Source organism: Agromyces sp. NPDC058064 (assembly GCF_042885275.1).
Lineage (GTDB): Bacteria > Actinomycetota > Actinomycetes > Actinomycetales > Microbacteriaceae > Agromyces.
Window position 1 is genome coordinate 614624 of record NZ_JBHVSE010000002.1, and the last position, 114337, is coordinate 728960.

General features: G+C 73.2%; 98 protein-coding genes and 1 riboswitch (2 of these 99 cut by a window edge). Of the genes, 56 read left to right on the plus strand and 42 right to left on the minus strand.

Features of this window, described 5'->3' with window-relative positions:
* On the plus strand, positions 1-132 hold the end of the coding sequence (locus ACFVSL_RS08765) for a GNAT family N-acetyltransferase (protein WP_386940247.1). Its footprint begins 417 nt before the window's first position; 132 of the gene's 549 nt are visible here — the last part of the coding sequence; its start codon lies off the left edge, out of view; it ends in the stop codon at positions 130-132.
* Positions 133-158: 26 nt separating this feature from the next.
* Here ACFVSL_RS08765 and ACFVSL_RS08770 read toward each other — a convergent pair whose 3' ends face one another.
* The 3 genes from ACFVSL_RS08770 to ACFVSL_RS08780 all read right to left on the minus strand — a co-directional run bounded on the left by ACFVSL_RS08770 (position 159) and on the right by ACFVSL_RS08780 (position 1854).
* Positions 159-911: a patatin-like phospholipase family protein gene (locus ACFVSL_RS08770; protein ID WP_386940249.1), complete on the minus strand. Its 753-nt coding sequence runs from the start codon at positions 909-911 to the stop codon at positions 159-161.
* A 130-nt stretch (positions 912-1041) separates the two neighbouring features.
* On the minus strand, positions 1042-1446 hold the full coding sequence (locus ACFVSL_RS08775) for a hypothetical protein (RefSeq protein WP_386940251.1): 405 nt from the start codon (positions 1444-1446) through the stop codon (positions 1042-1044).
* A gap of 63 nt (positions 1447-1509) precedes the next feature.
* Entirely contained in the window at positions 1510-1854 is a 345-nt protein-coding gene (locus ACFVSL_RS08780) for a LysR family transcriptional regulator (RefSeq protein WP_386940252.1), read from the minus strand.
* Positions 1855-1969: 115 nt separating this feature from the next.
* Between ACFVSL_RS08780 and ACFVSL_RS08785 the strand changes: the two genes are divergently transcribed.
* Both ACFVSL_RS08785 and ACFVSL_RS08790 read left to right on the plus strand, forming a co-directional pair.
* The gene (locus tag ACFVSL_RS08785) at positions 1970-3496 is read left to right on the plus strand and encodes a hypothetical protein (protein ID WP_386940254.1); all 1527 of its coding nucleotides are present in this window, start codon (positions 1970-1972) and stop codon (positions 3494-3496) included.
* A complete protein-coding gene (locus tag ACFVSL_RS08790) occupies positions 3496-4104 on the plus strand; it encodes a class I SAM-dependent DNA methyltransferase (RefSeq protein WP_386940255.1) in 609 nt (202 codons plus the stop codon). Before ACFVSL_RS08785 ends, ACFVSL_RS08790 begins: the two co-directional genes overlap by 1 nt.
* 32 nt (positions 4105-4136) lie before the next feature.
* On the opposite strand, the gene ACFVSL_RS08795 is transcribed toward ACFVSL_RS08790, so the two are convergent.
* From ACFVSL_RS08795 to ACFVSL_RS08810, 4 genes are all read right to left on the minus strand, one after another.
* Positions 4137-7961: an SCO7613 C-terminal domain-containing membrane protein gene (locus ACFVSL_RS08795; RefSeq protein WP_386940257.1), complete on the minus strand. Its 3825-nt coding sequence runs from the start codon at positions 7959-7961 to the stop codon at positions 4137-4139.
* Positions 7958-8209 carry a helix-turn-helix domain-containing protein gene (locus ACFVSL_RS08800; protein WP_386940258.1) on the minus strand — a complete coding sequence of 84 codons (252 nt, stop codon included), beginning with the start codon at positions 8207-8209 and terminating at the stop codon, positions 7958-7960. Before ACFVSL_RS08800 ends, ACFVSL_RS08795 begins: the two co-directional genes overlap by 4 nt.
* A complete protein-coding gene (locus tag ACFVSL_RS08805; RefSeq protein ID WP_386940260.1) occupies positions 8209-8685 on the minus strand; it encodes a DUF2975 domain-containing protein in 477 nt (158 codons plus the stop codon). Before ACFVSL_RS08805 ends, ACFVSL_RS08800 begins: the two co-directional genes overlap by 1 nt.
* Before the next feature lie 130 nt (positions 8686-8815).
* On the minus strand, positions 8816-9394 hold the full coding sequence (locus ACFVSL_RS08810; protein ID WP_386940261.1) for a 1-acyl-sn-glycerol-3-phosphate acyltransferase: 579 nt from the start codon (positions 9392-9394) through the stop codon (positions 8816-8818).
* 88 nt (positions 9395-9482) lie between these two features.
* Between ACFVSL_RS08810 and ACFVSL_RS08815 the strand changes: the two genes are divergently transcribed.
* From ACFVSL_RS08815 to ACFVSL_RS08830, 4 genes are read left to right on the plus strand one after another with little or no spacing between them, the layout of a single operon-like run.
* Positions 9483-9797, plus strand: coding sequence for an NIPSNAP family protein (locus ACFVSL_RS08815; RefSeq protein ID WP_386940263.1), 315 nt, complete (start codon positions 9483-9485; stop codon positions 9795-9797).
* A 36-nt stretch (positions 9798-9833) separates the two neighbouring features.
* The gene (locus ACFVSL_RS08820; RefSeq protein ID WP_386940265.1) at positions 9834-11516 is read left to right on the plus strand and encodes an ABC-F family ATP-binding cassette domain-containing protein; all 1683 of its coding nucleotides are present in this window, start codon (positions 9834-9836) and stop codon (positions 11514-11516) included.
* 44 nt (positions 11517-11560) lie between these two features.
* Positions 11561-11989 carry a PPOX class F420-dependent oxidoreductase gene (locus ACFVSL_RS08825; RefSeq protein WP_386940267.1) on the plus strand — a complete coding sequence of 143 codons (429 nt, stop codon included), beginning with the start codon at positions 11561-11563 and terminating at the stop codon, positions 11987-11989.
* 44 nt (positions 11990-12033) lie between these two features.
* The gene (locus tag ACFVSL_RS08830) at positions 12034-12930 is read left to right on the plus strand and encodes a DNA-formamidopyrimidine glycosylase family protein (RefSeq protein ID WP_386940269.1); all 897 of its coding nucleotides are present in this window, start codon (positions 12034-12036) and stop codon (positions 12928-12930) included.
* Positions 12931-12955: 25 nt separating this feature from the next.
* On the opposite strand, the gene ACFVSL_RS08835 is transcribed toward ACFVSL_RS08830, so the two are convergent.
* The 3 genes from ACFVSL_RS08835 to ACFVSL_RS08845 form a co-directional block, all read right to left on the minus strand.
* Positions 12956-13861: a hypothetical protein gene (locus ACFVSL_RS08835; RefSeq protein ID WP_386940271.1), complete on the minus strand. Its 906-nt coding sequence runs from the start codon at positions 13859-13861 to the stop codon at positions 12956-12958.
* 54 nt (positions 13862-13915) lie between these two features.
* Positions 13916-14134, minus strand: coding sequence for a hypothetical protein (locus ACFVSL_RS08840; protein ID WP_386940272.1), 219 nt, complete (start codon positions 14132-14134; stop codon positions 13916-13918).
* Between the two features lie 62 nt (positions 14135-14196).
* Positions 14197-14553: a DUF4180 domain-containing protein gene (locus ACFVSL_RS08845; protein WP_386940274.1), complete on the minus strand. Its 357-nt coding sequence runs from the start codon at positions 14551-14553 to the stop codon at positions 14197-14199.
* 240 nt (positions 14554-14793) lie between these two features.
* Between ACFVSL_RS08845 and ACFVSL_RS08850 the strand changes: the two genes are divergently transcribed.
* The 8 genes from ACFVSL_RS08850 to ACFVSL_RS08885 all read left to right on the plus strand — a co-directional run bounded on the left by ACFVSL_RS08850 (position 14794) and on the right by ACFVSL_RS08885 (position 20222).
* Positions 14794-14976, plus strand: a complete 183-nt coding sequence (locus ACFVSL_RS08850; RefSeq protein ID WP_386940276.1) for a CsbD family protein — start codon at positions 14794-14796, stop codon at positions 14974-14976.
* Between the two features lie 36 nt (positions 14977-15012).
* On the plus strand, positions 15013-15270 hold the full coding sequence (locus ACFVSL_RS08855; RefSeq protein ID WP_386940277.1) for a DUF6458 family protein: 258 nt from the start codon (positions 15013-15015) through the stop codon (positions 15268-15270).
* 176 nt (positions 15271-15446) lie between these two features.
* Positions 15447-15995, plus strand: coding sequence for an RNA polymerase sigma factor (locus tag ACFVSL_RS08860; RefSeq protein ID WP_386940279.1), 549 nt, complete (start codon positions 15447-15449; stop codon positions 15993-15995).
* Positions 15996-16107: 112 nt separating this feature from the next.
* Positions 16108-17559: a hypothetical protein gene (locus ACFVSL_RS08865; protein ID WP_386940280.1), complete on the plus strand. Its 1452-nt coding sequence runs from the start codon at positions 16108-16110 to the stop codon at positions 17557-17559.
* An 84-nt stretch (positions 17560-17643) separates the two neighbouring features.
* Entirely contained in the window at positions 17644-18504 is an 861-nt protein-coding gene (locus ACFVSL_RS08870; protein ID WP_386940281.1) for an Fpg/Nei family DNA glycosylase, read from the plus strand.
* Between the two features lie 25 nt (positions 18505-18529).
* The gene (locus ACFVSL_RS08875) at positions 18530-19126 is read left to right on the plus strand and encodes a GNAT family N-acetyltransferase (RefSeq protein ID WP_386940283.1); all 597 of its coding nucleotides are present in this window, start codon (positions 18530-18532) and stop codon (positions 19124-19126) included.
* Positions 19123-19743 (plus strand): GNAT family N-acetyltransferase, encoded by a 621-nt coding sequence (locus tag ACFVSL_RS08880; RefSeq protein ID WP_386940284.1) that lies wholly within the window; start codon positions 19123-19125, stop codon positions 19741-19743. The genes ACFVSL_RS08875 and ACFVSL_RS08880 overlap by 4 nt, the downstream gene beginning before the upstream one ends.
* 26 nt (positions 19744-19769) lie before the next feature.
* Positions 19770-20222, plus strand: a complete 453-nt coding sequence (locus tag ACFVSL_RS08885) for a nitroreductase family deazaflavin-dependent oxidoreductase (RefSeq protein WP_386940286.1) — start codon at positions 19770-19772, stop codon at positions 20220-20222.
* Here the strand turns inward: ACFVSL_RS08885 and ACFVSL_RS08890 are convergent.
* Complete coding sequence (locus ACFVSL_RS08890; RefSeq protein WP_386940288.1) at positions 20194-22140, minus strand: chorismate-binding protein; 1947 nt, start codon at positions 22138-22140, stop codon at positions 20194-20196. The two genes, ACFVSL_RS08885 and ACFVSL_RS08890, sit on opposite strands and share 29 nt — an antisense overlap.
* 188 nt (positions 22141-22328) lie before the next feature.
* On the opposite strand from ACFVSL_RS08890, the gene ACFVSL_RS08895 reads away from it, so the two are divergent.
* Positions 22329-23174, plus strand: coding sequence for a putative protein N(5)-glutamine methyltransferase (locus ACFVSL_RS08895; protein ID WP_386940290.1), 846 nt, complete (start codon positions 22329-22331; stop codon positions 23172-23174).
* Positions 23175-23211: 37 nt separating this feature from the next.
* Here the strand turns inward: ACFVSL_RS08895 and ACFVSL_RS08900 are convergent, their stop codons facing one another.
* Positions 23212-23868, minus strand: a complete 657-nt coding sequence (locus tag ACFVSL_RS08900; protein WP_386940291.1) for a phosphoribosyltransferase — start codon at positions 23866-23868, stop codon at positions 23212-23214.
* Positions 23869-24099: 231 nt separating this feature from the next.
* Between ACFVSL_RS08900 and ACFVSL_RS08905 the strand changes: the two genes are divergently transcribed.
* Entirely contained in the window at positions 24100-25839 is a 1740-nt protein-coding gene (locus tag ACFVSL_RS08905; protein ID WP_386940293.1) for a VWA domain-containing protein, read from the plus strand.
* Positions 25840-25923: 84 nt separating this feature from the next.
* On the opposite strand, the gene ACFVSL_RS08910 is transcribed toward ACFVSL_RS08905, so the two are convergent.
* From ACFVSL_RS08910 to ACFVSL_RS08940, 7 genes are all read right to left on the minus strand, one after another.
* Complete coding sequence (locus tag ACFVSL_RS08910; RefSeq protein ID WP_386940295.1) at positions 25924-27462, minus strand: DHA2 family efflux MFS transporter permease subunit; 1539 nt, start codon at positions 27460-27462, stop codon at positions 25924-25926.
* A 184-nt stretch (positions 27463-27646) separates the two neighbouring features.
* Entirely contained in the window at positions 27647-27784 is a 138-nt protein-coding gene (locus ACFVSL_RS08915; RefSeq protein ID WP_386940296.1) for a hypothetical protein, read from the minus strand.
* Positions 27781-28926, minus strand: coding sequence for a cysteine desulfurase family protein (locus ACFVSL_RS08920; protein WP_386940297.1), 1146 nt, complete (start codon positions 28924-28926; stop codon positions 27781-27783). Before ACFVSL_RS08920 ends, ACFVSL_RS08915 begins: the two co-directional genes overlap by 4 nt.
* Positions 28923-29864 (minus strand): carboxylating nicotinate-nucleotide diphosphorylase, encoded by a 942-nt coding sequence (gene nadC / locus ACFVSL_RS08925; protein ID WP_386940299.1) that lies wholly within the window; start codon positions 29862-29864, stop codon positions 28923-28925. Before nadC ends, ACFVSL_RS08920 begins: the two co-directional genes overlap by 4 nt.
* Entirely contained in the window at positions 29864-31405 is a 1542-nt protein-coding gene (gene nadB, locus ACFVSL_RS08930; protein WP_386940301.1) for an L-aspartate oxidase, read from the minus strand. The genes nadC and nadB overlap by 1 nt, the downstream gene beginning before the upstream one ends.
* Before the next feature lies 1 nt (position 31406).
* Positions 31407-32744, minus strand: a complete 1338-nt coding sequence (gene nadA, locus ACFVSL_RS08935) for a quinolinate synthase NadA (RefSeq protein ID WP_386940302.1) — start codon at positions 32742-32744, stop codon at positions 31407-31409.
* Positions 32741-33448 (minus strand): NUDIX domain-containing protein, encoded by a 708-nt coding sequence (locus tag ACFVSL_RS08940; protein ID WP_386940303.1) that lies wholly within the window; start codon positions 33446-33448, stop codon positions 32741-32743. Before ACFVSL_RS08940 ends, nadA begins: the two co-directional genes overlap by 4 nt.
* Positions 33449-33654: 206 nt before the next feature.
* Between ACFVSL_RS08940 and ACFVSL_RS08945 the strand changes: the two genes are divergently transcribed.
* Together ACFVSL_RS08945 and ACFVSL_RS08950 are read left to right on the plus strand one after the other, a co-directional pair.
* On the plus strand, positions 33655-34179 hold the full coding sequence (locus ACFVSL_RS08945) for a DUF6220 domain-containing protein (RefSeq protein WP_386940305.1): 525 nt from the start codon (positions 33655-33657) through the stop codon (positions 34177-34179).
* A gap of 36 nt (positions 34180-34215) precedes the next feature.
* Positions 34216-36228, plus strand: coding sequence for a multicopper oxidase domain-containing protein (locus tag ACFVSL_RS08950; RefSeq protein ID WP_386940307.1), 2013 nt, complete (start codon positions 34216-34218; stop codon positions 36226-36228).
* Between the two features lie 40 nt (positions 36229-36268).
* Here ACFVSL_RS08950 and ACFVSL_RS08955 read toward each other — a convergent pair whose 3' ends face one another.
* Entirely contained in the window at positions 36269-39640 is a 3372-nt protein-coding gene (locus ACFVSL_RS08955) for a hypothetical protein (protein ID WP_386940309.1), read from the minus strand.
* Between the two features lie 155 nt (positions 39641-39795).
* Positions 39796-39900, plus strand: a riboswitch (glycine riboswitch).
* 177 nt (positions 39901-40077) lie between these two features.
* Between ACFVSL_RS08955 and gcvT the strand changes: the two genes are divergently transcribed.
* From gcvT to gcvP, 3 genes are all read left to right on the plus strand, one after another.
* Positions 40078-41253 (plus strand): glycine cleavage system aminomethyltransferase GcvT, encoded by a 1176-nt coding sequence (gene gcvT / locus ACFVSL_RS08960; protein ID WP_386940310.1) that lies wholly within the window; start codon positions 40078-40080, stop codon positions 41251-41253.
* Between the two features lie 68 nt (positions 41254-41321).
* Positions 41322-41693, plus strand: coding sequence for a glycine cleavage system protein GcvH (gcvH, locus tag ACFVSL_RS08965; RefSeq protein WP_386940312.1), 372 nt, complete (start codon positions 41322-41324; stop codon positions 41691-41693).
* 12 nt (positions 41694-41705) lie between these two features.
* Positions 41706-44594 (plus strand): aminomethyl-transferring glycine dehydrogenase, encoded by a 2889-nt coding sequence (gene gcvP, locus ACFVSL_RS08970; protein ID WP_386940314.1) that lies wholly within the window; start codon positions 41706-41708, stop codon positions 44592-44594.
* A gap of 18 nt (positions 44595-44612) precedes the next feature.
* On the opposite strand, the gene ACFVSL_RS08975 is transcribed toward gcvP, so the two are convergent.
* Positions 44613-45128, minus strand: a complete 516-nt coding sequence (locus tag ACFVSL_RS08975; RefSeq protein ID WP_386940316.1) for a DUF2231 domain-containing protein — start codon at positions 45126-45128, stop codon at positions 44613-44615.
* Positions 45129-45229: 101 nt separating this feature from the next.
* On the opposite strand from ACFVSL_RS08975, the gene ACFVSL_RS08980 reads away from it, so the two are divergent.
* The 3 genes from ACFVSL_RS08980 (at position 45230) to ACFVSL_RS08990 (ending at position 47049) form a co-directional block, all read left to right on the plus strand.
* On the plus strand, positions 45230-45760 hold the full coding sequence (locus ACFVSL_RS08980; RefSeq protein ID WP_386940318.1) for a sigma-70 family RNA polymerase sigma factor: 531 nt from the start codon (positions 45230-45232) through the stop codon (positions 45758-45760).
* Positions 45757-46452, plus strand: a complete 696-nt coding sequence (locus ACFVSL_RS08985) for an anti-sigma factor family protein (protein ID WP_386940320.1) — start codon at positions 45757-45759, stop codon at positions 46450-46452. The genes ACFVSL_RS08980 and ACFVSL_RS08985 overlap by 4 nt, the downstream gene beginning before the upstream one ends.
* A gap of 81 nt (positions 46453-46533) precedes the next feature.
* Positions 46534-47049 carry a hypothetical protein gene (locus tag ACFVSL_RS08990; RefSeq protein WP_386940322.1) on the plus strand — a complete coding sequence of 172 codons (516 nt, stop codon included), beginning with the start codon at positions 46534-46536 and terminating at the stop codon, positions 47047-47049.
* 10 nt (positions 47050-47059) lie between these two features.
* Here ACFVSL_RS08990 and ACFVSL_RS08995 read toward each other — a convergent pair whose 3' ends face one another.
* Entirely contained in the window at positions 47060-47260 is a 201-nt protein-coding gene (locus tag ACFVSL_RS08995; protein WP_386940324.1) for a hypothetical protein, read from the minus strand.
* Between the two features lie 187 nt (positions 47261-47447).
* On the opposite strand from ACFVSL_RS08995, the gene ACFVSL_RS09000 reads away from it, so the two are divergent.
* Complete coding sequence (locus ACFVSL_RS09000; protein WP_386940326.1) at positions 47448-47936, plus strand: hypothetical protein; 489 nt, start codon at positions 47448-47450, stop codon at positions 47934-47936.
* Here the strand turns inward: ACFVSL_RS09000 and ACFVSL_RS09005 are convergent.
* The gene (locus ACFVSL_RS09005; protein WP_386940327.1) at positions 47875-48639 is read right to left on the minus strand and encodes a CPBP family intramembrane glutamic endopeptidase; all 765 of its coding nucleotides are present in this window, start codon (positions 48637-48639) and stop codon (positions 47875-47877) included. The genes ACFVSL_RS09000 and ACFVSL_RS09005 overlap by 62 nt on opposite strands.
* 207 nt (positions 48640-48846) lie before the next feature.
* Here ACFVSL_RS09005 and ACFVSL_RS09010 point away from each other — a divergent pair, with 207 nt between their 5' ends.
* The 6 genes from ACFVSL_RS09010 to ACFVSL_RS09035 all read left to right on the plus strand — a co-directional run bounded on the left by ACFVSL_RS09010 (position 48847) and on the right by ACFVSL_RS09035 (position 57316).
* On the plus strand, positions 48847-50469 hold the full coding sequence (locus ACFVSL_RS09010) for an ABC transporter substrate-binding protein (RefSeq protein ID WP_386940329.1): 1623 nt from the start codon (positions 48847-48849) through the stop codon (positions 50467-50469).
* Between the two features lie 134 nt (positions 50470-50603).
* Positions 50604-51530, plus strand: a complete 927-nt coding sequence (locus tag ACFVSL_RS09015) for an ABC transporter permease (protein ID WP_386940331.1) — start codon at positions 50604-50606, stop codon at positions 51528-51530.
* Entirely contained in the window at positions 51523-52482 is a 960-nt protein-coding gene (locus tag ACFVSL_RS09020) for an ABC transporter permease (protein ID WP_386940333.1), read from the plus strand. Before ACFVSL_RS09015 ends, ACFVSL_RS09020 begins: the two co-directional genes overlap by 8 nt.
* Entirely contained in the window at positions 52479-54197 is a 1719-nt protein-coding gene (locus ACFVSL_RS09025) for a dipeptide ABC transporter ATP-binding protein (RefSeq protein ID WP_386940334.1), read from the plus strand. The genes ACFVSL_RS09020 and ACFVSL_RS09025 overlap by 4 nt, the downstream gene beginning before the upstream one ends.
* Before the next feature lie 212 nt (positions 54198-54409).
* Complete coding sequence (gene typA, locus ACFVSL_RS09030) at positions 54410-56314, plus strand: translational GTPase TypA (RefSeq protein WP_386940335.1); 1905 nt, start codon at positions 54410-54412, stop codon at positions 56312-56314.
* Between the two features lie 204 nt (positions 56315-56518).
* Complete coding sequence (locus ACFVSL_RS09035) at positions 56519-57316, plus strand: M23 family metallopeptidase (RefSeq protein WP_386940336.1); 798 nt, start codon at positions 56519-56521, stop codon at positions 57314-57316.
* Positions 57317-57386: 70 nt separating this feature from the next.
* Here ACFVSL_RS09035 and ACFVSL_RS09040 read toward each other — a convergent pair whose 3' ends face one another.
* The gene (locus ACFVSL_RS09040; RefSeq protein ID WP_386940338.1) at positions 57387-58202 is read right to left on the minus strand and encodes an enoyl-CoA hydratase/isomerase family protein; all 816 of its coding nucleotides are present in this window, start codon (positions 58200-58202) and stop codon (positions 57387-57389) included.
* 87 nt (positions 58203-58289) lie between these two features.
* Between ACFVSL_RS09040 and ACFVSL_RS09045 the strand changes: the two genes are divergently transcribed.
* The 5 genes from ACFVSL_RS09045 to ACFVSL_RS09065 all read left to right on the plus strand — a co-directional run bounded on the left by ACFVSL_RS09045 (position 58290) and on the right by ACFVSL_RS09065 (position 62152).
* Positions 58290-58739: a hypothetical protein gene (locus tag ACFVSL_RS09045; protein WP_386940340.1), complete on the plus strand. Its 450-nt coding sequence runs from the start codon at positions 58290-58292 to the stop codon at positions 58737-58739.
* A complete protein-coding gene (locus tag ACFVSL_RS09050) occupies positions 58736-59164 on the plus strand; it encodes a hypothetical protein (RefSeq protein WP_386940342.1) in 429 nt (142 codons plus the stop codon). The genes ACFVSL_RS09045 and ACFVSL_RS09050 overlap by 4 nt, the downstream gene beginning before the upstream one ends.
* A gap of 38 nt (positions 59165-59202) precedes the next feature.
* Complete coding sequence (fdxA, locus tag ACFVSL_RS09055; RefSeq protein ID WP_386940344.1) at positions 59203-59544, plus strand: ferredoxin; 342 nt, start codon at positions 59203-59205, stop codon at positions 59542-59544.
* Between the two features lie 2 nt (positions 59545-59546).
* Positions 59547-60662: a succinyldiaminopimelate transaminase gene (gene dapC, locus ACFVSL_RS09060; RefSeq protein ID WP_386940345.1), complete on the plus strand. Its 1116-nt coding sequence runs from the start codon at positions 59547-59549 to the stop codon at positions 60660-60662.
* A gap of 191 nt (positions 60663-60853) precedes the next feature.
* Complete coding sequence (locus ACFVSL_RS09065) at positions 60854-62152, plus strand: citrate synthase (protein WP_386941130.1); 1299 nt, start codon at positions 60854-60856, stop codon at positions 62150-62152.
* 97 nt (positions 62153-62249) lie between these two features.
* On the opposite strand, the gene ACFVSL_RS09070 is transcribed toward ACFVSL_RS09065, so the two are convergent.
* Both ACFVSL_RS09070 and dapD read right to left on the minus strand, forming a co-directional pair.
* Positions 62250-64856: a penicillin acylase family protein gene (locus tag ACFVSL_RS09070; protein WP_386940347.1), complete on the minus strand. Its 2607-nt coding sequence runs from the start codon at positions 64854-64856 to the stop codon at positions 62250-62252.
* A 123-nt stretch (positions 64857-64979) separates the two neighbouring features.
* Complete coding sequence (dapD, locus tag ACFVSL_RS09075; RefSeq protein WP_386940348.1) at positions 64980-65933, minus strand: 2,3,4,5-tetrahydropyridine-2,6-dicarboxylate N-succinyltransferase; 954 nt, start codon at positions 65931-65933, stop codon at positions 64980-64982.
* Between the two features lie 150 nt (positions 65934-66083).
* On the opposite strand from dapD, the gene ACFVSL_RS09080 reads away from it, so the two are divergent.
* Both ACFVSL_RS09080 and ACFVSL_RS09085 read left to right on the plus strand, forming a co-directional pair.
* The gene (locus tag ACFVSL_RS09080) at positions 66084-70727 is read left to right on the plus strand and encodes a GH92 family glycosyl hydrolase (RefSeq protein WP_386940351.1); all 4644 of its coding nucleotides are present in this window, start codon (positions 66084-66086) and stop codon (positions 70725-70727) included.
* Between the two features lie 133 nt (positions 70728-70860).
* Entirely contained in the window at positions 70861-71769 is a 909-nt protein-coding gene (locus tag ACFVSL_RS09085) for an ROK family protein (RefSeq protein ID WP_386940353.1), read from the plus strand.
* Here the strand turns inward: ACFVSL_RS09085 and ACFVSL_RS09090 are convergent.
* From ACFVSL_RS09090 to ACFVSL_RS09100, 3 genes are all read right to left on the minus strand, one after another.
* The gene (locus ACFVSL_RS09090) at positions 71746-72789 is read right to left on the minus strand and encodes a LacI family DNA-binding transcriptional regulator (RefSeq protein ID WP_386940354.1); all 1044 of its coding nucleotides are present in this window, start codon (positions 72787-72789) and stop codon (positions 71746-71748) included. The genes ACFVSL_RS09085 and ACFVSL_RS09090 overlap by 24 nt on opposite strands.
* Before the next feature lie 81 nt (positions 72790-72870).
* On the minus strand, positions 72871-73572 hold the full coding sequence (locus tag ACFVSL_RS09095) for a response regulator (RefSeq protein ID WP_386940356.1): 702 nt from the start codon (positions 73570-73572) through the stop codon (positions 72871-72873).
* Complete coding sequence (locus ACFVSL_RS09100; RefSeq protein WP_386940357.1) at positions 73565-75643, minus strand: histidine kinase; 2079 nt, start codon at positions 75641-75643, stop codon at positions 73565-73567. The genes ACFVSL_RS09095 and ACFVSL_RS09100 overlap by 8 nt, the downstream gene beginning before the upstream one ends.
* Positions 75644-75819: 176 nt before the next feature.
* Here ACFVSL_RS09100 and ACFVSL_RS09105 point away from each other — a divergent pair, with 176 nt between their 5' ends.
* The 4 genes from ACFVSL_RS09105 (at position 75820) to ACFVSL_RS09120 (ending at position 79294) form a co-directional block, all read left to right on the plus strand.
* Positions 75820-76470 (plus strand): hypothetical protein, encoded by a 651-nt coding sequence (locus ACFVSL_RS09105; protein WP_386940358.1) that lies wholly within the window; start codon positions 75820-75822, stop codon positions 76468-76470.
* A 72-nt stretch (positions 76471-76542) separates the two neighbouring features.
* Positions 76543-77673 (plus strand): succinyl-diaminopimelate desuccinylase, encoded by a 1131-nt coding sequence (gene dapE / locus ACFVSL_RS09110; RefSeq protein ID WP_386940360.1) that lies wholly within the window; start codon positions 76543-76545, stop codon positions 77671-77673.
* Between the two features lie 8 nt (positions 77674-77681).
* Entirely contained in the window at positions 77682-78947 is a 1266-nt protein-coding gene (locus tag ACFVSL_RS09115) for a hypothetical protein (RefSeq protein WP_386940361.1), read from the plus strand.
* A gap of 173 nt (positions 78948-79120) precedes the next feature.
* Complete coding sequence (locus ACFVSL_RS09120; RefSeq protein ID WP_067875042.1) at positions 79121-79294, plus strand: DUF3117 domain-containing protein; 174 nt, start codon at positions 79121-79123, stop codon at positions 79292-79294.
* Positions 79295-79486: 192 nt separating this feature from the next.
* On the opposite strand, the gene ACFVSL_RS09125 is transcribed toward ACFVSL_RS09120, so the two are convergent.
* Positions 79487-80119 carry an O-methyltransferase gene (locus ACFVSL_RS09125; RefSeq protein WP_386940362.1) on the minus strand — a complete coding sequence of 211 codons (633 nt, stop codon included), beginning with the start codon at positions 80117-80119 and terminating at the stop codon, positions 79487-79489.
* A gap of 91 nt (positions 80120-80210) precedes the next feature.
* Here ACFVSL_RS09125 and ACFVSL_RS09130 point away from each other — a divergent pair, with 91 nt between their 5' ends.
* Positions 80211-80606: a sec-independent translocase gene (locus tag ACFVSL_RS09130; protein WP_386940364.1), complete on the plus strand. Its 396-nt coding sequence runs from the start codon at positions 80211-80213 to the stop codon at positions 80604-80606.
* Between the two features lie 69 nt (positions 80607-80675).
* On the opposite strand, the gene ACFVSL_RS09135 is transcribed toward ACFVSL_RS09130, so the two are convergent.
* Positions 80676-82226 (minus strand): succinic semialdehyde dehydrogenase, encoded by a 1551-nt coding sequence (locus tag ACFVSL_RS09135; RefSeq protein WP_386940366.1) that lies wholly within the window; start codon positions 82224-82226, stop codon positions 80676-80678.
* Positions 82227-82283: 57 nt separating this feature from the next.
* On the opposite strand from ACFVSL_RS09135, the gene ACFVSL_RS09140 reads away from it, so the two are divergent.
* Complete coding sequence (locus tag ACFVSL_RS09140) at positions 82284-83750, plus strand: MFS transporter (RefSeq protein ID WP_386940367.1); 1467 nt, start codon at positions 82284-82286, stop codon at positions 83748-83750.
* Positions 83747-85315 carry a pyridoxal phosphate-dependent decarboxylase family protein gene (locus tag ACFVSL_RS09145; protein WP_386940368.1) on the plus strand — a complete coding sequence of 523 codons (1569 nt, stop codon included), beginning with the start codon at positions 83747-83749 and terminating at the stop codon, positions 85313-85315. The genes ACFVSL_RS09140 and ACFVSL_RS09145 overlap by 4 nt, the downstream gene beginning before the upstream one ends.
* A 378-nt stretch (positions 85316-85693) precedes the next feature.
* Here ACFVSL_RS09145 and ACFVSL_RS09150 read toward each other — a convergent pair whose 3' ends face one another.
* Genes ACFVSL_RS09150 through ACFVSL_RS09165 form a run of 4 tightly spaced genes read right to left on the minus strand, consistent with a single transcriptional unit; the run spans position 85694 to position 89711 of the window.
* Entirely contained in the window at positions 85694-86635 is a 942-nt protein-coding gene (locus ACFVSL_RS09150; RefSeq protein WP_386940370.1) for a hypothetical protein, read from the minus strand.
* 53 nt (positions 86636-86688) lie between these two features.
* The gene (locus tag ACFVSL_RS09155) at positions 86689-87885 is read right to left on the minus strand and encodes an Mrp/NBP35 family ATP-binding protein (protein ID WP_386940371.1); all 1197 of its coding nucleotides are present in this window, start codon (positions 87883-87885) and stop codon (positions 86689-86691) included.
* Entirely contained in the window at positions 87875-88396 is a 522-nt protein-coding gene (locus ACFVSL_RS09160; RefSeq protein ID WP_386940372.1) for a DUF1003 domain-containing protein, read from the minus strand. The genes ACFVSL_RS09155 and ACFVSL_RS09160 overlap by 11 nt, the downstream gene beginning before the upstream one ends.
* Entirely contained in the window at positions 88383-89711 is a 1329-nt protein-coding gene (locus tag ACFVSL_RS09165; protein WP_386940373.1) for a magnesium transporter MgtE N-terminal domain-containing protein, read from the minus strand. The genes ACFVSL_RS09160 and ACFVSL_RS09165 overlap by 14 nt, the downstream gene beginning before the upstream one ends.
* Before the next feature lie 79 nt (positions 89712-89790).
* On the opposite strand from ACFVSL_RS09165, the gene ACFVSL_RS09170 reads away from it, so the two are divergent.
* Together ACFVSL_RS09170 and ACFVSL_RS09175 are read left to right on the plus strand one after the other, a co-directional pair.
* On the plus strand, positions 89791-90567 hold the full coding sequence (locus ACFVSL_RS09170) for a general stress protein (RefSeq protein ID WP_386940375.1): 777 nt from the start codon (positions 89791-89793) through the stop codon (positions 90565-90567).
* Positions 90568-90667: 100 nt separating this feature from the next.
* On the plus strand, positions 90668-91048 hold the full coding sequence (locus ACFVSL_RS09175) for a TIGR02611 family protein (protein WP_386940377.1): 381 nt from the start codon (positions 90668-90670) through the stop codon (positions 91046-91048).
* 12 nt (positions 91049-91060) lie between these two features.
* Here the strand turns inward: ACFVSL_RS09175 and ACFVSL_RS09180 are convergent, their stop codons facing one another.
* Together ACFVSL_RS09180 and ACFVSL_RS09185 are read right to left on the minus strand one after the other, a co-directional pair.
* Entirely contained in the window at positions 91061-92635 is a 1575-nt protein-coding gene (locus tag ACFVSL_RS09180; RefSeq protein WP_386940379.1) for an aminopeptidase P family protein, read from the minus strand.
* Between the two features lie 83 nt (positions 92636-92718).
* Complete coding sequence (locus ACFVSL_RS09185; protein WP_386940380.1) at positions 92719-93744, minus strand: endonuclease/exonuclease/phosphatase family protein; 1026 nt, start codon at positions 93742-93744, stop codon at positions 92719-92721.
* A 90-nt stretch (positions 93745-93834) separates the two neighbouring features.
* Here ACFVSL_RS09185 and ACFVSL_RS09190 point away from each other — a divergent pair, with 90 nt between their 5' ends.
* Positions 93835-94722, plus strand: a complete 888-nt coding sequence (locus ACFVSL_RS09190; RefSeq protein ID WP_386940382.1) for a PHP domain-containing protein — start codon at positions 93835-93837, stop codon at positions 94720-94722.
* Between the two features lie 119 nt (positions 94723-94841).
* Here the strand turns inward: ACFVSL_RS09190 and ACFVSL_RS09195 are convergent, their stop codons facing one another.
* Positions 94842-96374 carry a DEAD/DEAH box helicase gene (locus tag ACFVSL_RS09195; protein WP_386940384.1) on the minus strand — a complete coding sequence of 511 codons (1533 nt, stop codon included), beginning with the start codon at positions 96372-96374 and terminating at the stop codon, positions 94842-94844.
* 145 nt (positions 96375-96519) lie between these two features.
* Between ACFVSL_RS09195 and ACFVSL_RS09200 the strand changes: the two genes are divergently transcribed.
* Positions 96520-97239, plus strand: coding sequence for a ferritin-like fold-containing protein (locus tag ACFVSL_RS09200; RefSeq protein WP_386940386.1), 720 nt, complete (start codon positions 96520-96522; stop codon positions 97237-97239).
* Positions 97240-97406: 167 nt separating this feature from the next.
* On the opposite strand, the gene ACFVSL_RS09205 is transcribed toward ACFVSL_RS09200, so the two are convergent.
* Together ACFVSL_RS09205 and ACFVSL_RS09210 are read right to left on the minus strand one after the other, a co-directional pair.
* Positions 97407-97712: a hypothetical protein gene (locus ACFVSL_RS09205; RefSeq protein WP_386940388.1), complete on the minus strand. Its 306-nt coding sequence runs from the start codon at positions 97710-97712 to the stop codon at positions 97407-97409.
* 2 nt (positions 97713-97714) lie between these two features.
* Positions 97715-97939 carry a DUF3107 domain-containing protein gene (locus ACFVSL_RS09210; protein ID WP_026378876.1) on the minus strand — a complete coding sequence of 75 codons (225 nt, stop codon included), beginning with the start codon at positions 97937-97939 and terminating at the stop codon, positions 97715-97717.
* Between the two features lie 93 nt (positions 97940-98032).
* On the opposite strand from ACFVSL_RS09210, the gene ACFVSL_RS09215 reads away from it, so the two are divergent.
* The gene (locus ACFVSL_RS09215; protein WP_386940391.1) at positions 98033-101191 is read left to right on the plus strand and encodes a PD-(D/E)XK nuclease family protein; all 3159 of its coding nucleotides are present in this window, start codon (positions 98033-98035) and stop codon (positions 101189-101191) included.
* Complete coding sequence (locus ACFVSL_RS09220; protein ID WP_386940394.1) at positions 101188-104598, plus strand: UvrD-helicase domain-containing protein; 3411 nt, start codon at positions 101188-101190, stop codon at positions 104596-104598. The genes ACFVSL_RS09215 and ACFVSL_RS09220 overlap by 4 nt, the downstream gene beginning before the upstream one ends.
* Here the strand turns inward: ACFVSL_RS09220 and ACFVSL_RS09225 are convergent.
* Complete coding sequence (locus ACFVSL_RS09225; RefSeq protein WP_386940395.1) at positions 104511-105743, minus strand: phosphotransferase; 1233 nt, start codon at positions 105741-105743, stop codon at positions 104511-104513. The two genes, ACFVSL_RS09220 and ACFVSL_RS09225, sit on opposite strands and share 88 nt — an antisense overlap.
* A 156-nt stretch (positions 105744-105899) precedes the next feature.
* Here ACFVSL_RS09225 and nudC point away from each other — a divergent pair, with 156 nt between their 5' ends.
* Both nudC and ACFVSL_RS09235 read left to right on the plus strand, forming a co-directional pair.
* The gene (nudC, locus tag ACFVSL_RS09230; RefSeq protein ID WP_386940397.1) at positions 105900-106820 is read left to right on the plus strand and encodes an NAD(+) diphosphatase; all 921 of its coding nucleotides are present in this window, start codon (positions 105900-105902) and stop codon (positions 106818-106820) included.
* Positions 106821-106831: 11 nt separating this feature from the next.
* The gene (locus tag ACFVSL_RS09235) at positions 106832-108619 is read left to right on the plus strand and encodes an ATP-dependent helicase (protein WP_386941131.1); all 1788 of its coding nucleotides are present in this window, start codon (positions 106832-106834) and stop codon (positions 108617-108619) included.
* A gap of 795 nt (positions 108620-109414) precedes the next feature.
* Here the strand turns inward: ACFVSL_RS09235 and ACFVSL_RS09240 are convergent.
* On the minus strand, positions 109415-110791 hold the full coding sequence (locus tag ACFVSL_RS09240; RefSeq protein WP_386940399.1) for a zinc-dependent metalloprotease: 1377 nt from the start codon (positions 110789-110791) through the stop codon (positions 109415-109417).
* A 191-nt stretch (positions 110792-110982) separates the two neighbouring features.
* On the opposite strand from ACFVSL_RS09240, the gene ACFVSL_RS09245 reads away from it, so the two are divergent.
* Positions 110983-112095 (plus strand): PDZ domain-containing protein, encoded by a 1113-nt coding sequence (locus tag ACFVSL_RS09245; protein WP_386940401.1) that lies wholly within the window; start codon positions 110983-110985, stop codon positions 112093-112095.
* Positions 112096-112166: 71 nt separating this feature from the next.
* On the plus strand, positions 112167-114337 hold the 5' portion of the coding sequence (locus ACFVSL_RS09250) for a UPF0182 family protein (protein ID WP_386940402.1). 763 nt of this gene lie beyond the right edge of the window; the window shows 2171 of its 2934 coding nt (coding positions 1-2171); its start codon is at positions 112167-112169; its stop codon lies beyond the right edge, outside the window.

The following is a 114337-nucleotide window of genomic DNA, read 5'->3' on the forward strand; positions in this document are numbered from 1 at the left end:
GTCGCGTCGGCTCGGGTGCTCGAGAAGCTCGGCTTCGAACGCGAGGGCACGTTGCGCGAGGACTGCATCGTCAACGGCGACGTGTCCGACAGCTGGGTGTACGGGCTGTTGCGCCGCGACTGGGAGCGCTGAGCGCGCGAACGGCGAGCCGCGCGGACTCAGGCGGCTGCGAGCACGGACGCGGCGTCGAGCGCCACGGCCGCGGCACGGCGTCCCTCGGCGATGAGGCGCGGGGCATCCGACATCGTCCACTGCGCCATGCCCTCCATCTCGGGCTGGACGAGCACGACCGAGGGGTCGCGCACGAGGTCGGCGGTGCGGCTCACCGTCCGCATCATGCGGACGTTCTCGAACTTCGCATGCAGGCGCACGACGACGACCTCCGAGGCGCCGAGCTCGCGGGCGGCGGCGAACGGCACGTTGTCGACCATGCCGCCGTCGGCGAGCAGCGCACCGTGGCGACGGACGGGTGCGAGCAGGCCCGGTACCGCGATGGTCGACCGCAGCGCGACGCTCAGCGGCCCGCGGTCGATGATCACCGCGCGCCGGGTGCGGAGGTCGGTGGCGACCGCGCCGAAGCGTCGCGGCAGCTCTTCGATCAGCGGATCGCAGCCGAACACGCGCCGGACGGCGTCGTCGATCGCACGAGAGTCGAGCAGCCCCAGCCGCGGAGCGAACGACCAGCGGGCGATCTGCCGCCAACGGAAGTCGAGGGCGACGCGTTCGATCTGCGTCGCGTCGAAGCCGGCCGCGTAGGCGGCGGCGATCAGCGCGCCGGAGCTCGTACCGACCGCGATGCCGGGGCGGATGCCACGGGCCTCGAGCTCGTGCAGCACGCCGACGTGTGCTGCCCCGAACGCGGCGCCGCCGCTCAGGGTGAGGCCGAGGGCGGGGTCGTCGCTCGCGATCACGTCCGGTTCTCCGATCTGTCTGCGCTCGACCGTAGCCTGCCCATGCCGGGTGATGCTGTGCGGTGGCGGTGAGAACCCTGAGTGCGGGGTGCAGCCCGAGGGCTCGAGACGAGGGAGCGGGTCGAGCCGGTCACTCCGCCAGGGTGAGCGCCGCGAAGGGCGCCAGCGGCACGATACCCGTTGCCGCCGCGGCGAGATCCGCATCGGCGGTGATCAAGGCGTCGGCCTGCAACGAGGCGACGGCGAGGTACTCCGCGAGCGGGGTGTCGGCCCAGTCGAGCCGGGCGGCGAGCTTCCAGGCGACCGCGCGCGACACCCGGTCGCCGAGGAGGCGGATCTTCAGCTCGGCCAGTCGTTCGAGCAGCTCGCGGCCGGCGCGCTCGTCGAGTCGGCCTTCGTGCACCTCGCGGTAGAGCAGCGAGAGCACGTGCGAACGCAGCACCGCAGGTGCGACGAGTCGGTGGCCCTCGTGCGGCGTGACGCCGTCGCGGATGACACGGAGGGCTGTTTCGGTATCGATCGCGTAGCGCGTCATGCGCCCATCGTGTCAGGTGGTGCAGTGCGCGGGGAACATGCACCGGCCTCGGAGCCGTGCGGGTCAGCGCCCCTGACGCTTCTTGTAGGGCTTCGGCTGCCCCTTGACGATCGGGGCGCGGCCCTTGCCCTTCGACGCCTTCGCCTTGCCGCCGGACTTCACCGTCGACTTCTCGACGGGCGGGGGAGCCGCAGCGACCCGAGCCTCGGCTTCGGGGAGGAACGCGGCGCCGACCTCGGTCAGTCGGGTCGGTGCCTGCCGGGTGAGGAGCGGGTGGCCGACCTCGGTCTCGAGCTTCTCGATCGAGGTGTAGAGCGAGGCCAGCGGGATGCCGAGACGCTCGGCCGCGCGCGGGAAGTGCAACTCCTCGGCGACGGCGATGAATCGTCGGAGATCGGCGATCTTCACGGGAGGCCCTTCGTCAGTCCGCGCGTACCGCGGTGGTCTCAGGGTACGTGAGTTCGGGCTCGATCCCACCGAGCACGGCGGCCGTCGTGTCACCCGTGTCCCGTAGTCTGCGGTGATGCCAGCCAGAGCCCGAGCGGTCGGGGCGACGACGGTCGACCTCCCCGCGCCGATCCCCGAGGACGCCCCACGGTACTTCGGCACCGTCACGCGAGTGCTCGGCTCGTGTCACCTGCTCACGTCGTGGGTCGAGGGGAGGGCGACGTCGAAGCTCGGCGTGCTCGACCTCGACGACGGCACGTGGCGGGTCGGCGGAGGACTCCGCAGCCCGATTCGCGCGGCGCTCGCGCTTCCCGGCGATCGTGCGCTGCTGCTCGGCGACTACGGGCTCGTCGAGTTCGATCTCGGAGCCCTCGAGGTCGTCCGCAGCCTGACGGCGAAGATCGGCAAGCACAACAGCCTCCTGCGCTTCGACGAGGACGACCCCGGTCGCGTCGTCGTCGGCAACCGCGTCGGCTCCACGGAGGTGCTCGTGTCACTCGAGTCGCTGAGCTTCGCCGGTCGCCGGCGACGGCGCGTCGCCGCAGTCGAGCCGATCGGCACCGAGGCGGCCGCTGCCGGCATCCAGCGCGTGCTCCTGCGCGAGGCCGGCCTGCTCGTCGGCGCCACGAACGCCGAGCGGGGAGCCCCGCAGCAGCTGGTCGTCGTCTCCGGCGACGGCGAGACGCTGGCCAGGGCCGATCTCCCCGACGGTGTCGAGAGCGCCCACCTCGTGCGCGACGGCGTCATCGCCGCCGCGCCCGACCTCGGCCCCGCTCGGGGGCTCACGGCGGTGACCGGGCTGTTCGAGATGCAGGGCGGAGCGGCCGCCGCGGGCGGAGCCCGCGACCGCGATTCGACGCTCGAGGCGCTCGTCACCGCGGCGACGAGATCGGCCGAGGCGATCCTGCGGCAGCGTGCACGCCGCACCCCGCCGCGCACGGTCGTCCGAGGCATCCGTCTCGAAGCGGGCGACGAGCTCACGGATGTCTCCGCAGCGCGGATCACGCTCGACGGCTGCGATGTCGCGCGGGCCGGCACCGGCGGCGAGCGGGCTCGTCTCGCCCGAGTGCAGGTCACCGACCTCGAGATCCGATCGGCGTCGGTGAGCGGCGCCGTGCTGGAGGACGTCGTCGTCGACGGGCTCCGCAACACGACCGACTTCGGGTTCGTGTTCGGTTGCGAGCTGAGGCGGGTGACGCTTCGCGGCCGTATCCGTCACCTCGTCCTCAACCCCGAACTGCATGACCCCGACCCCGCGGTCGGGCATCGCTACGCCGAGTGGCATCGCGCCCGACTCGAGGACCCCGAGTGGATGCTCGACCTCCGTGACGCCACCGGCGACATCGAGATCCGCGGCTATCCCTCGCGGTTCATCCGACGCAATCCCGAGCTCCATGCCGTCGTCACCGCGGAGTCGCTGGCGACGTCCGACTGGCGCTCGATCGATGGCGGGCGGTCGGTGCTCCACATCACCCTCGAGTTCGCCGAGAGGCACGGATGGGAGGACGCGGTCCTGGTCGTCGATCCGCACGGGCGGGCGGCCGACGACGATTTCCGATTCATCCGCGAACTCCGCGCTCGCGGCATCGCCGAGCCCGACTGATGGTGACGTCGCAGGAGGTTCGCGAGCGCTACGGCGCCCGTGCGGGCGAGTACACCGCCCTGCTCGGCTCGGTCGACGACCTGGCCGAACAGGATCGCGAGCTGATCGCACGCTGGGCGGAGAGCATCGGCGGCAGCGCGATCGACGCCGGGTGCGGGCCGGGGCACTGGACGAGGTTCCTGCACGACCGCGGGGTCGAGGTCGTCGGCATCGACCTCGTGCCCGAGTTCGTCGACATCGCCGCCCGGCGCTTCCCCGACCTCGACTTCCGCACCGGCGAGCTCGGCTCGCTGCCCGTCGAGGATGCCTCGCTCGGCGGACTGCTCTCGTGGTACTCGATCATCCACACCGAGCCCCACGCGGTGCCGGCCGTGCTCGACGAGTTCGCGCGGTGCCTCCGGCCCGGGGCGACGCTCCTCCTCGGCTTCGTCGACGGCGAACGGCTCGAGCCATTCGACCACGCGGTCGTCACCGCGTATCGCTGGCCGACCCGCGAGATGGAACGCACGCTCGTCGCCTCGGGCTTCGACGTCGTCGAGACGCACGCGCGCCACGACGCGGGCAGTCGTCCGCACGCGGCGATCCTCGCGCGACGTCGCGCGGCCTGAGCGAGCTCGGCCTCAGGCCCCCCGCCGACGCCTCACCGGAGGTCGCCGAGCCGTGCGGCGATGCCCTGCTGTGCGCCGACCCGCCGCTCGCTCGTCACGGCGATGATGAGCAGCACCGCGCCGACGACGGCGAGGGTGATCCACCACGGCATCGACTCGATGCCGCGCCCGATCTGCACGGCGAAGACGACGACGTTCTCGATCGGCAGCACGATGATGCCGATGAGGAACGGCGCCGCGAGCTTGCGGGCCGAGCCGACGAGGATCGCGGTGAGCGCGAACACGATGACGAGGATGGCCCGCCAGGTCTGCGGGTCGGTGAACGTCGCGGTGATGGACGCGGAGAGCAGCACCACGAGGCCGGGCGCGAGGAGCGCCCACGAGCCGCTCGGGCCCGCCGGCCAGGCGGTGAGCCGTGCGGCGATCGAGTCTCCTGCCGGCGATCCGGACGTCGTCGCCGGCTCACCGGCGCGCCGCAGCGCGACGACGCCCGCCGCGAGCAGGAAGAGCCCGAGCGGCACCGAGAACCACTCGACGCGCAGTTCGCGCGGGCTCCACGCGACCACCGAGGTCACGAACGCGAGCGCGAACAGGAACCACACGGGCGGCAGGCTCGTGCGCGCGGCGAACGAACGCACCGCGGCGACCAGCATGACCATGAGCAGGGCGAGCATGAGCGCCCACATCGACCAGATCTCGGGCCATTCGGCACGGATCGCCGGCCAGGCCGCGACGGCGACGAACACGAACGCCGGCGCGGTGAGCCAGCGCGAGCGCGACAGCGCCGAACCCGGTGCGGCCGCGGCTCCGATCGCGCGAGCTGCGGCGGCGGCGGCGGCAGCGCCGAGCAGCCCGACGCCGGCGCAGACGAGCATGAGCGGGACGGCACTCGCCGACATCGCGGGCATGCCGTCGAGGCCGAGGCGGACGCCCTGCAGCGCTGCCCCGGAGGCGGCGACGATCGCGGCCGCGAACACGGCCGGTCGCAGCGACCGGAGTCGTGAGCGGCGAGCGGGGCCCGCCGGAGCGGCGGGGGAGCCGCTCGTGCGGCCGAGCAGCAGCCCGACCGCGACGAGCAGCCACGCCGTGCCGATCATCGCCCAGCTGCGCACGTCGGCGGCGAGGCTGCCGCCGCCGGAGGGGATCGAGAGGGCCACGGCGGCGAGCGTGGGCACGATCGCGACCAGCAGGCCGGATGCCACGAGTGCCACGCCGCGCGCACCGCGGAGGACGAGCACCGCTCCCACGAACGCCGCGCCGATCCCGGGCGGCACGAGGTAGGCCTCGATGTCGGTGACCCCGGCGAGGCCCCAGGCGCTCCAGAGCGCGCCCGTGAAGCTCGCCCCCGCGAGCCACCAGCCGAGCCGGCGGCGCTGCACGACGGCCATCGCCGTCGCGCCGAGCCCGAGGATGACGAAGACGGTGAACGTCGTCTCGAGTCCGGCGGCACTGCGCAGGAGCGAGAGCAGCACGGCGATCGCGCCGGTTGCGAGCGTCGAGGCCTCGATGGCGATGCGCGCGGCACGGGACGGCGCCGTGCCGAGCCCGTGGCGTTCGAGCGCGCGTCCGATCGCCGTGCTCGCGGGCAGCACGGCGGCGACGAGCACCGCGATGACGGGCAGCACGACCGGCGAGGCGCTGCCGGCGAGCACCTCGGCGCCGAGGCAGACCACGACGACCGCGGCGCTCGGCACGACGAGCGCCGCCGCGGCGGCACGCAGTGCGATGCCGAGGCCGGGGCGTCTCGTGACGACGAGCGCGACGGCGAGGAGGAGCATGAGCCCGGTCGACAGCGCCGTCCACCCGCTGCGCTCGAACATCACCTGCACGATCCCGATGCCGAACGGCACGGCGGCGACCGCGAGGATCGCCCACCACGACCGCGCGCCGATGCGCGGCAGGAACGTCGCGACGATCGCCACGAGCAGGCCGGCGGCGGTCGTGAGGCACCACTGCGCGATGCCCGCGAGCTCCGTCGTGCCGAGCACGGTCGCGACGACGGTGAGCGCGTAGGCGAAGCCGGCGCCGACGTACAGGAACCGGAGCCCGGCAGGGGCCACGAGTGCGAGGGCGGCGACCCCGACGAGCACTGCGATGCCGGCCCACGGCTGCGTCGAGGCATCCGTGCTCGCGACGAACGCGCCGAGCACGACCGCGAGGTGCGCGCCGCCGCGGAGTGCGACGCCGACGAGCGTGCGCCGGCCGAGGACGGCGACGAACCGGAGGAGGGCGGCGACGCCGAGCACGAGGGCCAGCGCGATCGCGATGCGCACGCCGATCGCGAGGGCCGGCACGCAGGCGAGCTGCAACCAGGCGAGCATGCCGAGCAGCACCGCGACGGTGCCGAACGGGCCGTCGACCGCGATCGCGGCGGCCGACGCGGGTGCGGCGTCGCGCGCGGGCATCTCGCGTGCGCGACGGCGGGACGAGATCACGGCGAGCGCCCCGGCGCCGAGCGCGGCCGCGGCACACGACGAGGCCACGGCGACGAGGTCGCCGGGCGCCTCGAGCGGCAGTCCGCCGGGCACGGGCGAGAGCCTGCCCGCCAGGGTCACGAGCACCGTCACGATCCCGGCGAACGCCGGCGCGACGACGGCTGCCCCGGCGGCGACGAGGGCGCCCGCGCCGAATGCGCCGGGCACGAGCCGGGGCAGTCCCGGCATCGACAGCCACGCCGCGATGACGCCGAGCTGCGCGCCCGCGACGAGCACCACGAGCATCCAGGGCTCCGGCATGCGGTCGAGTCCGAGGCCGAACGGCAGCAGCGCGACCGAGACGACGCCGGCGAATCCGGCGACCGTGCTCCAGAGGCCCCGTGCCGGGTGCCGTGCGGAGAGCACGCCGAGCACCGTGACGGCGGCGAACGCCCCCGACGCGAGGAGCCAGTGCGTCGTGCTCGACGAGGTGGCGACGAACGGCAGCAGCACGAGGGCGAGCGGGACCGCCGCGACCTGCATCGCGGTGAGGGTTCGCTGCTCGGCGAGGAGCTCGGTGCCGAAGCGCCGGGCCGCACGACGGGCGAGTGCGACGAGCGCGAACGCGGTGAAGGCGGCGCCGAGGTGTCCGGCCAGTGCGGTACCGGCCGTGGCGCCCGCGTACCCGAACATCGCCGGCACCGCGGTGAGGGCGACCAGCGAGGTCCAGAGCCAGACGCGGATACGCGCGAGCAGCCCCATCGCCGCCATCACCGCACCGCCGACGAGCGTGCCGACCGCCGCAGCAGACCACGCGCTCGCCGGAGCGGCCGCGAGCTCGACGAACGACGAGACGTCGAGGGCGACGAACACGAGGCCGAGCCCGCCGACCGACTCGGCCGAGAAGCGCAGGCCTCGCCGGGCGAGCCACCAGGCGCCGCCGAGGAACACCAGGGTGATCGCCGCGATGATCGCGCTGCGGGCGCCGTGGTCGGTGAGGTCGGGGTTGAAGAAGGTGAACACGACGGCCGCGACCGCGAGCAGCCCGGCGCCCGCGACCGCGAGCACCGACTGCACGGTCGCGGTCGACTCGCGGCGGGACGGCGGCGGCGTCACGGGCGCGGCCGCCGCATGGTCGGACGTCGCGGCCGCCGCTGCGGTCACGGCGGGCGCCGCGGCATCCGCCTGCCTCGTCGTGGCGGCCGGGACGGTCGCCGCGATCCGTTCGACGACCGCCTGCCGGGCGCCGATCGCGTTCGCGGCCTGCACGGAGGCGGCCGCGAGCTCGGCGGCGAGCGCGGCGTCGATCACCGCGCCGCACGTCGGGCAGCGCCCCTCGCGCAGTCGATCGCGTGCGCACACCGGGCATGCGGTGGCATCGAGCAGGTATGCCGCGGCGGCGTCGCTCCAGCCGCGGGCGGGGGAGACGACGGGAAGGGTCATGCCGACACCGTCGATTCGGGCCGGGTCGGGGCGTCCGCGCCGTCGTCGGGCACCCAGCGCAGGATGTCGCCGGGCTGGCACTCGAGCACGCGGCAGATGGCGTCGAGCGTCGAGAAGCGCACGGCCTTCGCGCGCCCGTTCTTCAGCACCGAGACGTTGACCGGGGTGATGTCGATCGCGGCCGCGAGGTCGGCGACCGACATCTTGCGGCGGGCGAGCTCGACGTCGAGGTCGATCACGATGGCCATCAGACGACCTCGGAGAGGTCGTGCTGCAGCTGCGCCGCGTTGGTCAGCAGCCCTCGCATGACCCCGACGAGGAGGGCCAGTCCCGAGCCGACGACGATGCCGAGCGCGCAGAGCAGCTGCACCGACGGGTTCGCGACCCCCGCGGCGAACAGGAGCACGCCGGCGACGGCGATGAGCAGGGTCGCGGCGATGATCGACGCGAGGATGAGGTCGACCCAGCGGAACGCGTCCGAGCCGAAGATGCTCTGCTCGCCCACCATCGAGAGGAGCCGCCAGACGCAGAGCATGACGACCTCGACGCAGGCGAGGAACAGCACGGCGATCACGATGCCCGGAACCTGGAGGCCGGCGAGCTCGGGGTAGTCGGCGGCGAGGTTCTGCGCCGTGCCCGGCACGAGGAACAGCTGGCAGGAGAGCAGCAGCAGGAGCATCACGGCGATGAGGGCCTTGAGCACGATGAGGGTGGGCCGTTGCATGTGATTCCTATCGATAATCGGTAGACACCTATCGAGAAACGATACACATGGGCCGCCGAATTCGGTAGCGGCGCGCAGAAGACCCCGCCGGCGAGCGGCGGGGCCTGATCCGACGATGCGCGGGCGGGCGTCAGCCCGCCGAGCCCTGCTCCTCGCGCAGGCGCGGCTCGACCCGCTGCTCGGGGCGCACCCCCGCCTTGTCGGCGTAGAACGCGCGGATGACGTACATGTCGGCGGCGACGTCGCCGGTGAGCTCGATGGTCGGGCCGAGGCCCGTCGTCATCGTGGTGCGGTCGACGTAGCCCAGGGTGACCGGCATGCCGGTCTCGCGGGCGATGCGGTAGAAGCCCGACTTCCAGTACTCGTGCGCGCCGCGCGTGCCGTCGGGGGTGACGACCAGTCCGAACACCTCGCCCGCGCGGATGCGCTCGACGACCTCGCCGACGACGCGGCTTGGGTCGGCGCGATCGACGGGGATGCCGCCGAGTCCGCGCATGATCGGGCCGCGCCAGCCGGTGAACAGGCTCTTCTTGCCGAGCCAGCGCACGTCGATGCCGAGCCGCCAGGCGATGGCGAGCATGAGCACGAAGTCCCAGTTCGAGGTGTGCGGGGCTCCGACGAGCACCGAAGGGCGCTTCGGGGCTGGCTCGCCCGCGAGGGTCCACCGGCTGAGAGCCCAGTAGACACCGGAGACGAGGCGACGCAGCATGCGGCAACCGTATGCGATCGCATATGTCTGGGTCGGTATGCGTCACGGCGGTCGCGAGGCCGGCGTCGAATGCAGCAGGATGTCTCGGATGAGCAACCCTGTCACCGTGCACCTCCGCTACGAGATCGACCCCGACAAGATCGCCGAGTTCCGCGAGTACGGCGAGCGCTGGATCCGGCTCGTGAACCGGCTCGGGGGCGCGCACCACGGCTACTTCCTGCCGAGCGAGGGCGACAGCGACGAGGCCTTCGCGCTGTTCACGTTCCCGTCGCTCGCCGCCTACGAGCAGTACCGCCTCGCGTCGGCCGAGGACGCCGAGTGCCTCGAGGCGTTCCGCTTCGCCGTCGAGACGAAGTGCATCCGCCGATACGAGCGCCGCTTCCTCGCGCCCGTCTTCGAGTAGGCGATGCTCCCAGCGCGTGCTGGCTAGGGTTGCCAGGTGACTGCAGCACTCGTGGCCCAGGGACTCGCGGGCGGATACGCCCACCGCACGCTGTTCGACGACCTCGACCTCACGGTCGCACCGGGCGACGTCGTCGGCGTCGTCGGCGCGAACGGCGCGGGCAAGTCGACGCTCCTCGGGATCCTCGGCGGTGCCGTCGCGCCGCTCGCCGGCACGGTCTCGCTCGCCCCCTCCGACGCCTTCGTCGGCTGGCTGCCGCAGGAGCACGAGCGGGTCGAGGGCGAGACGATCGCGCAGTACGTGGCCCGGCGCACGGGGTGCGCCGAGGCATCCGCCCGCCTGGATGCCGCGGCCGAGCTGCTCGCGCTCGCCGAGCCGCCGGCCGGGGTCGACCCCGGCGAGGAGTACTCGGTCGCCCTCGAACGCTGGCTCGCCTCCGGGGCGGCCGATCTCGACGAACGGCTGCCCGCGGTGCTCGCCGAGCTCGGGCTCGCGTCGGGCACCGGGACGGGCGACGGCGAGTCGGCCGTCACCCCCGACTCGCTCATGACCGGGCTCTCGGGCGGCCAGGCCGCCCGCGTCGGCCTCGCGGCGCTCATCTGCTCGCGATTCGACCTCGTGCTGCTCGACGAGCCCACCAACGACCTCGACCTCGACGGGCTCGCCCGGCTCGAGTCGTTCGTCGCGGGGCTCCGCGGCGGGGTCGTGCTCGTCAGCCACGACCGCGAGTTCCTCGCCCGCACCGTGACGAAGGTGCTCGAGCTCGACCTCGCCCAGCACTCGAACCGGCTCTACGGCGGCGGCTACGACGCCTACCTCGAGGAGCGCGAGACCGTCCGCCGGCACGCGCGCGAGGACTACGAGGAGTTCGCCGCGAAGAAGGCCGACCTCGTCTCCCGCGCGCGCGTGCAGCGCGAGTGGTCGAGCCAGGGCGTGCGCAACGCCATGAAGAAGTCGCCCGACAACGACAAGATCCGTCGCAAGGCGTCGATGGAGTCGAGCGAGAAGCAGGCGCAGAAGGTGCGCCAGATGGAGAGCCGCATCGCGCGCCTCGAGGAGGTCGAGGAACCGCGGAAGGAGTGGAAGCTCGAGTTCACGATCGGGCAGGCACCCCGCTCGTCGTCGGTCGTCGCGACCCTCGACGCCGCCTCGGTCACCCGGGGCGACTTCACGCTCGGGCCCGTGACGCTGCAGGTGCAGGCGGGCGACCGCATCGGCATCACGGGCCCGAACGGCGCCGGCAAGTCGACCCTGCTCGGGATGCTGCTCGGCCGCATCGCCCCCGACGGCGGGCGCGCGAGCCTCGGCTCCTCGGTCGCGATCGGCGAGATCGACCAGGCCCGCTCGCAGCTGGCGGGCCGTGCAGCGCTCGCCGACGCGTTCGAGGCGCTCGTGCCCGAACTGAGCTCGGGCGAGGTGCGCACCCTGCTCGCCAAGTTCGGGCTCAAGGCCGACCACGTGCTGCGCCCGGTCGACGACCTCTCGCCCGGCGAACGGACCCGGGCGGGCATGGCCCTGCTCCAGGCGCGCGGCGTCAACGTGCTCGTGCTCGACGAGCCCACCAATCACCTCGACCTGCCGGCCATCGAGCAGCTCGAGCAGGCGCTCGACGGCTACGAGGGCACCCTCCTGCTCGTGACGCACGACCGCCGGATGCTCGAGCACGTGCGGCTGGACCGGCGCTGGAACGTCGTCGGCGGGCGGGTCGCCGAGGCGTGACGGGCGCGGTCGAGCACGGCGCAGCGGTGCGGGAGAATGGACGGATGTCCCACACCGCCGCCCCCGCTCGTGACGGCTTCCTCGCGCTCGCGGAGTCGAAGTACGTACTCCTCACGACCTTCCGTCGCACCGGTGCCGCCGTCCACACCCCGGTCTGGGTGGTCCGCGACGGCGAGCGGCTGCTCGTGACGACCGTGGCCGACTCGGGCAAGGTCAAGCGGCTCGCGCACACCGCACGGGTGCAGCTCGTGGCATCCGATGTGCGCGGAGGGCTCGACGACGGCGCGGTCGCATTCGAGGCGACTGCTCGCGTCGACGACGGCGACGCGGTTCGCGAGGTGCTCGACGCGGCACTCACGGCGAAGTACGGCGACCGGTACCGCGAGATCCGCGCCGCGCGCGAGGCACGCCTGCCGGGTTCGCGCTCGACCGCGCTCGTCATCGAGTTCGCCGAGGGGGCGTCGCTCGGCTGAGTCGCGGGGCTGACGCCGTCGGCGGGGTGTGCGAGCATGTGCGCATGCCCGAGTCACCGGAAGTGCAGGCACTGGCGGAGGAGCTCGACGCCCGGCTCACGGGCCGAGCGCTCACCGGCGTCGACGTCGTCGAGTTCCGCATCGAGAAGACGCGCGGCAGACCGCCCGAGTCGCTCGTCGGCGAGCACGTGACCGCCGTCGAACGGCACGGCAAGCTCATCGACCTCGTGTTCGGGGCCGCGGGCCGCCTCGTCGTCTCGCTCGGCCGGCACGGCTGGGCGCGCTGGGCCGAGGCCGGCGAGCCCTCCGACGCCGGCCTCGCGTCGGGCGCCGCGCCAGGAGGCGCCGCCGACGCGCCGCCGCCGACGCTCGCGACGCTCTCGTTCGGCGACGGCGCCGACCGCGTCGATCTCGAGCTCACCGACGCGGGCGACTGGGTCTCCCTCGGCGTCTGGGTCGTCGACGACGCCTTCGCGGTGCCGGCGGTCGCGAAGCTCGGACCCGATCCCGCTGATCCGGCCTTCACCCGGGCGGACTTCGACGCGGCCGTGGTGGGGCGGCGCAAGCAGACGAAGGCGATCCTGCAGGAGCAGGAGTCCCTCGCGGGCATCGGCAACGCCTACTCCGACGAGATACTGCACGCGGCGAAGGCCTCGCCGGTCGCCCATGCGGCACGACTCGACGAGGCCGCGCTCGACGCGCTCTTCACCGCGACGGTCGGCGTGGTCGGGGCGGCGATCGACGCACGCCGGGGCATCCCGATCGATCGCCTGAAGGCCGAGAAGGTCGCCGCCATGCGCGTGCACGGGCGCGCCGGCGAGGCGTGCCCGGTCTGCGGCGACACCGTGCGCGAGTTCTCGTTCGCGAGCACGACCGCCGAGTACTGCCCGACGTGTCAGACGGGCGGAGAGGTGCTGCCGCTGCGGTCGGGCGAGACGTGATCCGCCGACGCGTCGCCGAGCCGCGTCACGATTCGATCCCGTCGTGGCAGACGACGTCGAGCGGCCAGCCGTAGTCGTATTCGTCGTTGCCGAACACGATCGGGACGGTCTCGCCGGCCTCGATGTCGTAGAACCGGTCGGACTCGACGAGGTCGGGCTCGAGCTGGTCCTCCGTCGTCGCGAAGGCGTACGACACCGTCATGATCGCGCACGACGCCTCGGGGATGACCGCGGCCTCCCAGCACCCGAGCTCGTATTCGATCGGGCAGTCGCTCGTGTACCGGCCGTCCCAGTACAGCTCGAGCGCCGCCGGGAAGGAGAACATCGTCTCCCGGGCCGTGTAGTGGTCGACGTCGGGATCGTCGGACGAGGCCCCCTCCGACGATTCGGCGAACGTGGACAGGCGCTCGCCGAGCGCCACTGCGCCGTACACGACTCCCACCATGAGCGCGACGAGCAGCACCACGCCCGCGGCGATGCCGACGATCCAGCCGGCGCCGAGCCGTCGGCGCCGTTCCGGGGCTCGGGGGGTCGTGGTGGCGGGGGCTGCCGAGCCGGCGGTGACGGCGGCGGCCCAGGCGGAGGGCCCGGCACCCGGCTGGACGGCGACGGGGACGGCGCCCGGGCCCGCGACCGGCGCCCATGGGTGCGACGGTGCGGGCGACGGCGCCGAGGGTGCCGCGGGTTGCGTCGCCGGCTCGACCGGAGGCGGCTGCAGCGCCGCCGGCGTCCCCGCCTCCGCGAGCAGCGCCGCACGCGCGGCGTCGAGGGTCGACATCCAGCCGACGGCGGCGGCGCGCTGGTCGCGGTCGGCGTAGCGCGACGGGTGACGCTCCCACACTGCGGCTCGATGCGCCGCATCGACCTGCCCGGCGGTCGGTGTCGAGCCGGGAGGGAGGCGCAGGACGGCGCGTGCGGTGATCGGGTCCACGAACGTGATCATAGGCCCGCGCGGTGCCGACGCAGGCGCGGCCGGGTCGAGCGCTCAGGCGGCCGCGAGGGGCACCCCGCCGACGCGCACCCGGCTGATCGCCTCGGGCGCCGCGGTGAACCGGCCCGCGTGGCCCTCGGGAGTGACGTACTGCACGCGGATGCCGCGACCCACGCGGGCGACCTTGGTCACCTCGTAGGCGCGATCGGCCGCGCTGACGAGCACGTCGCCCACTCGCAGTTCGCGCGTCTGCCGCAGTTCGATGACCTCCATACTGAGAGTGTCTCAGCACCCACCGACACGCTCGGCGCCCCGATGCCCCGGAGCGGGAGGTCTCAGCCGAGCTTCGCGGCGAGCGACGCCTCGTCGGGCACGAACCACACCTGCGCGCCGCGATTCGACTCCCAGACGAAGTCGCGCAGCGCGGTGCTCGCGTCGACGTGCTCGGCGATGTCGCCGACGACCGCGAGCCGAAGGCGGTAGTTCTCGAGCGTCCGGGTGAGCTCGCCCGCGACACCGCTCGAGAGGTCGAAGAACGCGGGGTCGAGCCGTTCGACGGGGATCGCGACGACCGTGGCCGAACGGGCCCACGCGCCGCCGACGAGATCCGCCGCGTCGTCGGCCGTCGAGACGACGGGGCCGTCGGCCGCCAGGACCAGCACGCGGGTGCCGTTCTTCTCGTCGATGCGCATGGCTCGACCCTAACCCGGGCACCCGGGCGGCGCATCCGTGCGGTGGAATCGCCCGTGACCCGGGCGTCGCGGGCCCGAACCCGCCGGTGCGGCGGGCGACGCGACGCGTCGCGCGCGGGATACGCAGCCGCGCGGCCCGGTGTCAACCCGTTGAGGGTGCGCGAGCGGCCCGCCTACCGTTGAACCGACGGCGCGTCGCGATCCGCACGCGTCGAGCGACATCATTCCGAGGAGGACCCCATGGGAACCGAAGACCGGATGGGCAACGCCGCCGAGCGCATGACGGGCAAGGCGAAGGAGGGCATCGGCAAGCTGACCGACAATGAGCGGCTCGAGGCCGAGGGCAAGGCCGATCAGGTCAAGGCCGACGTCAAGGACGCCGGTGAGAAGGTCAAGGACGCGGTCGACGACGCGACGAACTGATCGCCGGCACCCCGGCCGATTGCGGAAGGAGCCATCATGAGCATCGGACTCGGAATCCTGCTCGTGGCCATCGGGGCCGTCCTCACCTACGCCCTGAACGTCACGGTCGACTGGATCGATCTCGATCTCGTCGGCATGATCCTGATGATCGCGGGGGCGGTCGTCACGGTCCTCGGCATCGTGTTTGCGGTGCGCCGTCGACGGAGCGTGTCGGAGACCCGAGCGGTCACCGACCCCGTCGCCGGCGAGCGAGTCACTCGCACCGAGGATCGCGTCGCACCTCCTGAGGTGTGACGCGGGGGAGACGGGCGGATGCCACGGGGGAGACTCCGTGGCATTCGCCTCGTCGTGGCGCTTCCGGCGAACTTCGTCGGCGCGTGCAAGACTCGCGGCATCGGTGACACAGACAGGGCGTGAGGATCGCGAGTGCCAGTGCCGCCGCCGACGACGACGTGACCGAGGGGGTGGCGATGACCGCGCCCCCCGACGACCCCGGCGCGGGCGGCGAGCCCGGCGCGGGCGAGCGCACCGCCGAGACCGCGTGGTTCACCGCCGTCGTGCGTGAGCACGACCGGGCGATCGTGCGCTACTTCGCCCGACGCGGCCCCCGGCAGGACGCCGAGGACCTCGCCGCCGAGGTCTTCGCGACCGCCTGGCGCCGGCGCGACGACGTGCCCCGCGATGCCGTGCTGCCGTGGCTCTACCGGACGGCGGGGTTCACCCTCGCGAACCACCGCAGGAAGCTCGTCGACCTGCCGGTCGACGAGGTCCCCGAGTCGGGGGCCGCTCGCGTCGCCGACGATCCCGAGCTGAGCGTGCTGTTCGACGCGGAGCTGCGCGGCGCCCTCGAGAGCGTCGGCGAACGCGATCGGCGCATCCTGCTCCTGCACGCCTGGGAGGGCCTCGACGGCGCCGAGCTCGCCGCGGTCCTCGGCATCTCGCGCTCGGGCGCCGACGCGGCGCTCTCACGCGCCCGCAAGCGGCTGCGCGAGGCCTGGGGCGACCGGCTCACCTTCTGATCCGTCCGGCCGGCGGTGCAAGGTTCCGGATGCCGCCGACACATCCTCTTCAGAAGCACGCGTCTCCCCTTCAGAAGCACGCGTCGGCACAGCACCCACGGAGGCGATCGAGATGAACCGCGAACACGACGACGAGACCCCGCGCGAGGACGGCGTCGGAGCCGCCGCCGAGGGCGAGCGCCACGACGGGGCGGCGACCGAGCCGCAGGACGATCCGGTCGCGCGGCTTCGGGCCGCCGACCCGGCCGCCGACGTCGAGCCCCGCCCCGGGTTCGCCGACGAGGTGGTCGCCCGCGCGGCGGCCGAGGGCGGATCGCCTTCGGCCGAGGCGCCCGGTGCCCCGGCCCAGACCGCGCCGGTCGCCGACCTCGGCGCCGAGCGCGCACGGCGCCGGCCCCGATGGCTGCCGATCGCGGCGGCAGCGGCCTCGGTCGCGATCGTCGGCGCCGCGGGCTTCTGGCTCGGTGGCGCGACGAGCACCGCGAACGTCGCGTCGACCGCCGCTCCGCCGATCTCGCTCCAGGGCGCCGGCGGCAGCGGCTCGGCGGCGACCGAGGATGCGGCGGGCGCTCCCGAGATGGCGGTCGGCGCCGACCAGAAGATGATGGGCGGCGGCGTGGCCGACTCGATGTACCCGTACGGCTGGGGGCGCCACGTCTTCAGCAGCTCGGGACTCTCCGAGGAGGAGGGCGCGGCCGCCGGCTACGCGTACGACTCCGGCGCGGCCGACACCGTCGATCGGATCGCCGCGCTCGCCGCCGAACTCGGCATCGAGGGCGAGGTCGAGCTGCGCGACGGCAGCTGGATCGTCGGCCCGCCCGACGGGACCGGACCGATGCTCTCGGTCGGCCTCGACGGTGCGCTCGGATTCTGGTTCAACGACCCGATCGCGAACCCGTGGAACTGCGGCGCTGTGCCGTTCGCCGGCGAGACGACCGAGAGCTCCGAGCCCGTCGCCCCGGTCGAGCCGTGCGAGCCCACCGGCACCGCACCGGGCGAGGCGGCGGCGATCGACGCCCTGCGCTCCCTCATCGCGGCCTCGGGCGCCGATCCCGACGGCTTCGAGTACTCCTCCGAGACGTGGGAGGGTTCGCCGACCCGCTACGCGCAGGCCTGGCCCGTCGTCGACGGGCAGCGGCTCGACCAGGCGTGGTCGCTCGAGCTCTCCGAGCAGGGCACCGTCAACGCCTCGGGTTCCCTCGCGGCGATCGTCGCGATCGGCGACTACCCGATCGTGAGCGAGCAGGAGGCCTTCGAGCGGCTCTCCGACATCCGCTTCGGTGCCCAGATGACGGCGATGCCGCTCGCGCTCCGCGAGGGCGAACCCGTCACCGAGGAGTGGGTGCCGCCGACCGCACCGCCCGCCACCCCGGGCGAGGGCGCCTCGGTCTCCTGGCCCGTCGACGACGTCGAGATCGTCGACGCCCGGCTCGGACTCACCACCCAGTGGCAGCCCGACGGCAGCGTGCTCGTGGTGCCCGCGTACGAGTTCACCGATGCGGAGGGCGGAACCTGGTCGGTCATCGCGGTGGCCGACTCGGCGCTCGACTTCTCCGCCGAGTAGGGGACTCGGCGGAAGGGGCGTCCGCGCCGGGTGCGGTGGCACCCGGCGCGTGCGTTCGTCGGCGGTCGGTGACAGGATGCCACTGTGCCCGAGCTTCCCGAAGTGCAGGCGCTCGCCGCGTTCCTCGACGAGCGGGCGACCGGCCACGCCTTCGCCTCGCTCAGGGTCGCGGCCATCTCGGCGCTGAAGACCTTCGACCCGCCCCTGTCCGCCCTCGAGGGCGCCCGCATCGACGGCGCGCGGCGGCACGGCAAGTTCGTCGACCTCGAGGCGGCCGGGCTCCACCTCGTGTTCCACCTCGCCCGCGCGGGCTGGCTGCGCTGGTACGACGAGCTGCCGTCGACCCCCGTGAAGCCCGGCCGTTCGCCGCTCGCGCTGCGGGTGAGGCTCGACGACGGCTCGGGGTTCGACCTCACCGAGGCCGGCACCAAGAAGTCGCTCGCCGTGTACGTCGTGCGAAGCCCGTCCGACGTGCCCGGCATCGCCCGCCTCGGCCCCGATCCGACGGCCGCCGACTTCACGCTCGACGACTTCGCGGGAGTCCTCGCAGGCCGGCGCACCCAGATCAAGGGGCTCCTGCGCGACCAGTCGGTGTTCGCCGGCATCGGCAACGCCTACTCCGACGAGATCCTGCACGCGGCGAAGCTCTCGCCGTACCTCCTCGCCGCGAAGCTCTCGCCCGAACAGCTCGAGGCGCTCTACCGCGCGATGCGCGACACCCTCGCCGAGGCGGTGGCCGTGGCATCCGGGCGCCCGCCGGCCGAGCTGAAGGACGCCAAGCGTCGTGCGATGCGCGTGCACGGGCGCACCGGCGAGACCTGCGAGGTGTGCGGCGACACCATCAGGCAGGTGATCTTCGCCGATTCCACGTTCCAGTACTGCCCCGGCTGCCAGACCGGCGGCAAGCCGCTCGCCGACCGGGTGCTCTCCCGACTCGTGAAATGACGGTGCCGGCTGCGAAGCTGGGGTGATGACGACTTCCGAGGTGACGTGGCCCCGCCCTGCCGGCCCGCTCGAGCTCCGGCTGCCGACGCCCGAACTGCTCGACGAGGTGCTCGTCTGGCGCAACGACCCCGAGGTGACGCGGTGGCTGCTCCGCACCGTCGTCGAGCCCGAGACGTTCGCGAAGACGTGGCTCGACGGCATCGACGACCCGCTCGACCACTCGGCGATCGCGGTGCGGGGCGGCGAGGTCGTCGGCACCGGTTCGCTCTGGCTGACCGACGCGATGGGGCAGACCCACGGCGACCCCGTGAACTACGTGCGCGCCGAGGCCGGACTCGGGTACGGCATCGCCCCCGCGCACGCCGGCCGCGGCTATGCGACCCACATCGCACGATCCCTGCTCGACCTGGCCTTCGGCGAGCTCGGCGTGCACCGGGTCACCGCGGGCTGCTACGCCGACAACATCGGCTCGTGGCGCGTCATGGAGAAGCTCGGCATGCGCCGCGAGCAGCACGGCGTGCGCGACTCCTGGCACGCCGAGCTCGGCTGGATCGACGGGTACACCTACGCGATCCTCGCCGACGAGTGGCGGGCGCGGCGGTCCGCGCCCGACGCGCCGTGACCGGCGCCGCGCCGTATCCGCTCACCACCGAGCGGCTGCGGCTCACCCCGTTCACCCGTGCCGAGCTCGACGAGGTGCACGCGATCTACGGCGACCCCGGTACCTGGCGGCACCTGCCCAGCGGCCGGCACGGCGATCTCGCCGAGACCGTCGCCATGCTCGACCGATCGGCGACGAGCTGGCGCACGGCCGGCATCGGCACGTGGGTGGTGCGCCGAAGCGAGGCCGAGGCACGACGCGCCGGGGCGAGCCCCGAGGCGGTGATCGGCACCGCCGCCGCCACGGCGCTCGACTCGGGGGTGCTCAATCTCGGGTACCGGTTCGCCCCCTCGGCATGGGGTGCTGGCTACGCCACCGAGGCGGCGGGGGCCGCGGTCGCCGCCGCCGGTGCACGGGCGCCCGGGGTGCCCGTCACCGCGCGGGTGCTGGTCGGCAACCCGGCGTCGATCCGGGTGCTCGAGCGGCTGGGCCTCGAGCTGCGCTGGAGCGGCGGCGACCCCGCCGCAGCCCTCCCGGCGCCGGGCGATGCGGGCGGCACGCTGGCGCTCGCCCGACGCATCTACGCCGACCGCCCGCTCGACGAGCAGCAGCTGCGCGCGCTCATCGCGCTGGGTTGACCGACACGATCCCGACGGCGGCAGTCATGGACCTCGCAGCGAAGCTCCTCACCACTCGGTGGGTCGTGCGCGCGCCCATTCCGCTGTTCCGCGCAGGCCTCGGCTTCCTCTTCGGCGGCCGGCTGCTCATGATCGAGCACCGCGGGCGCGTCAGCGGTGCCCGCCGGTACGTCGTCGTCGAGGCGGTCGAGCACGAGGCATCCGACCGCATCATCGTCGCCTCGGGCTTCGGCCCGAGGGCCGAGTGGTACCGCAACCTGCTCGCCGAACCGCGCTGCGGGGTCAGCGTCGGCGCCCGTCGACGCGTGCCGGCGCGCGCCGAGGCGCTCGCGCCCGACGAGAGCCGCCGGTTCCTCGCCCGCTACGCCGAGGCGCATCCCGCGGCGTTCGCCGCGCTGCGGCGCTCGATCGTCGACGCGACGGGCGAGCCCGACCCCGAGATCCCGATGGTCAGGCTGCACCTCCGGCCGTCGCGGTGACGCCGCGGCCCTGCGCGCCCGCCTGACGAGCGCGCCCGACCGCCTCGCCGGCCCCGTGGTCGTCGAGCACGCCGTCGTGGAGCACGCCGTCGACGAGCCGCTCGAGCGTCGCGAGCCCGTCGATCGAGAGCACCGACTCGAGGTGGCCCTGCACCGAGGCGACGCCGCGCCCGCGGAGCGCGTGCACCACGCCGGTGCCGGGTTCGGCGGCGATCTCGAGTCCGCGGCGCGGCGTCGCCCGATGGCCGGCGTCGAACGCCGAGAAGGTGTTGTAGTAGCCGACCGCCGCAGGCGCCCCGAAGACGTCGATCGTCCGCTGCATGCCCTGCTGCGGCGTGGCGAGCGGGGCGATCGCGAGCCCCGAGAGCCGCGCGAGCACCTGGTGGCTCAGGCACACCGCGAGCAACGGTGCGCCCTGCCCGAGCCGCGCGGCGATCAGTTCGTGCAGCCGGACCATCCGCGGGTCGGCGGCATCGCGCGGGTCGCCCGGCCCCGGGCCGAAGACCACGAGCTCCTCCTCCGCGGCGGTCGGCGCCTCGTGCCACGGCACGATCCGGGCGTCGAGCCCGAGGTGCCGCAGCTGGTGCGCGAGCATCGTGGTGAAGTCGTCGCCGGCGTCGACGACGAGCGCGCGCACGCCGCGGGGCGCTGCGGCCGGTTGCGGGGTGCTCCAGAACGCGGCGAGACGCGCGTTGCGGGCGTCGAGCAGCGGGTGCGACGCGGATGCCTCGGCGACCGGCCCGCTCGGGGGCGTCGCCGCCGTGGCATCCTGCCGGGGGATCGCGCCGATCGCCGTGAGCACCCCGGCCGCCTTCGCGTGGGTCTCGGCGACCTCGCCGTCGGGGTCCGAGTGTCGCACGAGCGTCGCTCCGACCGGCACCCGCACCGTGCCCGAGCCGTCGAGGTACGCCGTGCGGATGAGGATCGGCGCGTCGAGGTCGTAGCCCGCGGCGGTCGGCGTGAAGCGCGCGAGGACTCCGGCGTAGTAGCCGCGCGGGGTCGCCTCGTGGCGGGCGATCACGGTGCAGGCGTTGCCCATGGGCGAGCCGGTGACGGTGGGTGCGAACATCGTGCGGCGCAGCACCTCGCGGGGGTCGAGGGAGCTTCGCCCCTCGAGCAGGTACTCGGTGTGCGTGAGGCGCGACATCCGCTTCAGGAACGGACCGCGGATGCGGCCGCCGTCCGGGCAGACCGCGCTCATCATCTTGAGCTCCTCGTCGACGACCATGACGAGTTCCTCGCGCTCCTTCACGTCGCCGAGGAACGCCTCGAGCGCGTCGGCGTCGGGCGGGCCGTCGAGGTGCCGGAAGGTGCCGCTGATCGGGTTCATCGAGACCAGGCCGCCGACCTGGCTCACGTGCCGCTCCGGCGTCGCGCCGGCGGCGGAGAGCCCGGGCGTGTGCACCGCGAACGTCCAGAACGCGCCGCGCTCGTGCTCCAGGAGCGCCCGAAGCCAGCCGAGCACCGTGCGGGCGGGCGGCGTGGCGGTGGTGCCGGTGAACTCGCGCCGGATCACGAAGTTGGCGCCCTCGCCGCGCCCGATCTCGTCGGCGATGACCCGGCGCACGGTGGCCGCGTACTCGGCGTCGGGGACGTCGACCGCGAGGTCGCCGACGACGACGGGGTGCCCGGGAAGCAGGTCGATCGCGACGTCGACCGGAAGGGTCTCGCATTCGCGCACCACGAGGCAGCGGAGCGGAGCCCCGTCGTCGAGGGCGTCGAAGCCGCGCTCGCGCACCTGGCGGAAGGGCACCAGGGCGAGCACCTCGGCCCCGTCGAGCGGGATGTCGGCGAGGTGCGCCACGTCGACGACCTCGCCCACGAGGACGTCGAGCGCCGCCTCCCGCTCGCGGCGGATCACGGCGAAGGGCGGGGGCTCGCTCGCGGCGAGCAGCGTGGACAGCAGCGTCATGGTCATCTCCGGTCGGGCCTTCGGGAGGACCCTCCGCAGAGACGCGAAACGACCGCCCTCGGGCGGTCGTCGTACGTCGAAACGCGTGGCCGCCTAAGAGGCGGGCCACCGGTTGCGGTTCGACGCGGTCATGCCGAGCACACTACGGCATGGGGTCCGCGCGCGCCAACGCGCCGTCGCGCTACGATCCGGGGATGCCCGCCGCCGATCCCGCCGATCCCGCCGATCCCGCCGCCGTCTCCACCGACGCCTCCGGGAACGAGGCGCTCGTCGCGCGGCTGCGCGCCGCGGGCTGCGTCTTCGCCGAGGACGAGGCGGCCCTGCTGGTCGCCGCGAGCCGCGACCCCGCGCGCGTGGAGGAGCTGGTCGCGCGTCGCACCGCGGGCGAACCGCTCGAGGCGCTGCTCGGCTGGGCGGAGTTCGCGGGGCTCCGCCTCGACGTCGAACCCGGGGTCTTCGTGCCCCGGCACCGCACCGAGGCCCTGGCCGTCGAGGCCGCACGTCGTGCGGTGCGCGCGACCGAGCGCAACGGCAGCCCCGCCGTGGTGGTCGACCTCTGCTGCGGCGTCGGCGCGATCGGCGCCGTCGTGGCCGACACCGCCGCGCCCGTCGTGCTGCTCGCCGCCGACGTCGATCCCGCCGCGGTCCGCGCCGCACGGCGCAACCTCGAACCTCGCGGCGCACGCGTCTTCGAAGGCGACCTCTACGACGCCCTGCCCGCGGAGTTCGCCGGCCGGGTCGACGTGCTCGCCGTCAACGCCCCGTACGTGCCGAGCGGGGAGATCGCGTTCATGCCCCCCGAGGCGCGCGACCACGAGGCCCGCATCGCTCTCGACGGCGGCGCGGACGGGCTCGACGTGCACCGCCGGGTCGCGGCATCCGCCGTTCGCTGGCTCGCCCCGGGCGGCAGCCTCGTCATCGAGACGAGCGAGCACCAGGCCGGGGCGGCCGCACGCCTCATGGGCGATGCCGGCCTCGAGGCCCTCGTGGTCGCTGACGACGACGCGACCCTCGTGATCGGCACCCGGCCGTCGGCGTGAGCGGCGGTCGTCCGTCGGCGTGAGCGGCAGCCGTCCGTCAGCGCGATCGCGCTGCTGCGAGGAGCCGCGCGACCTCCTCGTCCTCCGTCTGCCTGAAGTCGACGTAGTGCATGCCGACGGCCATGAATCCGGGCGGCGCGAACAGGCAGACCACGTCGTCGATCTCGGGCAGCAGGCCGAGCTCGACGACGCTCTCGGGCGAGGCGACCGGGGTCGCCACGACGAGGCGGGCGGGGTTCCGTGCGCGTGCCACCCGGCAGGCGACCCGCATCGTCGCCCCGGTGGCGATGCCGTCGTCGACGAGGATCGCGGTCCTGCCTGCGAGGGCGACCGGCGCAGCACCGCCCCGGAACCGTGCGACCCGCGCCTCGAGCTCGGCGCGCTCGCGGGCCTCGATCGCCGCGAGCTCACCGCGGGAGAGGCGGGCGAGCGCGAGCACCTCGTCATTGAGCACCCGGGCGCCGGCCTCGCCGATCGCGCCCATCGCGAGCTCGGGTCGACCGGGCATGCCGAGCTTCCGCACGACGAGCACGTCGAGCGGGGCGCCGAGCGCCGCCGCGACGGGCGCGGCGACCGGGACGCCGCCGCGCGGGAGCCCGAGCACGACCGGGGGCGGCGCGGTCTCGTCGAGCGCGGCGAGGAACCGATCGGCGAGCGCCGCGCCGGCGTCATGGCGATTCGCGAACGCGTTCATGGGGGTGGTCGGGATGCCTCGTGGCCGCCCATCCTCCTTCCGGACTAGTCCTCCGGGCGGGGAGCGTCAACCCCCTGCCGGACGGCCCGCCCCTCCATGGGCCCGGTCGCGAGAAGTCGAGCGGAGTTCGCGTTCGCAGCGACGTCGCCTACACTGAGGCAAATCCTTCCCCGACCGGGGAACCCGAACAAGGATTCAGCGGGCCCCCGATCCCGCTTGCTTGGAGAGCCCGTGGGACGTCATACCGTCGCGGCGCCGGTGAAGAAGCCGCGCCGCAATCTCGTCATGTCGATCATCGGCGCGGTCGCCGTGGTCGGTGTCGTCGGATCGGGGGTCTTCCTCTGGGTCGGCGGTCACCTCGATCCGCTGCTCGCCACCGCCGACATCGGATGCACCGAACCCGAGCAGCTCGTCGTCGTGGCCGACCGTTCGATCGCACCGGCGCTCGCCGACATCGCCGACACCTTCGACCGCAAGTCGGGCGAGTGCGTCACGACCGAGGTCACCGCACAGGACTCGGCCGACACCGCGGCCGTGCTCGCCTCGGGCGGTCTCGACGCCGATGCGTGGGTGCCCGAGTCGAGCGTCTGGCTCGACCGCATGAACGCGACCGCCGCCTCGCTCGGCCAGACCGCGCCCGAGGTCGACCCGCGCGACTCGATCGCCTCGACGCCCGTCGTGTTCGCCGCCGCCGCGACCGACGCGACGGACCTCGCGAGCGAACCGGTCAGCTGGTCGCGCGTCCTCGGCGGTGCGCTGCCCGCGATCCTGCCCGACCCCGAGGCCTCAGCGGCGAGCCTCGCGGGGCTGCTCGCCCTGCGGGGGCACTCCTCAGCGGAGGATCCCCGCCAGTTCGCGGGCGCGATGATCGCCCTCGGCAAGTCGATCCCCGCGTCGACGAGCGCGGCGTTCAGCGCCCTCGGCGCCGGCGACACGCCCTCGGTCGTCATCACGACCGAGGCGCAGGTCGCCGCCTACAACAGCGAGGAGCCGCCCGAGCCGCTCGTCGCCGCGTACCCGGCCGACGGCACGCTCGCGCTCGACTACCCCTTCGTGCGGATCGCCGCGACGCCCGCGGGCGAGGCGGAGGACGACGCGGCCGCCGCCGAGGGCGAGGAGCCCGCCGACGAGGGCGACGGCGAACCGGCGAAGACGAAGGCCGAGCTGCTCGACGCCTTCGAGGCCGCCGTGCGCGACGCCGCGACGCCGCTCGCGAAGGCCGGGTTCCGTGCCGCGGACGGCAGCGGGCTGCTCGACCTGCCCGGTGTCGGCGCCGAGGGCCCCGCCGCCGAACCCGCCGCCGACGCGGCGACGCAGCTCGAGATCCTGCGCGCCTGGGGCGTGCTGACGCTGCGCTCGCGCATGCTCGCCGTCATCGACGTGTCGGGCTCGATGGAGGAGCCGGCCGAGAACGGCCTGCGCCGCATCGACATCTTCCAGCAGGCGGCGCTCGGCGCGATGCAGAAGTTCTCGGGCGAGGTCGAGCTCGGCGTCTGGGTCTTCTCGACCGCGCGCAACGGCGAACTCGACTACGAGGACCTCTCTCCGATCGCGCCGCTCGCGGACGCCGCGCACACGCAGCAGATCGCAGGCGTGATCCAGTCGCTGCCTGCACGACTCGGCGGCGCGACCGGGCTCTACGACACGACCCTCGCCGCCGTGAAGCGGGTGCGCGAGACGTACGACCCCGAGAAGGTCAACTCGGTGCTGCTCATCACCGACGGCAAGAACGAGGACGAGAACGGCATCTCGCTCGACGCGCTCCTCGCCGAGCTGAAGAAGATCGACGACCCCACGAAGCCGGTTCCCGTCATCATGATCGGGTTCGGCCCCGACACCGACCTCGCGGCGATGAAGCAGATCGCCCAGGCGACGCAGGGCGCCGCCTACTCGGCGTCGAAGCCGGGCGACCTCAGCACGGTGCTCGTCGACGCGCTCTCGCAGCGCTCCTGCCGGCCGAACTGCGGCTAGCGCGGAGCGTGCGGAGACGATCCCGCCGCGCACGACGAAACGGCCCGGGCGTTCGCGCCCGGGCCGTTTCGTGTTCGCGAGCGGCTAGTGGCCGACCGGCGCGCCGTGCTCCATGTCGGCGGGCTTGCGCACGAAGAACGCGCCCACGACCGCGACGAGCGAGATGATCGCCCCCACGAGGAACGCCGCGCGGATGCCCGCGGCCTCGGCCGCGACCGCCGGCGAGCCGGCCGCCGCGACGGTCGCGGTGCGCGAGGTCATCACGGTGATGAACAGCGCCGTGCCCGCCGCGCCCGCGACCTGCTGGATCGTGCCGAGGATCGCCGAGCCGTGCGAGTAGAAGCGCGGCTCGACCGAGCCGAGCGCCGAGGTGAACAGCGGGGTGAAGGTGAACGCGAGGGCCGTCGACATGACGACGTGCGCGATGAGCACGAGCCAGGCGGGCGTCGACTCGTTGACGAGCGTGAGGCTCCACAGCACCGCCGAGACCCCGATGGCACCGGGCACCAGCAGCGGCGTGGGGCCGAAGCGGTCGAAGAGCCGGCCGACCGTCGGGCCGAAGAGGCCCATGATGAGCCCGCCCGGAAGCAGCAGGAGACCGGTCATGAGCGGCTCGAGCCCGAGGACGTTCTGCAGGTAGATCGGCAGCAGGATGATGGTGCCGAAGAGGGCGGCCATCATCACCGTCATGAGTCCGATCGAGATCGCGAAGTTGCGCGAGCCGAAGGTGCGGAGGTCGAGCAGCGCGCGGTCGCTGCGCTGCAGCACCAGCTGGCGCAGGATGAATGCGGCGATGCCGGCGACGCCCACCCCGATCGACACCCACATGGCGGTCTGGTCGGTGGCCGAGCCGCCGCTCACGACGCCGCCGACGAGGCTCAGGCCGTAGACGAGCCCGCCGAAGCCGAGCGCCGAGAGCACGACCGAGAAGGCGTCGATGGGCAGCTCGCGGGTCTCGCTGACGTTCTCGACGCGGCGGATGCCGATGACGAGCATGACGAGCGCGATGGGCAGCACGAGCCAGAACATGTACCGCCACGACAGGAACGTCAGGATGACGCCCGAGATCGTGGGGCCGATGGCCGGGGCGACCGACATCACGATCGAGACCCGGCCCATGAAACGGCCGCGGTCGGCGGGAGCCACGAGGGTCATGAGCGTCGTCATGAGCAGCGGCATCATGATCGCGGTGCCGGTCGCCTGCACGACGCGGGCGCCGAGCAGCACCTCGAAGCCGGGGGCGAGCGCGGCGAGGAGCGTGCCGGCCGAGAACAGGCTCATCGCGAGGATGAACACCGGTCGGGTCGGGATGCGCTGGAGCAGGAAGCCCGTGATCGGGATGACGACGGCCATCGTCAGCATGAACGCGGTGGTGAGCCACTGGGCCTGCGACAGCGTGATGTCGAGATCGGTGACGAGGTGCGGGATCGCGACGCCCATGATCGTCTCGTTGAGGAAGACGACGAAGGTGGCGGCGAGCAGCAGCCAGATGACGCGCGAGTTGCGCGCGCCGTGCGCGGGCTGGTGGGCGACGACCGCCGCGTCCTGGGCGGCGGCGTCGGCGGTGATGGCCGGGGTCGAGGCGGTCGAGGGGTCGAGGTCGGATACGGCGCGTTCGGTCACAGCAGTGAGTCCAATCGAGATCGGCGCGGGCGCGCCGGAGTCAGGCGTCGAAACGTGAGATTGTCGAATAGGTGGGTCAACCCGCGAGGTGCGACGCGCTATTCCCGGATGCCGAGATCGATCGGAATGCATGGAACGCGGCCGCCGCGGCGACCGCGTTCACGAGGAGATGCGGGGTCGCGGATTACGGCGCGGGCGCCGGGCCGTCGGTCGGCGTCGGACGCGGCAGCCAGCCTTCGAGCAGCTGCTCTTCGGGGGCCAGCTCGTTCTCGATGCGGCGGTCGCGGGCGGCGTCGTCGGCGGCGGGAGTGGAATCGCTCATGTCGCCACGATACCGCGCACCGCCGACACCGCCCGGAGGACGGCGCCCGCGGCATCCTCGATCTCGCCCGCCGTCGTCGACGAGCCGAGCGTGAAGCGGACGGCCGTCTGCGCGAGCTCGGCGGGCACGCCGATCGCGGTGAGCACGTGCGACGGCTCGTCGCTGCCCGCAGCGCACGCCGAGCCGCTCGAGCAGACGACGCCGTCGCGCTCGAGCTCGAGCAGCACGGCCTCGCCGCTCGTGCCCGGGAAGACGAACGACACGGTGCCGGGCAGCCGCCGTGCCGGATCACCGGTGAGCCGCGCCTCGGGCACCTCGGCGAGCACGCGGTCCGCGAGGCGGGCGCCGAGCGCGCCGACGCGTGCGGAGGCCGCGGCGCGCTCGGCCTCGGCGATCCGCAGCGCCGTGGCGAAGGCGACCGCGCCCGCGACGTTCTCGGTGCCCGATCGGCGCCCGCGCTCCTGCCCGCCGCCGTGCAGCACCGCCTCGATCGGCAGCCGTCCGCGCACGACGAGCGCGCCCGTGCCCTTCGGCGCGCCGACCTTGTGGCCCGCGAGCGAGAGCGCGTCGACGCCGAGCGCGTCGAGCCCCAGCGGCAGCCACCCGGCGGCCTGCACGGCGTCGCTGTGCATCAGGGCGCCGTGCCCGTGCGCGAGCGCCGCGAGCTCGGCCACGGGCTGCACGGTGCCGATCTCGTTGTTCGCGAGCTGCACCGAGACGAGCGCGGTGTCGGGCCGCAGCACGGCGGCCAGGGCCGCGGGCGACACGAGCCCCGCGGCATCCACCGCGACCTCGGAGACCTCGAAGCCGTGATGCCGCACGAGGTACGCGGCCGACTCGAGCACGGCCTCGTGCTCGATCGGCGAGACGACGAGGTGCCGTCCGCGCGGCGACGCCAGTGCGAGGCCCTTCACGGCGAGGTTGTCGGCCTCGGTGCCGCCGCTCGTGAACACGACGTCGCCCGGCCTGGCCCCGACCGCCTCGGCGACGGCGAGGCGCGCGGCGGCGAGCGCGCGCGAGGCCTCGTCGCCGAGCCCGTGGCGGCTCGACGGGTTGCCGAAGGCCCCGGTCAGGAACGGCCACATCGCCTCGAGCGCCTCGCGGCGCACGGGCGTCGTCGCCGCGTGGTCGAGGAAGATCACGGTTGCCCCGCGGGAGCGGCGACGGATCCGGCGGGCGGGGCGTCGGCCGGGGCGACGGCGGGTGCGGCGACCGCGGCGACCGCGGGCGCCTCGACGACGACGTCGAGCCCGAGGTCGAGCGAGCGCACCGAATGGGTCAGCGCGCCGACCGAGATCACGTCGACCCCGGTCGCGGCGATCGCGGCGACCGTGTCGAGCGAGACGCCGCCCGAGGCCTCCACGATCGCGCGGCCCGCGATGAGGGCGACGCCGTCGACGAGCTCGTCGGTCGTGAAGTTGTCGAGCATGATCGTGTCGGCACCGCCGGCGAGCACCGCCTCGATCTGGTCGATGCGGTCGACCTCGACCTCGAGGTGGGCGGTGTGGGGCATCCGGTCGCGCGCCGCGCGGAGCGCCTCGGCGAGGTCGGTGCCGTCGGCCGTGAGCACGGCGAGGTGGTTGTCCTTCGCCATGATCGCGTCGGAGAGCGAGCGCCGGTGGTTGCGCCCGCCGCCGTCGCGCACGGCCTGCCGCTCGAGGCTGCGGAGGCCCGGCGTCGTCTTGCGGGTGTCGACGATGCGGGCGCGGGTGCCGGCCGCCTCGGCGACGTAGCGCGCCGTCAGGGTCGCGATGCCCGACATGCGCTGCACGAGGTTGAGGCCCACGCGTTCGGCGCGCAGGATGCCCCGCGCAGGCCCCTGCACGCGCGCGAGCACCTGCCCGGCGGCGAAGGGCTCGCCGTCGGCGGCGAGCGGCTCGACCGCGATGCCCGCGTCGACGAGCCGGAACGCCGCGGCGAACACCTCGATGCCGCTGAGCACGCCCGGCTCGCGGGCGACGAGCTCGGCCGTCGCGGTCGCCGCCTGCGGGATCAGCGTCTCGCTCGTGAGGTCGCCCCACGGGGCGTCCTCGTCGAGGGCCATCGTCACGATGCGGTCGATCTCACGGGCTTCGGTCATCAGGCGGCCTCCAGTTCGGGAGCGGGTTCGGCGGATGCGGGCGCGGCATCGGTGCGGAAGTGGGCCCCGACGCTCTCGCGTCGTGCGAGGGCGGCGGCCACCGTGAGCCGGGCGAGGTCGAGCAGGTTCCGGTCTTCCGCCGACCGGCGGTCGACGGGTTCGGGCGCGCGCCAGGCGTCGAGCTGCTCGGATGCCGCGCGCAGCCCCCGCTCGTCGCGCTCGAGCCCGACCTGCTCCCACATGAGCTCCTGCAGGGCCGAGCGATCGACCCGGCTGCCGCTGCTCGTGCAGGAGAAATGCTCTGGCACGCGCTGCGGCGTGCTCCCGGTGCATTTCTCCTGCACGAGCCGCATCGAGGCCGGGGACTCGGCGATCGCGCGCGCCGCCCGCTCGGCGAATACCGCCGCCTCGAGCAGCGAGTTCGAGGCGAGGCGGTTGGCGCCGTGCACGCCGGTGCGGGCGCACTCGCCGACGGCGAAGAGGCCGGGCAGGCTCGCACGGCCGTCGAGGTCGGCGGCGATGCCGCCCATCGCGTAGTGCGCGGCGGGCGTCACCGGCACCGGCTCGCGGCTCCAGTCGAACCCGGCGTCGCGCACCACCCGGTCGAGGCCGGGGAACCGCTCGGCGAGGAACGCCCCGCCGAGCGCGGTCGCATCGAGGCGCACGGGCTCGCCGCCCTGCGCGGCCATGCGGCGCCAGACGGCGCGGGCGACGACGTCGCGCGGGGCGAGCTCGCCGTCGGGATGCACGTCGGCCATGAACCGCCGGCCCGCGCGATCGCGGAGCACCGCGCCCTCGCCCCGAACGGCCTCGGAGAGGAGCGGGGTGCCGGGCGCGGCGAGCGCCGTGGGGTGGAACTGCGTGAACTCGAGGTCGGCGACCGCCGCACCCGCCCGCCAGGCGGCGGCGACGCCGTCGCCCGTCGCGACGTCGGGGTTGGTGGTGTGCCGGTAGAGGCGCCCGCTGCCGCCGGTCGCGAGCACGACCGCGTCGGCACGGCGTTCGACGATCGCGCCGTGCTCGTCGAGGAGGCGCGCGCCGACGACGGCGGGGCGACCGTCGGTGCCCGTCTCGACGAGGAGGTCGAGCAGCATCGTGCGCTCGTCGATGCGCACCGCGCGTCGCCGCACGGTGCCGACGAGTGCCGCCTCGATCGCGGCCCCGGTCGCGTCGCCGCCGGCGTGCACGATCCGGGCCCGCGAGTGCGCCGCCTCGAGCCCGCGCTCCAGGCCCGAGTCGCCGCGGTCGAAGGCGACCCCGAAGCGGATGAGGTCGCGCACCCGTGCCGGCCCCTCGTCGCAGAGCACCCGCACGGCCTCGGGGTCGGCGAGCCCTGCGCCCGCGGCGAGCGTGTCGGCGACGTGCCTCGCGGCCGAGTCGTCGGGGAAGAGGGCCGCGGCGATGCCGCCCTGCGCGTACCTCGTGTTCGTCTCCGCGAGCTCCGTCTTCGTGACGAGCTCGACCGAGCAGCCGGCATCGGCCGAGCGGACCGCGGCCCAGAGGCCCGCGATGCCGCCGCCGATGACGAGCACGCGCGTCATGTCAGGCTCCGACGGGAGCGGTCGTGGGCGCCGGCGGCTTCGCCGCGAGCATGCGCTCGAGGGCGACGCGTGCGGGCTCGGCGACGTCGGCCGGCACCTGGATGCGGTTGACGACGCGCCCGGCGACGAGCTCCTCGAGCACCCAGGCGAGGTAGCCCGGGTGGATGCGGTACATCGTCGAGCACGGGCAGACCACCGGGTCGAGGCAGAAGATCTCGTGCTCGGGGTGCTCGGCCGCGAGCCGCTGCACGAGGTTGATCTCGGTGCCGATCGCGAAGGTCGACCCGGCGGGCGCGGCCTGGATCGCCTTCACGATGAAGTCGGTCGAGCCCGCGGCGTCGGCCGCGTCGACGACCGGCATCGGGCACTCGGGGTGCACGATGACCTGCACCCCGGGGTGCGACGCGCGCGCGGCGGCGATCTGGTCGACCGTGAACCGCTTGTGCACCGAGCAGAAGCCGTGCCAGAGGAGGACGCGGGCTTCGGCGAGCTCGTCGGCCGAGTTGCCGCCGAGGGGCTTCCGCGGATTCCACATCGGCATCCGCTCGAGCGGCACGCCCATCGCCTTGGCCGTGTTGCGGCCGAGGTGCTGGTCGGGGAAGAACAGCACGCGCTGCCCGCGCTCGAAGGCCTGCTCGAGCACGACGCGCGCGTTCGAGGAGGTGCAGACGATGCCGCCGTGCCGCCCGACGAAGCCCTTGAGTGCCGCCGACGAGTTCATGTACGTGACGGGCACGACGGGCACCCGCCCCGTGGCATCCACCGCGTCGAGGTCGCCGTAGACCTCGGCGAGCTGCTCCCAGCACTCCTCGACCGAGCTCTCGTCGGCCATGTCGGCCATCGAGCAGCCGGCGGCGAGGTTCGGCAGGATCACGGCCTGCTCGGGGCGGGAGAGGAGGTCGGCGGTCTCGGCCATGAAGTGCACGCCGCAGAACACGATCGCCTCGGCGTCGGGCCGGGTGAGCGCCGCGTTCGCGAGCTGGAACGAGTCGCCCACGAAGTCGGCGTGCTCGACGACCTCGTCGCGCTGGTAGAAGTGGCCGAGCACGACGACGCGGTCGCCGAGCGTCGCCTTCGCGGCGCGGATGCGCGCGTGCAGCTCGTCGTCGCTCGCGAGCCGGTACGCCTCGGGCAGTGCGCCCTGGCGGGGCGACCCGGTCGGGATGACGTCGCCCATCGAGGCGCCCGGGCCGTAGCCCGCGGGGCCGGCGTCGAACTCCCACGGGCCTGCTGCGAGCTCGGGCGCGCAGCTCGCGCCCTCGGTCGCGCCCGCGGCGATGAGCTTCAGGCTGCGGTCGACGGATGCTGCGCGGCGGACGTCGGGGGTCGTGATGGTCATGAGGCGGGCCTCTCGCTCTGGAACGGTTCTCGGGCGTCGGCCGTGCGGGCGGCCGAGGGGTCGTAGCGGTACAGCTTCGGCGGGCGGTGCGCGACGCCGGCCTGGAACTCGCCGGTCTCGCGGAGCCGGCCGGAGGCGATCATCGTGCGCCGGAAGTTCGCGGGGTCGAGGCTGCGCTGGAGCACGGCCTCGTAGATCTCGCGCAGCTCGGCGAGGGTGAAGGTGCCGCCGAGGAAGGCGTGGGCGATCTCGGTGTACTCGACCTTGGTGCGCAGACGCCAGAGCGCGTACTCGACGATGCGGTTGTGGTCGAAGGCGAGGGCGGGCAGGGTGTCGGCGGGCACCCAGCGCACGTTCGGGCCGGCGACGGCTCGCGCCGCCTCGTCGCTCTGCACGAGCGCCCAGTAGACGACGGAGACGACCCGGGCGTCGGGGGAGCGGTCGACCTCGCCGAAGGTGTAGAGCTGCTCGAGGTACTTCGGGGCGAGCCCGGTCGTCGCGCGGAGCGTACGGGCGGCGGCGACCTCGAGCTCCTCGTTCACGGGAAGCCAGCCGCCGGGCAGCGCCCAGAGGCCGAGCTGCGGCTCGCGGGTGCGCCGGACGAGCGGGGTCCAGAGCACCGCCCGGCCCGCGGCGTCGGGGCGCAGCGCGAAGATCACCGTCGAGACGGCGAGCCTGGTCGGTGCGTCGGGCTGATGCGGCATCCCGTACTCCCTTCGTGACCTCCGACGGCTTCGAGTCAGACTGACTCGAAGTGCGATGGACGCCAGCTTACAGTCATCGTGACCAGAAGTCGAACTCGGTGGATGCGCTGACCGGGGATCCGTGCCGCCACTGATGCCGGGGCGACCGCCCGGCGGGCAGCATGAGGCATCCCGAACCCCGATCGCCCTGGAAGCGAGGCGCCGCAATGCGCAAGCTCTACCTCACCGTCACGATCCTCTTCGCCGCCGGCGTCATGCTGCAGCTGTACCTCGCCGCGGTCGGCGTCTTCTCCGACCCCGAAGACGAGCTCTTCGCGATCCACGGCACGACCGGCCGCATCGTGCTGCCGATCCTCGCGCTGCTCCTGATCATCACCGCCGCGCTCGCGAAGGCCGGCAGGCGAACGATCTGGCTCTCGGCGCTGCCGCTCGTCCTGCTCGTCGTGCAGACGCTGCTCTTCGTGCTCACGGGCGCCCTCTTCGGCCTCGGCCCCGACGACCACACCGCGCCGCCGCTCGGCGCGACGCTCATGGTGTCGCTGCACGGCCTGAACGGCGCGATCATCCTCGTCACGGCGATCGTGCTCGTCGGCCGGGCGCGCAAGCTCGTGCGGGAGGGCCGCCCGGCCTCGCCGGCGGTCGACGGCGGTGCGGATGCCTCGGCGCAGGTCCCGAGCGCGGCGCCGGAGCCGGTGGCCGATGCCGCGGCCGATCCCGCAGCACGACGCTGAGCGCATCGAGTCCGCGGTCACGGTGAGGAGGGCGCGATGACCACCGCCGCCCTCCTCGCCGCGTACGCGGTCGCCGTGCTCGCCGCAGCCGGCGCGCAGCTCGCCGCCGGCTTCGTCGCCGCGGGCGCTGCCCGCCCGCCGACCGGGCGCGAGCGGTGGCTCGTCCTCGGCCTCGTCGCAGGGGCGGCGCTCGCCGTGATCGTCGCGACCCTCGCCGCGGTGCTCCTCGCCGGTCGCGGGTGGTGGTTCGCCGGCGAGAAGCTGCTCGTCGTGCTGCCCTTCACGGCGGCCGGCGTCGTCTGCGCGATCGTCGGACTCGCGCGCTGGCGGCGCGAGCCGGCCGCGCCCGGCCCACGGGTGCTGCTGCTCGGCGCCGGCCTCGCCGTCGCGAGCGGTGCGGCCGCGTGCTGGATCGTCGGCTACCCGCCGTCGCCCGTCGCCACGGCGCTGCTCGCCGTGCTCGTGCTGCTCGGCACCGGTCTCGCCTGGGCGGTGCTCGCCCGCCGGGGCCGCGCGATCGTCGGGTTCGCCGGCATCGCGGCGATCGTGCTCGCCGGCTCGCTCGGCTGGGTGTGGCTCGCCGACACGGCCCCGCCCTCGATCGAGGCGTCGGCCGGCCACACCCATGCCGGTGGCGAGGCGGGCCCGGCGGCCACGGCCGGCGCGGGCGCCGAGGCATCCGCCGTCGTCTCGGTCGACGATCTGCGCACGCCCGACGGGCTCGACGCCCCCGTGCACCGGGTCGAGCTCGAGGCCGCGCAGCGCGAGGTCGCCCTGTCGAGCGGCACCGAGCTCTCGGTCTGGTCGTTCGGCGATCGACTGCCCGGGCCCGAGATCAGGGTGGCCGAGGGCGAGCTCGTCGAGGCGACGCTCCGCAACCGCGACATCGAGGACGGCGTCACCCTGCACTGGCACGGCGTCGACGTGCCGAACGGCGAGGACGGGGTGGCGGGCGTCACGCAGGACGCGGTCGTGCCTGGCGGCGAGTTCGTGTCGCGCTTCGTCGCCGACGCCCCCGGCACGTACTGGTACCACACGCACCAGGTCTCGTCGGAGGGGGTGCGCCGCGGCCTCTACGGCATGCTCGTCGTCGAGCCGGCGGGCGGCGTCGCCGAGGCGCTCGACCTCGCCGTGCCGGTGCACACGATCGGGGGCGCCGTCCTCCTCGGGGGCGACGACGGGGAACAGGTGCAGGCGGTCGAGCCCGGCACCGCCGTGCGGCTCCGCGTCGCGAACACCGACCGCACGCCGCTGCGGGTCGCGGTGGGCGGGGCGCCGTTCCGCGTCGTCGCCGTCGACGGACGCGACCTCGCAGGCGGCCGCGAGGTGACGGGCGAGGCCGTGCGGCTCGGCGCAGGGGCCCGCGCCGACCTCGTCTTCGAGATGCCCGACGGCGAGGTGCGCCTCGGCGTCGACGCGTCGGACGACTCGGCGCTCGTGTTCCGTCCGGCGGCGGGCGCCGCTCCGGCGGAGGCGCGGGTCCCGGCTGCGGGCGACGCGGCGGCCGATGCCGACGTGTCCGCGCTCGCCCCGGCCGAGCTGCCCGAGCTCGACCTGCTCGACTACGGCGAACCGTCGGCGACGCGGCCGGGCGAGGTGCCGGCCGAGCTCGGCGAGGCCACCGTCGCCGCCGAACTCGTGCTCGACCGCATGCCGAGGTTCGTCGGCGGCGCACCGAACTACGCGTACACCGTGAACGGACGCGTGTTCCCGCACATCGAGCCCATCGAGGTCTACGAGGGCGACGTCGTGCGACTCACGATCGCGAACCGCGGGTTCGAGGTGCACCCCATGCACGTGCACGGCCACCACGTGCTCGTGCTCTCGCGCGACGGCGAACCGGCACGCGGGGCCCCGCTCTGGCTCGACACCGTCGACGTGCGCCCCGGCGAGGTGTGGGAGGTGCTGCTCGTCGCCGACAACCCCGGCATCTGGATGGACCACTGCCACGACCTCGAGCACGCCGCCGCGGGAATGATGATGAGCCTCGCCTACCGCGGCGTCGAGACGCCGTACGAGCACGACGCGCACGGCAACCGGCCCGAGTAGGCGGGGCGCGGGCCTCGTGCGGACGCCGTTCGGCAGCGCGTCAGTCGCCGGCGCAGCGCCCGTTCGGCATGACCGAGAGCAGGCGCGCGAGGCCGGCGTAGCCGCCCGACACGACCGTCGGCTCGTCGTACCGGCACACGACGTCGCTCGCGATCGCGGCGTCGAACCGCGCGCGGCTGAGATCGGAGAGCGCCCAGCCGAGCGGCGGCACGACGCCCGGCGTGGAGTCGGGCGCGACGACGACGGTGCCGCCGGGCAGCACGTCGTCGCCGTGCAGCCAGTCGAGCGCGTCCTCGCACGACTCGCCCTCGGGCCCGTCGGGGCAGGCGCCCGCCGCCGAGAGGGTGATGCGCTGGATCCACGAGTCCTCGGCCGTCAGGTTAGTCTTGGCCGCGCCGCCGGTGATGGGCACGAGCGGCTCCGACTCCGCCCGGGCCACGTCCTCGGCGAGGTCGTAGCCCTGCGTGTTGCGCAGGTAGACGAGGGTCGGCAGCAGCCAGGGCTCGCCCTCGGCGCGATGGGCGTTGTGATCGGCGATCTCGTGCGAGATGAGCGGCGAGAGGTCGGCGAGGGCGGCGAGCGAGGTCGGCTCGACGTAGCCGCCGTCGACGAACTGGGCGCCCTTCGCGACGTCGCACCTGCCGTCGCCCGGCAGCCCGCCGGTCGGCGTGATGACGGCGAACCGCGCCGACAGCATGACCGCCGTCGACCAGTCGAGCGACATCAGGCACTCGGAGATCGACTCGGGGTCGCTCTCGTCGTTCACCTGCAGGTCGCGGAACCCGAGCATGGAGGGGTTGCCGCCGATCGCCTCGCAGTCGGAGGCCTGGTCGACGATCGAGGGCTCGATGTTGCGCACCCCGGCCTCCTCCGCCGCCCCCGAGACGAACGGCGCCTGGTCGACGAGCAGACGGCATCGCGAGACGACGTCGGTCGAGCTCAGGATGAGCGACCCCGTGAGGGGCGAGATCTCGGGCGAGAACTGCTCGGCGAGGGTGGGCGAGCCGCGCTCCCAGAGCGCCTCGACGAACGCCGCGCGGTCGCGCCAGCGCCACTCAACGGGATCGTCGGACTCGGGCCCGAGGTCGAGGAAGGAGGGGATGCGCACGCCGGTGCCCGCGGCGAAGGCGTCGCCCACGGTGAGCCCGAGCACCGCCGTCGAGACGACGTCGGGCCCGGAGGTCTTGCGGGCGGACTCGAGGATCGCCGTGCGCTCGTCCGCGCGGAACCCCGGGTCCATCGCCGCCTCCGCCGCCGAGGCGGGGTCGGCCTGGTCGAGGGCGCCGACCCGGTCGGCGTCGATCGTCGAGGCGATCGCGAGCCCGAGCGAGCCGCCGCTGATGCCGTTCGCGACCAGCCCCGACGTCGCGGCGCAGCCGTCGAGCTCGGCGAGCGCGGCCGCCGTCCAGTAGGCGGCCCGGATGCCTCCGCCTTCGGCGGCGATGAGGAAGACGGGGCGGACGGTGACCGGTTCGTCGCTCCCGGCCGGGCGGGGCCCGAGTTCCTCGGTGATGTCGATCGCGCAGTCGTCCTGCTGCAACGCGTCGAGCCGCTCGTCGATCGTCGTGGGAAGTCCGCTCGCGACCTCCGCCGCCCCGTCGTTCGACACCTGCACCGCGTGCAGCGCCGCGTCGGCGGCGATCGACGAGACCACGATGTTGACGACGAAGGGCACGAGGAAGCCGAGGGTGAGCACGGGCGGCGCCTTCAGGCCCAGCCAGCGGAACGGGGCGATGAGCTCGCGGGGCTGCACGATGATCGTGAACGCACCGAACACCGTCACCCAGGCCGAGATCGCGACGAGCGCCGCGGCGACGCTGCCGATGCCCCAGCCGAGCCAGCTCGGCACGACGAGGGCGAGCGCGAGCACGATCGCGCCGATCACGAACGCGGCCCACTCGACGGGCCCGGCGTCGGCGACCTCGGCGGCCTCGGCGTCGGATCGTTCGTCCGCGGCGGCGTCGGCCCTGCTCGACGCGGCCTTCGCGGCGATCGCCGCCCTGGCGTCCTTCTCGGTCGTCTCCGCCGCCGAGACGGGGTCGAGGGCCGCGCGGCCCCAGTTCCACTTCCGCACCCGCGGCAGCAGCCGGGGCACCGCGACGGCGATGGCCGAGCCGAGGAGCACGACGGGCACCGACCAGGCGAACGTCGAGGGCACGCCGGGGTCGATGCCGAGCACGAAGGGGATGAAGAACGAGCGCACGACGCCGATCGCGCCGACCGCGATGACCAGCACGGCGAGCGCGTCGCCGACGATCCAGCTCGCGGCCGCGCGCTCGGGGTCGTAGTCGAGCCGATCCTCGCGGGGGGCGTCCTTCGGCGGCATGAAGACGGCGGCCAGCACCGGCACGGCGCCGGTGGTGACGAGGACGCTGAGGAAGGTCGGCAGGTGGACGCCCACGGGCCCGCCCGTCGCGAGCGCGACGACGAGCGCGACGAGGCCGGCGGCGAGCACGACGCCGGGCGCGATGCACCACGGGGCGGCCGCGTCCCAGCGACTCGTGGCACGTCGACGATGCAGCCGGAGGACCCGGACCTCGACCATGAGCCTGGTGCGACGCCGGCCGAGGACGAAGTTCACGAGCGCCGTGGCGAACAGCGCGACGCCCGCCCACAGCGCGTGGGTCCAGCCGAGGCGGTCGGCCCACTGCCGCTGCACGTCGGGCAGCTGGTCGAGGAGGTCGGACGCGGGGATGCACGACAGCACGGCGATCACCGCGATGGCGAGCGTCGCGAGCCGATGCACCCAGAGCGCCTCGACGATCCGCGCGAACCGCGGGCGCAGCTCCGCCCGGTAGTCGGGAAGCCGGAGGATCGCGACCACGAGCACGACGAGGGAGACCACCTTGAAGAGCGTCGGGATGATCATCGCCACCCCGGCTCCGGCCGCGACCGCGGCCGAACCGGCCATGACGCCGCTGCCCGCGACGATCTGCGCCACGTTCTCGGCGACCTCGCTCACGAGGTAGAGGGCGAGCGCGAACTCGGGCACTCGGCGCGGCCGGTCCTCGACCACGACGCGGATGGCGCGCCGGGCGATCTTGAAGATCGCCAGCACCAGCGCGAAGTCGATCACCGCCGAGGCGACGATCCAGAACCCGATCTGGTCGTGCAGCGGCGCCTCGGCCCAGCGCGACCAGCTGTCGCGCTGCGTCACCGACAGCGGCGTGAGCAGGACGTTGAGCGAATGGCTGCGGCCGTCGGAGCCGGGCACGCTCGTGATGAGCCGGTCGAGCTCGCCGAGCACCACGGCGACGAGCGAGGCGAGCACGAGCCACGAGAGCAGCGACCCGGCGCCGCGCCAGCGTTCGTCGAGTCGTGCCGCGGCGAAGGCGGGATGGGCGAACCCCTGGCTCGGCGAGACCGCGCGAGCGGGCGTCGACGCGCGCGTCGGTGCTGTCTGCTGCGACACTTCGGCCTCCAACGAAGCGAACCCTGACGGTGCGAGCCTAGCCCCGCCGCCGCCGGGGCGTGTAGCCCCAGCACGCGGGGTAGCGGGGGTCACGACGTCGCGGCCGCCGGCGCTCGCCGCTGCTAGGATCGCGGTACAACCTCATACCGGGCCATCGACGCGTCGCGGGAGAGCCGGCAGCACCGTTCAGGCGAGCAGCGCCGGCACCGAAGGAGCAAGCCTCCCTGCCAATCTCTCAGGTCTCACACCGCGACGACGAGGCCACTCTGAAAAGTGCTCCGCACGAGACCCGGTCTCGACGGGGCCGCCCACGGTGAAAGCGCGTCAACGCGTGAAACTCTCAGGCTCATGACAGAGGGGGAGTTCTCATGCGGCATCCGCCGCACGAATCGCGACCGCGCGCACTGCTCTTCGCAGCCGCCAGTCAAGGAGAACTCGTGACGAACGACCCCGGTACCACCGCCCCCGCCGAGGAGCGCCGCAGCCCGCTCGACGCCGTGCACCGCGCCGCGGGCGCGAGCTTCACCGACTTCGCCGGCTGGCAGATGCCGGTGCGCTACTCGAGCGACCTCGCCGAGCACCACGCCGTCCGCACCACCTCGGGCATCTTCGACCTCTCGCACATGGGCGAGATCGTACTGATCGGCCCGCAGGCGGCCGCGGCGCTCGACCACGCCCTCGCGGGCAAGCTCTCCGCCATCGAGATCGGCCAGGCGAAGTACTCGCTGCTGCTCGCGGCCGACGGCGGCATCATCGACGACCTCGTCGTCTACCGCACGGGCGACGACCGCTACATGGTCGTCGCCAACGCGTCGAACGCGGCGGTCGTGGCCGACGAGCTGCGCACGCGCGCCGCCGGCTTCGACACGGTGGTGTCCGACGAGAGCGACGACGTCGCGCTCATCGCGCTGCAGGGGCCCGACGCCCGCGCCGTGCTGCTCGAGACCCCCGGGTTCGGCGTCGACGGCCCGGGCAACGACGAAGAGGATTTCGACGCGCAGATCGCCGCGCTGAAGTACTACCGCGCGTTCCCCGCCACCTTCGACGGCCAGCCCGTGCTCGTCGCCCGCACGGGCTACACCGGCGAGGACGGCTTCGAGCTCTACGTCGCCCCCGAGCGCGCGGCGCGCCTCTGGGAGGCGCTCGTCGAGACCGGCGGACCGCGTGTGGTGCCGTGCGGGCTCGCGAGTCGCGACACGCTCCGCCTCGAGGCCGGCATGCCCCTCTACGGGCACGAGCTCAGCCGTGACATCCTGCCCGTGCAGGCCGGCCTCGGCCGCGTCGTCGCCCTCGCGAAGGAGGGCGACTTCATCGGTCGCGCCGCCGTCGAGCAGGGTCCCGCCGCGGACGCCCCGGTGCTCGTCGGCCTCGCGGCCGAGGGTCGCAGGGCGCCCCGCGCCGACTACGAGGTCTTCGACGGCGACGGGGCCGACGCGGCCCGCGTCGGCGTCGTGACGAGCGGCGCGCTCTCGCCGACGCTCGGCCACCCCGTCGCGATGGCCTTCGTCAGCCCCGCGCTCGCCGAGGCCGGCACCGCCCTCTTCGTCGACGTGCGCGGCACCCGCATCCCCGCCACCGTCGTCGCCCTGCCGTTCTACAAGCGCGCCTCCTGATCCCTGCGCCCCGGTCCCGACGGCCGGCGGCGCGAACCACGAGTCATCCACACCACAAGGAGCACCCCATGACCGACCTCAACGCACTGCACTACACCGAAGAGCACGAGTGGATCGCGATCGACGGCGACGTCGCCACGATCGGCATCACCGACTACGCGGCCGAGAAGCTCGGCGACGTCGTCTACGTCGACCTGCCCGCCGCGGGCACCGCCATCACCGAGGGCACCGTCGTCGGCGAGATCGAGTCGACGAAGTCGGTCGGCGAGCTCTTCGCCCCCGTCAACGGCGAGGTCGTCGAGGCGAACCAGGCCGTCGTCGACGCCCCCGAGCTCGTGAACAGCGACCCCTTCGGCGAGGGCTGGCTGCTGAAGGTGTCGACCTCGAGCCTGCCGAAGCTCCTCACGCGCGACGAGTACACCGCGCTCACCGGAGAGTAAGGACCCGATCCGATGACCACGCCCTCCTCCGCCTTCGACCTCGACGCCTTCGGGCGCCGTCACATCGGCACCACCCCGAGCGACCACGCGCTCATGCTCGCCGAGCTCGGCTACGACTCGCTCGAGGCGCTCATGTCGGCCGCGGTGCCGTCGTCGATCCGCATGGGGGAGGTGCTGAACTCCGCGATCCCCGCTGCCGCGACCGAGCGCGAGGCGCTCGCCGAGCTCGCCGCCCTCGCATCGCAGAACACCGTCCGCACGCCCATGATCGGCCTCGGCTACTACGGCACGGTCACCCCCGCGGTGATCCAGCGCAACGTGCTCGAGAACCCGAGCTGGTACACGGCGTACACGCCGTACCAGCCCGAGATCAGCCAGGGCCGCCTCGAGGCGCTCATCAACTTCCAGACGATGGTCGAGAACCTCACGGGCCTCGACATCGCGAACGCCTCGATGCTCGACGAGGGCACCGCGGTCGTCGAGGGCATGCTGCTCGCCCGTCGCGGCTCGAAGTCGACGTCGAACCGCTTCATCGTCGACGCCGACGCGCTCCCGCAGACGAAGGCGCTGCTGGTCTCCCGCGCCGAGGCCGTCGGCATCGAGCTCGTCGAGGCCCCGCTCTCCGAGGGCACGGATGTCTCCGCCTTCGGCGAGCACTTCGGCATCCTCGTGCAGTACCCCGGCGCCTCGGGGCGGGTCTGGGACCCGTCGGGCGTCATCGCGGCGTCGAAGGCGCAGGGCGCCCTCGCCGTGGTCGCCGCCGACCTGCTGGCGCTCGCCCTCGTCACGAGCCCGGGCGAGCACGGCGCCGACGTCGCCGTCGGCACCTCGCAGCGCTTCGGCGTGCCGATGGGCTTCGGCGGCCCCCACGCCGGGTACATGGCCGTGCGCAAGGGCCTCGAGCGCCAGATGCCGGGCCGACTCGTGGGCGTCTCGCAGGACGCGGCCGGCCACCCCGCCTACCGCCTCAGCCTGCAGGCCCGCGAGCAGCACATCCGCCGCGAGAAGGCGACCTCGAACATCTGCACCGCCCAGGTGCTGCTCGCCGTGATGGCCTCGATGTACGCCGTGTACCACGGGCCCCGTGGCATCCGCGCCATCGCCACCCAGACCGCCGGCAAGGCGAAGCTGCTCGCCGGCTGGCTCGACGACCTCGGCCAGCGCGTCGCGCACGACGCCTACTTCGACACGCTCGCGGTGCACGTGCCGGGCCTCGCGAAGAACGTGGTCGCCCGCGGCCGCGAGCTCGGCGTGCTCCTGTGGGAGGCCGACGAGGCGACCGTGTACGTCTCGGTCGACGAGACGACGACGCTCGACGAGCTGCACAGGGTCGCCCAGGCCTTTGGCGGCCCCGAGGAGCGCGAGCTCGACGGCCCGATCACCGAGAGCGCGATCCCGGCCGCGCTCCGTCGCACGAGCGCCTACCTCGAGCACCCGGTGTTCAACACGCACCACTCCGAGACGCAGATGATGCGCTACCTCAAGCAGCTCGCCGACCGCGACTACGCGCTCGACCGCGGCATGATCCCGCTCGGCTCCTGCACGATGAAGCTCAACGCGGCCACCGAGATGCAGGCCGTCACCTGGCCGGCGTTCGCGAACCTGCACCCGTTCGCGCCCGAGGCCGACGTCGTCGGCTCGCTCGGCCTCGTCGAGCAGCTCGAGTCGTGGCTCGCGGAGGTCACCGGCTACGACACCGTCTCGCTGCAGCCGAACGCGGGCAGCCAGGGCGAGCTCGCCGGGCTCCTCGCGATCCGCGGCTACCACCTCGCCAACGGCGAGGGCGAGCGCGACGTCTGCCTCATCCCGTCGAGCGCGCACGGCACGAACGCGGCCTCGGCCGTGCTCGCGGGCATGCGCGTCGTGGTCGTCGCGACCGACGAGCTCGGCAACGTCGACCTCGACGACCTGCGCGCGAAGATCGCCGAGCACGCGGCATCCATCTCGGCCCTCATGATCACCTACCCGTCGACGCACGGCGTCTACGAGCACGAGGTGAAGGCGATCACGCAGGCCGTGCACGACGCCGGCGGCCAGGTCTACGTCGACGGGGCGAACCTCAACGCCCTGCTCGGCTACTCGCGCTTCGGCGACTTCGGCGGCGACGTCTCGCACCTGAACCTGCACAAGACGTTCTGCATCCCGCACGGCGGCGGCGGCCCCGGCGTCGGCCCGGTCGCGGCGAAGGCGCACCTCGCGCCGTACCTGCCCGGCCACCCGATGGCGCAGCGCGCCGACCACGCCGGCGGCTTCGTGCACGGCGGCGGGCCGGTCTCGGCGGCCCCGTACGGCAGCCCGTCGATCCTGCCGATCTCGTGGGCGTACGTGCGCATGATGGGCTCGGAGGGCCTCAAGCAGGCGACCGCCTCGGCGGTGCTCGCGGCGAACTTCGTCGCCTCGCGCCTGCGCGAGCACTTCCCGGTGCTCTACACGGGCGACAACGGGCTCGTCGCGCACGAGTGCATCCTCGACCTGCGCCCGCTCACCGCGGAGACGGGCGTGAGCGTCGACGACGTGGCCAAGCGCCTCATCGACTACGGCTTCCACGCGCCGACGATGTCGTTCCCCGTCGCGGGCACGCTCATGGTCGAGCCGACCGAGTCGGAGGACCTGGCCGAGCTCGAGCGCTTCGTCGAGGCGATGGTCGCGATCAAGGCCGAGGCCGACGCCGTCGGCCGCGGCGAGTGGCCGGCCGACGACAACCCGCTGCGGAACGCGCCCCACACGGCCGAGTCGGTCATCGCGGGGGAGTGGGAGCACCCCTACACCCGCGAACAGGCCGTCTACCCGGTGCGCTCGCTCGTGCGCAACAAGTACTGGGCCCCGGTGCGCCGCATCGACCAGGCGTACGGCGACCGCAACCTCGTGTGCGCCTGCCCGCCGGTCGAGGCCTTCGCGTAGCACCTCGCGCGAGCTCGGTCAGCTCGGGAGCCCGCCCCACACGGCGCGGGCTCCCGAGTCGCCGATGAGCACGAGCAGCACCATCGTGCCCGCCCCGACGACGACGGCGGCCACGGCCAGGCCGATCCGCACGGCGCGGGCCGCGCCGGGCGAGTCCCGGCGCACCCGCTCGTCGCCGTAGCGGAACCATGCCCATTGGCCCGCCGCGACGGCGAAGAGCGCGACGGCCCACGGCAGCAGCATCTCGCCGAATCCCTGATGCCGGGCGACGGCGGGCAGGGGGCCGAGCACCGCGGCGAGCGATCGGCCCGCGGCGACCGTGACGGGCACGAGCACGAGCACGAGTGCCGCGCCCAGCGCGGTCACGATTCCGAGCCGGCGCCTCGCCTGCGGCCAGAACGTGCCGAGCAGCAGGGCGAGTACCGTGAGCGGGGTGAGCACGACCACCGCGTGCACGATGAGCGGGTGCAGGGGAAGGCCGGCGACCTGGATGAGGTCGTCGGAGGCGAGCACCGCCGGTGTCATGGGTTCCATGCCCAGAACACGTCGCGCACGGCCGCCCGGTTCACCCCGCCGTCGAGGTGAACCTTCCGGAGCTCCCTCCCGTTCTCCGTGCAGAGCACAGGAGGTGGTGGATGCCCCGCGACGATGAGCCGCTCGATGACGACCACCGGCTGGTCGCGCTGTACGAGGCGCACGGCCCGTCGGTCTGGCGCTACGTCGTGCACCTCACGGGCGACGCGGCGGGCGCCGACGACATCGTCCAGGAGACGCTGCTCCGAGCCTGGCGGAGTCCGCGCATCATGGCGCAGGAGCCGGCGACGACGAGGTCCTGGATGATCACCGTCGCCCGGAACCTCGTCATCGACGACGCCCGCAGCGCCCGCCGGCGCCACGAGATCGGCGTCGCCGAAGCGCCCGAGCCGGCGGCGGGGCCGATGCGGGACGCGACCGACGCCCTGTTCGAGAGCCTGCTGATCGAGGAGGCCCTCGCGACGCTGAGCCTCGAGCACCGGGCCGTGATCGTGCACGCGTACTACGGCGGATGCAGCGTGGCCGAGGTCGCCCGACGACTCGGCATCCCGGAGGGTACGGTGAAGTCCCGGCTGCACTACGGCCTCCGGGCGCTGCGGCTCGCACTGCAGGAGAAGGGGGTGACGCGATGAACCCGGATCACGCGCGCTTCGCGGACTGGGACTCCGCCTACGTGCTGGGCGCACTCTCGCCGGCCGAGCGGGGCGAGTACGAGCAGCATCTCGAGGGCTGCGAGCGATGCCGTCGCGCGGTGGCGGAGCTCGCCCCGGTGCCGGGCCTGCTCGCCCGCCTCGAGCCCGAGCGGGCCGCGGCGCTGCTCGGCGAGTCGTCCGACCTCGCCGCCGGGCCTCGAGGCGACCTCGTCGACGCGGTGCGGCTGGAGGACCGCCGGCGTCGTCGTCGCCGGAACCGCACGTGGTGGGTCGCCTCGGCGGCGGCCGCCGTGCTCCTCGTCGCGGCGATCGCGCTGCCGTTCGCGCTCGCACGCCCGTCGCCCGCCGAGTCGGTGGCGTTCGACTCCGTCGCCGAGGTGCCGCTCACCGCGACCGCGACGCTCACGCAGGTCGCGTGGGGCACGAGGATCGAGCTCGACTGCCGCTACGCCGACGCCGACGGGGTGGAGGCGCCCGCCGGCGGCTGGCCGTACGCCCTCGTCGTCGTCGGGCTCGACGGCGAGCGCACGGACGTGTCGAGCTGGCGCGCGAGCCCCGGCACCGCTGCCCGGCTCTCCGCGGGCGCGGCACTCGACCTCGACGAGATCGCGTCGCTCGAGATCCGCGCGATGGGCTCCGGCGAGGTGCTGATGCGGAGCGCGGTCGACTGACCCGGTGAACCATCGGGCGCCCGTTCTCGTGCTCACTGCAGGGCCGCGACCGCGGCCGGAGCCAGGAGAGAGGGACCTCGCATGAACACGCGCATCGCATCAGGAATGGCCGCGCTCGGCCTCGTCGTCGCGCTCGCGGGCTGCACGGGCACGTCGGGCGGATCGGGGACGTCGGACGACTCGGGCTACGGGGGAGAGACGTCGACGTCGACCGAGGCGCCCGACACCGGTGCCGCGTCGGCGGGCGCGGCGCTCGCGACCGCGGACTCGTCCCTCGGCGAGATCGTCGTCGACGGGGAGGGCATGACGGTGTACATGTTCGACACCGACACGCAGGGCGGCGACGCGAGCAGCTGCGAGGGGCAGTGCGCGACGAACTGGCCCGCGGTGACGACCGACTCCGACACCCCCGAGGTCGAGGGCGTGACGGGCGAGATCGGCACGATCACGGGCGTCGACGGCTCGACGCAGCTGACGCTCGACGGATGGCCGCTCTACACCTTCGCGGGCGACAGCGCCGCGGGCGACACGAACGGACAGGGCGTGAACGGCGTGTGGTGGGTGCTGAGCCCCGCCGGGGAGAAGATCGGCGGCTGACCGGTCGGGGTCACGCGGGGCGCGGGGCGGCGGCGTGCCGCCCGCGCTCCGGGTAGTCGCGCCGCGAGGGCGCGACGACGAGGGCGTCGCGCCGTGCGATGACGCGCTCGTGCGCCTCGCGGATCTCGGTCTCGACATCGGGCGCCCTGAAGCGGCGGTCGGTGGCGCGGGCGGCGAGGTGGCCGGCGGCGAAGGCAGCGGCGAGGTGCATGGTTCCGTTCCGTCTCTCGTTCTCCGGCGATGCCGGGGTCCCTCGTGGCGAGGGTTCCCCCATGCTCGCGATCGGCACGGATCGACGGATCAGGGTGGCCACGTGGGGCACCCCCGGGAGTACACTGAGATTCTCTCGGGATAGCCGCCCAGGGTGCCCCGAGGGCATTCGCACGGGGAGGTGCCGCATGCCGAGCATCGACATGATCGCAGGGATCGCGTTCATCGCGACGTTCATCGTCGTGAGCGTCGCCACCGCCGACACAGCGGGGCTCGAGCAGCGCCTGCGCCGCCGCGGCAGCGTCGCCGAGTCGGCCGCGGCCATGCGCCACGCGCAGGACGTCATGGACTTCGCCCGCGGCGGCTACCTCGGGGTGGTCTGCACGCCGAGCCGCCGCTCGCTCCACCTCAGCGGCGACCTCGACGCGGACGCCCGCACGTCGGTCGCCGCGCCGCCCGAGACGACCGTGGCCGAGGCCGCCGGACCGCTCCGCCCCGCCCCGAGCGCCCGGCACCTGGCCCCGCGCCGCCGACTCGTCCGCCGGAGGATCGCGCGGGGCATCCGCACGCTCTTCGGCCCGGCCGGCCGCGCGACCGCGCCGACCTCGCCGGCGGTCACTCCGCCGGCGGCGCGAAGAGCGCCGGCCACCACGCGGCCGCCAGGGGGTAGCCGATGAACGACACCATGTCGAGCACCCAGTGCGCGACGACGAGCGGCATCGTGCGCCCCCAGCGCTGGTAGCACCACCCGAACACGACCCCCATGAGGACGTTGCCGACGAACGGCCCGAAGCCCTGGTAGAGGTGGTAGGTGCCGCGCAGGAGCGCGCTCGAGACGATCGTCGCCCACGGGCCGACGCCGAGCTCGCGGAGGCGCGTGAAGAGATAGCCGACGACGATGACCTCCTCGACGAGCGCCGCCTTCAGCGCCGCGAGCACGAGGATCGGGATCGTCCACCAGTGCGTGTCGAGCGGTGACGGCACCACCGCGACGGTCACGCCCGCGGCGCGACCGATCGCGTACAGCGCGAGCCCGGGCACGCCGATGACGGCGACGAGCGCGAGGCCGGATGCCACGTCGCGACCCGGTCTCGTGAAGTCGAGGCCGATGCGCCGGAAAGGACTTCCGCCGGGGCGCCAGAGCAGGTAGAGCACGAGCGCCACGACGAACAGGCCGAAGAACACGTCGAGGAACTGGTAGGTGAGGTCGAGCCACTCGCGGCTCGAGCGCGACTGGTTGATCGCGGCCGACTGCTCGGCCAGCGGGCGGGTGTCGGTGACCCGCGCGATGATCGAGACGATCGAGTAGACGGCCGATGCCCCGAGCGAGAGGCCGAGCACGATGGCGAGCTCGATTCGCAGTCGTCGTGCATCAGGCATGCTGCAATCCTCGCATGCGGGGGTCAGACGCAACGATCGTGCGTCGTCGCGGCGTTCTGTGTCGCTCCCGGTGACGCTAGGTTGCGCATCGGTAACGGTTTCCGTCTCGACTTTGCTTCTCAGGGAACGATTCGTAGTCTTGCACCACGAAGCGCACAGTGCGGTCACGAGCCGCTCTGCCCCCGCGCACATCTCACAGGAGGAACATTGAAGATCAAGAGAATCGGCGTTGCAGCCATTGCTCTTGCTGCAGCCGGCGCACTGGTGCTCACCGGTTGCACGAGCGGCGGCGGAACCGAGGCCACCTCGCCCGCCGGTGACCCGGACGCGATCATCACGACGAACGGCTCCGAGCCGCAGAACCCGCTGATCCCGACCAACACCACCGAGACCGGTGGCGGCAAGATCATCACGTCGCTCTTCGCGGGCCTCGTTTCGTACACCGCCGACGGTGAGATCGAGAACGACGTCGCCGAGTCGATCGAGTCCGACGACTCGCAGCACTGGACGGTCAAGCTGAAGGAAGGCCAGACCTTCACCGACGGCTCCGACGTCACCGCGAACTCGTTCGTCGACGCGTGGAACTACGGCGCGCTCTTCAGCAACGCGCAGGGCTCGTCGTACTTCTTCGACAACATCGAGGGCTTCTCCTACGAGGCCGACTCGGAGCTCACGGGTCTCAAGGTCGTCGACGACCTGACCTTCGAGGTCACCCTCACCGCCCCCGAGGCCGACTGGCCGCTGCGCCTGGGCTACTCGGCGTACTCGCCGCTGCCCGAGGTCGCGTTCGAGGACATGGAGGCCTTCGGCGAGAACCCGATCGGCAACGGCCCGTACATGCTGGCCGAGGAGGGCGCCTGGGTCCACGAGGAGCGCATCGACCTCGTGACCAACCCCGACTACGACGGCGTTCGCAAGCCCGCCAACGGCGGCCTCTCGATCGTCTTCTACGCTTCGCAGGACTCGGCCTACGCCGACGTCCAGGCGGGCAACCTCGACGTCCTCGACGCCGTGCCCGACTCGGCGTTCGAGACCTACGAGGACGAGTTCGGCGACCGTGCGGTCAACCAGCCGGCTGCCATCTTCCAGGGCTTCAACATGCCGTACTACCTCGAGCACTGGAGCGGCGAAGAGGGCAAGCTCCGTCGTGCCGCCATCTCGATGGCGATCAACCGCGACGAGATCACCGACGTGATCTTCCAGGGCACCCGTACCCCGGCGACCGACTACACCTCGCCGGTCATCGCGGGCTGGACCGACCAGCTCGAGGGCGCTGAGGTCCTCGAGTTCAACCCCGACGAGGCCAAGAAGCTCTGGGCCGAGGCCGACGCGATCGCCCCGTACGGCGACACCGTCTTCGACCTCGCGTACAACGCCGACGGCGGCCACCAGGCGTGGGTCGACGCGGTCGTGAACTCGATCGCCAACACCCTCGGCATCCAGGCCGTGGGCAAGCCCTACCCGACGTTCGCTGCGGCCCTCGACGACCGCACCAACGACAAGCTGACCGGTGGCACGCGCGCCGGCTGGCAGGGCGACTACCCCTCGATGTACAACTTCCTCGCCCCGCTCTACCAGACCGGTGCCGGATCGAACTACGAGGACTACTCCAGCGAAGAGTTCGACAACCTCCTCAAGGAGGGCGCTGTCGCCGCTTCGGTCGAGGACGCGACCGCGATCTACCAGCAGGCTCAGGAAGTCCTGCTGAAGGATCTCCCCGCGATCCCGCTGTGGTACTCGAACGTGACCGGCGTCTCCGCCGACACGGTCGACAACGTGGTGTTCGGCTGGGACTCGGTGCCGCTGTACCACCAGATCACCAAGGGCTGAGACGTCACTCTCGTCTATAATCCCGTTTAGCATTGATGTCCGGGGCGACAACGCCCCGGACATCATGCTGATATCCGATCGATTCTGTGATTGCGGCCCAAAATGCTCTCAGCACTACACCCTGAGGAGCGCTGATGCTCTGGTACACCGGAAAGCGCCTCCTCCAAATCATCCCCGTGCTCCTCGGAGCCACCTTCCTCATCTACTTCATGGTCTTCGCCATGCCGGGCGACCCGATCGCGGCGCTCTACGGCGACCGCCCGCCGGCCCCCGGCGTGATCGACCAGATCCGCGAGCAGTACCACCTGAACGATCCGTTCATCGTGCAGTACTTCTACTACCTGATCGGGATCTTCCAGGGCGACTTCGGCGTGACCTACTCGGGTCAGCCGGTCAATGAGGTGCTCGCCCGCACCTTCCCGGTGACGATCCGCCTCGCCCTCCTCGCGATCTTCTTCGAGATGGTCGCCGGCATCACCGTCGGCCTCATCAGCGGCCTGCGCAAGGGCGGCATCTTCGACGCGACCGGCCTCGCGGTCAGCCTCGTGCTGATCTCGCTGCCGATCTTCGTGCTCGGCTTCGTCGCGCAGTACTTCATGGGCATCCAGTGGGGCTGGTTCAGCCCGACGGTCGGCACCGGAGCACCGCTCGAAGACCTGATCCTGCCGGCCATCGTGCTCGCGACGATCAGCTTCGCCCAGATCGTGCGATTGACGCGCTCCTCGGTCATCGAGACCTCCGGCCTCGACTTCGTCCGGACGGCGTACAGCAAGGGGCTCACGCGACGACGCGTCGTCCCCGTGCACATCCTCCGCAACTCGCTGATCCCGGTGGTCACCTACCTCGGCACCGACTTCGGCACGCTGCTCGTGGGCGCGACCATCACCGAGGGCATCTTCAACGTGCCCGGCGTCGGTCGCACCCTGTATCAGGCGGTCATTCGAGGCGAAGGCCCCACGGTCGTGTCCTTCGTGACGATCATGGTGCTGCTGTACCTCATCGTGAACCTCCTGATCGACCTTCTCTACGCCGTGCTCGACCCGAGGATCCGCTATGCCTGACACGTCTTCATCGAAGCCCCGCATCGAGCACTACGTCGCTCCGCTCGAGGAGACGCCGCTCGAAGCCATCGACTCGGTCAAGGCCGAGGGCAAGCCGTCGAACCTCTGGATCGACGCATGGCACGACCTGCGCCGCCGCCCGATGTTCTGGATCTCGTCCGCGCTGATCCTGCTCATCGTCTTCGTCGCGCTCTTCCCGGGCCTGTTCACGAACGAGTCCCCGAACGAGGGCTGCCTGCTGGCGAACAGCAACGGCGCCCCCGTGCCGGGGCACCCGCTCGGGTTCACCCGCCAGGGCTGCGACGTCTTCGCGCGCATCGTCTACGGAGCCAGCACGTCGCTGTCGGTCGGCATCATCGTGACCATCCTCGTCTTCACCCTCGGCGTGCTCTTCGGCGCGTTCGCGGGCTACTACGGCGGATGGGTCGACGGGGTGCTCTCGCGCCTCGGCGACATCTTCTTCTCGATCCCCTACATCCTCGCCGCCGTCGTCATCATGTCGGTGCTCGCGAACTACCGGAACGTGTGGGTCATCTCCCTCGCGATCGGCATCTTCGCGTGGCCCGCGACAGCGCGTGTGCTGCGATCCGAGATCCTGCGCGTCAAGAACTCCGACTTCGTCACCGCCGCCACGGCGATCGGCGTCTCGCGGTTCAAGATCATGTGGGCGCACGTGGTGCCGAACTCGATCGCCCCGGTGATCGTGATCGCGACGATCTCGCTCGCGGGCGCGATCGTCGCCGAGGCGTCGCTCTCGTTCCTCGGCGTCGGACTCCCCTCGAGCATCATGTCGTGGGGCAATGACATCGCCCAGGCGCAGACGACGCTCCGCACCGCCCCGCAGGTGCTGATCTACCCGTCGATCGCGCTTTCCCTGACCGTGTTCTCGTTCATCATGCTCGGTGAAGTCATTCGAGACGCACTCGACCCGAAGGCGAGGGCACAGCGATGAGCACCCCCCTGCTCCAAGTCAAAGACCTCGAGGTCGCATTCCGTACCCAGACCGGCCTCGTGCAGGCGGTCCGCGGTGTGAGCTTCACGCTCGAACGCGGCTCCAGCCTCGCGATCGTCGGCGAGTCGGGCTCGGGCAAGTCGACGACCGCGCACGCGATCATCAACCTGCTGCCCGGCACCGGCCACATCTCGGGTGGGCAGATCCTGCTCGACGGGCAGGACCTGGCGAAGGCTCCGCAGAAGGAGATGGAGGACATCCGCGGTCGCAAGATCGGCTTCGTCCCCCAGGACCCGATGTCGAACCTCAACCCCGTGTGGTCGATCGGCTTCCAGGTCGAGGAGGCGATCCGTGCGAACGGCATCGCCAGCGGCCGCAAGGAGGTCAAGCAGCGCGCGATCCAGGTGCTGAAGGAGGCCGGCCTGCACGATGCCGACCGGCGTCTCAAGCAGTTCCCGCACCAGTTCTCGGGCGGCATGCGCCAGCGCGTGCTCATCGGCATGGGCCTCGCGGCCAACCCGCAGCTCCTGATCGCCGACGAGCCAACCTCGGCGCTCGACGTGACGGTGCAGCGGGTCATCCTCGACCACCTCGAGTCGCTCACCCGCGAGCTCGGCACGACGCTGCTGTTCATCACGCACGACCTCGGCCTCGCGGCCGAGCGCGCCGAGCAGCTCCTCGTCATGTACAAGGGCCAGGTCGTCGAGTCGGGCCCGTCGGCGCAGATCCTGCAGAACCCGCAGCACCCGTACACGCAGCGACTCGTCGCCGCGGCTCCGAGCCTCGCCTCGCGCCGCATCCAGGCGACGGGCAGCATCGCGGCTGCGGAGTCCTCGATCGCGACCGACGCCTCGTCGGCGGCGGGCGAGGCGATCGACCTGCTCGCGACGGCCGAGGCACGCGCCGAGGCGCTCGAGGCCGCGGCCTCGCAGCCGCCGGCGATCGTGGTCGAGAACCTGACGAAGGTCTTCAAGATCCGCGGCTCGGGCGACTTCACCGCGGTCGACGACGTCTCGTTCCAGATCGCGAAGGGCACCACCACGGCGCTCGTCGGCGAGTCGGGCTCGGGCAAGTCGACCGTCGCGAAGATGCTGCTGAAGCTGGAGGACGCGACGAGCGGCAAGATCGTCGTCGGCGGTCACGACCTCGCGAGCGTGAGCGGCAAGGAGCTCTTCGGACTCCGCAGCCGCATGCAGCCGGTCTTCCAGGACCCGTACGGTTCGCTGAACCCGCTGCGCAACATCGGCAACACGATCGCCGAGCCGCTCACGACGCACAAGATCGGCACGCCCAAGTCGCGTCGCGATCGCGTGTTCGAGCTGCTCGACCAGGTGTCGCTGCCGCGCACCCTGGTGAGCCGCTACCCGAACGAGCTCTCGGGCGGCCAGCGGCAGCGCATCGCCATCGCGCGTGCGCTCGCCCTGAAGCCCGAGATCGTCATCCTCGACGAGGCGGTCTCCGCGCTCGACGTGCTCGTGCAGGCGCAGATCCTGCGCCTGCTCGCCGAGCTGCAGGCCGAGCTCAACCTGACGTACCTCTTCATCACCCACGACCTCGCGGTCGTGCGCGTCATCGCCGACAACGTCTGCGTGATGCAGAAGGGTCGCATCGTCGAGGCGGCGTCCACCGACGAGGTGTTCGACAACCCCAAGGAGCAGTACACCCGCGACCTGCTCGCGGCCATCCCGGGCGCGAACATCAAGCTCGGAGCGTAGCCCTCCCGGTCCAGAACGCCCGGCATCCGATCCTCGGATGCCGGGCGTTCGGCATTCACCCGGGTGCGCACGGTAGGATTGCTTGGCGCGAACCGTCGATTCACGGTCGTCCGCGCTCCCACAGACTCCCATCCAGCGCATCCGCGGCGCCCGGCCGAGCCCGTTTCCGGGTGGTCGATCAGACCGGATGCCTCACCGCGAGGAACCCATCCATGGCGAACGCCACCCGTAACTCCCTGCGCAACGTCGCAATCGTCGCGCACGTCGACCACGGCAAGACGACGCTCGTCGACGCGATGCTCAACCAGACGAACTCCTTCGACGCGCACGCGCACATCGAGGAGCGCGCGATGGACTCGAACGAGCTCGAGCGCGAGAAGGGCATCACGATCCTCGCCAAGAACACGGCGATCACCTACAACGGCGTGCACGCGGGCGGCGAGCCCATCACGATCAACGTCATCGACACCCCCGGTCACGCCGACTTCGGCGGCGAGGTCGAGCGCGGCCTGTCGATGGTCGACGGCGTCGTCCTCCTCGTCGACGCGAGCGAGGGCCCGCTGCCGCAGACCCGCTTCGTGCTCCGCAAGGCGCTCGAGGCCCGCATGCCGGTCATCCTCCTCGTGAACAAGACCGACCGCCCCGACGCGCGCATCGACGAGGTCGTCGCCGAGAGCCAGGACCTGCTGCTCGGCCTCGCGTCCGACCTGGCCGACGACGTGCCCGACCTCGACCTCGACGCGATCCTCGACGTGCCGGTGGTCTACGCCTCGGGGCGCAACGGCGCCGCGAGCCACGAGAAGCCCGAGAACGGCGAGCTGCCCGACAACGACGACCTCGAGCCGCTGTTCGAGGCGATCCTCAAGCACATCCCCGCGCCGACCTACGACGACGAGCACCCCCTGCAGGCGCACGTCACCAACCTCGACGCCTCGCCGTTCCTCGGCCGCCTCGCGCTGCTGCGCGTGCACCAGGGCACCATCAAGAAGGGCCAGACGGTGGCGTGGGTGCGTCACGACGGCTCGGTGCAGAACGTGCGCGTGACCGAGCTCTTCCTGACCAAGGCGCTCGACCGCTACCCGGCCGAGAGTGCCGGCCCCGGCGACATCGCCGTGGTCGCGGGCTTCGAGGACATCATGATCGGCGACACCCTCGCCGACCCCGAGGACGTCCGTCCGCTTCCGGTCATCGCGGTCGACGAGCCCGCCATCTCGATGACGATCGGCACGAACACCTCGCCGCTCGTCGGCAAGGTCAAGGGCCACAAGCTCACCGCCCGCATGGTCAAGGACCGCCTCGACCGCGAGCTCGTCGGCAACGTCTCGCTGAAGATCGTCGACATCGGCCGCCCCGACGCGTGGGAGGTGCAGGGCCGCGGCGAGCTCGCGCTCGCCATCCTCGTCGAGCAGATGCGTCGCGAGGGCTACGAGCTCACCGTCGGCAAGCCGCAGGTGGTCACGAAGCAGGTCGACGGCAAGACCCACGAGCCGTACGAGCACCTCACGATCGACGCTCCCGAGGAGTACCTCGGCGCGATCACGCAGCTGCTCGCCGCCCGCAAGGGCCGCATGGACAACATGTCGAACCACGGCACCGGCTGGGTCCGCATGGAGTTCATCGTGCCGAGCCGCGGCCTCATCGGCTTCCGCACCGAGTTCATGACCACGACCCGCGGCACCGGCATCGCGAACGCGATCTCGCACGGCTACGACGCGTGGGCCGGCCAGATCGTCACGCGCAACAACGGCTCGATCGTCGCCGACCGCGCGGGCGTCGTCACGCCGTTCGCGATCATCGCCCTCCAGGAGCGCATGACCTTCTTCGTGAACCCGACCGAGGAAGTCTACGAGGGCATGGTCATCGGCGAGAACTCGCGCGCCGACGACATGGACGTCAACATCACGAAGGAGAAGAAGCTCACGAACATGCGTTCGTCGACCGCCGACACCTTCGAGTCGATGACGCCCTCGCGCCAGCTCTCGCTGGAGGAGTGCCTCGAGTTCGCCCGCGAGGACGAGTGCGTCGAGGTCACCCCGACGGCCGTGCGCATCCGCAAGGTCGAGCTCGACGCCACGGCGCGCGCACGCATCACCTCGCGCCTGAAGAAGCAGGGCTGATCGGCAGCACCGACGTCGCAGAGCGCGGATGCCACGGGGGAGACCCCGTGGCATCCGCGTTTTCGCATTCGACGGGGTGCCCGGCTTCTATGCATGCGTATCGGAGGTTTCTCCCAGAATCGCTGCGTACGGTACATGAGTTCGTCTCGACATCGAGAGAACTTCCCCCGCCACGAAACCCGACCCCCTCATACGTAACCTGTGATGACTTCCTTCCCCCAACGCGGCCGCCGCGCGGCCACTCGCACCTCCCTGCCCGCGACGTCCCCGCGCCGCGCGCGCACGCTTCCCCGCTTCAGCCCCCGCCACGCCTTCTCGGTGATCGCCATGGCCTTCACCGGCGGCATGATCGTCGCGACGAGCGTGCCCGCGCTCGCGGTGACGGCCACCGACGTCGAGCACCGCGCCTCGGTGTACGCCCCCGTCGAGGACACGGTGACCTTCACCCCGCAGACCGTCGAGGTCGGCAGCGAGGCGGTCGAGTCGACCCTCGCCTCCGAGGCCTACGACGTGCACGAGGCGCCGCCGCCCATCGTCTCGGAGGTCGCCAGCGTCGGCGCCGTCTCGCTCGTCGAGACCGGCGCCATCGTCTGGCCGGTGCAGAGCCCCGACCGGCGCAGCTCGGGCTTCGGTCCGCGCGACGCGCCCTGCGCGGGATGCTCCACCGTCCACGACGGCGTCGACTTCAACCCGGGCGACGGCACCCCGGTGATGTCGATCGCCGACGGCGTCGTCGTGCTCGCGACCGAGAACGGCGGCGGGCTCGGCGTGAACGTCGAGGTCCAGCACAACATCGGCGGCGAGCTCATCACGAGCTCCTACGCGCACATGCAGTACGGTTCGATCGCCGTCTCCGAGGGCCAGCGCGTCACCGCCGGGCAGCAGCTCGGACGCGTCGGCACCACCGGCCAGTCGACCGGCCCGCACCTCCACCTCGAGATGTTCGGCACCGACGGAGTGCGCTTCGACGGCTTCGCCTGGCTCGCGGCGCGGATCCGCTGAGCCTCGGCCCACGCCTCGTCGAGCCCGTCGAGACCCCGAGGGGTCTCGGCGGGCTCGTTCGGTCTCGGGCCTACGCGCCCGTGAAACGCGGCTCGCGCTTCTCGAGGAAGGCCGCCACGCCCTCCCGCATGTCGTCCGTGCGGAACGCGTCGCCGAATCCGGCGATCTCGAGCAGCGTGGCCGTCGCGGTGGGCTGCCCCGTGGCATCCACGAGCACCCGCTTGGCGAGCCCGACCGCGGGCGCGGCGTTCTGCGCGATCAGCTCGAGCGTCTCGCGGGCGCCGGCGAAGAGCGCCTCTCGATCGGCGAAGCGGCGTGCGACGAGTCCGGCCGCGACGGCCTCCTCGATGCCGATGCGCCGCCCGGTGTAGATCAGCTCCTTCGCGAGGGCGAGCCCGACGGCGCGGGGCAGGCGCACCGTGCCGCCGAAGCCGGGGATGAGGCCGAGCTTCACCTCGGGCTGGCCGAAGGACGAGGCGTCCGTCGCGTAGATGAAGTCGCAGGCGAGCGCGAGCTCGAGGCCTCCGCCGAGCGCGAAGCCGTCGACGCAGGCGATCACGGGCGACGGCAGCGACTCGATCATCGCGGCGACGCGATGGCCGGCGTCGGCGGCATCCTCGCCCTCCGCCGGCGTGTGGCCCGCGAGCGCCCGCAGATCGGCGCCCGCGACGAACGCCCGCCCGCCCGCGCCCGTGAGCAGGACGCCCCGCACGGCGCTGCCCTCGTCGGCGAGCCCGGCGAAGGCGTCGGCGAGGGCCTCGAGCACGGCGGGGGAGAGCGCGTTGAGGGCCGCGGGCCGGTCGATGGTGACGATCGCGAACGCGCCGTCGCGCTCGACGCGCACCTCGGGCTGCTCGGCCGTCACGGGGCTCGTGCCATCGGTCATCGTCGTCGATCCTCTCCGTCGGGCGGTGTCGGGCTCCACGCTACGGCACCCGTCCCGCCGGCGGCACGCCCCGGTAGACTCGGAGCCATGTCCAGGAGCCTCGTCACCGCACGCCGGGCCGCCGCGGCCGCCGCGATCGCCGCGCTGTCCGCAGCCCTCTTCACCGGCTGCGCCAACCCGCTCGAAGACCTCGTGAACCAGGGGGTCGAGGGCGCCATCGAAGACGCCACCGGCGGCGAGGTCAGCCTCGACGGCGAGGTGCCGAGCGACTTCCCGGCCGAGATCCCGCTCGTCGAGGGCGAGGTCGCCCTCGGTGCGGGCACGGGCGGTGCCGACGGCTGGATCGTCATGATCACGTCGACCGCCGCCGACCCGATCGCCGACGCGGTCGCGAAGCTCGAGGGCGCCGGCTTCACGAAGAACACCGAGCTCTCGGGCAGCGGTGCCGACGCGCTCGTGTACTCGAACGGCACGTACCTCGTGCTCCTCGCCGCCGACGGCGAGACGGTCTCCTACACCGTCACGACGGCCCCGTGAGCGCGCACGACGCCGAGACGGGCGACTTCTCGCTCGCGAGCCGCATCGGGGGCCTCGTGATCGCCGCCGTGGTCGGCGTCGTCTACGGCGCGGTGGCCACCATCGGGCACCGGCACGTCCTCCGCATCGGCGAGGTCGCGATCCCGTGGGGCCTCGTCGCGGCCCTGGTCGGCGTCGCCGCGCTCCTCCTCGGCATCCGCCTCCTGACGCACGGCCGCGCGATCGCGGCGGCCGCGGCGGCCGGCCTCGTCGTCACCGTCGCCGTCCTCACGCTTCCCGGCCCGGGTGGCTCGGTGCTCGTCGCCGGCGATCTCGCCGGCACCGTCTGGGCGGTCGCCCCGGCGCTCATCGCCGTGCTCGTCGTCGCCTGGCCCCGGCTGCCGTCGCGCTCGCGCACGCGCGCGGGCACCGACGCGCACGCATAGACTGAAGTCCCCGCCTCTCCGAAGGAGCACGAACCACCGTGACCTATGTCATCGCCCTCCCGTGCGTCGATGTGAAGGACCGCGCCTGTATCGACGAGTGCCCGGTCGACTGCATCTACGAGGGCGAGCGCTCGCTGTACATCCACCCCGACGAGTGCGTCGACTGCGGGGCCTGCGAGCCCGTGTGCCCGGTCGAGGCGATCTACTACGAGGACGACCTGCCCGACGAGTGGGCCGACTACTACAAGGCGAACGTCGAGTTCTTCGAGATATCGACGCCCGCGGTCGAGCCCGTCGGCTCGCCCGGCGGCGCGGCCAAGGTCGGGGTCATCGCGATGGACCACCCGATCATCGCCGCCCTCCCGCCGCAGGGCCACTGACCGTGGCGGGGCGCGAGCTGCCCGACTACCCGTGGGACCTCATGGTCCCGTACCGGGAGCGCGCCGCGGCGCACCCCGATGGGGCCGTCGACCTGTCGATCGGCTCGCCCGTCGACGAGACCCCCGCCGTCGTGCGCGAGGCGCTCGCCGCCGCGAGCGACGCCCACGCCTATCCGCAGACGGTGGGAACCGACGAACTGCGCGACGAGATCGTCGCCTGGTTCGCGCGGCGGCGCGGCGTGACCGGGCTCGGCCGCGAGAACGTGCTGCCGACGGTCGGCTCGAAGGAGCTGGTCGCACTGCTCCCGTTCCTGCTGGGGCTCGGCGAGGGCGACGTCGTCGTGCACCCGAAGGCGGCCTACCCGAGCTACGAGATGGGTGCGGTGCTCGCCGGGGCGACCGCGATGGCGAGCGACGATCCCGCCGAGTGGCCCGCGGAGACGAGGCTCGTGTGGCTGAACAGCCCGGGCAACCCCGATGGCCGCGTGCTGTCGATCGACGAGCTGCGGGCTGCGCGCGAGCGCGCCCTCGAGCTCGATGCGGTCATCGTCGGCGACGAGTGCTATGCCGAGCTCGGCTGGAGCGGCGAGTGGGCCGACACCCCGGTGCCGAGCCTGCTCGATCCCAGGGTCGTGGGCGACAGCCGGCGCAACACGCTCGTCGCCTACTCGCTCTCGAAGCAGTCGAACATGGCGGGGTACCGCACCGCGTTCCTCGCCGGCTGCCGCAGCGTGGTCGGCCGGCTCACGAACGTGCGCAAGCACGCCGGGCTCATGCTCGCCCAGCCGCTCCAGCAGGCGATGATCGCCGCCCTGCGCGACGACGCCCACGTCGCCGAGCAGAAGGCGCGCTATCGCGCCCGCCGCGAGCTGCTGCTGCCGGCGCTCGAGGCCGCGGGGTTCCGCATCGACCGCAGCGAGGCGGGCCTCTACCTCTGGGCGAGCGAGGGGCGCGACGCCTGGGAGTCGATCGGCCGCCTGGCCGAGCTCGGCATCATCGGCGGCCCCGGGCACTTCTACGGCGTCCACTACCCCGAGCACGTGCGGCTCTCGCTCACCGCGAGCGACGAGCGGATCGCGGCCGCCGCCGAACGCCTGCGCGCGGCGGCGGGCTCGTAGCATCCGTGCCGTCGCACCCGGGTGGCCGCTGTGGCGACCAGCCAATGCATGCCGGGTTCTCTTGGTGGATGCGACAGTGTGCCCCGAGCACGTCTAGGCTGTAGGTCGGGCCGCAGCCGACCCTACGCCGACGGCCCTGAAAGCAGGTGACCGCGCAAGTGACGATCACAGGAGGCGCCGTGAGCGACGTCGTGAACCCCGCGGCGGGGCAGAACCCCGATACCGCAACCCTCAGCTTCCCCGGCGGGACGGCTGAGTTCCCGGTCCGACGCGCCGTCGAGGGCAATTCCAGCCTCGACCTCTCGACGCTGACCCGGCAGACGGGCCTCACCGGCCTCGACTACGGGTTCGTCAACACCGCATCGACGCGGTCGGCGATCACCTACATCGACGGCGAGCAGGGCATCCTCCGCTACCGCGGCTACCCCATCGAGGAGCTCGCCGAGCACTCGACCTTCCTCGAGGTCGCCTGGCTGCTCATCTACGGCGAACTGCCGAGCGCCGACCAGCTCGCCGAGTTCGACGAGAAGGTGCGCCGCCACACGCTGCTGCACGAAGACCTCAAGCGGTTCTTCTCGGCGCTGCCGCACACGGCGCACCCCATGTCGGTGCTCTCGAGCGCGGTCGCGGCACTGTCGACGTACTACGAGGACTCCTCCGACCCGCACGACCCCGACCACGTCGAGCTGACGACGCTGCGCCTGCTCGCGAAGCTGCCGGTCATCGCCGCGTACGCGCACAAGAAGAGCCTCGGGCAGGCGTTCCTCTACCCCGACAACTCGCTCGACTTCGTGCCGAACTTCCTGCGCCTGAACTTCGGCAACATGGCCGAGCCGTACCACATCGACCCGACGCTGGCGAAGGCGCTCGACCGCCTGCTGATCCTCCACGAGGACCACGAGCAGAACGCGTCGACCTCGACCGTGCGGCTCGTCGGCTCGACCGGCGCCAACCTCTACTCGTCGATCTCCGCCGGTATCCAGGCGCTCTCGGGCCCGCTGCACGGCGGCGCGAACGAGGCCGTGCTGCAGATGCTCGCCCGCATCCAGGAGTCGGGCGAGGGCGTCGGCCGCTTCGTCGAGCGCGTGAAGAACAAGGAGGACGGGGTGAAGCTCATGGGCTTCGGGCACCGCGTCTACAAGAACTACGACCCGCGCGCGAAGATCGTGAAGCAGTCGGCCGATGCGGTGCTCGAGAGCCTCGGGGTCAACGACCCGCTGCTCGACATCGCGAAGGAGCTCGAGCAGTTCGCCCTCCAGGACGACTACTTCAAGGAGCGTCGCCTCTACCCGAACGTCGACTTCTACACCGGCGTCATCTACAAGGCGATGGGCTTCCCGACGCGCATGTTCACCGTGCTCTTCGCGATCGGCCGCCTGCCCGGCTGGATCGCGCACTGGCGCGAGATGAACCTCGACCCGCAGACGAAGATCGGCCGCCCGCAGCAGCTCTACACGGGCGAGCCCGAGCGGCACTACCCCGGCGTCTGAGTTCGACACGAGCCGGGCGAGCAGACGCGGAACGGCCCCGATTCCCACGGAATCGGGGCCGTTCGCGCGTCTGCGGGTCTGCGCGCCGGCCGGTGCGCTAGCCCGCCGGTCGCAGCACGAGCGTGTCGTGCGCCGTCTCAGTGACGGCGTCGAGGGTGAACGGCCACGCTCGGGTCTCACCGCGCTGCCAGAGCGGCGCCTGGTCGTCGTAGTGCGGGTTGAAGGCGTGCCCCGAGGCGCCCGTGAGGTTGATCCAGCGCGACTCGTCGAGGTCGCCGAGGTCGACCACCATCCGCATCGACGGCACCCAGTCGACGCCGTAACCGAGGCGCGCGTCCCAGCCGATCGCGTTGACGATCGCCGAGCCGCCGCCGAGCTCGTACGGCCCGCGGTTGAAGAGCCATTCGACGGGACCGATCCCCGACTCCCCGAAGCTCTGGTTGGTGAGGGTGAGCGTGTGCAGCTCGCCCCACGTCCACGAGGCGGCGTCGCCGCCCATGAGCTCGGATGCCTCGCCCCACGCCGCGTCGAGCGCGCCGGCGATGGCCGCGTCTCGGCCGCCGTCGCCCCACCAGGCGTTCTCGGGCTCGCCGAGGAGCGTGCCGACGACGTTGAACCAGCGGTCACCGCCCTGCGGGAGGCTCTCCTCGGGCAGCCCGCCGAACATGTCGTCGAGCAGCGTGCGCCAGAACACCGCGAAGTAGGCGGCCTCGGCGCTGTCGGCGCCGGCCTTCGCGTCCCAGCCGTCGAGCAGCGCCGCGCCCCGGGCGGCGTCGCCGTCGAGACCGGCCGACAGCTCGGCGATCAGCGGGAGGAACTGCTGCGCGTTCATGTCGCTCGTGTCGAGCTGGATCTCGAGAAGGTCGTCGGCGGTGAGCTTCTCGCCCGCGTCGAGGCGCTCGCGGATCAGCTTGTCGATGCCGGCGGCGCGGTAGCCGTAGTCCCAGTCCTTCGTGAGCAGGGGCCCGTCGGGGCCGGCCGCGGCGTTGTTCGCGGTGACGATGTAGCCCGCCGGCGGGTTGAGCACGCTCGGCAGCTGATCGAAGGGCAGCATGCCCGACCAGCCGTTCGCGCTCGTCCAGCCGGGCATCGGCACGGTGCCGTCGCCCGACTTGCGCACGGGGATCTTGCCGGGCGCCTGGTAGCCGATGGTGCCCGAGTCGTCGGCGTAGACGAGGTTCTGCGACGGCACGTCGAAGAGCGACGCCGCGCGACGGAACCCGTCCCAGTCGCGTGCGCGGTCGAGCGCGAAGATCGCCTGGGCGGTGGTGCCCGGGGTGAGCGCGGTCCACTGCAGGGAGACCTGGTACCCGCCCTCGGGCGCGTCGCCGGACGCCGCGGGGGCGGTCTCGGCGACGGCGGCGAAGTCGGAGCCGATGCCCGTGACGATCGGTCCGCGGCCCGTCGAGCGCACCGTGATCGTGACCGGGTCGCCGCCGGCGACCTGGATCACCTCTTCGCGGATCGTGAGCGGCACCATGGTGCCGTCGAGCTCGTAGGCGTCTCCCTCGACGCGTTCGAGGTAGAGGTCGGCGACGTCGGGGCCGAGATTGGTGAAGCCCCACGCGATGCGATCGTTGTGCCCGATCACGATGCCCGGCAGGCCCGAGAACGAGAAGCCGGCGACGTCGAACGGGCAGGCGTCGTTCACCACGGCGCAGTGCAGGCCCATCTGGGTCCAGATCGAGGGCATCGCGGGGCCGAGGTGCGGGTCGTTCGCGAGGAGCGGCTTGCCGCTCTCGGTGAGGGCGCCCGAGACGACCCACGAGTTCGAGCCGAGGTCGCCGCCCTCGGGGCCGAGGAGCTCGGGGACGCCGTCGATGGTGCGCGCGAGCGAGGACAGGGCCGCGAGGTGCCCGGGCGCCGTGGCATCCGACTCGCCCGTCGGCGTCGCCGAGTCGCCCCCCGCGGTCTCGCTCGCGACGATCGGTCGGCCCGCCTCGTCGAGCGGGGTGACCTGCGACGCGGCGGGGGCGGCGGCGAGCGGTCCGCCGACGATCGTCGGCATCGCGCCCCACGGGAAGTCGGGGTGGAGGAACGCGACCTCCTCGGCCGGCAGCGCCGAGGCGAGCAGCGCCCGGTCGATCTCGTCGCCGAGGTTCGAGCGGAGGTCCCAGGCCATGGCCTTGAGCCACGCGATCGAGTCGACCGGCGTCCACGGCTCGGGGGAGTAGGCGCCGTTCTGGAGGCCGAGGACGGCGTACTCGAGCGAGAGGTCGGCGCCGCTGCGTTCGCCGAGGTAGGCGTTGACGCCGTCGGCGTACGCCTCGTAGTACGCGCGCGACTCGTCGTCGAGCTGGGCGTACTCCTGCTCGGCGATGCCGCGCCAGTCGAGCGTCCTGATGAAGCTGTCGGTGCCGACCTGCGACTCGCCGAACATCTCGGCGAGGCGGCCGGCGGTGACGTGACGGCGGAAGTCCATCTCCCAGAAGCGGTCCTGCGCGTGCACGTAGCCCTGCGCGAAGAAGAGGTCGCCGCTCGTCTCGGCGACGAGCTGGGGGATCCCGGCGTCATCGCGGTAGACCGTGACGCTCGCCGTGAGCCCCGGCACGTCGATGCGGCCGCTCGTCGTCGGGAACGACCGCTGCACCGTCCACCAGCCGAAGCCCGCGCCGGCGACGCCGAGCACCAGCACGGTGATCAGCAGGCCGATGAGAAAGCTCAGGCCGCGGTGGCGGCGGGTCCTCGGGGCGTCGGTACCCACGTCACTCCTTCGTGAGGTGCATGAGAGGCCGCCACTCGGCGGCCTCGGTTGCACCACACTAGCCGAGCACCGGGGCGCCGATCGCGCGATGCCGGCACGAAGTGCCGAGCTGCATCCGAACCGTTACGCGTGCAGCGCCGCGTTGAGCGTCACGCCCTCGCCCGTGCGGCTGAGCGCCTCGACCTGCCCGTTGAGCGAGTTGCGGCGGAACAGCAGGTTCGGCACGCCCGAGAGCTCGACGGCCTTGACCGCGCGCGGTCGCCCGTCGGGCCCGCCGAGCAGCACGACCTTCGTGCCGGCGGTGACGTAGAGGCCGGCCTCGACGACCGAGTCGTCGCCGATCGAGATGCCGATGCCCGAGTTCGCGCCGAGGAGGGCGCGCTCGCCGATCTCGACGCGCTGGGTGCCGCCACCCGAGAGCGTGCCCATGATCGAGGCGCCGCCGCCGATGTCGCTGCCGTCGCCGACGACGACGCCCTGCGAGATGCGGCCCTCGACCATCGAGGCGCCGAGCGTGCCGGCGTTGAAGTTCACGAACCCCTCGTGCATGACCGTCGTGCCGGGGGCGAGGTGCGCGCCGAGGCGCACGCGCGAGGCGTCCGCGATGCGCACCCGGTCGGGCGTCACGTAGTCGAGCAGCCGCGGGAACTTGTCGAGCCCCGTCGCGTGGATGCCGGCGCGCTGGAGGGCCGGACGCAGCCGGTCGAAGTCGGCGGGATGCACCGGGCCGGCGTTCGTCCAGACGACGGCGGGCAGGTGCCCGAAGACGCCGTCGAGGTTCACCGTGTTCGGCGCCGCGAGCAGGTGGGAGAGCACGTGCAGGCGGAGGTAGGCGTCGGCCGTGCCCGCGGGCGCCGCGTCGAGGTCGATCGAGAGCTCGATCTGCTCGACGCGCGCGTTCCGGCGCGAGTCGTCGCCCGCGAGAGCGGCGTGCTCGGGCTCGAGGGGGGATGCCTCGTCGCCGAGCCGGGGCGACGGGAACCAGGCGTCGAGCACCGTGCCGTCGCCGGCGATCGTCGTGAGCCCGGCGGCGGAGGCGATGCGGGCAGGGCGTGAGACGGTGTCGTTCGCGGGCATGGTTCAAGGGTACCGAGGCGGCGACGGCGTGTGACGCGACGCGTCCCTCGTGCCGCCGCGCGACGGGGACGGATCGCCGGTTGGACTCGCGGGGACGAGTCTGCTATTTTCCACCGTATGACAGCGTTGTCCTATGAGGATCCCGCACCGGTGAACACCGGCTCCTCCATCAGCGTCCCCCGTCCACGACTCACCGCCATCCCCGTCGCGCTCGCGCTCGTGGCGTCGGCACTCCTGCCTCTGGCAGGGCCGGCGACCGCCGCGCAGGCCGCGACCGGGGCGACCGACTACGCGAGCCTCGTCAACCCGTTCATCGGCACCGAGGGCGACCACGGCCAGGACGGCCCCGGCGCGTTCGCCCCGTACGGGCTCGCGACGGTCACGCCCACGACGAGCCCCGGCAACCACGTCGGGTACGAGTACACGGCCAACACCCTGCGCGGCTTCACGAACATCGCCCTCGACGGCGTCGGCGGCGGTGGCGGCGCGGGCGACGTGCTCGTCGTGCCCACCTACCAGAGCTATACCTCGCGGCCCTCGACGGGCAGCTACGACAAGGCGATCCGCAAGCACGACGGCGTCAAGGACGAGTCGGCGACGGCCGGCTTCTACGAGGTGGGCCTCGACGAGTCGGGCAAGGCGATCGACGCCCGGGTGACCGCGGCCGTCCGCACGGGCGTCCACGACTACGCCTTCGACACCGCGGGCCACGCCGCGCTCGTGGTCGACCTCAAGCACACCGGCAACGGGCGCAAGGCGACCGACCTCGTGATCGGCACCAGCGAGGACGGCAACACGACGCTGTCCGGGTCGTTCACCGGCTTCTTCTACAACTCCTCGTACAAGCTGTACTACTACGCCGAGACCACCGCTCCGACGACCTCGGTCCAGACATGGGGGAGCGCGGGGCTGAGCTCCACCGCGACCACGCAGGACGGCACCGACATCGGCGCCGTGCTCAACTTCGACGCCGACGCGGGCGAGCACGTGGGCCTCCGCGTCACGCTCTCCCCGGTGAGCGCGAAGCAGGCCGAGCGCGATGCGGCCGTCGAGGTCGGAGGGAAGACGTTCGACGAGGTGCGCGCCGCGACGAAGGACGCGTGGAACGACCGGCTCGGCAAGGTCGAGGTCGACGCCACCGCGGCGAACGACCCGACGGGCGACCTGAAGACCCAGTTCTACACGCACCTCTACCGGCTCGCGAACACCCCGATGAACGCGACCTCGACGGACGGCACCTACCGGGGCGCCGACGGCGTCGTCTACCCGGCCTCGGGCTACACGCACTACGACTCGTGGTCGCTGTGGGACGACTTCCACAAGTACGCGGCCGTGGCCTCGGTCTACCCCGACGTCTACCGCGACGTGGTGCAGTCGCTCGTCGACCTCTACGCGAGCACCGCCACGAGCGGCAAGGGCTCGGTCGGCGGGCTCCTGCAGTCGGTGCCGACGGTGCGCTGGGAGCGCGCGCCGGTCGTCGTGGCCGACGCGATCTCGAAGGGCGTCGAGCTGCAGGGCCTCGAGACGGCCTACCCCGCACTCGTCGCGCAGACCGGAAGCCAGGCGAGCCTGACGAACCTCAACTCCGTCAGCGGCGGCCTCCTCGGCTACTCGTACGACGCCTACGGCCTCTCGGTCATCGCCGACGAGATCGGCGAGACGGCCGACGCCGAGCGCTACCGGGCCGAAGGCGCGCGCTGGGCGAAGGCGTTCGATCCGAACGCGCTGAAGAACGACGCCAACGCGACGGCGGCGACCGGCGTCGCCGAGGGCGTCGACGAGGTCGGCATGCTCATGCCGCGCTCGAGCAACAGCGAGTCGGCCGGCTTCACGTCGAAGGACCCCGAGAGCTGGAGCAGCGGCCTCTACCAGGGCACCTTCTGGCAGTACAACTGGTACGACGCGCAGGACCTCGGCGGCATGGTCGAGCTCATGGGCGGCGAGGAGGACGCGGCGAAGGCCGTGAGCTACTTCTTCGGCGACCAGGCTCCCGACGACTGCCGTCGCAACCTGCATCTCTTCGCCAACGAGATCTCGGTCCACGCGCCCTTCCTCTACAACTTCGTGGGCCAGCCCGCGCGCACCCAGGACTGGACGTACCGGGCGGTCACCGAGCCCGTGTGCGTGCGGTACACCGCCGACGGCAGCGGCACGACGCCGTCGAAGCGCATGGTGTTCCAGAACGATCCCAAGGGCCTGCTGCAGACGATGGACAACGACGCGGGAACCATGTCGGGCTACTTCGTCTCGAGCGCACTCGGGCTCTACCCCGTGATGGCGGGCGGCGACTCGTTCCAGATCACCACCCCGATCTTCGACCGCACCACGATCCACTACCCCGGCGGCAAGGACTTCGCCGTCGAGGCGCCCGGCGTCAGCGCGACGAACCGCTACATCCAGAGCGCGACGCTCAACGGCCGACAGCTCGACCGCACCTGGCTCACCGCCGCCGAGATGAACGCGGGCGGCGTGCTGCACTTCACGATGGGCGCCGACCCGTCCGACTGGGGTGCCGACGGCATCGACGCCGACTCGCTCAACGACCACGTCAGCAGCGCGCTGTACCACCCGGCCGACGACGTCTCCACGACGTCGCGGGTGTTCGAGGAGTCGGCCGCGAACGACGGCTCGGTCGACGACGTGATCTCGGTCCGGGTCGACGGAGCGGAGTTCGCGGGCGAGGTCGGTGCGGACCTGACCGGCGAGATCGAGGCCGCCGGCGTGCCGAAGGGGCTCGACCTCGTCGCGACGAAGTCGGGGGCCGACACGCTCGCCCTGTCGCTCGAGGGTGCCGCGGAGCAGCATCTCGTGGACGACTCGACCGACGACCTCGCCGTGACCATCGCGGCCGCTGCCTTCTCGGGCGACGCGCCGAGCGCCGCCGAACGGAGGCTCGCGCTCAAGGTCCGCTTCGCCGGGCACGTCCTCACGCCGAGTGCGACCTCGATCACCGCCGATGCGAAGGGCGCGGTCAAGGCCACCATCGACCTCACCCTCAGCGGCGGTGCGACGTTCGCCGGCAGGAACCGTCCGGCACTCTCGAAGGGAGCGATCACGTTCCCCGGCCTCGACCCTGGCCTCACGGCCGGCATCGCCCGGATGAGCGACACCACGGCCCAGGTCACGTTGAAGGGCAAGCTCGAGCGGGCGACGCCGACGCACTTCACGGTCGCGCTCACCGACTCGGCGCTCGACGGCGCAACCGCGGCCGAGGTGACGGGCGCGGGCACGACGTCGCTCCTCCCGATCACCGTGTCGCCCTCCTCGAACACGCGGGCGGAGCTGCAGTCGCTGTACGACGACGCGCGCCTCGTGACGGCCGGCAGCTACTCCGCGGCGACCTTCGCGGCGCTCGAGTCCGCGGTCGCGCGGGCGAAGGCGGCGCTCGACGACGACGCCTCGGCGGAGCGCACCCTCTCGACGGCCCTCGCGCTCCTGCGCGTCGCGGCCGACGGCCTCGCGATCGGCGGCGACAGCTACCGCCTGCTGCAGGCCGAGGGCTACGACACCTGGTCGGGCGGATCGCTCAAGACCGAGTCGGGCGGCAGCGGGACGAACGTCGGCGGTGTCTCGCCTGGCGCGTGGCTCGCGTTCCGCGGTCTCGACTTCTCCGAGTCCCCGCTCGGATCGGTCGTGGTGAACTACGCCCACAACCCCGGCTCCGCGTCCGCGAACTCGGCGGTCGAGATCCGCACCGGCTCGGCGACCGGTCCGCTGGTGACCACGATCCCGCTGCCGACCACCAACGGCTGGGCGAACTACACGGTGCGGACGCACACCTTCACCGCCGACGAGATCGCGAAGCTCGCGGGCGTGAACGACGCGTACTTCGTGTTCACCGGCACCCTGGCCTCGGGCCAGAGCTGGGTCGCGAACGTCGACTGGTTCCAGTTCCGCCCCGCGGCCGACGCAGTCGCGACGTCGAAGACGGTGCAGTTCGAATCGATCAGGACGGGCTACGGCCCGCTGAACGCCGCCGGCACCGGCCTCGTCGAGGGCACCGACTTCTCGGGCCCCGACCTGAAGACCGAGGCGGGATCGGTGGGCGGCCAGCTCGCCGGCACGAAGAACGGCGCGTGGATCCGCTACCCCGAGGTCGACCTGGGCGAGCGCAGCGCGACCACGCTCAGCGTGCGCTACGACGCTCCGTCGACCAAGGTCGCCGACGGGCGGCTCGCCGTCTACGTCGACGAGATGTCGGGCGACCCGGTGGTGACCGTCCCGCTCCAGCCCACCGGCTCGAACTGGGGCACCTACGGCACCGCGAAGGTCGCGCTCCCCACGGAGCTCACGGGCAGCCACGCGCTCTACTTCGCCCTCCAGAGCACGCCGACGTCGACGCAGCCGTACGTCGGAAACCTCGACTGGTTCTCGCTCGAGTACGCCGTCGACAAGACGGCGCTGCGCGCCGCCATCGCGAAGCACGCCCCGCTCACCGCGGATGCGGGCCTCTACCTCGCGACGGAGTTCGCGGTGTTCGCAAGGGCGTACGACGCGGCGAAGGCCGTCGACGAGGCCGCCGCCGCGACGACGGGCCAGGTCGCCGAGGCGGTGCGGGTGCTGAACGCGGCCGCGGGCCACCTCCGGTGGAAGGTCGTCGTGGAGCTCGCCGACGTGCGCGGGAAGGCCGAGGCGGTCGACGCCGCCGACGTCACCCCCGTGTCGTATCGCAAGCTCCGGAGCGCGCTCGCCGCGGCGGACGAGCTCGACGCGGCGACGAGCACCCACGACGACTACGTGGCCGCTCTGGCGAGGCTCGTCTGGGCCTACGAGCGGCTCGTGCCCGCGAAGTGACCGTTCGGCGGGCCGGCCGTGCGCCGGCCCGCCGAACCCCGCAGCCCGAACCGGTCGCCCTGCCGACCGGTTCGAGCGTGCTGAGACCCAGGAGCCCGTCGAACCGCCGGCGGGCCCAGACCGAAGGAGCAACGTGACCGGCAACCGGGTAGCGACCATCGAACTCGGCGGGACCCACGTCGCCGTCGCCGTCATCGACACCGCCGCGCGCGCGATCGTCGAGGGCACCTATCTGACCCGGCCGCTGAACTCCGGCGGCACGGCCGACGACATCGTCGAGGCCATCGCCGCGGCGGCCCGCACCCTCGGGTCCGAGCACGGGGGGCGATGGGCGGTCGCCGTCCCCGGCCCGTTCGACTTCGCCACCGGCATCGCGCGCTACACCGGCGTCGGCAAGTTCGACGCGCTCTACGGCGTCGACCTGCGCGCCCGGCTGGCCGGCGCCCTCGACGCCGACGCGGGCTCGTTCACGTTCGTCAACGACGCGGACGCCTTCGCGCTCGGGGAGTACGCGGCCGGCGCGGCGCGCGGTCTGGAGCGGTTCTGCTGCGTCACGCTCGGCACCGGCGTCGGCTCGGGCTGGGTCGTCGGGGGCGAGCGGACCGACGGCGCCGCACCCGACGGCGAGGTGCACCTGCTCGAGTTCGAGGGCGGGCGCATCGAGGCGCGGATGTCCCGCCGCGCGATCCGCGCCGCCTACGCGCAGCGGACCGGCCATGCGGAGGACGTGCCCGACGTGAAGGAGATCGCGGACCTGGCCCGCGGCGGCGACCCGATCGCGAGCGAGGTGCTCGTCGACGCGTTCTCGTACCTCGGCCGGGCCCTCGCCGGCCCGCTCGACCGCTTCGGCGCCGACGCGCTCGTCGTCGGGGGCACGATCGCCCGCTCCTGGGACCTCCTCGAGCCGGCGCTCTCCGAGGGACTCGGCCGTCCGGGGTTCCCGGTCCTCAGGGCGGAGCTGTCGCACGAGGCGCCGATGATCGGCGCCGCCCACGCCGCCTACGCCGCCGACGCGGCGCTACTCGGCGCTCGGGGCCGCTGAACCCGAATCGCCTCGCGCCGTCGACCGGCGCGGGGTGAGGCGCATCGGGAGCACGACGTGCTCGACGGGCCGGGTGCGATCGGCGAGCCGGGCGAGCGCCAGGCGGGCGGCATGGTGACCGACCGCCTCGACGTCGCCCGCGACGGTGGTGACGCCCATCACGCGCGCCCACTCGGGTTCGTCGATGCCGATGACGGCGGGGGCGTCGTCCGCACCATGCTCGGACAGCTCCTCGAGCACGCCGAGGAGGATCCGGTTGTTGCCGGCGACGATCGCCGTCGGCGGCTCCTCGAGCGCCAGCAGCTCGCGGGTCAGCGCACGGGAGGACGCGACGTCGTGCGCATCGTCGCGGAGGAGGCTGCGCCACGAGGGCGACGCGCCGTCGAGCACGGCCGCCATGCCCTCGAGCCGCTCGCGATACGTCGGAAGCCAGGCGTAGTCGCCGACGAAGGCGATGCGCGTGTGGCCGGTGTCGAGGAGGTGCTGGGCGGCGAGTCGACCGCCCATCCGGTTGTCGAACACGACCGAGTCGGCCTCGAGCCCCACCGCGGGTCGGTCCACGAAGACGACCGGCACGCCGCGGGCCTGGACACGCGCGTACTCGGCGTGGTCCGCCATGGCCGAGACGACGACGAGCGCCTTGGCCTGGCGGCTCGCCAGGTCGTCGACGATCCGCCGCTCCCGCTCCGCGGACTCCCATGACGTCGCGACGGACAGGTGCATCCCCTCGCTGCGGATGTCGTCCTCCACCGACTGCGCCAGCGCGGAGTAGAAGGGGTTCGTGAAGTCGCCGCCGATGAGCCCGATCGACTCGGCGAGATGCCCGCTCGCCAGAAGGCTCGCCGCCGCGTTGCGACGATAGCCGAGCGCGGTGGCCGCGGCGAGGACCTTCGCGAGGGTCTCCTCGCTCACGTACTGCTCGCCGCCGAGCGCGCGGGACGCGGTCTTCAGGCTCACCCCGGCGCGGTCGGCGACCTGGGCGAGCGTCACCCTCGGTGCGAGCTCGTGTGCGTCCTGCATGATCCTCCTCGACGTGCGTCGGAGCAACGACACGATATCGGCTGCGGCCTCCGGTCGGGTGGTGCCCCGCCCGGGTCACGACTACTCCGTGCTCGCGCCCCCGCGGCCCAGGCCGGCATCCCGCGCCGCGATGACCGCCTCGGCCCGCCCCGAGACCTGCAGCTTCGCGAAGATGTTCGAGACGTTGTTGCGCACGGTCTTCGGCGAGAGGAAGAGGTGCTCGGCGATGTCGCCGTTCGATCGGCCGGCCGCGACGAGCTCGAGGATCTCGCGTTCGCGGGCGGTGAGCTGCGGAAACGCGACGGCGTCGGCCGCGACCGGCGGGCGGGCGAAGAACTCGGCGACGCGGGCGGCGATGCGAGGGCCGAAGATGGCGTCGCCGCCGGCGACGGCGCGGACGGCTCGCGAGATGTCGTTGGGTCCTGCGCCTTTCAAGAGGTAGCCGCGTGCTCCGGCGCGCATCGCGTCGAACACGGTCTCGTCGGCCTCCGACATGGTGAGCACGACGATGCCGACGGCGGGATGCCTCGCGGCGATGCGGCGCGTGGCCTCGATGCCGTCCAGCCGCGGCATCTGCACGTCCATCACGATCACGTCGGGGCGGAGCGCGTCGGCGGCGGCGATCGCCTCGAGCCCGTCGGCGGCGGTGCCGACGACGTCGAGCCCGTCGAGGGAGCGCAGCAGCACGGCGAGGCCGTCGCGGTAGACGGGGTGGTCGTCGACGAGCAGCACCCGGACGGCGTGCTCGTCGGCGGGCGTCGGCGGTGCAGGGGAGTCAGGCATTGGCGGTCACCTCGGGGTCGATGACGGGGCTGGGCAGGGGGAGGGCGGCCCGCACGACGGTGCCGCCGCCCGAGCGACCGGTCACCTCGAGCGCGCCGCCGAGCTCGACCGCGCGTTCGCGCATCGAGAGGAGCCCGACGCCGGCCGGCGCTTCCGCGGCGACGCCGCGCCCGTCGTCCTCGACCTCCACGACGAGCCGGCCGTCGTCGTACGAGAGCCGCACCCACGCGTGCCTGGCCCGCGCGTGCCGTTGCACGTTCACGAGCGCCTCGGCGACGATGCGGTACGCGGCGACCTCGACGGCGGCGGGCAGTCCGGCCGGCAGCCCCTCGGGCAGCTCGCGCGTCGCGGTGACCTCGAACTCGCCGCCGAAGCGACGGCACAGCTGCTCGATCGCGCCCGCGAGGCCCACGTCGTCGAGGCTCGGCGGCCGCAGGTCGTGCGCGAGCCGGCGGATCTCGCCCACGGCGAGCCGCAGGTCGTCGGCCGCCGAGGCGAGCAGGCGGTCGGCCTCGACGGGGTCGGCCGCGCCGACGTTGCGGGCGGCCTCGATGCGCAGCTGCACACCGGCGAGCTCGGGCCCGAGCCCGTCGTGCAGCTCGCGACGCATGCGCCGGCGCTCGTCCTCGCGTGCGTTCACGAGCTCGACGCGGATCTGCTGCAGCTCCGCGCTCAGGGTGCTCGCCCGCACCGCCGAGGCCGCGTGCCGCACGAGGTCGGCGAGCAGTCGCTCGTCGCCCGGGGAGAGGCGGGCCCGGCGTCCGGGCGACATCTCGAGTCGGCCGATGCGCTCGCCGCGGTACACCAGCGGGATCGACTCGACCTCGTCGCGCACGGTGCCGTGGCGGGCGAGCAGGCTGCCGCCGTCGGGCGTCCCGACCTCGACGCCGACGTAGGGCGAGGCGAAGGCGGCCGCGATGGAGGCGGCGAGCGAGTGCAGCTGGTCGCCCGGTTCCTCCGTCTCCTCCAACCGGGCGGCGAGCGTCGAGACCACGCCGTATGGGTCGCCGCGACGGCCGTTGACGAGCCGGTTCGCGAGGGTCAGCACCCGGTCGCGGAGCGGCAGGTAGGCGAACAGCACGATGAGCATGGCGGCACCGGCGAGCACCTGGTGCTCGACGAGCCCGCCGATCGTCGCGACGAGCAGCACGTCGATGACGACGACCGAGATCGCGACGAGGCCGTACACGACCGTCCAGCTGAGCAGTCGGTCGATGCGGTAGAGCCCGCGCCGGGTGACGGCGACGATGATCGCCGCGCAGATGACCGCGGTGCCGACGATGACCGTCGCCTGCCCGAGGTGGTACGGCAGCACGAGCGCGGAGACGACGAACAGGGCGGCGTACACGAGGCCCGCCCACACGATCCACTTGATCTGGCGGCGGAGCTCGGCGTCGGCGCCGACCATGCGGCCGCACAGCACGATCGCGGTGAGCACGACGCTCGTGAGGATCGTCGGCATCCAGATCGCCCCGATGCTCTGCCAGACGGCGGGCGGCAGCGCCACGCCCCACTCGCCCGTCGCCCACTGCAGCAGGCGCGGGTCGGGGTTGCCGAACGCGGCGCGTGCGACGCGCCACGGCATCGCGAGGTCGACCACGACGATGAGCACGTTGAGCACGGCCGTGCCGATCGCGACCGCCCTGAGCGGGCCGCGCGGGAACCGGCCGTCGGGGAACACGAGCAGCGCGAGCGGGAGCGCGAGGTACGCGGCGACCGAGAGCCGCTGCGTGAAGACGAAGGCCTCGGCGAGGAGCGGCGCGTCGGGCAGGAGCAGGACGCCGTGGTTGAGCCACGCGAGCGCGAGGCCGTCGATCGCGGCGAGCAGCCCGCCCGCAGTGAGCAGCACCGGCACCGGATGCCACGACAGCCGTGCGAGCAGCAGGCACCCCGTCGCACCGAGGACGAGCCCGCGCCAGGCGGCGACCCAGCCGGGCGCCGCCGGGATCTCCTCCCCGGTGCGGAACGTCAGGTAGTCGAGCACGAGCGCCGCGGCGGCGCACACGAGCACCACGGCGAACGCGGCGACCGCCGTCGCACGCGCTGCGGGCGGTGCTCCGGCCTGGCGCATGGGTCCATCGTGGCAGGCGGTGCGGCGTCTGTCTCCGGGCGGATGTCCCGAATCGCGCGGGACATCGTCGGGCTCGCCCGGGGCGGCCGGACTCTGGAGGCCCGGGACGGCCGGCCGCGAGGCTCGGAGGGCGCCGGACCCGGCGCGCCACGACGCATCCGGAAGGACCCTGACTCATGCCGACCGTACAGACCCCGCCCCCGGCGCGCACCGATGCGCCCCCGATGCCCGCCCGCCCCGCGGCCCGTGCCGAGCGGAGGCTGAGCCCACTCCGCATCCGCCTCGCGGGAGCGGCTGCGCTCGTGCTGCTCGCCGTCTTCGTGCTCTTCACCGCGCTGCCGTGGCCGGCCGACGGCGACGCCTATCTCGGCGACGACGTCGCGGCCGTCGCGTACTCGGCGAGCCTCGCCATCGTCATCGGCGTCGCCCTGCGCGGCGGGGCGTTCGGCGCGGGACGCGCGTGGCGGGCGGTCGGCGTGGGCGCGTTCGCGGCGCTCGCCGGCTCGAGCGCGTTCCTCGCGATCGGACCCGTGCTGCCCGAGGCGCTGCTCGAACAGGCCGAGCAGGTCACCTCGCCGCTCGTGCTCGGCGCCTTCTGGCTCGCGGCGGTGGGCATCCTCACCGTCGGCCGCTGGCACGGCCCGGCGCGCGCCCTGCCGTTCCTCACCGCGAGCTGGCCCATGACCGTCGTCGGCGTCGTGCTCGTCGGCGGGGCCGGGCTCGACGAGGCGGCGTGGTTCGCCTTCGTCGGCCACCTCGCGCTCGGCCAGGCGCTCACCGCGGTCGCCCTCATCGCCGATGCGCGACGCCTCGCGTCGGCGAGCTGAGCGGCCGCACCGCGAGACGCCCGGCGACGCCGGGCGGGCCCGGCGGGCATCCCACGTGAATAGACTCGGGGAATGCCCGCCGACGCACCGCTTCCGCTCGACCTGACCGCCGACGCCGTCGCCATCACGCAGGCGATCTGCGACATCCCGAGCGAATCCGGCGAGGAACGGCTGCTGGCCGACCTCATCGAGCAGGCGCTCGCCGGGGCATCCCATCTCGAGGTGATCCGCGACGGCGACACGGTGGTCGCCCGCACGAACCTCGGACGCGAGCGCCGCGTCGTGATCGCCGGGCACATCGACACCGTGCCGATCAACGGCAACGTGCCCACTCGCTTCGAGACCGTCGACGGCGTCGAGTACCTGTGGGGGCGCGGCACCGTCGACATGAAGGCGGGCGTCGCCGTGCAGCTGAAGCTCGCGCTCGAGCTCACCGAGCCGATCGTCGACCTGACGTGGATGTGGTACGACCACGAGGAGGTCGCCGCCGCGCTCAACGGCCTCGGGCGGCTCTCGCGCAATCGCCCCGATCTCTTCGCCGGCGACTTCGCCATCCTCGGCGAGCCCTCGAACGGGCAGGTCGAGGGCGGCTGCAACGGCACGCTTCGCGCCGACGTCCGCACCACGGGCCTGCGGGCCCACTCGGCGCGCAGCTGGGTCGGCGACAACGCCATCCACAAGCTCGCCCCCGCGCTCACCCGGCTCGCCGAGTACGAGGCCGAGACCGTCGAGGTCGACGGGCTCGCCTATCGCGAGGGGCTCAACGCCGTGCTCGTGCACGGCGGCATCGCGGGCAACGTCATCCCCGACGAGGCCGTGCTCACCGTGAACTACCGGTTCGCGCCGAGCCGCAGCGTCGCCGAGGCATCCGCGCTCGTGCGCGAGCTCTTCACCGGGTTCGACGTCGACATCGTCGACAGCGCCGAGGGCGCCCGGCCCGGGCTCGACGCTCCGCTCGCGCAGCAGTTCGTCGCCGCGGTCGGCGCCGAGGCCCGGCCGAAGTACGGCTGGACGGACGTCGCGCGCTTCAGCGCACTCGGCATCCCCGCCGTGAACTTCGGCCCCGGCGACCCGCTGAAGGCGCACGCCGACGACGAACGGGTCGCCGTCGCGCAGATCGTCGACTCCGAGCGGGCGCTGCGCGCGTGGCTCACGGGGGCCGACGAGGCCGGCGCAGGTTCCGGCGCGGCGAGCGGCGCCTGACCCGCGGCATGAGCTCCACGTCCGCGCCGCGCGAGCCCGTCGCGCCGACCGACCCGTCGCCGGTCTCGCGCGCGACCCGGGGCTCGCTGCGCGTGCGCTGGCGCCTCACCCCGTGGTGGGCGAAGGTCGTCGCCGTGTACCTCGGTGCGCGCGTGCTCACGACCCTCGTGGTGCTCGACGTCGCCCGACGCCAGGGCCCCAACGCGTGGACCGGTGCCCAGCCCGACTACTTCGACTTCGCCAACATCTGGGACGCCCGCTGGTACCAGATCATCTGGGTCGTCGGCTACCCCCGCGAGCTGCCCGTCGGCGCCGACGGCCACGTCGGTGAGAACGCGTGGGCGTTCATGCCGGTCTTCCCGCAGCTCACGGGCGCCGTCACCTGGCTCGGCGTGCCCTGGAACGTCGCATCCGTGACCATCGCGGTGCTGGCGGGCCTCGGCGCCGCGCTCGTGTTCCATCGCCTCATGTCGCGCTTCCTCGAACCCGATCGCGCGCTGTTCGCCGTGGTGCTGTTCGCGATCGCGCCCGTCTCGCCGATCATGCAGTTCGGCTACGCCGAGTCGCTCGGCTTCCTGTGGCTCGCGCTCGCGCTGCTCCTGCTCGTCGATCGGCGATACGGATGGCTCGTGCCCGTCGTCGCGGCGTGGTCGTTCACACGGCCCGGGGCGCTGGCCTTCGCCCTCACGCTCGCCCTGCACTTCCTCTGGCGCTGGTGGCATCGCGCCCGCGACCCCTTCCCGGTGCGCGAGCAGCTCCTCGTCATCGCCGTGGGGCTCTTCACGGCCGCCGTCGGCTTCGCCTGGCCGCTCGTCGTGTGGGCGGTCACGGGGGTGCCCGACGGCTACACCGCGACCGAGCTCGCCTGGCGGGCCGGGTACATCGGCTACCAGGAGCTCGTGCCGTTCACCGCCTGGTTCCAGGGCGGCACGTGGTGGGCGATCTGGGTGGGGCTGCCCGGGTGGTTCGGCGTCGGGGCCGTCGTCGTGCTCGTCGCGACCCTCGCGGTCGTGCTGTTCCTCCCGGCGGTCCGGCGTCTCGGCGTCGACATCCGGTTCTGGCTCGCGAGCTACGCGCTCTACCTGCTCGCGGTGTTCTTCCCGCAGTCCTCGACCTTCCGCATCGTCTCGCCGATGTTCCCGATCGTGGGCGCGCTCGCCGTGCCGCGCGCCCGGTGGTACCGGTGGTCGATCGTGTTGCTCTTCATTGCGCTCCAGTACGCGTGGATCGCCCTCGTCTGGCGCATCGACGCGTACGACTGGACGCCGCCCTGATCGGGGCAGGAATCCTGACTCTCCCGCGCCGCGAACGCGGCGGTGAACAACCGGCGACCGGCCGGCGGCCGGCGTGCGAATACCCCCGACGGGTTATCCACATTTTCGGGGTGATTTCCCAGCACCGCCGCAGATGGCCGATAATGGAATCTCAGCCACGAAAGGGGAGCTCAATGGCGGCCATGAAGCCACGCACCGGAGACGGGCCTATGGAGGCTGTGAAGGAGGGTCGACTCATCATCGTGCGCGTGCCGCTCGAAGGTGGCGGTCGTCTTGTCGTCTCGGTGAACGACGCTGAGGCCAAGGAGCTCTACGACGTCCTCGGCGGCGTCGTGAACCCTGCCTGAGTCACACGCACTACGACTGCGAGCCCCGAGGACGTTCTCGGGGCTCGAGTCGTTTAACGGTGGTCTCGATACACGGGCTCCTTCGTCGCCTGCTACTCGACCACCGGGGCGGGCTCCGTCGTCGGGCGCTGCTCGACCACCGGGGCGGGCTCCGTCGTCGGGCACTGCGGAGGGCATCGACCGCCCGACGGGTCAGGCGCCGAGCTTGACGATCTGCAGCAGGCCCTCGCCCGCGGGCGAGATCGCCGTCGCCACCGCCGTCGACGGGGCGAGCTCGGCGATGAGCGTGCGGAAGGCGCTCGCCGCCTCGTCGCGCTTGGCCGGATCCGCGACGCGGCCCTTCCACAGGGCGCGGGCCACGAGCACGCTGCCGCCGGGCTTCGCGAGTCGCAGGCCGTGCTCGGCGTACTCGATGACCGACGGGGCGTCGGCGTCGATGAAGACGATGTCGTACGAGCTCTCGTTCATGCGCGGGAGCACCTCGCTCGCCCGGCCGGCGATGAGCCGCACGCGCGCCGCCGCGACGCCCGCGTCGGCGAAGTGCTGGCGGGCGTGCTGCTGGTACTCGTTCTCGGTGTCGATCGACGTCAGCAGCGCGTGCCGGGCGGCCTGCAGCATCCAGAGGCCCGAGACGCCGACGCCGGTGCCGACCTCGATGATCGAGCTCGCGCGCGACGCGGCCGCGATGACGGCGAGCTGCGCGCCCACGGCGGGGGAGACCGGCTCGACGCCGAGTTCGAGGGACTGCTGACGCGCCTTGACGATCGGTTCGGACTCGACGACGGACTCGTCGGCGTACTTCCAGTTCAGGTCGTGATCGGACACGTGGCGGCTCCCTGGTGGCTCTCTCAGCACCCCAGCCTACGGGCCGCGGCGCATGGCGTACGCATGCCTCGCCGCCGACTATCCTGTAGGCATGTTCGGTCTGACGTTCGAGAAGCTCCTCATCATCGGGGTGATCGCCGTCTTCCTGCTCGGCCCCGAGCGGCTGCCGCACTACGCCGCGCAGCTCGGGCGACTCGTCCGCTCGCTCCGCGACATGGCGAGCGGCGCGAAAGACCGCATGCGCGAGGAGATGGGTCCCGACTTCGACGACGTCGACTGGAAGAAGCTCGACCCGCGCCAGTACGATCCGCGCCGCATCATCCGCGAGGCGCTCACCGACGTCGACCCCTTCGCCGACGAGACGCCCGCGGCGCCCGTCGTCGCGCGCGCCGGCGTCAACGAGAACTCGGCCTACCTGCAGCGCAAGCGCAAGCGCGAGTCGCTCGGGGCCGACGAGCCGGCGCCCTTCGACTCCGAAGCGACCTGACGCGGTCGCGACGAACTGGGGCGCGACGGCCGGCCCGGCCGCGGCCGCCCCGAGTGCGGCCGGTGCCCGTCAGGCGCGGCCGACGGTCTTCAGTGCGCGCGCGAGCAGCAGGAGGAGGGGCGCCTGGGCCTCGTACTCCTCCGAGGTGCGCGGAAGCTGCAGCAGGCCCGTCGTCTGCGAGATCGTGACCGGCTCGACGAAGCGCAGCAGCCCAGCCTCGCCGTTGCGGCGCCCGACCCCCGACTGCTTCACGCCGCCCATCGGGGCCGCGACCGAGGCGAACGCGCCGCGGTAGCCCTCGTTGACGTTCACGCTGCCGGCCGCGAGGGCGTCGGCGACGCGCTGACCGCGCCGGGGCGAACCGGTGAACACGGCGGCGTTCAGCCCGTAGTGGCTCGCGTTGGCGGCGAGCACGGCCTCGTCGTCGCTCGACACGAGGTAGAGCGCGGCGATGGCGCCGAACGTCTCCTCGGCGTAGAGGTCCATCTCGGGGGTGACGCCCGTGACGATCGTCGGCTCGAACACCCACGGCCCGAGGTCGGGGCGGGCCTTGCCGCCGACGAGCACCGTCGCGCCCTTCGCGACCGCGTCGGCGAGGTGCGCCTCGACGCGCTCGAGCTGGGCGGCGCTCGCGAGCGAGCCGAAGTCGGCGCCGAAGCCGAGCGAGGTGCCGAGCTTCGCGTTGCGCAGGCGCTCGACGAGCGCCCGCTGGAACTCGCCCGCGATCTTCTGGTCGACGTAGATGCGCTCGATCGACACGCACAGCTGGCCCATCGCCGAGAAGCAGGCGTGCGCGGCGTTCGCCGCGGCCACGGCGGGGTCGGCGTCGTCGAGCACGAGCAGCGGGTTCTTGCCGCCGAGCTCGAGCGAGGCGCCGACGAGGCGTCGCCCGGCCTTCTCGGCGATCCTGCGGCCGGTCGCGGTCGAGCCGGTGAAGCAGATGTAGTCGGCTTCGTCGGTGAGCGCCTCGCCGACCTCTGCGGCGTCGCCGGTGACGACCGCCCAGAGGGCCTCGGGCACGCCCGCGTCGATGAACGCGCGGCGCAGCGCGAGGATCGACAGGGCGCCCTGGTCGTCGGCCTTCTGCACGACCGCGCAGCCGGCCGCGAGGGCGGGCACGACGTCCATCGCGGCGAGGCTCAGCGCGTAGTTCCACGGGGTGATGACGCCGGCCACGCCCTTCGGCGCGAACCGCACCCGGGTGGTGGTGACGGTCGGAAGGCCCGAGCGCACGGGGCGGCCGCGCAGCACCCTGCGGGCGGCGATGGCGTTGTACCGGGTCACCGAGACGGCCTGGAAGATCTCCTCGAAGCCCTGGCCGCGCGTCTTGCCGCTCTCGAGCTGGATGAGGTCGAGCAGCTCTTCGCGGCGCTCCAGGATGAGGTCGTGCGCGGCGAGCAGGATGCGGCGCCGGGCGGCGAAGCCGGCACGGGCCCACGAGAGCTGTGCGAGGCGCGCCCGCGCGATGGCGTCGTGCACGTCGGCGGCGCTCGAGCGGGGCAGTTCGTGCAGGGTCTCGCCGGTCGAGGGGGTCGGCACGGCGACGGTGTCGGAGCCCGACGCGACGACGTCGTCGGTCAGGCTGCGGAAGAGGTCGGCGGGGGCGGTCTGGGCGCGCATGCGCACAGTCTAGGACAGTTGACCCAGTCGTCCGTCGGGAGTGAGTACACTGCCTCCATGACCGCAGCGGAGCGTCCCCTGTCCCGCGGCGTCGTGGCCCGCTACGCGATCGGATCGCTCGGCACCGGTGGATTCGCGACGCTGCCCGGACTCGTCCTCGTGTACTACCTGACCGACACGCTCGGCGTGAGCGCGCTCATCGCGGGCCTCGTCGTGACTGCCGCCAAGGTGTGGGACGTCGTCATCGACCCGTGGATCGGGTCGCGCAGCGACCGCGCGCTCCTCCGCAGCGGCTCGCGTCGCGCGGGCATGCTCGTCGGCGCGCTCGCGCTGCCCGTCGGGTTCGCGCTCACCTTCGCCGTCCCGCCGGGCGTCGGCCCCGCGGCATCCGGCGCCTGGGTCTTCATCGCCTTCCTCGCCACGGCGACCGCCTTCAGCCTGTTCCAGGTGCCGTACATCGCCCTGCCCGCCGAGCTCACGCCCGACTACGACGAGCGCACGCGACTGCTGACCTGGCGGGTCGTGGTGCTCACGCTCGCGATCCTGCTGTTCGGCGCGGGCGGCCCCGAGATCCGGCGGGCGTTCGACGACGAGGCCACGGGCTACCTCGTGATGGCGATCGTCGCCGGCGTCGTCATCGGCGTCGGCATGCTGATCGCCGCGGGCACGGCGAGGCGGTCGGATGCCGCGGGCCTCCGCCGCGCCGAGGGGCTTCCCGCGGGCGACCCGCACGCCGCCGAGCGCTCGGTCGACGGCTACCGCGAGGGCTTCCGGGCGCTCCGCCGCAGCCTGCCGTTCCGGGTGCTGCTCGCGGTGTTCGTGCTGCAGGGGCTCGCGACCGGGCTCATGCTCGCCGGAGCGCAGTTCGTCGCCACCTGGGTGCTCGAGTCGGAGGCGGCGGTGACGCTGCTGTTCGTCGCGCTGATCGCCCCCGCGCTGCTCGTCGCCCCCGCGTGGGGCGTGCTCGCCCGCCGGATCGGCAAGGAGCGGGCGTTCCGCATCGCGAGCCTCGTGTTCGCGGCGGCGACGCTCGCGATGGTGCTGATCGTCTGGCTGCCGGGGCCGTGGGTGTACCTGCCCGTGGCCGTCGCCGGCGCCGCGTACGCCGGCATGCAGTCGCTGCCCATGGCGATGCTGCCCGACGTCATCTCGCACGACGCCCGCATGACGGGGCGCGAGCGGGCCGGCAGCTTCGGCGGCGTCTGGACGGCGGGGGAGACCGCGGGCATGGCGCTCGGGGCGACCCTGCTGACCCTCATGCTGGCCGCGACCGGGTACCTCGAGTCGACCGGCGCCGAGACCGTCGAGCAGTCGCCCGTCGCGATCGCCGGCATCGCGCTCTCGTTCAGCCTCGTGCCCGCCCTCCTCGTCGCCGCGAGCGTCGTCGTGCTGCGCGGCTACCCGCTGCGTCGGGGCGACGTCGACGTCGAGACGAACCCCGACGCCGGCCCTGCCGAGCCGGCGCGACCGAACACCCCCGGGGCGCACGGCGCCCCGAGCACCACCGATGGGAGCACCCGATGAGCGGGTTCCGCCGCGAGGCATCCGACATTCTCGACGAGCTCGACGCGCTGCGCTCGGCCGATGCGCCGACGCACGGCGGGCGGGTGCTGTCGTACGTGTACGACTCGGGGCTGTCGGCGCTCGACGAGCTCGCCGCCGAGGCGGCCCGCCGGGTGCAGCCCGTGAACGGGCTCGACCCGACGACGTTCGTCTCGGTCGCCGCGATGGAGCGCGGGGTGATCGGGTTCGCCCGGAGCGTGCTCGGCGGGGACGCGGGCGTCGGCAGCGGCAGCGCCGATGTCGTCGTCGGCTCGGTCACCTCGGGCGGCACGGAGAGCTGCCTGCTCGCGGTGAAGTCGGCCCGCGACGCGTGGCGCGCGGCCCGGCTGGGATCGCCGCGGGTCCCGCGGCTCGTGGCACCCGTGACGGTGCACGCGGCGTTCCACAAGGCGGCGCACTACTTCGGCGTCGAGCTCGACCTCGTGCCGGTCGACCCGGCGACGGGCACCGTCACCCCGGCGGCGATCGAGGAGCGGCTCGGCGACGACGTCGCCCTCGTCGTGCTCAGCGCGCCGTCGTACCCGTTCGCGAGCCTCGACCCGATCGCCGACGTCGCGGCGATCACGGCCGAGCGCGGCATCGCGCTGCACGTCGACGCCTGCATCGGCGGCTTCGCGCTCGCGTTCTGGCCCGAGCCGCTGCCCGCCTGGGACCTCTCCGTCCCGGGCGTCACGAGCCTCTCGGCCGACCTGCACAAGTACGGCTACGCGCCGAAGGGCGCCTCGGTGCTGCTGACCCGCGGGCGCGACCGCCAGCGCCACCAGTACTTCGCCACGACCGGATGGCCCGGGTACCCCGTCGTGAACCCGACCATGACGGGCTCGAAGCCGGCCGGTCCGCTCGCCGCGGCGTGGGCGATCATCGAGGCGCTCGGCGAGCCCGGATTCGCCGAGCTCACCGCGCAGGCGGCCCGCGCGACCGCGGCGCTGCGCGCGGCGGTCGACGGCATCGAGGGCCTCAGGGTGGTCGGCTCGCCGACGGGCCCGCTGCTCGCCGTCGCCACCGACGAGGATGCCCCGGTCACGTCGCGCGTCGACCCCCACCACTGGGCGGATGCCGCGCGCTCGGCCGGCTGGCAGCTGCAGCTGCAGCCCGGGCTCGCCCAGGCCGACGGCACCCGGCTGCCGCACACCACGCACCTCACCGTGACCCCCGTCACCGAGCGCGTGCTGCCCGAGCTCATCGCTGCGCTCGTGGCCGCGGCCGACGAGGTGCGCGGCATCCCGCAGATCGACGGCGGTGCCGCGCTCGCCGGCCTCGTCGAGGCGCTGCCGGGCTTCGGCGCCGACGGCGGAGCGTCCGCGCTCTCCGGCGGCGAGGCGCTCGCCGGACTCGCGGCCGGCCTCGACTCCGACACGGCCGCCGCGATCCTCGGTGCTGCCGGGCTCCTCGGGGGCGAGGGCGCGCTGCCCGATCGGCTCGCGCCGGTGCTCGCGCTCGTCGAGGCCCTGCCGGGGCCGCTCACCGAGCGCCTGCTCGTGGAGCTGCTCGCGCGCGTCGTCGAGCCGCCCGCCGACGGGCGCTGAGCGCGGACGCACGGAGGGTTTCCGCTCCGCGCTGTGCCGGTTGCGCCTCACTCGCCGGGGCGGCTCTGGCGAGGGGCGAGCAGGTTCGCATCGACGTGATGCCGGTTCTGCCTCATCGGGTCGGAGCGTCCGCTTCGGGCCACGGAGCGCGGGTTCGTTTCGACGTTATGCCGGTTCCGCCTCATCGGGGGTGGGAGTGTCCCCGTCGGGTGATGGTCGTGCGGGCTCGCGCTCGGGCCTGTGCTGGATCGGCCGTTCCCGTTGGTGCATTCCGCCTCCCCTCGATGAGGCGGAACTGGCATGGCGTTTCCGCGAACGCCCGACGGGCGCAGGTGGGGGAGCCCCGGGCGAGCGCGTCGGTGAGCGAGTGCGCCGAGGCTACTGGAGCTCGCAGCGCTCGGTGACGTAGTCGTAGAGCTCGGCCTTCAGCCCGTCTGAGGACGGCCGGTCGATCATGCCCGAGCGGCCGTCGCCGGTCTCGACGACGAAGGCGAGGATCGTGCCGCGCTTGTCGTCGGCGAGCACGTGCGGGTCGCATCGTGCGGGGCGCACCGCGAGCGGCACGACCGAGGGCGCATCGCCCGGCATGACGTCGAGCTCGAGCGGCCAGTCGGTTCCGGCCTCGTTGCCGAGCAGCGTCGAGCCGCGCACGAGCGAGATCTCGAGCGAGCCGTCGCCCGAGTCGACCGGGTCGACGGCGACGTCGATCCACGCGCGCTGCGCGGCGCCCGCGCCCTCGACGCGCAGGTGCTCGGGCATCGAGATCGTCGCGACCTCGCCGACCGACGACTCGAGGCAGTCGCCCGCGACGATTCGGGGGAGCGTGTCGAAGGGGTCGTCGGGGGCGAGCTCTCCGACGAAGTCCCGCGTGGCGCCCTCCGCGCGGCCTTTCAGCCGGACGACCGGCTCGCCGTCGCCGGCCGACTCGCCGGCCGCGTCGGCATCGCCTGCTTCCTCGTCGCTCGCGCATCCCGGCGGCGGCAGCTCGAGGCGCAGGTCGATCGCGTCGTCGGCCGAGAGCTCGACGACGTCGGTGTACTCGAGCACGGCGCCGAGCGCGGGCACGTCGAGCTCGACCCGCCCGATCGACACCGGCGTCGGGCCGGCGTTCTCGAGGTGCACCACGATCCGACGGGCCTCGACGTCGAGCCGGCCCTGCTGCACGCCCGCGCTGAGGCCCTCGGGCAGCGGCGGCGGATCGGGGTCGTCGATCGGGGACGGCGCACTGCAGGCCGCGAGCGAGCCGAGCAGCACCAGCACCGCGACCGAGCGGGCAGCGCGTCGAGGCGGGGACGCGATCGACGTCGGCGCCCCTGACACGGCCCCGAACCGCCACGCGCCCCGCCGACAGGCTGCAGCGCGTGGCATCCGGATCACCGGACCGAGACGTCGAGTCGGCGTCCTGCGAGCGAACGCGGCATCGCCGAGAGCGCCGCGGCGACCTGCTCGATCGCGCGGGCCGCGGGGTCGTCGGGCGAGGCGACGACGACCGGGACCCCCGTGTCGCCGCCCTGTCGCAGCGCCATGCTGAGCGGCACGCTCGCGAGCAGCGGCACCGGCTCGACCGTGGCGCCGTCGGCGCCCTGCGAGAGCCGTTCGGCGACGAGCTCGCCGCCGCCCGAGCCGAAGAGCTCGAGGAGGCTGCCGTCGGGCTGCACGAGCGCGGCCATGTTCTCGACGACGCCCACGATGCGCTGGCCCGTCTGCCGGGCGACGACGCCCGAGCGCTCGGCGACGTCGGCCGCGGCGGCCTGCGGGGTCGTCACGACGACGACCTCGGCGTTCGGCAGCAACTGCCCGAGCGAGATCGCGATGTCGCCGGTGCCGGGCGGCAGGTCGACGAGCAGCACGTCGAGGTCGCCGAAGTAGACGTCCGTGAGGAACTGCGAGAGCGTGCGGTGCAGCATCGGCCCGCGCCAGGCCACCGCCGTCGACGAGGCGCGCCCGCCGGGGGCGGTCGGCTCGACGAACATGCCGATGGAGATGACCTTCACCCCGTGTGCGACCGGGGGCAGGATCATGTCGTCGACCCGCGTGGGGCGGGCCGCGAGACCGTCGTCGTCGACGAGGCCGAGCAGCCCCGGGATCGAGAAGCCGTGCACGTCGGCGTCGACGAGCCCGACCGAGAGGCCGCGCGCCGCGAGCGCCACCGCGAGGTTCGCCGTGACCGTCGACTTGCCGACGCCGCCCTTGCCGCTCGTGACCGCGATCACCTTCGTGAGCGAGCCCGGCCCGAAGGGGTTCGTGCGCGCCCGGCCGCCGCGCAGCCGTTCGGTGAGCGCCGCGCGCTGCTCGGGCGTCATGACCGAGAGCTCGACGGCGGCGTTGCCGGCCCCGGCCACCGATTCGGCGGCCTGTCGCACGTCGCGTTCGATCCGGTCGGAGGCGGGGCATCCGACGATCGTCAGGCGGATGCCGACATCCACCCGGCCGTCGCCGGCCTCGACGACGCGCTCGACCATGTCGAGCTCGGTGATGGGCTTGCGGATCTCGGGGTCGATGACCGACTCGAGCGCGCGCAGCACGGCCTGCTCGAGCGGGGTCGACGTCTCGACCGGCTCAGCCGGCATGCTCGGCCTCCTCCTCGTCGCGACGGTCGAGCTCGTCGAGGATCGAGCGCAGCTCGGCCCGGATGAACTCCTTCGAGGCCAGGTCCTTCACGGCGAGGCGCAGGGCGACGACCTCGCGGGCGAGGTACTCGGTGTCGGCGAGGTTGCGCTCGGCGCGCTGCCGGTCCTGCTCGATCTGCACGCGGTCGCGGTCGTCCTGCCGGTTCTGCGCGAGCAGGATGAGCGGGGCCGCATAGCTCGCCTGGAGCGAGAGCACGAGGGTGAGCGCCGTGAAGCCGATCGCGATCGAGTCGAACCGCCACGGTTCGGGCGCGAAGGTGTTCCATGCCATCCAGCCGATGGCGAACACCGACAGCCCGAGCAGGAAGGCCGGGGTGCCCATGCCGCGCGCCACCCACTCGGTGAAGCGCCCGAAGCGGTCGTTGTCGCCCGAGCCCCCGCGGAAGGGGGCGTTCCGGCGGATGCCCTTCGGCGTATCGAATCGACGGTCCTCCGACTCAGCGCGTGCCATCTGCTCCCCTCCTTCCGTATGGGATCGGGATGCTTCCCGTCGTCAGCTGCGCCCGCGCGGTGCTGCGCTTGGCCAGCTCGTCTTCCTCTGGGTGACTTCGCCAGTCATCGGGCAGCAGGTAGTCGAGCACGTCGTCAATCGTCACCACCCCGACGAGTCGGTGTTTCTCGTCGACGACCGGCACGGACACCAGGTCGTAGCTCGCGAGGATGCGGCTCACCTCGGCGGCCGAGGTGTCGGCCGTCACCGGCTCGAGACCCTGGTCGATCAGGGTGCCGAGCCGCTCGTGCGGCGGGTAGCGCAGCATCCGCTGGAAGTGCACGATGCCGAGGAACCGGCCCGTCGGCGGCTCGTACGGCGGCAGCGTCACGCAGACGGCGGCGCCGAGCGCCGGCGGCAGGTCGTGGCGGCGGATGAGCGCGAGCCCCTCGGCGACCGTCGCGTCGGCCGACACGATGATCGGCTCGGTGGTCATGAGGCCGCCGGCCGTGTCGGGGCCGTAGGAGAGCAGGAAGCGGACGTCCTCGGCCTCCTCGGGCTCCATGAGCTCGAGCAGGTGCTCGCCGCGCTCCTCGGGGAGCTGGGCGATGAGGTCGGCGGCGTCGTCGGGCTGCATGTGGTCGAGCACGTCGGCGGCGCGGTCGTCGCCGAGGCCCGCGAGGATGACGACCTGGTCGGACTCGGGCATCTCCTCGAGCACGTCGGCGAGGCGGTCGTCGGGCAGCTCCTCGGCGACCTCCTGCCGGCGCTGCGCCGGGAGGTCGAGCAGGGTCGACGCGAGGTCGGCGGGCTTCAGCTCGGAGTAGGTCGCGATGAGCTGCTCGGCCGACTGGGCCTCGCCCTTCGACGTCTGCTCGCGCACCTCGCGCCAGGTGACGTAGGCCGACTGCCCCTTCGAGAACGGCGAGGCGCCCTTGGGCCGCCGGACGAAGAGCTGGTCGACCTCCCACTCGCCGGGCTCCTGCTCCTCGATCGCGACGTCCTCGATGGTCGCCGTGCCCGAGCCGTCGTTGAACAGCACCTTGCGGCCGAGCATCTCGGCGATGACGCGCACCTCGCCGCCGCGCTGCTCGAAGCGGCGCAGGTTGATGAGCCCGGTCGTGATGATCTGGCCGCCGCCGATCGAGGTGACGCGGCCGATCGAGACGAAGACGCGGCGCTTGCCGGGGATCTCGACGATGAGGCCGACGACGCGCGGAGGGTCGCTCTTGCGGTACACGACGAGGACGTCGCGCACCTTGCCGACTCGATCGCCGGCGGGGTCGAAGACGGCGCACCCGGCGAGTCGGGCGACGAAGACTCTCGTTGCGCTCACGAATCCAACTTAGCCCCCGGATGCCCCGTCGCGGGCCTCATTCCGGCCCCGCAGCACCCCGGCATGGGAGAATGGGCGGGTGACCAACCAGACGCCGTACGGTGGCCGTGCCGGCCGCGAGCTCCCGACGCTGCCGAAGGGCGAGACCGTGGCGAGCTTCGAGACCTACGCCGAGGCGCAGGCCGCGGTCGACCAGCTCTCGAAGGCCGAGTTCCCCGTGAAGGAGCTCGCGATCGTCGGCACCGACCTCACGAGCGTCGAGCGCATCACCGGCAGGCTCACCTGGAGCCGCGCCGCCGGGGCCGGCGCGCTGTCGGGTGCGTGGTTCGGCCTCTTCCTCGGGCTCCTGTTCTTCATCTTCGCCCCGTCGGGCGCCTCGCTGGGCATCCTCGGCGCCGCGGTGCTCATCGGCGCCGGCTTCGGCATGATCTTCAGCGTCGTCTCGTACTCGGTCAACCGCCGCCGGCGCGACTTCACCTCGGTCATGCAGGTGCTCGCCACCCGCTACGCGATCATCGCCGAGCCCGCCCACGTGGCGCGGGCCCGCAACGTGCTCGGCACCTCCGGCCAGGTGTTCCCGCCCGCACCGGGGCAGACGACCGTCGTCGTCGCGCCGCCGGCCGCACCGGCCGCACCCGCCGAGCCGACGGTTTCCGCCGGCACGAACGCGGCGAACGCCGACGGCGCCGACGGCGCCGACGGCGAGGCATCCGCACCGGCCGCCCCTGCCGAGGAGGCTCCTCGCGGGCTCACCTACGGCGAGGCCCAGGACGCCGCACGTCGCGCCGCGCGCGAGGCCCGTGAGGCCGAGCAGCGCGCCCGTCGCGCCGCCGAGGCCGGCGACCGCGAGGCGTAAGCCCGCCCGAGCCGTCTCGTCGGCCCAGGGGCCCGGCGCACCTTCTCCGGTGCGGTCGGGGGCCCGGCCCTCTCCCAGACTCGCGATATATCGTGTCGCCATGACGCGCACTGAGCCGGACGACCCGGGGCCGGGACTCGAACTCGAGATCGACCGCGAGATCGCCGAGGGCGAGCGGGCCGACCGGCCGCTGCGGCGCCTGCTCCGGGGCATCCGCGCCCGTCTGGACGACCGGCCGGTGCTGCGTCGCGTCTACCGCGTGATTGTCGGCGTGCTCGGCGGCGTCATCGCGGTCGGCGGGCTGCTGCTCGTGCCGCTGCCCGGCCCCGGCTGGCTCGTCGTGTTCGTCGGCCTCGCCGTCCTCGGCACCGAGTTCGCGTGGGCGAAGCGCCTCGCCGCGTTCATCAAACGGCTCCTCGCCCGCTTCTGGGCCTGGTGGCGGGCCCGCCGCGCTGCGCGCGCGGCGAACCCGGCCTCCTGAGTCGACCCGGCGTCAGCCGCGCGCGCCCTGCACCCACGCCTCGACGGCATCGACGGTGCGGGGGATGCGCACCGAGAGGTTCTCGGCGCCGTCGGCGGTCACGAGGATGTCGTCCTCGATGCGGACGCCGATGCCGCGGAACTCGGCCGGGACCGTCAGGTCGTCGGGCTGGAAGTAGAGGCCCGGCTCGATCGTGAAGATCATGCCGGCCTCGATGACGCCGTCCATGTAGAGCTCGCGGCGGGCCTGCGCGCAGTCGTGCACGTCGAGGCCGAGGTGGTGGCTCGTGCCGTGCACCATGTACCGGCGGTGGAACTGGTTCTCGGGCTCGAGCGACTCCTCGGCCGACACCGGCAGGAAGCCCCACTCGGCGGTCTTGCGCGCGATGACCTGCATCGCCGCGGCGTGCACCTCGCGGAACACGATGCCCGGCTTCACGATCGCGAACGCGGCGTCGGCCGCTTCGAGCACGGCCTCGTAGACCTGTCGCTGCACCGCCGAGAAGGTGCCGTTGACCGGGAAGGTGCGCGTGATGTCGGCCGTGTAGTACGAGTCCATCTCGACGCCCGCGTCGAGCAGCACGAGGTCGCCCGGCACGACGGGGCCGTCGTTGCGGGTCCAGTGCAGGATGGTCGCGTGCGGGCCGGCCGCCGCGATCGAGCCGTAGCCGACGTCGTTGCCGTCGAGGCGGGCGCGGGTCGCGAAGACGCCCTCGATGACGCGTTCTCCGCGCACCTCGGCGGTGATGCGGGGGAGCTCGGCGAGCACCTCGCCGAAACCGCGCTCGGTCGCGTCGATCGCGGCGCGCATCTCGGCGATCTCGTAGTCGTCCTTCACGAGGCGCAGCTCGCTCACGACGCGGGCGAGCTCGCCGTCGGGCTCGTGCTCGCCGCCGACCTCGAGCGAGAACGCCGAGTCCTGCGCGTTCTCGCTGAGCACGCGCTCGGCGGCGAAGCGGATGCGGGCGTGGTCGATGCGCTCGGTCACGGCGGCGTCGGCCTCGCGGACGACGAGCGTCGCGGTGTCGACGGCGTCGACGACCGCGTCGAAGTCGTGGATGTCGCGGGTCGCGACGGCGAGGTCGGCCGCGACGTGCGCGAGGGAGGGACGGGGCCCGATCCAGAACTCGCCGATCGCGGCGTTGGCGTAGAACTCCTCGGAGTCGCGGCCCGCGCGCTCGCGGAAGTACACCGTCGCCTCGTGGCCGGAGTCGCCGGTCGGCTCGAGCACGAGCAGGGCGCCCGGCTCCGAGTCGGAGCCCCAGCCCGTGAGGTGCGCGAACGCCGAGTGCGCGCGGTACGGGTAGTCGGTGTCGTTCGCGCGCTGCTTCATGTCGCCAGCGGGGATGATGAGGCGCTGGCCGGGGAACGCGGCCGAGACCTTCGCACGGCGCTCGGCTGCGTGGGCGGCCTGCGGCCTGGCCTGCGGCAGCGCCTCGTCGCGCTCGGCCCAGCCGGTGCCGATGAAGTTCTTGAAACCCTCTGAGCCCGGCGTCGTCGAGCGGTTCGCGTTGCGCCCGGCCTCGTCGCCGTTCGTGGTGGCCGGAGCCGCGGTCTCAGTGGTGGAGGTGTCGCTCGAGTTCGCCATGCCTCCATTCTCGCACCGCCCGCTGCGCGCCGAGCCGCCGCGGAGCGCGCCGAGCCATCGGCGGAGGGAGCCGCGCGAACGGCTCAGCCGGCGCGGACGAGCGTCGCCGCGATCGGACGGTGGTCGCTGCCCGCGTCGTCGAGGGTGCCGATCACCTCGAAGCGCTCGACCGTCCAGCCGGGCGTCGCCATCACGTGGTCGATCGGGCTGCCGAGCAGCTCGGGCACGCTCGCCGGCCAGGTGCCGAGCGCCGCCGAGCGGGCCGCGGCCGCGGCATCCCGGCACCGGCCCAGGTCGCCGCCGTCGACGCCGCGGCCGGCGAAGTGGTCGACCGTCGCGTTGAAGTCGCCCGCCATGATCACGTTCTCGCCCGTGCACTGCTCGGCGAGCCAGTCGAGATCGCTGCGCCAGTTGCGCAGCTCCCAGCGGATCGGCGCGACCGCGTGCACGGCGACGATGCGGGGCCCGTCGCCCGAGACGGGGTCGGCGACGACGCTCGGCAGCGTGTTCGTGTTGCCGGGCGGGCCGGGCGCCTCGGCGGAGACGACCTCGTAGTCGCCGAGCTCGGGGCTGATCAGCAGCGTCGTCGACCTGGCCTTCGCCACGTCGTCGTAGGCGAGCGTGTGCACCCACATGGGCGCCCCGCCCTCGCGCATCGCGATCGCCACCTCCTCGCCGAGCGGGTCGGTGGTCTCGGGCAGCACGACGACGTCGGCGCCCTCGTCGAGGGCGAGGCCCGCGATGGTCGACGCGTCGGGCACCTCGCCGAGGGTGTTCCACGCCAGCACCGTCACCGAATCGGGCGGGGCCGCGCCGACGGCGTCCACGCTGCCGGCGCCGCGCACCGCGAGCACCGCGACGTTGCCGCCCGCGAAGAGGGCGAAGACGACGGCCATCGCGATCGCGAAGCGGCGCGAGCGGCGGGGGATCGCGAGGAGCGCGAAGACCACCGCGGCGACGCCGCCGCAGACCGCGGCCACCCCGCGAAGGGCGACCACATGGGCCGCGATCCACTGGTTCTGCAGGCCGAACGCCTGCGGCCAGACGAGCACGAGCGCGGCGGCGGCGGTGCCGAGTACGACGACCCAGCCGAGGATGCGGGGGAGCATTCCATCCACACTAGGTGCATCGACTCTGGGAACGCCCGGTGAACACCGCGCGCCCGCCGCTCCGCCGCGGGGCGTCGATAGCATTGGGGGATGTCCGATGCCCGCGCCGTTCCCGGCGAAGCCGACCTGCACACCCACTCGACGGTGTCGGACGGCACGGAGGCGCCCGCCGAGCTCATGCGGCAGGCGGCCGCGGCCGGGCTCTGGGGCGTCGCGCTCACCGACCACGACTCGACGAGCGGCTGGGCCGAGGCAGCCGCCGCGGTCGACGAGACCGGGGTCGCCCTCATCCCCGGCATGGAGCTGTCGACGCGCGAGGGCTTCGCGAGCGTGCACTTGCTCGGCTACCTGATCGACCCGCTCGACGAGTCGCTCCTCGCCGAGACGGCGCGCATCCGCGAGTCGCGCCTCACGCGGGCCGAGCAGATCGTGCGCCGCATCGGGCGCGACTACGACCTCAGCTGGGACGACGTGCTCGCCCAGACCGCCGAGGGTGCGACGATCGGGCGCCCGCACATCGCCGACGCCCTCGTCGCCCGCGGCCTCGTCGAGACGCGGTCGGCCGCGTTCTCCGGCATCCTGCACCCGAGCGCCGGCTATGCGCAGCCGCACTACGCGCCCGACCCGCTCACCGGGGTCCGCCTCATCCGCGAGGCCGGCGGCGTGCCGGTGCTCGCGCACCCGGGCACGCGAGGCGCCGAGCGGATCGTGCCGCCCAAGCGCCTCGGCCAGCTCGTCGACGCCGGGCTCTTCGGGCTCGAGGTCGACCACCCCGAGAACCAGGCGGACGCGAAGCCCCGGCTGCGGGAGCTCGCCGCGAGGTTCGGGCTCGCGATCACCGGCTCGAGCGACTACCACGGCACCGGCAAGACGAATCGCCTGGGCGAGTGCCGCACCGCGCCCGACGTCGTCGCGCGGCTCGTCGCCGAGGGGCGCGGGGCCGCGGTGGTGCTGCCGCCCGCTGTGCGGGAGATGTAGCCGCGCGGCTCGGCTTCTTCGCTTCAACAGGACGAGCGCGCCGGCACGCCCCGGAGCGGGGGTGCCGACGCGCTCGTCCTGTCGGAGATTCGGCGCGGGGGCCGTGGGGCCCCGGCCGCCTAGACCTGCGGCGCGGCCGGAGCCGAGCCTGCGGCGCCCGTGCGCCCGGCACCGCCGCGACGGCGGCGACGACGCGGAGCGGGCTTGCCGTCGTGGTGCTCGTGGCCCTTGCCGTCGTGGGTGCCGGTGCCCGGCTCCTTGACGGCGGGGGCGTCGCCCGCGGCATCGGCCTTCGCCGGCGCCGACTCGCCCGTGGTGGGCTCGCCCGCGCGCGTGCGGCGACGGTTGCGGGTGCGCGGTGCGCGCTCGCCGTCGCCCTCGCGGCGCTCGCCGTTGCCCTCGCGACGGCCGCCGCGGTCGCTGCGGCCGGCGGTGCTCGAGCGCGTCGCGCTGGCCGCGGGGGCGGCCGGCTTCAGGCGGCCCTTGGTGCCGGCGGGGATGTCGAGGTCGGTGAAGAGGTGCGGGCTCGACGAGTAGGTCTCGGTCGGTTCGGGCTGGCCGAACTCGAGGGCGCGGTTGATGAGCGCCCACTTGTGCAGGTCGTCCCAGTCGACGAACGTGACGGCGATGCCCGTCTTGCCGGCGCGGCCCGTGCGGCCCGCGCGGTGCAGGTACGTCTTGTCGTCGTCGGGGATCGTGTGGTTGATGACGTGCGTGACGTCGTCGACGTCGATGCCGCGCGCCGCGACGTCGGTCGCGATGAGCACGTCCTTCTTGCCGGCCTTGAAGGCCGCCATCGCGCGCTCGCGCTGGTCCTGGTTGAGGTCGCCGTGCACCGCCGCGGCGTTGAAGCCGCGGTCGTTGAGCTCCTCGACGAGCTTGGCGGCCGCACGCTTGGTGCGCGTGAAGATGACGGTCTTGCCGCGGCCCTCGGCCTGGAGGATGCGCGCGATCACCTCGTCCTTGTCGAGCGAGTGCGCGCGGTACACGAGGTGCTTGATGTTCGCCTGGGTGAGGCCCTCGTCGGGGTCGTTCGCGCGGATGTGGATCGGCTTCGACATGAAGCGGCGCGCGAGCGCGACGATCGGGCCGGGCATGGTCGCCGAGAAGAGCATGGTGTGACGCACGGCCGGCACCTTGGAGAAGATCTTCTCGATGTCGGAGAGGAAGCCGAGGTCGAGCATCTTGTCGGCCTCGTCGAGCACGATCTCCTGCACCTCGCCGAGGTTCAGGAGGCGCTGGCTCGCGAGGTCGAGGAGACGCCCCGGGGTGCCGACGACGATCTGGGCGCCGGCCTTGATCTGCTCGATCTGGCCTTCGTACGCCTTGCCGCCGTAGATCGAGACGATCTTGGTGGGGCGGTTCGAGGTGGCGAGCTCGAGGTCTTCGGAGACCTGCACCGCGAGCTCGCGGGTCGGCACGACCACGAGCGCCTTGACGCCGGGGGCGGGGTCGTCGCCGAGCCGCTGGATCAGCGGGAGGCCGAACCCGAAGGTCTTGCCGGTGCCGGTCTTCGCCTGGCCGATGATGTCCTGGCCCGAGAGGGCGAGGGGGATGGTCTGCTCCTGGATGGGGAAGGCATCGACGATGCCCTTCCCGGCGAGTGCGTCGACGATGTCGGACGCGATGCCGAGGTCGGTGAAGGTGGTCACAAATCTGCCTGTCGGTCGTGCTTCGGGAATGAAGGTCGTGAGGTGCGCCTCGACTTCAACCCCGGGCGCACGGCCGCGGATCCGATGTCCGCATGCCCTTACACCCTATCGGAGAGTCCCTGTGCGCCTCGGATAGGCTGTGTTCGTGGTGTTCTGGTCCAGCAGGCGCGGTGCGCGCCCCGAGCTTCCGCGGCTGCGACCCCGGGTCGCCCCGACGGAGGTCACGAAGGTCGACTTCTCCGAGCTCGTGCCCGAGCCCGTGCCGTTCCTCGGGCAGGCCGCGTACATCCAGCTCGAGTTCTTCGAGAGCCTGTCGACCGCCGTGGTCGGCGCTCCGTCGATGCGCTCGAAGGAGGGGCTGAGCGCCGCAGCCGGCGTCGCCCTCCGCCGCCACCACGAGCTCATCGCCGAGCTGCGTCACCTCGGCGTCGAGCCCGAGGCGGTCATGGTGCCGTTCGCGCCCGCGACCGATCGGCTCGGCGAGTCGACGGCCGGTGCCGACTGGCACGAGCTGCTGCTCGGCGTGCACGTCACCTCGGGCATGCTCGACGACTACTTCTCGCGCCTCGCCGAGGGGCTTCCCACGGTGCTCGGCGCACGCGTCCGCGGCATCCTCGCCGAGGGCGGCATCGCCGAGGTGCTCGAGGCCGAGCTGCGCGCCGCGATCGAGGCCGAACCGGGCCTCGCCGATCGGCTCGCGCTGTGGGGCCGCAGCATCGTCGGCGACACCCTGCTCGTCGCCCGTTCGGCGCTGCGCGCCTCGGAGTCGGCGGATCGCACCGCCGGCGAGCGGGTCGAGCCGGTCTTCACCGAGCTCATCGCCGAGCACACGCGTCGCATGGACGCGCTCGGGCTCACGGCCTGACGCGGTTCGGCCCGAACGGGGCGCCCGGGCAGATGCGATCGCCGGATGCCACGAGGGCGGGCCGTGTCGCCGGTGCGAGCCGCTCGCGGCCCGCACCGAGCGGGTCGAATGCCACGAGGGCGGGCCGTGTCGCCGGTGCGAGCCGCTCGCGGCCCGCACCGAGCGAGTCAGGCGCGGCTGGCGCCCGGGCGGGAGAGGCGCTCGAAGAGCGCGGCATCCGCCTTCTGCCGGCCGGGGCCGATGAGGTAGGCCGCCGCGGCCGAGGCGAGGCCGGCCGCGACGAGCGAGACCACCCAGATCCACCCGCCGTCCCACGCCCAGCCGAGCCACGTCAGCCCGACCCACACGACGGCGGCGACGGCCGCGCCGATCGAGGGCACGAGCGCGACGCCGCGCATCTGGCGGTAGGGGAGCGCGAAGTGCGCGGCGATGCCGAGGATGGCGCCGCCGAGGGTGATGAAGAGGAGCTCCATCGTCAGGCGACGAAGCCGACGCGACGCGACTCTTCCGAGCCGATCTCGACGTAGGCGAGCGCTGCGGCGGGCACCACGAAGACCGTGCCCTTGTCGTCGGCGAGCTTGAGCAGGGGAGACTGCCCGGCGAGGGCCGCCGCGACCGCCTGCTCGACCTCTGCGGCCGACTGCGAGGTCTCGAACCCGAGTTCACGGGGAGAGTTCTGGATGCCGATGCGAACGTCCACGGTGCGCCTTTCTGCTCTTGCTCAAACCCTACACATCGTGCCGTGCCGAGCCGTTCGCGTTCACTGTCGGCGGAACGGGTTAACGTTGCCGACATGCAGGGCACCCGAACCGTTCCAGATCTCGTGCGCGACCTCTCGGGCGGCGCTCACGCGGCGGTCTTCGGGGCACCCGGCAGCGGCAAGACGGGCCTCGCGATCGAGCTCGTCGCCGACCGCATCGAACGGCTCGGCCACTCGAGCGACGAGGTGCTCGTCGTCTCGGCGACCCGCACCGCGGCGACCGCGCTCCGGGACGCGCTCGCCGTGCGCCTCGGCCTCACGACGCGCGGCCCGCTCGCCCGCACCGCGAACTCGATCGCGTTCCAGCTCGTGCGCGCGTACACGGGCGCCTCGGTGACGCTGCTCACGGGCGCCGAGCACGACCACATCGTCGGCGAGCTGCTCGACGGCGGCATCCGCGACGGCTTCGGCCCCGAGTGGCCCGACCCGCTCACGCCCGAGGTGCGTGTGCTGCGCGGGTTCCGCACCGAGCTGCGCGACCTGCTCATGCGCGCCGTCGAGCACGGCGTCGACGCCGAGGCGCTCGCCCGGCTCGGTCGGCGCTGCGAGCGCCCCGAGTGGGTTGCGGCGGCCGACTTCCTCGCCGAGTACGACGAGGTGAAGGCCCAGCTGCGCCCCGACCAGTTCGACTCCGCCGAGCTCGCGGCCTTCGCGGCGGCCGTGGTGCGCCGAAGCGTCGACGACGCCGGTGCCGCAGCCGCGCTCGGCCTGCTCGCCCGCCTCAGGCTCATCGTCGTCGACGACGCCCAGGAGGCCACCGAGGCCACCGCCGCACTCCTCGGCGCCTTCGCCGCGCGCGGGGTCCAGGTGATCGCGATCGGCGACCCCGACGTCGCGAGCAACGGCTTCCGCGGCGGGCGGCCCGAGCTGCTCGGCGCCCTCTCGAACGTGCTCGACGGGGCGCAGGTCGAGCGGCACGTGCTGCCCGTCGTGCACCGCGGCACGGCCGAGCTCCGCGCCGTCGTGCAGTCCGCGACCGCTCACATCGGCGCGGCCCTCGGCGGCGCCCACCGGGTCGCCACGGTGGCGGGGGCCGATGACGCCTCGGCGGGCTCGGCGCCGCAGGGCCGGGCCGCCCGCACCCCGGCCGGGCCGACGCGGGCGTCGCTCGCACCCGTCCTCGGCATCGAGGCGCCCTCGCACGCCGCCGAGTGCCGCGCCGTGGCCGCCGTGCTCCGCGAGCGCCACCTCCTCGACGGCGTCCCGTGGTCCGAGATGGCGGTCGTCCTCCGCTCCGGCGGCGACGTGCCGGCCTTCGAGCGCGGGCTCGCGCTCGCCGAGGTGCCGACCGCCGGCAGCGCGGCGCGCACCGCGCTCCGCGACGCCCCGGCCGCCGCGGCCCTGCTCACGGCCGCCTCGCTCGTGCTCGAGCGCGAGCCGCTCACCGCCGAGCTCGCGGTCGCGCTGCTCACCGGGCCCATTGGGCGCCTCGACGGCGTGGGGCTCCGACGCCTGCGGCTCGCCCTCCGCCACGAGGAGCTCGCGAACGGCGGCGACCGCACGGGCGACGAGCTGCTCGTCGAGGCGCTCGGCGCGCCGGGCGGCTTCGACTCGATCGACGCGGCCCCGGCCCGGCGCGCCGCACGGCTCGCACGGCTCGTCGCCAAGGCGCGTGCCGAGGCCGTGCGCGGCCGCACCGTCGAAGAACTGCTCTGGGTCCTCTGGGAGGGCAGCGGCCTCGCCGCCGAGTGGGGGGCGCAGGCGGCGGGCACCGGCGTGCTCGCCGACGAGGCGAACCGCTCGCTCGACGCCGCGGTGGCGCTCTTCGCCGCCGCGCAGCGCTTCGTCGAGCGCGAGCCCGACGCCCCCGCGGTGCGGTTCGTCGACGAGGTGCTCGCGAGCGAGCTGCCCGAAGACTCGCTCGCGCCGCAGCGCAGCGCCGAGACGGTGCTCGTGACGACGCCGCCGGCGCTCATCGGGCGCTCGTTCGAGGTGGTCGTCGTCGCGGGCCTCCAAGACGGGGTCTGGCCGAACCTCCGTCCACGCGGCACCCTGCTGCATGCCGGGCTCCTCGCGCGCACCGCCGCGGCCGTGCGCGCGGGCGAGCCGCTGCCGACCGTCGAATCCGTGCCCGAGGCGCGCATCGCCGTGCGCAGCGACGAGCTGCGCCTGTTCGCGCTCGCCGCGTCGCGCGCCGAACGCCAGCTCGTGCTCAGCTGCACCGCGAACGACGACGAGCAGCCCTCGATGCTCATGGGCTACGCGCCCGATCGGCTGCGCGCGCCGCGCGGCCGTCCGCTGCACCTCCGGGGCCTCGTCGGTGCGCTCCGGCGCGAGACGGCGGCGTCGCCCGCGGGGGAGGCGCCGGCCGCGCTCGCGCTGCTCGCCGAGGCCGGCGTTCCCGGCGCCCACCCCGACGACTGGTACGGGCTGGCTGCGCCCTCGACGACGGCGCCCCTCGTCGACCTCGAGGGCGACCCCGACGCGGTCGTGGCCGTCTCCCCGTCGCAGATCGATCGCGTCGAGGAGTCGCCGCTCGGCTGGTTCATCGACCACGTGGCGTCGCCGCCGTCGGGCATCGCCGCCTCGATCGGCACGATCGTGCACGCCGTGGTCGAGGAGGCCGGGGCGCGAGACGACGGCGACACGAGCATCGAGACGCTGTGGGCGGGCGTCGAGGAGCGCCTGCGCGACATCCGCTTCGAGGCGGGCTGGGTCGCCGAGCGCGAGCGGCGCGGCGCGCGGCGGATGACCGAGGGCGCGGCCGACTACCTCGCCGGCTTCGCCGACGACGGCAAGGTGCTGCTCGAGGCGGAGGGTCGGTTCTCGCTCGAGCTCGGGCGCGTGCGCATCACGGGCACGATCGACCGGGTCGAGGCTTCGGGCGACGGCACGACGGTCATCGTCGATCTGAAGACGGGTCGCACGCCGCCGACGGCCGCGCAGACGGCCGCGCATCCGCAGCTGGCCGCCTACCAGCTGGCCGCTCGCGCCGGCGCGGTGCCGAACCGCGGCGTCCTCGGCGGGGCGAAGCTCGTCTACCTCGCGAAGCCGGCCTCGGGCAACGGCTACACCGAGCGGGCGCAGCAGCCGTTCGACGACGAGGCGGAGGCGGAGTTCCGAGAGCGGCTCGATGCGGTCGCTCGCACGATGGCCGGCGGTGCGTTCGACGGGCCGGCCGAGCTCGGCTTCGGCTCTCGCTTCGGGGCCTGGCAGTATCGGGTGCACCTCGTGCCGGCGGTGTCGGCGTGAGCGGGCCGGCGCTGAGCGCGCTCGAGATCGCCACCCGCCTCGGCCTGCACGCACCGACGCCCGAGCAGCGCGCGGTCATCGAGGCCGATCCGCACGGCCAGAGCATCGTCGTCGCCGGTGCCGGCAGCGGCAAGACCGAGACGATGGCGAACCGCGTGGTGTGGCTCCTCGCGAACGGGCATGTCGAGGTGCCCGAGGTGCTCGGCCTCACCTTCACCCGCAAGGCCGCGGGCGAGCTGGCCGAGCGCGTGCGCGATCGGGTGGCGCAGCTCGTCGGCGAGGGCATCGCCGCCGTCGCGCTCGACCCGATCGAGTCGGCGGCGGTCGGCACCTACAACGCCTTCGCGAGCTCGATCTACCGCGAGCACGCGATGCTCATCGGGCGCGAGCCCGATGCCTCGGTGCTCGGCGAGGCCGCGGCCTGGCAGCTCGCGCGCGGGGTCGTGGCCGCCTCGGCCGACCCCAGGCTCGTCGAGCTCGACGCCTCCCTCGAGAAGGTCACCGGGGCCGTGCTCGGCCTCAGCCGGGCGCTCGCCGAGAACGTGGCCGAGAGCCGCGACGTGCGCGTGATGGTGCGCGACTTCCTCCAGATGGAGGGGCTGCCGATCGAGGCGCCCCGCAAGCGCACCGACTTCGCGACGTTCGTCGACGCGCTGGGCGTCGTCGGCGCGCTGCCGCCGCTCCTCGAGCTCGCCGACGCCTACGCCACGGTCAAGCAGCAGCGCGGATTCGTCGAGTTCTCCGACCAGGTCTCGCTCGCACTCGCGATCTGCGAGCGACACCCCGAGGTCGTCGCCGCGCACCGCGAGCGCTACCGCACGGTCCTGCTCGACGAGTACCAGGACACGAGCGTCGTGCAGACACGCCTGCTCTCGGTGCTCTTCGGCGGCCACGCCGTCATGGCCGTCGGCGACCCCGACCAGTCGATCTACGGCTGGCGCGGCGCGAGTGCCGCGAACCTCGCCCGCTTCGGGCGCGACTTCGCGGCCGGCGGCGATGCGGCCGTCTACGACCTCTCGACGAGCTGGCGCAATCCCCGCATCGTGCTCGACGCCGCGAACGCGCTCATCGCCCCGCTCGACGCGGGCATCCCGAAGGCGCCGCTCAGCGCGTCGCCGTTCGCCGGGCCGGGGCGCCTCGACGTGGGCTGGAGCGAGACCATCGACGACGAGGCGGCGTCGGTCGCCGACTGGTTCGCGAAGCGGCTCGGCCGCGCAGGCGAGGGCGCGAGCGGGGCGCTGCTCTGCCGCACCTTCGCCAACGTCGACGTGTTCACCGAGGCGCTGCGCGCACGCGGGGTGCCTGTGCACGTGCTCGGCATGGCGGGGCTGCTCGACCAGCCGGTCATCGCCGACCTCGTGTGCGTGCTCCGCGTCGTGCACGACCCGTCGGCCGGGTCCGAGCTCGTCCGGGTGCTCGGCGGCGCCCGCTGGCGCATCGGCCCCGCCGACCTCGACGCCCTGCGCTCGCTCGCCAAGTGGCTCGCCGATCGCGACCTCGCCAACCGGCGCCTCGCCGACGAGGTCCGGCGCGGCCTGCGCACCTCGATCGCCGTCGACGAGTCGCCGTCGATCGTCGACGCCCTCGACTTCCTCCTCACCGCACCCGACGAGCACTCGGCGCTCCGCGGCTTCAGCGAGACGGGGCTCGCACGCATGCGGCGCGCGGGGGCCCAGCTCCAGGCGCTCCGCCGCCGCGCGGGCCTCGGGCTCATCGACTTCGTGAGCCTCGTGCAGCAGGAGCTGCTGCTCGACCTCGAGGTGGCGGCCAACGCCGAGCAGCCGCTCGGCGCGCCGAGCCTCGAGGCGTTCGACGAACTGCTCATCGGCTTCGTCGAGATGAGCGAGCAGCCGACGCTCGGGGCCTTCCTCACCTGGCTCACCGAGGCCGAGCAGCGCGACCGGCTCTCGCCCCGCCAGGACGAGCCCGAGCCCGGTGCCGTGCAGGTGCTCTCGATCCACGGATCGAAGGGCCTCGAATGGGACCTCGTGGCGATCCCGCGCATGGTCGACGCCGAGGTGCCGTCGAAGCCGCGTTCGACGAAGGGGTGGCTCGCGTTCGGCGAGCTGCCGAACGAGTTCAAGGGCGACGCCGACGAGCTGCCCGAGCTGCAGTGGCGCGGCGTGCAGAGCCAGGCCGAGTTCGACGCCGCCGTCTCGGCGTTCGCCGACGAGAATCGCGAGCGCCACGCCGAGGAGGAGCGCCGCCTCGCCTACGTCGCGCTGACGCGCGCCCGCACCGAACTGCTGCTCACCGGTTCGTGGTGGTCGACGCAGAAGGCGCCGCGCCAGCCGAGCCCGTTCCTGCGCGAGCTCGTGCAGGCGGGCGTCGTGCCGCTCGACGTCCTCCCGGGGGCGCCGGAGCACGATGAGAACCCGCGCACGGGCACGGCCGAGCGCGCGAGCTGGCCGCTCGACCCCCTCGGCCACCGGCGCGCGGCCGTCGAGGCGGCGGCCGAGGCCGTGCGCACCGCCGCCCTCCGGCCGAGCGGTGCGGGCATCGGTCCGCGTCTCGCCGACGAGCTCCGGCTGCTGCTCGAAGAGCGCCGACGCCGCCACGAGCCGGCGGAGGCGCCCGACATCCCCGTGCGCGTGCCCGCGTCGCGGTTCAAGGACTACGTCGACGACCCGCTCGCGGTCGCCGCGGGGCTCCGGCGGCCCATGCCGCAGCGACCGTTCCGGGCGACGCGCATCGGCACGCTCTTCCACGAGTGGGTCGAGCAGCGCGCGCTCGCCGCGGTCGACGAGTTCGACGGACTCGACGGCCTCGGCCCGGGCTCATGGGACGACGGATCCGACCGATCCGACGACGTCGGCCGATCCGTCGACGGCGTCGACGGTTTCGACGGTTTCGACGGCTTCGGCGGACTCGACGACCTCGACGCCCTCGGCGAGCACGGCGAGGGCGCCGGGCCCGACGACGAGACCGTCGCCGTCGACCCCGAGCGCGGCGACATCGCACCCGAGCGCCTCCGCGCGCTCCAGGCCACCTTCGCCGCCTCCGAGTGGGGCGACCGCAGGCCGGCCGCCGTCGAGCTCGAGCTGCACCTCCCCATCGGCGGCAACGTCTTCGTGTGCAAGCTCGACGCCGTCTACGACATCGCGCCCGAGTCCGAGCTCGGTGCCCGTGGCATCCGCGTGCAGGTCGTCGACTGGAAGACGGGCAAGGCACCTCGCGACGCGCGCGACCTCGAGCTCAAGCAGACCCAGCTCGCGCTCTACCGCCTCGCGTACGCGAGCTGGGCCGGGGTCGACCCCGCCGTCGTCGACGCCGTCTTCTACTTCGTCGAGGACGACCGGGTCATCAGGCCCGACCGGATCTACGACGAGGCGGAGTTGCGGCGCGCCTGGTCGTCGGTGACCTCGTCCGACGGTGCACCGGTCGAGCCCTCGTCGCCGCGGGCGTGATCGCGCTCCGACCCGCGCGAGCCGCCGTCGGGTGCCGCGTCGCCCCAGTCGCTGAGGTCGAGCGGGATCGGCGCCGTGGCATCCATGGGCGGTGCCCCGGCCGAGCGGGGCTCGTGCCGGTCGAGCTCCGAGAAGTCGTAGCTGTCGGTGAGCATCGCCCCGCCGCGCTCGGCGGGAAGCCGGTCGAGCGGGGTCTCGTCGAGCATCCGCTCGACGTCGCCGACGGCGAGGATCGGGCCCGTGTCGGGCGAGAGCGGCTCGCTCGAATGGTCGTGGACGCTCTCGACGAGCCCGTCGAGGAGGCCGACCGCGTCCTCGACGATCGCGTCGTCGCGCTCGTCGATGCCGTGCAGCAGCCATCGTGCGAGCTCGAGCTCGCCGTAGAGCAGGGCGCGCTGCGGCAGGTGCGCGTCGGCGCCGCCCGCGCGGGCCGCGATGTAGGCGCCGAGCGCGCGCTCGGCCGCGGCGCCGCGCGAGGTCAGCAGCCAGTGCAGGTCGCGCGCCGGATCGCCCTCCGCGAGCCCCGACCAGCCGATCACCCCGGTCACGGTCTCGCCGTCGTTCAGGATGGAGTCGGCGGTGAGCGTGCCGTGCACGACCGTCGGACGGAACCGCCAGAGCGTGTCGTCGTCGGTGGCCTCCTCCCAGCGGCGCAGGAGCGCCGCGGGGAGTCGCCCGGTGTCGGCGGCGCGGCCGATGAGGGCGACGACCGACTCACGGGTCTCCGCGGCATCCTGCCTGGTGAGGCCCGCGTCGCCGACGAACCCCGTCGGCAGGGAGTGGATCGCGGCGATCGCGAGGCCGACCGACTCGGCGAGCCGGTCGTGCGCGGTCAGCTGGTCGGCGGTCGAGACCGCCCCGGGGATGAAGTCGGTGACGACGGCGCGCGTGCCGTCGATGGGCGCCTGGCCGACGAACGACGGCACCGCGAAGTCGAGGCGGCCGCGGATGCCGGCCGTGAGGGCGCGGAGCGCCACGAGGTCGGCGGACTGCTCGGACTCCGCGGCCTGCGAACGCGGGACGCGGATGATGAGGTGGCGGTCGTCGGTGGTGCGGAACTCGACGGCGTCGAAGGCCCCGTGGCTGCGCCGCGTGTGCGCCCGCGCGGCGCTGACCTCGAGTCCGGGCACCGCTGCCGTGGCCAACGCGGCTAGAGTGAGAGGGGGTCTGGCCATGGCATTCAGCTTAAGCAGGCATCACCCGGCGACGGGCGACCGCCACACCTTCCCGCCGACTCCGCATCCAGCCGCGAGAGGGGCGAAGTGAACGATCCGGGCCCGACTCCACCGTTCGCACGGGCCGTGATCGATCGCGACGCCGAGCGGCGCGCCGATCCGGTGATCTTCGACGACTTCGACGCCGACCCCGCGTCGCGGGTGCTGCTCGTCCACGGCGACCGGGTGCTCCTCGCCGAGCAGGTCGACGGGTCGGCGCCGGCGATCGAGCTCCTGCGCCCGGCCGATGCCCCCGCGGGCTCGCTCCGCGCCTACCTCGGTCGCGGCGACGCACCGGCGGTCGCCTACGAGGTGCGCGTCGTCGACGACGAGACCGCCGCGGCGGTCGAGCCCGAGGAGGCGCGCTGGGTCGGGCTGCGCACCGCGGCGACGCAGCTCGACGAGCTCGGTTCCGGGCTCTTCGTCGAGGCGCTCGCGCTCGCGAACTGGCACGCGTCGCACGGTTTCTGCCCGCGGTGCGGGGCGACGACGACGCCGGTGCAGGCGGGGTGGGCGAGGCGCTGCGATGCGGATGCCGCGATGCTGTTCCCGCGCACCGATCCGGCCGTGATCGTGCTCGTCACCGATGACGACGACCGGCTGCTGCTCGGGTCGAACGCGCTGTGGGAGCAGCGCCGGTTCTCGCTCCTCGCCGGTTTCGTCGAGCCGGGCGAGTCGCTCGAGGAGGCCGTCGTGCGCGAGATCCACGAGGAGGCCGGACTCGCCGTCGACCGGGTCGAGTACCGCGGTTCGCAGCCGTGGCCGTTCCCGGCGAGCCTCATGCTGGGGTTCGCGGCGCGGATCGCACCGGGCGTCGACCCTGCGACCGCGAAGCCCGACGGCGAGGAGATCCTCGAGCTCCGCTGGTTCAGCCGCGAGGAGCTCGCCGAGTCGTGGGGCGGCGTGACGCTGCCGGGTGAGACGTCGATCGCGCGCTGGCTCATCGAGCAGTGGTACGGCGGGCCGGTGACGGCGCCCGATCCCGCCCCCGCGTGGTCGGCCTCGTGACGGGCCCGGGCATCCACGCGGCCCCCGACGCGGGCCCGCTCGACGACCTCGACGCCGGGGTCGTCACGGGCGATCCCCTCCTCGACGGACTCGACGCCGAGCAGCGGGTCGTCGCCGAGGCGCTGCACGGCCCGGTCTGCGTGCTCGCCGGTGCCGGCACTGGCAAGACGAGGGCGATCACGCACCGCATCGCCTACGGCGTCGCCTCGGGTGCGTACGACCCCGCGCGGGTGATGGCGCTCACCTTCACCTCGAGGGCCGCCGCAGAGCTGCGCGCGCGACTCGGCTCGCTCGGGGCGGGCGCCGTCCGGGCGCGCACCTTCCACGCCGCGGCGCTCGCGCAGCTCAACCACTTCTGGCCGATCGTGGTCGGCGGTCCGGCCCCGCGCGTGCTCGACTACAAGGGCCGCCTGCTCGGCCAGGCCGCCGAGCGGGTGAAGCTCAAGGTCGACGTGGCCACGCTGCGCGATGTCGCCGCCGAGATCGAGTGGCGCAAGGTGAGCGTGCAGGGCCCCGAGTCGTACGCGGCACGACTCGCGATGCGCGGGGCGCCGGGGCGGCTCACCGCCGAGCAGTTCCTCGAGCTCGTCGAGTCGTACGAGCAGGTGAAGGACGAGCGGCGCATGCTCGACTTCGAGGACGTGCTGCTCGCCACCGCGGGAATGATCGAGTCCGAGCCGTCCGTCGCGATGCAGGTGCGCGAGAGCTACCGGCACTTCATCGTCGACGAGTACCAGGACGTCTCGCCGGCCCAGCAGCAGCTCCTCGAGCTGTGGCTCGGCGATCGCAGCGAGCTCTGCGTGGTCGGCGACGCGAGCCAGACGATCTACTCCTTCGCCGGGGCGAGCTCGAGCTACCTGCTCGGGTTCGAGCGTCGCTACAGCGAGGCGACCGTCGTGCGCCTCGAACGCAACTACCGGTCGACGGGCCAGATCGTCGACACGGCGAACCGGCTCATGCGCGGCCGCGAGGGCGCGCTGCGACTCGCCGCCGTCGCGCGCGGCGAGCGCGCGCCCGAGCCGGTGGTGACCGAGTACGCCTCCGACCTCGCCGAGGCCCGGGGAGTGGCGACCCGCATCAGGGAGCGCATCGACGCCGGCGTCGCCCCCGAGGGCATCGCGGTGCTGATGCGGGTCAACTCGCAGTCGGCGATCCTCGAGCGCGCGCTCGACGAGGTCGGCGTCGGATCGCGGGTGCGCGGGGCCGCGCGCTTCTTCGAGCAGCCCGAGGTGCGCGAGGCCGTGCACGCCCTGCGCGCCGCTGCGCTCACGATCACCGGCGAGCCGCTCTTCAAGTCGGTGAGCGACGTGCTCCGCTCGCTCGGCTGGAGCGTGCAGGCGCCCGAGGGCCCGGGCGCGGTGCGCACCCGCTGGGAGTCGCTCAACGCGATCGCCCGGCTCGTCGACGACGCCCCCGAGGGCACGACCTTCCGCCAGTTCGCCGACGAGCTGCGGGCCCGCGCCGAGGCGCAGCACGAGCCCGCGCTCGCGGTCGTCACGCTCGCGACGCTCCACTCGGCGAAGGGCCTCGAATGGGACGAGGTGCACCTCGTCGGCCTCAGCGAGGGCATGCTGCCGATCAGCTACGCGAAGGGCTTCGACGCGATCGACGAGGAGCGCCGGCTGCTCTACGTCGGGCTCACGCGGGCACGGCGCCGGCTCGAGCTGAGCTGGGCGCGCCTGGGCGACGGGCAGCGCGGAGAGCGGGAGCCGTCGCGCTTCCTCCAGGAGCTCGACAACCGCACTCGGGGTGCAGCCGATGGCTCGCAGCCTGCGAGCGGCCGGCGGCCCCGAGCCTGAGGCTCCGCTCGGCGAGGGGCGTCTCACCGAGGCGCAGCCGGTCGTCGACGGCGGCGGCCGCAGCCGAGGCGGCGTCGACGAGCGCACGGATGCCGCGTGCCGCAGGCGGTGCCGGTCGTCCGGCGAGCTGCGCGGCGATGACCGGCCACGCGGGGTCGCGGTCGCGCCGGGCGAGCTCGAGGCAGCGGAGGCACGGGCCGGTGCCGGGTTCGACGAGCGGACCGACGCGCCAACCCGCCTCGTCGTCGACGACCGCGAGGTGCGGGACGTCGGCGCGCAGCCACGGCAGGTGGCGCGCGGGCGGCACGACCCAGTGCGCCGCGATCACGACGAGGGCCGGCGTCGGCGTCGTGGTCGCCTCGATCGCGTCGCGGCCGAGCACGCGGTGCCCCAGCTCGACGAGCCGTCGCTCGAGCAGCGCGCCGAAGGTGCCGTCGGCGTCGAGCAGCACCGGCCCCCGGGTCTCACGGGCGTCGGGGACCGGGTCGACCTCGAACGCGGGCGCGAGCACGGAGAGCAGCCGCTCGACCTCGGCGGGGGTGCCGCCCAGCCCGGTGCCGATCGTTTCGAGCGTCGCCCGGCTGACGCCGTGCCGGAGCGCGCTGAGGAGTCCGGTCTCGAGCAGACCGGGGTCGCGGAGGACGATGCGCGGCACCTCGCCGCCGAGCTGCAGCTCGCCGGGGGAGCGCCAGACGAGCGGGAGGGCCGGATCGATGCGCGGGGACATGCCGAGAGCCTCCCGCAGCGGGGCGCCCGGCGTCGGAATCCCTCCACAGGCCCCGTCAGCGCATGCCGTCAGCTCGCGGGGGTCTCGCCGTCCTCGCCGGGGCCGGCCGGGGTCTCGCCGCGCAGCAGCTGCTCGAGCGCCTGGTCGAACTCGTCGTCGGCCTCGTTCTCGGCCGCGTCGTTGCCCGTCAGGCGGGCGACGAGCGCGCTCGGGTCGTCGAGGTCGGCCGAGGTGGGCAGCAGGTCGGGGTGCGCCCAGAGGGCGTCGCGCGCCTCGACGCCGACCGCCTCGGTCACCGCGCGCCACATCGCGGTCGCCTCGCGGAGGCGGCGCGGGCGCAGCTCGAGCCCGACGAGCGTGGCGAACGCCGACTCGGCGGGCCCGCCCGAGGCCCGGCGGCGGCGGATCGACTCGGCGATGGCATCGGTGCGCGGGAGCCGGCCCGTGGCATCCGCCGTGACCTGGTCGACCCAGCCCTCGACGAGCGCGAGCATCGTCTCGAGCCGGCCGAGCGCCGCCTGCTGCGCCTCGCTCTTGGGGCGGATCAGCGTGCCGCCGACGACCGCCTGGCGCAGCTCGTCGGTGTTGGAGGGGTCGAAGCCTTCGGCGAGCTCCTCGAGGCGCTCGGTGTCGATGTCGATGCCGCGCGCGAACGCGGTGATCGCGGTGATGAGGTGCAGTCGCAGCCAGCGCGCGTGGCGGAAGAGCCGGGCGTGCGCGAGCTCGCGCACGGCGAGGTAGAGCTCGACCTGGTCGGCCGGGATGTCGAGGCCCTCGCCGAACACGGCCGCGTTCTGCGGGAGGATCGCCGCGCGCGAGTCGTCGAGGAGGGGGATGCCGATGTCGCCGCCCGAGACGACCTCGGTCGACAGTTGGCCGACGACCTGCCCGAGCTGCATCGCGAACAGCGCGCCGCCGATGCCGCGGAGCATCTTGCTCGCGTTCTCGATCATGCCGCGCATCTCCTCGGGCGCCTGCTCGAGCATCACCCGGGTGAGGGCGTCGGAGATCGAGAGCGCGACCGGCTCGGCGAGCTGGGTCCAGATGGGCATGGTCGCCGCGACCCATGCGCGCCGGGTGATCACCTCGGGCGTCTGCGGGGGAGCGGAGAAGTCGACGGCCTCGTCGAGCCAGAGCGAGGCGACCTGGAAGGCCTGGTCGAAGCGGGCGCGGTCGGCGTCGGAGATCTGCGTCTGGCCGGTCGCCGCGCGCTCCTCGCCCTGCCGCGTCGCGACGCTCCAGTCGATGCCGTCGCCGCTGCGGCTCATCGCCTGCTGGAGCTGGCCGAAGAGCGCGGCGACGCTCGCCGGGTCGTTCGGCAGGCCCGCGGCGCCCGCGAGGCTCGTCGGGTCGATGCCACCGGCTCCGGACAGCAGTTCGCGCAGCATGTCGCGGAACTCGTCCTCGGGGTTCCGGTCGCCGGATCCGCCATTCTCATCGGCCACGTGCGCCACCTCCAGCTCTCGTCACCTCCACCGTAACGCGGCCTTCCGGCGTCGCGACTGGGAAATGGCCTAGGCTGGCTTCCCGGGTGTCCGCCCTTCGCGAACAGCGCCGGCTCGGCCCGCCCCTCCACCCCGGCCCGTCGCCGCGAACGACCGGCCCGTCGCCGCGAACGGCGCGAAAGGACTGCCCGATGGCCCTGTTCACCGATGACTCGTCGGCGCCCGTCGAGCACCGTCGGCGCTCGCGGCGCGAGCGCATCGGGTGGGCCGCCGTCACCGTCGCCACGGTCATCGCGATCGTGTTCGGCCTGCTGCCCTCGCCGTACGTGATCGAGCAGCCCGGGCCCGTCTACGACACCCTCGGCGTCGCCGAGAACGCCGACGGCGAAGAGGTGCCGCTGATCGAGATCCCCGACGAGACGACGTACCCGACCGAGGGCGAGCTCAACCTGCTCACCGTCTCGGTCGTCGGCAGGCCCGGCAACACCCCGAACTGGCTCGAGGTGCTCTGGGCGTGGGGCGACACGACGCGCACCGTCATGCCGATCGAGGCGGTCTTCCCGCCCGGTGTCAGCAACGAGGACCGCGACGCGCAGAACGAGGCGGCCATGGTCGACTCGCAGCAGGACGCGATCGCGGCCGCGCTCGTCGAGCTCGGCTACGAGTTCCCGCGCGAGGTGACGATCGTGGGGCTGCTCGAGGGCTCGCCCGCCGACGGCGTGCTCGAGGAGGGCGACGTCGTCGTCGCGCTCGACGGCACCCCGGTGAACTCCATCGGCGAACTGCAGTCGGCGGTGCGCGAGCACGGCACGGAGGCCCCGGCCTCGATCGAGATCGTCCGCGACGGCGAGCCCCTCACCGTCGAGGTGACCCCCGTCGATCGCGACGGCGTCGCGGTGCTCGGGGTCGGCGTGCGCATGCACTACGAGTTCCCGATCGACGTCGAGCTGCAGCTCGACAACGTGGGCGGACCGAGCGCCGGAATGATGTTCGCGCTCGGCATCGTCGACGAGCTCACCCCCGGCGCGATGACCGGCGGCGAGATCGTCGCGGGCACCGGCACGATCGACTCGGCCGGTGCCGTGGGTGCGATCGGCGGCATCCGGCAGAAGCTCTGGGGCGCCGACGGCGCCGGCGCCGACTGGTTCCTCGCGCCCGAGTCGAACTGCGACGAGGTCGTCGGCAACGTGCCCGACGGCATGAGCGTGTTCGCCGTGTCGACGCTCGACCAGGCGCGCGCGATCGTCGAAGACCTCGGAGACGGCGAGCTGACGGGGTCGTACCCGTCGTGCGACGCCTCCTGACCAGCAGATTCCAAGCATCGCGACTCTAGGATGGAGTCTCGATCCCATCCCGACCGAAGCAGAGGCCGAGAGTGTCAGCACAGCCGCAAGAACCGAGGATCCAGCGCCGTCGTGCGCCGATCGCGATCACGATCGGGGTGGTGGCCGCCCTCGTGATCGCGTTCTTCGTGTTCGCGGGCCTCTACACCGACGTGTTGTGGTTCCAGCAACTCGGGTTCCTCTCGGTGCTCACCACCGAGTGGATCGCGCGCGTCTCGCTCTTCCTCATCGGGTTCCTGGCGATGGCGGTGCCGATCTGGGCGTCGATCCAGATCGCCTACCGCACTCGCCCGGTCTACGCGAAGCTCAACTCGCAGCTCGACCGCTACCAGGAGGTCTTCGAGCCGCTCCGCCGCCTCGCGATGTACGGCATCCCGGTCGTGCTCGGCGTCTTCGCGGGCGTCTCGGCGTCGAGCCGCTGGGAGGTCACGCTCGCGTGGCTGAACCGCACCCCGTTCGGCCAGACCGACCCGCAGTTCGGCTTCGACGTCGGCTTCTTCGTGTTCGAGCTGCCCTTCTACCGCAGCGTCGTCGGCTTCGCCTCGGCGGTCGTGCTGCTCTCGGTGCTCCTCGTCATCGCGACGAACTACCTCTACGGTGCGATCCGGGTCAGCGGCCGCGAGGTCGTCATCTCGAAGTCGGCGCGCATCCAGATCGCCGTGACCGCCGGCCTGTACCTGCTGCTCCAGGGCGTCAGCATCTGGCTCGACCAGTACGCGACCGTCACCGAGACGGGCACGCTCATCACCGGAGCCGCCTACACCGACGTCAACGCCACGATCCCCGGGCGGGGCATCCTCGCCGGCATCGCGGTCGTCGTCGCCATCCTCTTCTTCGTGACCGCGGTGATGGGCCGCTGGCGGCTGCCGCTCGTCGGCACCGCGCTGCTCATCGTGACGAGCCTGCTCATCGGCTCGCTCTACCCGTGGGTGGTGCAGCGCTTCCAGGTCGACCCGAACGCGAAGTCGCTCGAGGCGCCCTTCATCCAGCGCAACATCGACCTGACGCGCGACGCGTACAACGTCGAGGACGTCGAGGAGATCCCGTTCGAGGCCGAGACCGACGCCGAGCCCGGCGCGCTCCGCTCCGACGCCGAGACCACGGCGAACATCCGCCTGATGGACCCGCTGGTGATCTCGCCCGCGTTCTCGCAGCTCGAGCAGTTCCGCCAGTACTACCAGTTCCCGAAGCAGCTCGACGTCGACCGCTACGAGGTCGACGGCACCACGCAGGACACGGTGGTCGCGGTGCGCGACGTCAAGCTCTCGGGCCTCGGCGACGCCGAGACCTGGTTCAACTCGCACCTCGTCTACACGCACGGCTACGGCCTCGTCGCGGCGGCCGGCAACCAGCGCTCGGTCGACGGGCAGCCGGTGTTCCTCGAGTCGGGCATCCCGCAGACGGGCTCGCTCGGCGAGTTCGAGCCGCGCGTCTACTTCGGCGAGAGCTCGCCGCAGTACTCGATCGTCGGCGCCCCGAAGGACAGCGAGCCCATCGAGCTCGACTACCCGGCGGGCAGCGACAACGAGGAGCAGACGCAGACCACGTTCTCGGGCGACGGCGGGCCGAAGCTCGACAACATCTTCACGAAGCTCGTCTACGCGCTGAAGTTCCAGTCGGAGCAGATCTTCCTCTCCGACCAGGTCACCGACGACTCGCAGATCCTCTACGACCGCGACCCGATCCAGCGCGTGCAGAAGGTCGCCCCGTACCTGACGCTCGACTCCGAGACGTACCCGTCGATCGTCGGCGACCGTCTCGTCTGGATCGTCGACGGCTACACGCTCTCCGACCAGTACCCGTACTCCAACAAGGTCAGCATGAGCGAGGCCATCGCCGACAGCGAGGGACTCTCGCCGGCGCTCGCCTTCGACGAGATCAACTACATCCGCAACTCGGTGAAGGCCACGGTCGACGCGTACGACGGCACCGTGACCCTCTACGCCTGGGACGAGGAGGACCCGATCCTCCAGACCTGGCAGAAGATCTTCCCGTCGACGATCGAGCCGATGAGCAAGATGTCGGGCGAGCTGATGAGCCACGTGCGCTACCCCTCCGACCTGTTCAAGGTGCAGCGCGCCGTGCTCGGCCGCTACCACGTGACCGAGGCGAGCCCCTTCTACTCGCGTGAAGACGCGTGGACGACGCCGAAGGACCCGACGGCGGGCGCGAACACCGCGCTGCTGCAGCCGCCGTACTACCT

Bases quoted from the DNA above. Each gene is read 5' to 3' on its own strand.
- ACFVSL_RS08845 (WP_386940274.1), bottom strand. From the start codon at position 14,553: ATGCGCATCGACGAGAAGAACGGCACCCGCGTGCTGGTCCTGGCGGCC.
- ACFVSL_RS08805 (WP_386940260.1), bottom strand. From the start codon at position 8,685: ATGCAACGGCCCACCCTCATCGTGCTCAAGGCCCTCATCGCCGTGATG.
- ACFVSL_RS09245 (WP_386940401.1), top strand. From the start codon at position 110,983: ATGGCCCTGTTCACCGATGACTCGTCGGCGCCCGTCGAGCACCGTCGG.
- ACFVSL_RS08785 (WP_386940254.1), top strand. From the start codon at position 1,970: ATGCCAGCCAGAGCCCGAGCGGTCGGGGCGACGACGGTCGACCTCCCC.
- ACFVSL_RS08825 (WP_386940267.1), top strand. From the start codon at position 11,561: ATGTCCCACACCGCCGCCCCCGCTCGTGACGGCTTCCTCGCGCTCGCG.
- ACFVSL_RS09185 (WP_386940380.1), bottom strand. From the start codon at position 93,744: ATGCTCCCCCGCATCCTCGGCTGGGTCGTCGTACTCGGCACCGCCGCC.
- dapD (WP_386940348.1), bottom strand. From the start codon at position 65,933: ATGCCCGCGAACGACACCGTCTCACGCCCTGCCCGCATCGCCTCCGCC.
- ACFVSL_RS09035 (WP_386940336.1), top strand. From the start codon at position 56,519: ATGACTTCCTTCCCCCAACGCGGCCGCCGCGCGGCCACTCGCACCTCC.
- ACFVSL_RS08890 (WP_386940288.1), bottom strand. From the start codon at position 22,140: ATGACCATGACGCTGCTGTCCACGCTGCTCGCCGCGAGCGAGCCCCCG.
- ACFVSL_RS08815 (WP_386940263.1), top strand. From the start codon at position 9,483: ATGAGCAACCCTGTCACCGTGCACCTCCGCTACGAGATCGACCCCGAC.
- ACFVSL_RS09040 (WP_386940338.1), bottom strand. From the start codon at position 58,202: ATGACCGATGGCACGAGCCCCGTGACGGCCGAGCAGCCCGAGGTGCGC.
- ACFVSL_RS09100 (WP_386940357.1), bottom strand. From the start codon at position 75,643: ATGCGCCAGGCCGGAGCACCGCCCGCAGCGCGTGCGACGGCGGTCGCC.
- ACFVSL_RS09145 (WP_386940368.1), top strand. From the start codon at position 83,747: ATGAGCGGGTTCCGCCGCGAGGCATCCGACATTCTCGACGAGCTCGAC.
- gcvP (WP_386940314.1), top strand. From the start codon at position 41,706: ATGACCACGCCCTCCTCCGCCTTCGACCTCGACGCCTTCGGGCGCCGT.
- ACFVSL_RS08940 (WP_386940303.1), bottom strand. From the start codon at position 33,448: ATGCCGCATCAGCCCGACGCACCGACCAGGCTCGCCGTCTCGACGGTG.
- ACFVSL_RS08975 (WP_386940316.1), bottom strand. From the start codon at position 45,128: ATGGAACCCATGACACCGGCGGTGCTCGCCTCCGACGACCTCATCCAG.
- ACFVSL_RS08945 (WP_386940305.1), top strand. From the start codon at position 33,655: ATGCGCAAGCTCTACCTCACCGTCACGATCCTCTTCGCCGCCGGCGTC.
- ACFVSL_RS09140 (WP_386940367.1), top strand. From the start codon at position 82,284: ATGACCGCAGCGGAGCGTCCCCTGTCCCGCGGCGTCGTGGCCCGCTAC.
- ACFVSL_RS09120 (WP_067875042.1), top strand. From the start codon at position 79,121: ATGGCGGCCATGAAGCCACGCACCGGAGACGGGCCTATGGAGGCTGTG.
- ACFVSL_RS08795 (WP_386940257.1), bottom strand. From the start codon at position 7,961: ATGACCCTTCCCGTCGTCTCCCCCGCCCGCGGCTGGAGCGACGCCGCC.
- ACFVSL_RS08790 (WP_386940255.1), top strand. From the start codon at position 3,496: ATGGTGACGTCGCAGGAGGTTCGCGAGCGCTACGGCGCCCGTGCGGGC.
- gcvH (WP_386940312.1), top strand. From the start codon at position 41,322: ATGACCGACCTCAACGCACTGCACTACACCGAAGAGCACGAGTGGATC.
- ACFVSL_RS09135 (WP_386940366.1), bottom strand. From the start codon at position 82,226: ATGCGCGCCCAGACCGCCCCCGCCGACCTCTTCCGCAGCCTGACCGAC.
- ACFVSL_RS08830 (WP_386940269.1), top strand. From the start codon at position 12,034: ATGCCCGAGTCACCGGAAGTGCAGGCACTGGCGGAGGAGCTCGACGCC.
- ACFVSL_RS09160 (WP_386940372.1), bottom strand. From the start codon at position 88,396: ATGGCACGCGCTGAGTCGGAGGACCGTCGATTCGATACGCCGAAGGGC.
- ACFVSL_RS09155 (WP_386940371.1), bottom strand. From the start codon at position 87,885: ATGCCGGCTGAGCCGGTCGAGACGTCGACCCCGCTCGAGCAGGCCGTG.
- ACFVSL_RS09105 (WP_386940358.1), top strand. From the start codon at position 75,820: ATGCCGACCGTACAGACCCCGCCCCCGGCGCGCACCGATGCGCCCCCG.
- ACFVSL_RS09130 (WP_386940364.1), top strand. From the start codon at position 80,211: ATGTTCGGTCTGACGTTCGAGAAGCTCCTCATCATCGGGGTGATCGCC.
- ACFVSL_RS09020 (WP_386940333.1), top strand. From the start codon at position 51,523: ATGCCTGACACGTCTTCATCGAAGCCCCGCATCGAGCACTACGTCGCT.
- ACFVSL_RS09115 (WP_386940361.1), top strand. From the start codon at position 77,682: ATGAGCTCCACGTCCGCGCCGCGCGAGCCCGTCGCGCCGACCGACCCG.
- ACFVSL_RS09090 (WP_386940354.1), bottom strand. From the start codon at position 72,789: ATGCAGGACGCACACGAGCTCGCACCGAGGGTGACGCTCGCCCAGGTC.
- ACFVSL_RS08895 (WP_386940290.1), top strand. From the start codon at position 22,329: ATGCCCGCCGCCGATCCCGCCGATCCCGCCGATCCCGCCGCCGTCTCC.
- ACFVSL_RS09215 (WP_386940391.1), top strand. From the start codon at position 98,033: ATGCAGGGCACCCGAACCGTTCCAGATCTCGTGCGCGACCTCTCGGGC.
- ACFVSL_RS08855 (WP_386940277.1), top strand. From the start codon at position 15,013: ATGAGCATCGGACTCGGAATCCTGCTCGTGGCCATCGGGGCCGTCCTC.
- ACFVSL_RS08900 (WP_386940291.1), bottom strand. From the start codon at position 23,868: ATGAACGCGTTCGCGAATCGCCATGACGCCGGCGCGGCGCTCGCCGAT.
- ACFVSL_RS08985 (WP_386940320.1), top strand. From the start codon at position 45,757: ATGAACCCGGATCACGCGCGCTTCGCGGACTGGGACTCCGCCTACGTG.
- ACFVSL_RS09095 (WP_386940356.1), bottom strand. From the start codon at position 73,572: ATGCCTGACTCCCCTGCACCGCCGACGCCCGCCGACGAGCACGCCGTC.
- ACFVSL_RS08840 (WP_386940272.1), bottom strand. From the start codon at position 14,134: ATGGAGGTCATCGAACTGCGGCAGACGCGCGAACTGCGAGTGGGCGAC.
- nadB (WP_386940301.1), bottom strand. From the start codon at position 31,405: ATGACGCGCGTGCTCGTCATCGGCGGCGGCATCGCGGGCCTCTGGGCC.
- ACFVSL_RS08775 (WP_386940251.1), bottom strand. From the start codon at position 1,446: ATGACGCGCTACGCGATCGATACCGAAACAGCCCTCCGTGTCATCCGC.
- ACFVSL_RS09000 (WP_386940326.1), top strand. From the start codon at position 47,448: ATGCCGAGCATCGACATGATCGCAGGGATCGCGTTCATCGCGACGTTC.
- ACFVSL_RS08860 (WP_386940279.1), top strand. From the start codon at position 15,447: ATGACCGCGCCCCCCGACGACCCCGGCGCGGGCGGCGAGCCCGGCGCG.
- dapE (WP_386940360.1), top strand. From the start codon at position 76,543: ATGCCCGCCGACGCACCGCTTCCGCTCGACCTGACCGCCGACGCCGTC.
- ACFVSL_RS09015 (WP_386940331.1), top strand. From the start codon at position 50,604: ATGCTCTGGTACACCGGAAAGCGCCTCCTCCAAATCATCCCCGTGCTC.
- ACFVSL_RS09180 (WP_386940379.1), bottom strand. From the start codon at position 92,635: ATGGCGAACTCGAGCGACACCTCCACCACTGAGACCGCGGCTCCGGCC.
- ACFVSL_RS08990 (WP_386940322.1), top strand. From the start codon at position 46,534: ATGAACACGCGCATCGCATCAGGAATGGCCGCGCTCGGCCTCGTCGTC.
- ACFVSL_RS09005 (WP_386940327.1), bottom strand. From the start codon at position 48,639: ATGCCTGATGCACGACGACTGCGAATCGAGCTCGCCATCGTGCTCGGC.
- ACFVSL_RS09025 (WP_386940334.1), top strand. From the start codon at position 52,479: ATGAGCACCCCCCTGCTCCAAGTCAAAGACCTCGAGGTCGCATTCCGT.
- ACFVSL_RS08850 (WP_386940276.1), top strand. From the start codon at position 14,794: ATGGGAACCGAAGACCGGATGGGCAACGCCGCCGAGCGCATGACGGGC.
- ACFVSL_RS08915 (WP_386940296.1), bottom strand. From the start codon at position 27,784: ATGAGCGATTCCACTCCCGCCGCCGACGACGCCGCCCGCGACCGCCGC.
- ACFVSL_RS09175 (WP_386940377.1), top strand. From the start codon at position 90,668: ATGACGCGCACTGAGCCGGACGACCCGGGGCCGGGACTCGAACTCGAG.
- ACFVSL_RS08800 (WP_386940258.1), bottom strand. From the start codon at position 8,209: ATGGCCATCGTGATCGACCTCGACGTCGAGCTCGCCCGCCGCAAGATG.
- ACFVSL_RS08875 (WP_386940283.1), top strand. From the start codon at position 18,530: ATGACGACTTCCGAGGTGACGTGGCCCCGCCCTGCCGGCCCGCTCGAG.
- nadC (WP_386940299.1), bottom strand. From the start codon at position 29,864: ATGACCGAAGCCCGTGAGATCGACCGCATCGTGACGATGGCCCTCGAC.
- nadA (WP_386940302.1), bottom strand. From the start codon at position 32,744: ATGACCATCACGACCCCCGACGTCCGCCGCGCAGCATCCGTCGACCGC.
- ACFVSL_RS08995 (WP_386940324.1), bottom strand. From the start codon at position 47,260: ATGCACCTCGCCGCTGCCTTCGCCGCCGGCCACCTCGCCGCCCGCGCC.
- typA (WP_386940335.1), top strand. From the start codon at position 54,410: ATGGCGAACGCCACCCGTAACTCCCTGCGCAACGTCGCAATCGTCGCG.
- ACFVSL_RS08885 (WP_386940286.1), top strand. From the start codon at position 19,770: ATGGACCTCGCAGCGAAGCTCCTCACCACTCGGTGGGTCGTGCGCGCG.
- ACFVSL_RS08950 (WP_386940307.1), top strand. From the start codon at position 34,216: ATGACCACCGCCGCCCTCCTCGCCGCGTACGCGGTCGCCGTGCTCGCC.
- ACFVSL_RS09045 (WP_386940340.1), top strand. From the start codon at position 58,290: ATGTCCAGGAGCCTCGTCACCGCACGCCGGGCCGCCGCGGCCGCCGCG.
- ACFVSL_RS08980 (WP_386940318.1), top strand. From the start codon at position 45,230: ATGCCCCGCGACGATGAGCCGCTCGATGACGACCACCGGCTGGTCGCG.
- ACFVSL_RS08865 (WP_386940280.1), top strand. From the start codon at position 16,108: ATGAACCGCGAACACGACGACGAGACCCCGCGCGAGGACGGCGTCGGA.
- ACFVSL_RS08810 (WP_386940261.1), bottom strand. From the start codon at position 9,394: ATGCTGCGTCGCCTCGTCTCCGGTGTCTACTGGGCTCTCAGCCGGTGG.
- ACFVSL_RS09190 (WP_386940382.1), top strand. From the start codon at position 93,835: ATGTCCGATGCCCGCGCCGTTCCCGGCGAAGCCGACCTGCACACCCAC.
- ACFVSL_RS09205 (WP_386940388.1), bottom strand. From the start codon at position 97,712: ATGGAGCTCCTCTTCATCACCCTCGGCGGCGCCATCCTCGGCATCGCC.